The sequence below is a fragment of the Chryseobacterium mucoviscidosis genome (assembly GCF_002177115.1).
Classification (GTDB): Bacteria; Bacteroidota; Bacteroidia; order Flavobacteriales; family Weeksellaceae; genus Chryseobacterium; species Chryseobacterium mucoviscidosis.
The window spans coordinates 1-115343 of sequence record NZ_MVAG01000113.1 but is presented as its reverse complement, the minus strand read 5'-3'; the positions used below and the strand labels follow the sequence as shown (position 1 = coordinate 115343).

The window sequence follows — 115343 nt, the reverse complement described above, 5'->3', positions numbered from 1 at the left end:
AAAACTTTCGGGAAATCTTTTTCAAAATCTTCTAAAATATCCTGCGCAAAAAGACCAATGACTTTACCAACCATTTTGGGTTCGAATTCACCAATTTTGCTGACCACGTTGTTTAGCCTGTTTGCAGTTGCATATTTTTGGATTTCTTCCCAGATATTCTGAGCTTTTTCGCTAAAGCTGATTTGCTTTTGAGCGGTTTTTTCCTGTTTTCTTATCACTTTAGATTTTTCAATCCATTTTTCATTTTTATTTTTCAAAATGACTCTTGAGCCGTTTCCAAAATATCTGGTTTTTAAAGTTTTCACAATGGTTCCTTCACACCTATTGTTCTCAATTTCAGGAAGTCCAAGCCAGCCCGGAATTTTAGAATCGAAAACATTCGGAAACTTCAAAGCATCTTCCAAAGTTCCCTGAAAAAGAATTTTTGCATAGAAAAATCCGGTTTCTTCGAAAATTTCATTCACCACATCAGTATCCAGATAAGTAGTTCCGTTCAGCTTAATGTCGAATGCGTAAAATTCGTTGTGCGGAGCATATTCAATACCTTTCTGCACTTTTACCGCATCTTTTACAGGCTCCACTTCTTTGTGTTTGTAACCTCCGCCGAACAATTCACCGTAGATCACAACCGTTTCAACATCGGGATGAATATTTTTCACTTTTTCGAATACTTCGATGACGTTTTTTCTGTAGCGTTCTAAAATCTGATCTGCGTTGAAGAATTTTTCATCCTTTTCGATGAAAGCAGTTCTTTTGCCGATTTTAATTTCCTTTCCGTCGGTAAAGAAAGAGAAATTAGCTCCGTGAACCTTCTCCTGCACGATGAAAATCTCATCCCAAAAACCCTGAATCCTGATCTGATCGATCACACGGTTTTGGTAAGCATTTTCTATAGAGTTATATGTTTTGAAAATCATTTTTTTAAGTTTTTAATTTATTTTAACCACAAAAGAGACAAAAGATTTAACACTTTAGGACACTTAAGTTTTTAAAGCTTAACACTTTGAAAATATTAAGTACACATAAGAGAAAATCATAGATTTTCATTTGTAGTTTAACTTATTTCTAATTCGTTATTCCTCATCTGGATAACGTGTCTTTGGGCGTGAAGCGACAGGAAATAAATGTATTCATACACATTGATTTTCCCGAGTTCGTTCACCGTCATTGTTGTTTTGCAGAGGAGACCTTCGCCATTTTTCATCAAGTTTAAATAACTTGAACATTGATGATATTGCTGAGCAATTAAATTTCTTATTTCAGTTAAATTTAATTCTCCTTTCGGCTCCATATGCTCTGGTCTTATCCATTCAAAAGCTCCATACTTGCCTACTTCTTCAAACTTTTCCTGATTGAAACTGTAATTTTTTATTTCAAGATTCAAGTCAGGATGCAGATAATTCCGCATTGCTTTTTTTGAGCCTTTTTCAATGAGTATCAACAGATAAAAGTTCGTGAGATAAATGTGTTCCAAAATCTGCTGAACTGTCCAACCTCCATTTGATGGCTGAAAATTCAACGTTTCATTGTCTTTATCAAACCATTTGTCAACCTCATCAAAACTGAATTTCAAATGCCTTTTTATGTCTTCTATCAATCTAAAAATATCCATTACCATTTTTTAAAGTTTTTTAAAAGGCTTTCAATATTTTCTTTTCCTACAGGATTCATGGAGTGGCAATAGAATTTTGGCAAATCCAAATAGTTATCCATACAATATTCTACCAGCCATTTTGCACAATCGTAGCCTGTTTTTTCCACAAATTCCTGAGAATCGGGTTTCAAATAATGTTCATCGGCAAGATCGTGGTCAAAAGAGATCATTTCCGGAAGTCCTTTTTCCAAAATCCTGTTGACAAACTGTTCGTAATTCCGAACGATATGCCAGTCTTTTCTGAGGAAAATATCCTGTTTTGTATAGTGATACGCTTCAACAGGATATCGTATATCATCCAGAAACAGTAATCTTTTTGTTAGTTCCATTGCTTATTTTTTTTAATTTGAAAAGTAAATGTTCAAAGCTTTGATAATACTTTTCACATTTGTATTCGGATAAAATCCGGAACTGTTGATGCAGTTGATTTCAACAATTTTCCAGCTTTCATTGGTTAAACAAATATCCATTACAAAAGCTTCTTCCAGATTGAAAAGCTGAATCATTTCATTGGCGAAACTCAGTCCGTCTTCAGAAACTTTTTCTTCAAAAGGAGCATTATCATTGAATTTATAATATCCGGCATCAATAATCTGTCCGCCAACAATCCAAAGTCTTGCTTCTTTGATCGTTCGTTTTGCTTCAGAAATCTGAACCAAAGAATCTTCTGTAATTCTGTTGGTTTGATTTTGCAATGCTTCAAAAGCAAAATCTTTCCATTCCGTTTCGTTGAAGACTTTTCCTGTAAAAATTTTCGCTTCATTGTAAGGTTTGATGAATTTGAGTTCATCTTTTTTCCAAATCAATTCTTCCGAAATTTTGTGAACGGAAACTTTGTGATTCAAAAGGTTTTCACCATAATATTTAGAATACACTTCATACAGGTGATTTCCTCCGTAAAAAGAACCGGGAAACCAATCTGTATTTTGCTTTGCCAATCTTGCAATCGTCACCGAACCGTATACGAAAACATCTTTTCTGTCTGTTTCGAAGTCAATTTTTTGTGCGGTTGGAGGAATATTAATTACGCTGTAATCAATATTTAATTCTTCCAAAGCATCAAAAATTCTGTAATGATCGGGATCTAAATATACATTAGCCTGAACTAAAAAATACATGGTTATTTGTTTTTAGGGTTCTTTTATTTGCTTTTTACAATACCCGCCAATTCCAGTTTTGCATCTTCAGGAAATCCTGAAAGTCCGGGAATATCGTTGTATTCTACAATTATTTTTCCTCCGTTTTCTGTTTCCAGAACATCAATCGCCACAATATCTGCTTTGATGTTTTCCTGTAACAGTTTTACTTTTTCTATCCATTCTTTTTCGGGCTCGATGAGTTGATATTGCTGAGTTAAAGAATTGGCTTTCCAATATTTCCCTTTTCTTTTCATTGCCCAGACTTTATCATTGATAGCCAGATAACGGATGTCATATTGATAATCAATAAATTTCTCTGTCGTCACATAATCCTGATGAATAAAGAGTAAATCTTTCAGTTCTTCCCATTGTTCTTCGGTTGAAACCAGACTTTTTCCATATCCACCATGATGATTTCCAACTTTAACCACGAAAGGAAACTGCATTGCCAGATTTTTCAATTGGGCTGTATTAGTTGCGACATTAAAATCAATCACAGGTAATCCAAGCTTTTTCAATCTGTTTAACATGGATAATCTTTCGTAACCTATTAATAATGTTAAAGCTGAATTCACACAGGGAATTCCTGAATATTCAATCAATTCCAAAATGTTTCTGTATTTTGCTTCAGGATTGATCGCTCCCAATCTCCAAAAAATAACATCCGGTTTGCAGACTCCATTCTCATCAATGGCATACAGTTCAGCATTTTTTACAATAAATTCTGAGGTCTGAACTTTCTTCTGAACCACATCAAATCCTGCAAAGTAATCCTGCCAGTATTTTTCTCCGTTGATGATTAAAATTGTTTTCATTGTTTTATTTTTTTTTGGATGGCGGCTAGAAGCTGGATGAGGAAGGTAATCGAAGCGTTTTAAACTTCCGTCTCCCATCATCCCACTTCCCGCTATTTTATCACACCATCATATCAGCACAATTGGAACTTGCGAAGGCGTAAGGTTTTGCTTTAAACACATATCCCATTCCCAGAATATATCCCATTGCGTCTCTTAAGGCAACATTGGATTTGAAATCCGGATCGGTGTTAATGTCTGCGTGTACCTCCATTTCCACTCCATAAGCATCCAGAACAGCGCAAATAGCGTAAGCAATTTCTACGGATTTGTTCACCTCGTTCAGCATACGTTCTTTGATACTGATAGTCTGTATTTCTCTTTCTTTTCTGATAAAGGTAAACGCTCCTTTTCCCTCACGAATAAATACTACTGCCGTAGCATAATTAATGGCTTCCCCATATACATGGGAATCTGAACCTACACAAACCTTCAGTCGGTGTCCATTTGCCTGTTCGCGGATGATGGCTTCTTCTACCAATTGGGTGATAGAGTTTTGGAAAATTTTTCCTGTCATGTTCTGCCATACTTGTTGTTGCGTTTCCATTTTTTCTACATGTTTTGTATTTGTTTAAATATTTATTTTAACGCAAAGTGCGCTAAGTTTTTTTACCTACTATTTGTTTTTAAGTTCGCAAAGGCGTTTGACTACGTCGAATCTTCGATTTCACTCAGCTAAGAACACAAAGTCTGTTTTAAATTCACTTGTGAAGTAAATTCATCATTGAACATTAACATTCCTGCACTCCGAACCGGATTCGAACCAATACCATCAGTTTTGGAGACTGAGATGCTGCCATTACACTATCGGAGTAGTTTTTGTTGATTCATCAGGACTCGAACCTGAACAACAAGAGTCAAAGTCTTGTGTGCTGACCAATTACACTATGAATCAGTTTTATAAGTAATGAGTAATGAGTAATAGGTAATTAGTAATTTTTTTGCGCATAATTCATTACTTATTGCACACTACTTATTACTTATATCTCGTGGAACAGACAGGAATCGAACCTGTACCTTTAGTTTTTCAGACTAACGTGCAGACCTGCTACACCACTCTTCCAATTTTATAGGTAATGAGTAATTGGTAATCAGTAATATTTTTTGCCTGCAATTTATTACCCATTGCTTATTACCGATTACTCATATTTTGTACGGGAAGAGGGATTCGAACCCCCAAAACCTTGAGCCTAAATCAAGTGTGTCTACCATTTCCACCATTCCCGCGGATTTCATTAGTAATGAGTAATTGATAATCAGTAATAAAAATTATCTTCTATAAATTTATAATTCGTATTAACCTTCAATAATTATTCATTGCTCATTACTTATTACTTATATTTTTAGGTTCGAGAAAAGCCTGTCTATATTTATAAACTATGCCTGTAATGTTTTTTTAAAGATCTTCTGCGCTCGACAGACCTTTCTCTTTCCATTTAACCTATTTCTTTGTGAATTGTCAATCGTCAATTTACTTCGTAGTCAATTATTAAATTCACTTGCGGAGCAAAATTCACCATTCACCTTTTCACTTTCCTGTACTCTATAAGGGAATCGAACCCTTGTTTTCTGCTCGAAAGGCAGGCGTCCTGAACCGTTAGACGAATAGAGCGTTTTTGTTGTGAATTGTTAATAGCCAATTTCTTTGCAGTCATTTTTTTAAATTGACAATTGACTATTTACCATTCACTTTTCTTTGACCATCTGACCAGGAGTCGAACCTGAACAACAAGAGTACATTTCCTGCATGCTGCCATTACATTATCAGCGGTGTGGTGGAAGTAGCAGGATTCGAACCTACTCAGCAATGAAGCAACAGATTTACAGTCTGCCCCGACTCTCCAACTTCGGCGTACTTCCCTTTTTTCATGAGTAATAAGTAATTGGTAATGAGTAATATTTTCCAACTAACTTTTTTAATCTTTAATTTTTGAAGAAAAACAAAGCCTGTCTTAATTTTTAGTTTGATGTAAGAACTTCTGCGCTCGACAAACTTTTTCTTTCTTCGGAACTAATCTCATTTTAGTTATTTGAGATGGCTATGGGATTGTTCATAACCTTTTTATTCTTTTTTATCTGAATTCACGAATGTTTCACATTTCAAACCCACTCAGCTTACGCAACGGTTTTGCAGACCGCCCCGACTCTTCCGCTTCGGCGAACCATCGTTTTTATGAGTAATCAGTAATGGGTAATGAGTAATTTCCCAATATTCTGATTATTTTTTTTGTTTAAATTTTCATTAAAAAATAAAGTCTGTCTTATTTTTTTGTTTGATATAAGAACTTCTGCGCTTTGACAAACTTTATTTTCTCTAAAAATTTATATTATGTCACAACTTTTTTCATCCATTTTCAGTTGAGTTAAGAAAAAGCCTGTCTATATTATATCGTGTTTTTGGCTAAAGATCTTCTGCTCTCGACAAGCCTTTTCTTTTTTCTTTTTGAAACAATTAACTTAGTTTGAATTGTGAATAGTCAATTATCAATTTGCTTTGCTTGTCAATTTTTAAATTCACTTACGAAGTAAAATTCACCATTGACCATTCACTTTTCTGTAATTTCGGAAGGACTCGAACCTTCAATCTTCGGCTTATGAAACCGATACTCTAACCCATTGAGCTACGAAATCGTTTTTAATTTGGTGAATAATCAATTGTCAATTTGCTTTGCTTGTCAATTTTTAAATTCACTTACGAAGGAAAATTCACCATTGACTATTCACTTTTTTGCACTCCATAAGGGAATCGAACCCTTGTCGTTCGGTAGAAAGCCGAATGCACTAACCTCTATGCTAATGGAGCAAACTGTCTGGAAAGCAGGGTTCGAACCTGCGACCTCCCGCGTCCAAGGCGGGTAAACAACCACCGTTATCTTTCCAGTTTTGCAGATTCACTTCCATTTTCTTTTCCGGGAGACAGCCGAAGCAGAAGTTTTCCGTGAATCTTTGCGGTCTATGCGAGAATCGAACTCGCAGTGCCCGAGAGACAGTCGGGAAGGTTAACCATTACCTCAATAGACCTTTTGTGATTCCGAGAGGATTCGAACCTCTATATTTGGTTTAGAAGACCAACATTCTATCCTGTTGAATTACGGAACCTTTTTGTAATCCCAGAAGGACTCGAACCTTCAACCTTTGGTTTCGTAGACCAACGCTCTATCCAATTGAGCCATGAGATTGTTTTTATGTTCTGAATTGTTAATTGTCAATTCGTCTTGCTCGTCAATTTTTAAATTCACTTACGAAGTAAAATTCACTATTAACTATTCACATTTTTGGGGTATCTCCGGGGATCGAACCCTGTTCTCCGGTGCCACAAACCGACGCTTTACCAAATAAGCTAGAGAAACCATATACCATAAAAAAAGCGCCTCTTTTCGGGAGGCGCTTTATATTTCTGGACGTGTCAGTTCATTAGCTGACCCATGTATATAAGCACCTTTTTCCCACAAATTCACTATCAAGAAGAATAACACAAGCATATCTTTGCCCCATCGGTTCTGTACCGCGTTGTCCTGAATATAAATTTGATATGTTATGTAATTGTTTCATTTTATTCTTGTTGTTTTAAAAATGTTTTTTTGAAAGGCTTGAAAACATGTTGCTTTCAATTTTCGGTTGCAAAGTAAATATGATTTTTTTTAACTCGCAAATTTATTTTTCAATTAAAATTTTGAAAATCAATCAGTTACGTGCTAATTTTAGAATATAGAATTTCCGTCCGCAATACTTTGCAGATGTCTTAAATACCTAAATGACTGTCTCTCATCGGGTTACTGATCACGCTCTATTTTCTTATTAATTGTTCATTTGTTATTAAATAATTTTCATTTTTATGGTTATTTTTTTTCATTCTAAATAATTTCTGCTCTAAAAACACAAAAAACGCCTCGGTAGTCGAGGCGTTTTTGCAGTATTTTGATAAAATTTTTACGATTTTACAGTAAATAATTTTCAAAGCAAGCACATTTCGCCTCATAAGATATCATCCATTCATATCCAAACGATCCCTTTAGTACAGGGCGATCGCATAGATTTAAACTGATATGTGCTCTTTGTATTGTCATTATTTTATGGTTGCAAAGATAATTTTTTTTTCTTAAAAGTTTTTTATTTTGTCATTGCGAACTGAAAGTGAAGCAATCTATATTATATCATTTTACTTTGAGATTGCTTCGTCGCCTTGCTCCTCGCAATGACGAATCATCAATTCCTGAATATCTTGTTCCTTCCCGTCTTATACCTGGAAATATCTTTCAAAATCACTTCATCATCCGGATTGAAATACTTCAGTTCATTCACTATTTCTGAGCGGGTTGCTAATTTTTCGGCGATGATTTCATAGGCAATATTTCTTGTTGTCGATTGAAGTTTCGGATCTTTTTTAAATTCATGCTTCATGGCTTCAAGATAAGTAATCTTCTTCTCCGAAGGTGTTTTCTGATAAAGTTCCTGAATCTGCTGATCGAGTTTTTTCACATCAAAAATATTGGCAAAATAATTATTGAGACAATTGAACGCATCACGGTCTTCTTCCCAGCCTTTCAGCAGAATTTTCTGTGCTTCTTCGGGCAATTCCATTTTTTTACGGTAAATTAAAGAACCTTTTACCATCTGACTGTTGTTTACATAATCGTCCACCACCATCTGATAATAGATATTGGCATTTTTGGCATCATTCATTTTCCTGTAGAGATCACCTACTTTTTCTTTCTGCTCGAGTTCTTTGTACAAATCGATTGCTTTTTTATACTGCTTTGCTTTTTCGTAGCAGTTTGCGGCTTCCGATTTATTCTTCAGTTTTTTAAGATAAATTACTGCGGCTTCATTGTATAAACCTCCGTCTTCCAGTGTTTTTGCTCCGCGATAGTAATCTTTCATCAAGTTCATGTATACTTTTGCCGCTCTTTTATAATCTTTTTCGCTGATGTATTTCTGAGCCAGTTCTTCGTATTTATTCCTGATCTTATCGAAAAGGGATGCTTCCAGATAAAAATTTCCCCCTCCGTTTCTGCCTTTTCCCGAAGAGTTGTTTTCTTTTTCCTTTTTTTCCAACTGCATGAGTACCACAAAAATGATGAACGCAACAATGGCAAAAATCACCAAAGTTCCCACCACACTCCAAAAACTCTGATGGAAAAGCTGCGCCAGAATTCCGATTATTTTGATGATGGCGAGAATGAAAAATGCCGCCATAAATTTGTCTGTAAATTTCTGTCTATTCATCCTTATCAGATTTTAAAATGGTTTCATCTTCGCTGAAAAGACGGTAAAGAAGTAATACAATGCCGATAATAAGAATCCATACAAACCAGTTGTACCCGAACATTTCGATCAGCGGATAGAAAATATACGCCAACATGGTAATCAGAATAATCATTAGGAAAATCTTGGTTCCCGCCGGAACATTATCTCCGCCTACATTCAGCGATTTTCTTTTAACGAAGAAAGAATACAGTCCTACCGCTCCTGTCATCGCAACAATCAGCCAGAAAATTTCTGTAAAAGAGGTGCTTTTTTCTTCCGGATTACTTTTTTCAGCGTTCAATGTCGAAATAGCAGGCGGAGACTGTGGAAATTCTTTCGTTCCGTACAGCCTTCCCAATGAATCTTCCACCAAAATGGCTTTCTTTTTCATAATGGTTTTTACAACTCCTTCATCGGCAGGTTTCCCTGAACCTGATTTCTGAATGGAATCTTTAATTTTCTCTCTGATTTTCCCTTCATTCTGAGCTAGATATTTTACAATTTTCTTTCGGTATACTCTTTTTAATGAATCGGTTGCCGCATCTGTTTTGTCATTCAGCTTAAAAATATCATTCTGAATTTTATCAAGCGGTCTTCCACCGTTTTTGAGATATTCCTGATAACTTTTTTCACCCGGTTTGCTCATGCTTAGAGAGGCACTCATATGTTCTTTCATCAGTTCTCTCCGCTTTTTTCCGTACATGGAGTCGATCTTCATATCAATATCGGTAACTCCTGATTTGTACGCCACTACAGGAGCCATCATTGTTTTATCCCGAGTCTGGACTTTACCTGAAGAAATGGATTGAGATTCTTTCGCTCCATCTTTATTAAGATTCATAAAAATCCGGGCTAATCCGATCATTAAAAGGACAACCCAGAATATCCAACGGTAATTTCTACCGGAAGATTTTCCATCCAAATTGTCTTCCTCTTTTTTACCAAAGAGTTTTTCGAGCCATGAATTTTTAAATTTAAAAATCCCGAAACCATCACCTCTCGAAGTTCCCATAATATCCAACGGAACGCCGAGTTCTACTGCTCTGTCGGGATATTTTTCGATATATTCTAAATATTTTTCGATTTCCTTTTTATTTCCCGCCATTACCTTTTTCATGTCAAACGGAAGATTTTTCATCCACTCTTCTTCGGTTTGCGGCTTTTCGAGAGATTCCAGAACTTTTTCATCGTCCATTTCAACGGTAAAACTTTCGATTTTCTGAGGAATCTGTACTCCTTTCGAGGGTTTTCTTACTTTATCTTCCGAGATTTCCGGATTCTGAATAATGGAAATCCAGTCGATTTCTTCATTTAATTTAACCAGACCAAATTCAGGATGCATGATGAGATATTCCGCATCGATATTCTGCCACTCTTCAGGATTTACTTTCGGATAAAAGACCGTATTTTCCGGAATAAAAAATCTATTGTCGACGCATTGAAAGTAAGAATTTCTGCCGATTTCATTGGGAGCCACATTTTTAAATACCAAAAAACATCCGTATAAAATATTCGGTTCTGTGGAAGGAATCGGGAACGACTGAACATCATGTAAATCTATTCCTAATATTTCCATCTCATAAAGCCATACGAGCGGTGAAGAACCTTTGATTAAAAGTCCTTTTTTGGGGTAGTTATTTTTCGGAAAGGGTTTAATTCTAAGTTCCATATTCCCAAATTTGATCTATAAACCGTTCCATATATTCAACATACATTTCTTCCATTGTTCTTACTTTCAACAGTGTATTCTGTGGCAGATAATATTCTGAGCCACCGAATTCCGTGTTGGTTGCCAAAGCCAGATCTCCATATTCTGTGGAAGGAATATAAAATTCGGGGATATTTTTATTGCTGCTTTTAAAAGTCAGTATTCCTCGATTGTCTGTAATAATTTCACTTCCGTCTGAAAAGGTAAATTTGTTTTTATTCTGCTCCGCACAGATTTCCAGCGGATAATGATTTCTGTAAAACGTGATGGAATCTTCATTATACTTATTCAATTCGTTATTTGAAATGACGAGCTTTTTTTCTGTATTAATTCCGATATTGTGGAAATTATTCAGAATTTTTAGTCCACTGTGATTTAGTTTATTTAGTTCTGCATAGACTTTTATACTATTTTTCTCAGCCTGATAAACATCATTTTTACTTTCAATAGATATAGTTCCTTCCAGATTAATTTTGTAAACATTTGGATTTCTTTCCTCCAACAAATAAAAATCTCTGTTAAAATAAACAAGTTTATACCAATGTTGTATATTATGTCCTGTCAAATTCAGCTCAGAATATTCTTTAGTGCTTAAATTTAATTTGGAAATCAGCTTTTTATCGGGTTGATACTGGCATAAAATAAAGTCTCCCTGCTTATTTTTTGCAAACGCAAACTGACCTTTTGGCTTTACAGAAATATCATCAATTAAAACTTCGCACCCATGATGCGTTTTATAAGTGTCATAATAATTCCGGTTGTAATAATTGTCTGAAAGATAGGTTCTCAGCAACTGTTTTTTATTGCTTAAAATAAAAAATTCCCCTTCATAGAGAAAGGTTGCTATTTTGTTGATTGGTGCAGGAAATAAAATCGGATAATTGAAAGGCACATTTGCTTTTTTGCCGTTCCCTGAAAATTTACTTTCCCTTCTCTGTCTTCTTTCCGGCGGGTTTGCCCACAGTTCCTGCAACGGAAGCATAATTTTCTGGATGTGCTTTCTTGTTCCTTTATGATATTTGTAAAAGTTCAGCTCACCGTTTGCAGAAGTCGTCACCAAAAATTTCAGGCGGTCTCTGTTTTCTTGAATGATTTTCTGAAGATTTTGATGGCTTAAGTTTTCCTGATTCGTGATGAAAAAAACTTCCAGATCTTTTTCTTTATGTTCTTCATTAAAAAACTTTTCAAGTGCTCCTGAAACTTCCAGAACCGGACTTACATGATTGAGGTTTTCCACCACTTCATCCACTTTATCCAGAGAAATCGGGATGATATTCTGTCCCAATGCAAAAACTTTGCATTCTGAATGTGCTTTCGGATGTTTGATGACTGCAATTGCCGATGCAAATGCCAAAACTTTCGGCGTTCCCCAGTTTTTCAGGGAAGTATCAATTAAAATAATCCTTTCAAAAATATTTTCTTCGGGCGGAATTTCTCTTTGGATAAACAACGCTTCATTGTTCGCAACACGGTTCATGAAAATATCATCTTCATTCGCAAATTCAGACAAAAGCATTCTGTGAAGTTCGCCTTTATTCGTCATATCCGAGATTCCTCCAATCGGCTGTTCTCCGGGCGAAAGATGACGCATCGGAATTTTCAGACCGCTCCAGATCCTTTTAATCAGACTTCCGACCTGAAACGTTTTCGGCTCTTCAATGAGTTCCTGAATAAAATCTTTATCGGTTTCAACGGTGGTTTCTTCTTCCACCACTTCATCTTCCAATTCCGAAATATCTGTGAAACCTTTCATGGCATTGATGATGGATTCTGTAGTTGGAAATTTATTATTCAAATTAGCTAAAACCCTTACATCTTTGGAAAATTCTCCAACACTAATTTTTATTTTTTTTGCAGAATCGGCAATGCTTTGTGGACGTCTTAAAAATCTATTTATTATATATTCTGATCGACTTACGGAAATTGCATTAAATTCATTTGTAAATATAGTCTGTAAAAGCAGTATTCTATTTCTTCCTTTCTTATAATTTCCTGGTAAAGACTTCAATGTTTCTAAAAATTGAAATGCCGGATTTATCCAATCTCCAACATATTTTTGCATTACCAAGGGATGTTTTTTTATTTCTTTTTTAATTATGTTTAGATCTGTATATCCATCATTTGTAGCATACAGAACCAATAAAAGGGGACTTAAAAGAGGTAACCCTGTAAGACTTAATTCTTTTAAAACATCGATTAAATATGGTCTGTAAACAATTGCTCCGATTTCAGGTATAGAAATAAGGTTATGCTCATTATATCCAGTATCGTCGGGAACATCTTCATCAGTTGTCCACTCCCAAAAATAATTTTCATATGATTGAAAATAATCTTTTATATCCATTCCTGTGATTTTTCAGTCAGTCGGAACGAGCTTACGGATAATTTGCGGAAATCTTCTTTATTTAAGTATAGAACATTTCCGTTTTCGTTCCATAAAAGCCACTGATCGCGACCTGCGTTATATTTTCTCTGTAATAAAGAGCTCATGTTTTTAAATTCAAAATCGTAACCTGTCGGTAAAAGATGACCGTCTTGAGACCAAAATGTTTTTCCCGGAAAACTTAATAAAGGTCTTCCTATAAATAAGGCATTGTCATTAATCACCATCCAATCGATTTTCTCCAGTTTAAATTTCGGCAGCGCAATTATGATTTCCCTGATTTCTTTCATCGAGCATAACAATGCTGTTGCAGGATGCTCTTCTTCGCTCGGTTTCAGTTTAATTTCAATTTTTCCGTCAATTCCGAAAAAATTATTATTGAATGAAGGAAAAGTTAATCGCAAAGCTTTATCAATGGGAGTCCACAGTAAAGCCGTTCTCATTTTTTTGCTGGGAACCAAAGCGTCTTTCCGGAATAAAAGTCCGTCTCTTAATTCGTACAGCAGAAAATTCGGCAACTGTTGAATTTCAGAGGAAACTGCCTGTTCATCGGTAAAACCTTTCAGCCAGACCACATCTTCTTCCAAAGCGATCTGAACATTTTTCCAGTCACGGATCGAGCCCAGAACATCTTCATCTGCGCGCGGAATTTCTGCCCAGAATTCTTTTAAACCGTTTGAAGAATCTTTTGCCATAGATTTTCAATTTCCTGTTGAATGTACTGTTTCTGCTCAGGATTTCGGATCCATTCGCATCGCGTCTGAAGGTATCTCAGTTTATCTTTAATGACATTCTGCTCTTCAAAACTCAAAGATGCCTGATTCCATTTTTCGACTAAGATTTTTACATCTTTCATCACTTCTTCCGGATTCGGGGTTTTGTTTTGCAACGCCTGCGGATGAGATTTCGGATGTTCATCTTTTTCAATCGTTCTGTTGATGATTCCTTCTAAAATTTCGATCTGTTCTTCGGTGTCCCAAATATGTTTCAGCACCCATAAATCTGATAAAATGGCTTCGTTTCTGCCACAAATTAAAGCACTTGCTGCGATAAGGTTCTGCAATTTTACGGCTCTACGGTCGGAGATGGCAATTCCTGTATTTCGGAGACTGATGATCGTGTTTAAATAGACTTCGTAAATGGGTCTTAAATCAACTGTTTTACACAAATTCTGAAGTTCTTTTATTTCGTGGGAAAGAATTTCGGGAGTTTCTGTTTCGGTATTATTTTCCAGTTTTCTTCCTGCTAAAAGCACCTGATGAAGGAGATCAGGATGTACATAATCTACATTAATTCTGATCAGAAAACGGTCGAATAACGCGTTCAATGCTTCGTCTTCGGGAAGAACGTTACTCGCTCCCACGAACATGAGTGCAGGAAGGTGTTTGGTTTCTTTTCCTCTTTTAAAAATCTTTTCATTTAAAGCCATCAAAAGGGAATTCAGAATGGCTGAATTGGCATTGAAAATCTCATCCAGAAAAACCATGGATGCTTCGGGCATCATTCCTTCGGTGTTGGTTAATAATTCTCCTTCTTTTAATTTTCTGATATCAAAAGGACCGAAAATTTCGTTCGGTTCGGTAAAACGGGTTAATAAATATTCGAAGTTTTTTCCGTCTTTCACGGTTTTTGCCAACGTCCTTACAATGGCAGATTTTGCGGTTCCGGGAGGTCCGTACAAAAAGGCGTTTTCTCTTGCCAGAAGACAGATTCCCAATAAATCGACGACATCATTTTTTCCGACAAATGTGTCTTTAACGTGGTTAAGAACGGTGTTTAATTTTTCTATATTTTGAGTCATTTGTTTTTATGTTATAATTTTTCTTGATGGAAATTATTATTTTTTTTGAACTGTTTTTTTAACGCAAAGTCAGCAAAGTTTCTTTTAACTACTAACTGTTTTTAAGTTCGCAAAGGCATTTCATTTAACAAAGCAAGCAAAGGTCTAAATTTATTGTTATTTTTCTTTTTTGACGAAAATTATTGTTTTTTTGAACTGTTTTTTTAACACAAAGTCCACAAAGTTTTTATTTACTTTCTATATATTTTAACCATTAAGATTGATTAAGGGTTTAAGATTAGTTAAGAGAAATAAATTTCTTAAGCTTGCCTTTAATTTGCTTGCGAATTCTTAATTCGTCTTAATTTCTTACCTATTCTTAATTGTTTAATTTTTGCGTGATTTTAGGTTTTGAACGCAAAGACCACAAAGTTTCTTTTAACTATTAACTGTTTTTAAGTTCGCAAAGGTACTTCGACAAGCTCAGCATAAACTTTTCACTTAGCAAAGAAGACAAAGTTTTTATTTACTTTCTATATATTTTAATCATTAAGATTTATTAAGGGTTTAAGATTAGTTAAGAGAAATAAATTTCTTAAGCTTGCCTTTAATTTGCTTGCAAATTCTTAATTCGTCTTAACTTCTTACTTATTCTTAATTGTTTAATTTTTGCGTGATTTTAGGTTTTGAACGCAAAGACCACAAAGTTTCTTTTAACTATTAACTGTTTTTAAGTTCGCAAAGGTACTTCGACAAGCTCAGCATAAACTTTTCACTTAGCAAAGAAGAAAAAGGTTAGTTTTCTGTTGTTTTTAGCTCTTTCCAAAATACATCTTTATGCAGTCCAAATTCAGCAATTAACAACTGATTGAGGTAAGGAATTTCTGCAAGCTGATAGGATTTTTTTTCTACAATTCTTTCCAGATATAATTTTCGGTAAGTTTTGTCTTTTAATTCTTCTTCCCAGTTGGTGTCTTCGAGATCGAGATCAAATCCTACTGCTGAATAGTGAAATTGTTTCAGAATATTTTCCAGCATTTTCACCAATGGATCTTCCGGATCTGAAACCTGTAAAGCAGAAACAATCTGTGGTAAAAACCGGAGTGATAAATCTGCGGACAGAATGCCTGAAACATCTCTTTTCCCTTTGAAAGACGGAATTAGTTTGTTTAAATCTTTAGCCGTATTTTCTCTTATTAAATGAAGCTGCGCACTGTGATAGACAACTTTTGCAGCCCAGACTGCTGTTTCTGTATCGCAGAAAAGTGTATCGGATAAAAATTCAAGCCTTTCTTTTTCAAATTCAGCCTGAAAATAATCTGCAGCATCCTGCTCTTCTTTTTTGGAAATTTCATGAATGTCTGAGAAAATGGTGATGCATTCTTCTTTTCGAAGCAGAAATAAAGTGTCTAAAAAAGCTGATTTTTTTTCCATCATTTAACAAAAATAAAAAATATTCTTTTCGAATTGAAAATTTTGAAGGTAAGTTGATTATAAATCTTTAATTAAAAAACATTGTTCAAGGATTAAGAAATCACAATTTTATATCTTTGCCCTTTCAAATAAAAAATTATGAGTATCCACATCAGTGCAAAAAAAGGAGAAATTGCTAAAGTTGTTTTACAACCCGGAGATCCGCTGCGTGCCAAATACATTGCGGAAAACTTTTTGGAAGATGCTAAACTGGTAAGCCAAACCAGAGGAATTTTATATTACACAGGGTTATATAAAGGGAAAGAAATCTCTGTGGGAGCAAGCGGAATGGGCTTTCCAAGCATCGGAATTTACTCTTTTGAACTTTTTACAGAGTATGATGTAGATACGATCATCAGAATCGGAACCTGCGGTGCGTATACCACAGATCTGAAAGTGTATGATCTTCTGAATGTGGAAAATGCAGCGAGTGAAAGCACCTACGCAAAATTCGCATGGGGAATTGAAGAGGAAAGCATTTCTCATCAGGGAAATATCTTCAATACCATCAACGAAACGGCAAAAGAAATGTCTTTAACGGCAAAAGCGACGAACATCCACAGCAGCGATATTTTTTACAGAAAAGATCCTGCAATTCCAGCAATTGCCACAAAATATAACTGTCCGGCGGTAGAAATGGAAGCTTTCGGATTGTTTGCCAATGCTAAACATTTAGGAAAAAATGCGGCAACCATTCTTACGGTTTCGGATATTATTCCTACCCACGAAAATATTTCAGCAGACCAGAGAGAAAAGGCTTTAAAACCAATGATTGAGCTTGCTTTGGAAGCAGGGATTAAGAGTTTGTAATCATTATCGATCATCCAAAATAAAAAGAGTTTTACATCATCTGTAGAACTCTTTTTTTATATCCTGAAAAAATTCCGGGCAACTTTCGTGGTTTTATCTGCAACTTCTGCTATGTTGATTTTCTTCAGATGGGCAATCGTCTGTGCTACATACGGTAAAAAGGAAGGTTCATTTCTGCGGTTCTGCATTCTCGGCATATTTTTCGGCAGCATAAATGGTGCATCGGTTTCAATCATCATCCGGTCGAGAGGAACGTATTTTATCACTTCTTCCAAATGTTTAAACCTGTTCTGATCGCTGATGGCTCCCGTAAATCCTAAATAAAAGCCTTTATCCACATATATTTTGGCTTCCTGTAAAGTTCCTGTAAAACAATGAACGACGGCTTTTGGAAGTTGAGACAAATATTCATCCGTTATTTCATTAAATCTTTTAAAGGCAGATCTTTCATGAAGAAAAAGCGGTTTATTCACTTCAACCGAAAGTTCAAGCTGGGCGCGATAACATTTTTCCTGAACAGGTCTTGGCGAAAAATCCCTGTCGAAATCCAGTCCGCATTCTCCTACGGAAACAACGTGGTCTTGTTTTAATAATTTTTTTAATGCAGGAATACTTTCGCTGTTGAAAGATTTTGCATCATGAGGATGAATTCCCGCCGTTGAAAACAGAATCTCGGGATAGTCTTCTGCAATTTCCGCAGATTCTTGGCTTCCGCGAACGCTCGTTCCTGTGAGGATCATCTGCTCTACTCCATTGTCGAGTGCGCGGTTGATTATTTCTTCCTGTTCGTCATAAAATTGTTTATTGGTTAAGTTTATACCAATGTCGATTAATGTGTTCATTTCTTTTTGTTTTTATTATTTATTAAAATGTATCTTGTTATATGTGCTCTGCTTATCGAACTTTTAAATGATTTTTCCGTGTAAAAACTTCTGTAATCAGAATCTGTCCTTCCGTTAATTTCTCTTGTTATTTTAACCCAGATTAATTTTCGCCTTTTCTTTCTTTGCTTAAAAAATTTAACGGTCTCATTAAGCTGATTTTCTATCTCCGATTTTTCAGTTCGTCTCCATTTCTTGTTTCCGTATTTTTGTAAATATTGAGGAATTTTACCATATTCTCCTGCCCTGTAAGGACTTTTATTATAAATGTTTCTCATAATATGTAGAAATAATTTTCAGTAAACATTTTATTTAACATGAAATTTTTTTACCACAAAAAATGCAAAAAGATGTAAACACTTTAGTTTTTTAAGTTTAATACTTAACTAGAAAAAAGTGCACATAAGTTAAAAAATCAAAGATTTTTTCTCTTTGCAGACTTTTGAAATACTTTAAATATACTATCATTTCGCTATATGTTCTTTTGCCACTTTTGTGGTTAATTCTGAAGTATAAATCTTTTATTTTAAATCTAAATCTGTTAAAAAACCAGCAAGACAAAAAAAGGAATCAAAAAAAGGAAACAGGCAGAAATTGAACCTGCAACTCATCTTAGAATGATGCGCTTTTCCGTTAAACTACTGCTTCCGTATGAAAATTAAGCGTTTATAATATCTTCAATCATCATTTTTAATTCAGGAAGTGCTTTTGAACTGCTTTCCTGTACCGAAAATAACGTTTTGCTTCCTTTTAAAATATAATCAAAATACGTATCGCTTTCAGGATTGATCAGGACGATCCATTTTGCACGGATTTTTACCGTTTCCACAATATTTACAGGCAAAGCCGTTGATCCCGAAGTTCCGACTACAAATAAAATATCTGTATGGTCTGCAATGTTGTACGCTGTATCGAAATGATAGTATTTTTCATTATAACTTTCATCAAACCATAAAGTGTGAGGACGAAGCCAGTTTCCACACTTTTTACATTTCAGATCGTCGATATCATCTGCCGTTAAATCTTCGGTATACTCTTTAAATTTAACATTTTCAGGGAAATCGAAAGGTTCGCTGCATTCTTTTGAACAGCGGACTTTCTGTTTGCTTCCATGAATTTCGTATACTTTTTGCGTTCCCGATCTTTGGTGAAGTCCGTCAACATTTTGAGTAATTAGCTTAAATCTTTCACCCAAAAGTTTTTCAATTTCGGTGATCGCCAAATGTCCCGGATTAGGTTTTGCTTCGGCAATCATTTTTTTCCAGAACAGATTGTACTGCCATACTTCTTCCTGATTCTGGCTGAAATATTTATACGTCCCGAATTCTTCCGGACGGTGATATTTTGTTCCTTTAATCCAGATTCCGTCGATCGAGCGGTAAGTCGGAAGTCCGCTTTCCGCAGAAATTCCGGCTCCGGTAAGGAAAGTAATGTATCCTTGTTTTTCTTTAAGGATTGTATTTAATATGGTTTGTAATTCTTTCATGATTTTAATTTTAATTTTCTTTTGCCTTGAAGCAAAAGAAACAAAAGTTCAAGACTTGGAATCTTACGCTAAAAATTAATAATGTTCTCTAAAAATTCTAAAACTCGTGCGAATTTGGTATTTGTTTTTTGATTTAATATTTTCCCCGCGCTCAAACAGTAGAATTTTCTTAACGTTCGCATGATTAATTTTCTTAACGCTTCAGCTTCCTATGTCGGCTTAATGAAAAAAAATCTGCGAGAGAAAAAGATTAATCCTAAAATGCTTTTTAAATTTTAAAAAAACAGAAACAGGCAGGATTCGAACCTGCAACCCTCCTGTGCTCGGAGTGCTTTTCCAGATTAAACTACTGTTTCTTATTTCTTAGGTTTCAGCTTCCAAAAGACCGAAATATTCTGAAGCGGTTAAAGCTCTTACAGCACCACGCGGCGGAATTTTTTTATTCAGTTCGCAAATCAGCAGATCTCCCTGTCTTTTTAAACATCTGATGTGCGGGATGATGTTTTCATGAATTCTGAAAGTGGATGCAATTGCCGTTAACGCATTGTCTTTGTACGCTTCTTCAATCCACAGCCAATGTTCTTTTTCCGTAGAGGGACACCAGCATTTTACAGCATAAGAATAACGGTTTGCAGAACCCCAGACGAATATTCCGAGTTTTTCATTTTCAACCTGATGAACTTCATACTGATTGATTTTTTTCGTTATATATTCATTTCCATTATCATCATATCCAAAATAATTAACCTCAATTTCTGCCTGATTGATCTTTTCAGCTTTCAGGTTTTTCATTAAATTCCCGACTCCGAAATAACTGAAACAGAAAAGCTTAAAGTTTCGGTCTTTGTCATTGAAAAATTCATCAAAACCAATTGGCTCTAGCTTATCCCATAATTTTTCAATTCTATTTAAAACATCATTAAAAACCGGAGTATTGTAATGAGTCCACTCTCTTTCAAATTCCCGTGTTTTAAAATTCTGAAAGCTGCTGTGTCTCAGTTTTAAAATAGAAATCAGCTTTTTAAAATAATGACGTTGCAAATTCAAAACAAAAGTAAAATTTGACCTTCCGACAATAAACTGATCTTTTGTAATGCAAAGACTGTCCGTAACTCTAAAATAAATATTTTTTGCCACATTCTCCAGTCCGGTATGCGTTCCGTAAAAATAATGCGTAACCTCCTTCAAAGAAGAAAATTCGGAGCCTGCTAAACTTGCATTATCTAAAATTCCTACATATTCCAGAGATTTAAGCTGAACTTTTGAAGAACCCAATATTCTTCCGTTGACTTTCTTTAAATGATCAAATCTGTTATGAGTATAGGCATGAATGTCTAAATCTCCGCCAATTTCAACAATATTCGGGGCCGAAATCTGATAGGTACAAAATGTACTTTTTATCTTTTCCAGTGCATTTAAGTAACAGGTTCCCGAACCATGATTTTTCAATGCTCCGTTTATTTCTTTCAATACGGGAAAAGAAGCTCCGGATCGATGATTGATCATAATTCCGCCAGAGATTTCCAAAGCAGAAAAGTTAACATACGAACCATTTTCAAGATGAATGGTGCCCGTCATTTCCTGAAGTTCAGGAAAGGAAAGTTTTGCCCGCACAAAGCGAAGATTACCTGTCATTTTTTTCAGCACAGGGAAATCATGGGTACATTCATCGGCTAAAGAATCGGTGATTTCTATTTTAAGCCCTCCATGAACGAATTCCAGATTCGGAAAGGAAATATCTTTACCAAAAATGTTGATTCTTCCACGGATTTCCTGATGCGGTATGATAATATGATCTCCGAAAATATCAATATTAAAGATTCCGTCTTTCGGAAGGTTTTTAACTTCATACTGATGGTTTATCGGGATAACGACTCTTCCCTGTACCAACTTTTTACTTTTTGCATACACGGCAGCGTTTTTCAGTTCAATGCTTCCTCCTATTGCTGCTAAGTTTTTAAAGCTGAAATCAACAATACATTTAAAATTACCTCTTACTTTTTCCAGCCGCTCCAACATTGCAGGGCAATGCATCGTAAAATTTTCTTCTACCATTTTCAGCTCCGGAAAAGAACAGTTAGGAGCATCTATGGAGAGATTCCCTTTTAAAGTCTCAAGATTCGGAAAATTACAGCCTTCCCCTCTCAACACGAGATTTCCTTTAATTTCAGTACAATCAAAGGCTGTGTTTTTAGCATAAATTTCTATGGATGCATTCTCATCAAAAACAGCTTCCGTGAAGTCTTTTACGGAAAATATTTTATATCGTTGTATGGGTTTAGTCGTATGCATTTTCTATCATTTTTGTTATGGGGTTATATTCCTGCTGGATATATTTTACAAAACATTCGCTTTGGATGCGGAGCGTTTTGTGTTCGTTATGCGTGATAAAAGAATCCTCTGAAGTAATGAATGTTTCCGTTACTCCGTTTTTATCATAAATACTGTAATTTTTAGCTTTCAGCATATGCTGGTTGCTTGTTTTTTCAAGACAGTAAGTTTTAAAATCTTTGGTGAATTCTGAGAAGTTTTCAATTGGATCCTGATTATTAACCGGTCTTTTTCTTTCAGTTCTGGTTAATTTTTTTTCTTTTTTTTCAGGCTTTTCCAACGTTTTTTCTACAGATCGGGGAACAGGTTTTGGCAAAGTTTCCAAAATAACTTCTTCTGTTTTATGTACCAAAGGTTTAGATGTTTCAGGAAGCTTTTCAACAACCGGTCTTTCTTTCCACTGCATCGGAACCGGGGTATACACTTCATCAATAATTCCGAAAAAAACTAATACTTTTTTTAACATGGCTTTTATTTTTAAGATAAAGCAAAAGAAGGCCGGGATCGAACCGACAACTTATTCGGTCGGAATATATTTTTCCGGATTAAACTACAACTTTTGTCTTATGTATTCATTGTGAAATGGGCAGGATTCGAACCTGCAGCCTCTGACTTGGAAGGTCAGCGCTCTTCCCTTGAGCTACCATTTCCTTTTTTGGGAGACAAGCAGGACTCGAACCCGCAACTCATTTTAGAAGAATGTATTTTTCCATTTTTATTACTATTGTCTCCATTTTGGGAGCGCAGCAGGACTTGAACCTGAATTTCCGGCACGATAAGCCGGTGTCCTTCCATTTAGACGATGCGCTCTTAGAAACGAGCGGGACTCGAACCCGCAACCCTTAGTGAGGAAGACTAATGCTCTTCCATTGAGCTACCGTTTCTGTTTAGGGAGATAAGCAGGATTTGAACCTGCATCTATTCCGTGCAGGGAATACATTTTTCCGATTAAACTATTATCTCCGTTTTGGAAAGCGTGTGGGACTCGAATCCACGACCTCCGCCGCGACATGGCGGTATTCTTCCTGCTGAACTCACGCTTTCTATATTTTACCATTCATTAATTTTATAATTTTTCAATAAAACTCCGCTGAAATAATTTCCGTTGATCCCTTCTACAATCGGATGCAGAATTCTCGCAGCTCCGTCCACAGAATCCAATGGCGGAATGTATCCCTGCTCAAACTGTTTCTTTCTTAAACTTTCCTTCGCACCTGTGGAAATCCATCCTACATCTACTGCCGTCATATAAATCTGATCTTTTTCAAATTCCTTGGCGGAAGTAAGCGTCATCATATTCAAAGCTGCTTTCGTCATATTGGTATGCGGATGAAACATCGTTTTGTTGTTATAGCTGAAAATACCTTCTGAGGATGTTACATTAACGATGAATTTTTCTTTGAAAGAAGAAGCCTTCATTAAAGGTTTTAATTCTTTGATCAGAAAATACGGCGCAATGTGATTGATTAAATTCACCTCAACCAATTCGTACATCGAAATTTCTTCCAGTGTGGAATTCCAGCTTGTTTTATCACGATTATCCACCGGTTGTCCGAAACGCGTTAAAGCGATATTTGTTTCTTCATTTTCGGCATATTCCAGTTTTCCGACCTCTGCGGAAATGGGTGTTGCGTTCGGAATCAATTTCTGATTGTTTTTAAATTCAACGAGCATTTCGTTTTCACGTCTGATGATCGGAATGTAATACTGATCGGGATATTTAATCGTCTGTGCCGCATTATTGATGAGAATATCAAGCATTTGAAATTTCGACTGATAAAAATCTATAAATTCCTGAATTGCCTTCAGATTTCTGAGATCGAGACCATAGATCCAAAGTCTGTCTTTCCATTCTTCATAATCTGCTTCCTGCTGCAAAGTTTCCAGTGCCAAAGCCGGAAAACGGGTCGTCAAAACCAAATTGGCACCATTTCTCAGGAGCTTTAAAGCGGTTGCGAAACCTACCTTTACACGTCCTCCGGTTAAAATGACATTCCGTCCCGTTAAATCTGCCGAAAGAAAACGTTTTTCATAATTTTCATCCGCACATTTCGGGCATAATCTGGTGTAAAAGGAATGGGCATACTGATAACTCTGGTTACAGCAGTAGCAGTTTTTGGGAATCTGTAATCTGGTGAGTCGGGTATCATTTTTTTCATCATCATAAAAAGCAGAAACTCCCGCCAAAGCTTTTTTCATCAGTACCGATTCTGAATTAATTTCAAGATCGTGCGTTTTCATCTGAGAATAACTTTCCAGACGGTTTTGTTTTTTGGCGTTCTTATGAATTTTTGTGATCAACCCGGAAAAAGTTTGATTATCCGGATTAAGAAATGGCTCATCTTTCAGGGCTTTTAATACCTTGAGACATGATTCCCATTCGTTTTGCGTAAAGTTTTGGTTAGAAAAATCCATTGCTTTTTATTTTACGCTTACAAAATTATCTGCGTAATGCGCAATGTTTTTACGTAGAGATAAAAATTTTTAAATCATTAAGTTTTTTTAAATTCTGATTATCCGCAATATGCTATAACTAAATGTTGTTTGCTGTAATCATTATTTTTTTACCACAACGTACACTAAGGTTTCCACAAAGCTCACAACTATTGTGTTCCCTGTGAAAGCCTTTGTTGTTATTCGTGGTTAAAATTCTAGTATGATAAATAACGGATATTCAATTTTAAATAGATAAGTTCAGTTAAGATTAAATCATTCTGATTTTGTTGTTTGCTGTAATCATTATTTTTTTACCACAACGTACACTAAGGTTATCCACAAAGCTCACAGCTATTGTGTTCCCTGTGAAACCTTTGGTGTTCTTCGTGGTTAAAATTCAAGTATGCTAAATAACGGATATTCAATTCTAAATAGATATGTTCAGTTAAGATTAAATCATTTTGATTTTAAGGTTTATAGTAAAAGACTTAATGACATATTAAATGATTCAAAAACTTATTGTAAAGAATTTTCGTCATTAATAAAAAACTCCAGAAAGCCGATCAAATGTTTTCCGCCGTGGCTCCATCGGATTCCGTGACCTTCTTTTTCCCTGACCTCAAAAACCAGTTCGTGTTTATAATGAAAGAAAACATTCCACCATGTAGTGTGGTCGAGAATGTAATTGATTTTCTCCATCACTTTTTGCTGTTTCTGCTGATTATTTCCTTTTACTTCACCCCAGAAATCGTCATTCAGCCGACCGACGTGTTTTTCCCAAGCTCTCTGCGCAATGGTAATTTCGCTGTTAAAAGGCTTTTCGCAGGCTTCGATCAATACACTTTTTAAAGGCGGAACGGCGTTTTCATCACGAAGACTTGCCGAAGTGAGGCGTTGTCCTAAAATATTCAGCCAATGTTCGAAAGGAATTTCTTCCAATTGTTTTGCTTTGTTTTGATCTGAATTTTCAGATTCTAAAACAGAGATTAATAATTTAAAACTTTCATCACGGTCGATTTTAATTTCTTCATTAAAATACGGCAGATCCCAATCTAAATTTTGATCTTTAAATCTCTTAATATTTTCTTCTAAATTTTCAAGATGTTCTTCGGCTAGAATGGCGTGATATTTTTCTTTCCATTCCACAGAAAATAATGATGTATATTTTTGAAATAATTGCATGGTTTTTATTTTTAAAACACGAATAACGCTAATGTTTTTCACAAATATCACAATAAATTATTTGTGTTTTTTAGTGTTTTTATTTGTGCAATTTGTGTTTTATATATGGAGTTTGTGTTTAAATCAACACATTTTGATAACATTAGCCGATAGGTTTTCTTCCTGAATTAAATATCCGATGAGATTGAACCAGCTTTTGCAGTGATCCAGAATCCATGCATCAGAAGTGACGAGGATTTCGGCATTTTCTGCTAAAAATTTATCGGGATTAAATTCCAGTTCAACGTTCCAGTTGAGGTTATTTTCAATGGCAAAATCCATGATCATCTGTTTAATTCTTCCGCTGTTTGACACTGGTTTATCGAAAATCCAGATCAGCTTTTCTGCATGAGATTTATGCAAAAAAGAAGCAACGAGTTCAATGGCCTTCTGCGTCTGATTTACTCTTTTGTATGTTCCGAAAACACCGGAAAGATCTCGGAAACAGCCATCCGTTCCTTCGAAAATATAAGCTCCGGAAAGAAGGCTTTCCAGTAAAATCAGGACATTGAAGCCATCAAGATATATTGTTTTGGTTTTCAATTCAGAAATTCCGAGCTGTTTAGATTTTCTGTTCTGAAGCTGAGTTTCTGAAGTGGAAGCTCCACGAACTGCCTGAATCTGTCTTGTTTTGAGGCGGTAATGATTTCCCACCAGTTCCGACGAAGCTTTTTCAGCATAATTCCGGCTTAATAAATACTGCATATCCTGAACTGCCAATTTCATTTTCTCAAGCTGTTTTGCGGAACCGAATAAGGTATCATCTCCTGTATTTTTTCCCCGATTTCTGTTGCTCATGCCCAAATGAATTATTTTTCAGCGTAAGTATAATAATTTGCATTGGAATCGAAAATAATTAAGCTATTTTCTTTTATGCCGTAAGTTGCATTTTCGCTTATATAATCAAAATTTTCAGGCAAAGTTTCGCCGTCCGTTTTTAGCAGATTGTATTTGTTGTCTTTTTTAAATGCGCCAATAACATTATTTTGATAAGCTGGAGTAACACACTCAAATGGTGTTGAAAGAATTAAATTGAGTTTATTATTTTCATAGGTATAATAATTCCACTTACTGTTTTCGTATAGCATAACGTAATTCCCTATAAATTTTGCGTTTTCAAATTTTATTTTAAGAATCTCAGTTCCGTCTGGCAGATAAAGACCATATTTATTTTTCTTTTTTAAAATCAGTAAGTCTGTATTTTCTTTATAAATTAAACGGTGCTGCGAAATAATAGAATCCATTTCTGTTTTAAAAACCGGTCCTTTGTCCATCTCAATTAAATTATATTTCCCGTTTGGGCTTTTCGATATAAAATAATCGGGCGTTGCGGGCTCTCCGCAGTAAATAGAAGATTCCCGGAAAATTCCATTTCTCACATCATATTTAACGACATTATCGAATACTGCATATTTTTCGTAAGAAGTTAATTTAATCGGATAGGAAGATAAAGAGTAAAAAATAAATCTACCACTTCGATCAATCAATCCCCATCGGTTTTTATACTTTACAACAGCCGTTTTTCCAACAAAAGGATAAGCCATTTCAAATCCGTAAGGAAATATTTTTTGCCTTGTTTTACTATTATAAAAATAAAATTCATGGGAACCGTCACCAGAATAATCATATAAATTACTGACAAAAACCGTGTCATTATCAGTCATCCTAACGAAATTATCCAGCAAGTAAAAATCTATTTTATCTTTAAATTCAGAAAGTGGATTCTGAGAGAAAAGACTTCCGGAAAAGAATAGTAAAATGAGAACAGTATATGATATTTTCCTCTGCAAATTCATGGTTATAAAAATATTTTTACAAATTACAAAACTATCTCAATTAACAATACAAAACTGAAATTATTTATACTTACTGTTGTTACAGAAAAATCTTAAGAAAACTAAATCTAACAATAGCGGAAATACGTTTTATTTTATGCAAATCTACTCTTTTCAACTTAAGCGCACTGCTTTTTAATGCAAATAAAATCAGCAATTTAAGCATACCTTTTTTTTTATAATAACAGTTCTCTGTTATAATATCATTTCAATTGCTTTTTAATCTCCATAATTTGATTAAATTTACCTCAATAACGTATTTCCTTTTGAAGTACATCATCATCCTGAAAAAAGTTTTTATGAATAAAAAAAGTGCCACGATATACGATATTTCGAAAAAGCTAAATGTAAGTGTGGCAACGGTTTCCAGAGCATTGAACGATCATCCGAGAATAAGTGAGGCAACGAAGGAACTGGTAAGAAAAACTGCCAAAGAAATGAACTATAAGCAGAACAATCTTGCCAAAGCCTTAAAAAGCGGTGAAACTAAGAATGTGGGAATTATTGTTCCGTATATCAATACCAACTTTTTTTCTTCTGTTATACGCGGCATTGAAGAGGAACTTTCGCCTTTCGGTTATCATGTGATTATCTGCCAGAGCCATGAAGATGTGACCATTGAAAAAAAACATCTGAATACGCTTCTTAATGCGCAGGTTGACGGTATTTTCATGTCAGTTTCCAGAACAACTGTTGAAACGGAGCATATCCAGAATATTTTAGATACTTCAAATACGCCGATCATATTTTTCGACCGTAAAAAGGATATTCCGGGAATAAGTACGGTTACGATTGATGATTACCGGGGTGGTTATATTGCTACGGAGCACCTCATCAGTGAAGGTTATAAAAACATCTGTCATTTTTCGGGAGATCTGAATCTTGAGATTTACCGCAACCGTCTTAATGGCTATAAACAGGCACTCATCGATCATCATTTTTCTGTAAAAGAGGAAAATATTATTTCTACAGGAAGTTCTATTGATGCCGGAATCGATGCTATTAAAAAGTTGTGGGAAAGAAAATCTGTTCCCGATGCCATTTTTTCGTCCAGTGATTTTGCTGCTTTGGGAGCCTGTCAGGAACTTAAGAAAAGAAAGATTAAAATTCCTCAGGAAGTTGCCGTGATCGGTTTTTCCAATGAACCTTTCACCCAGTTTATGGAGCTTCCGATGAGTTCTGTAGACCAGACTCCGGTAACGATGGGGAAAATGGCAGGACAGGTTTTTATCGAAAGTGTAAAGGAAAACAGCTTCGGTGTTTCCATAGAGAAAAAAGTGGTACTGGCTCCTCAGCTTCATATCCGAAAGTCTTCGAAGAGGAAGTAAGTTTTTTATTTTTTTAAATATTCTTCTATTCCTTTCATCAGAAAACATTTACAAAATGATTTTCAATATGATGGAAATGCTTTATATTGCGTAAAAACAGCCCTTATTTAATTGAAAAATATGAATGATTCTAAAACTATAATCAGCCAACTCGAAAATACTCTCAATATTAAATTTGAAAAAGAAAATCCCAAAGAGGAAAACCTTTGTTATATTTCAGAAAGATTAAGTGAGTAATTTTTTCTAAAAATTGATTTTATATTTTTAATAACTAAACTATTTTATCCTTAAATCGTAAAGAGTAGCTTAGTATCTCTGAGACCTTCAGTATTTTAATTGATCACATCTTCTTTGTCATCTATCTCAAAATTGATTACAAAAAAGACTGTCCTTTTGGAACAGTCTTCTTAGTTTATCTCAAATCCGTTATATGAGTTACTTTTTGCGTCTTTTTATCAATACTTATCATCACATCAGACCACGTCCAATACTCGCTATACTCAGAAACATCTATGCTTCTTGGCTTATTAAATCCTTCTTCCAGCATAGCTTTTGTCATGCCAATAATAATTTTACTGTTGAAAACAGCTTCTCCGAAAGTTTTTCCATATTTTTTAATTAGTGCTGCCTTTCTCTGCTCTGTCTGTTGTGTTTCTTCTTCTTTGGTTTTAAATTTTTCGTCATCCAAAAGATAATTTACATTGATCGTAGGAAAGTATTGATTTTTAACTTTCTTAGGCATGTTATAGAAAAAATCAACTTTAAAATAATTGTTGAAAAAATCTCCCATCGTAAAATAATAATCAGATAAACCTTTATTAATGGTAGAATTATTCTCATAATCAATAAAATGAACTTTACGGGGCTTGTCATACTCAGTCAGTATTTTTTTAATTTCCTGCCTTGCTTTAAATGCCTGCTCTTCAGAAAAATTTAAAGAACTCACATCAAAATTTCGTATAATCTGTTCCATTTTATGAGTTTCTATCTGATTGAAATAATACCTGTCGATAACACTCTTTACCATTTTAATGTACTCAGGATTAATATCATTTTCTTTCTTAAACTTATCCAGTCTTTCCAAAGATTCTTTGTAAGCTAATGCTGCATTCTGATAATCATTTTTCCACAAATAATAATTTGTTTTTATCAGATAGCAATTGGCAACATCATAAGAACCTCTTTCCTGATTATCCATACCTTTGAAACAATTATTTACATAGTTAATAATAATATCGTACTTATTATCATCAAAATTAGGATCAAAGCAGAATGTAGCTAATTGTTGTGCATCTTTGGTAAACCAATAATTAGAATTGTTTACACCGCCTCTTTCTTTTAGGTAGGCTAATGCTTCAGAATATTTTTCTCCTTTAATAAATTTATTGTACTTACTCTCATTCAACTTCATCTGTGCATTAAGACTAAGACCAAAAGTTATTAATAATGATACAAATAGTTTGCGTTTTATCATGGTAATTAATTTTTATTGGGGGCAAAAGTAAGTAAAATTTTCAGAAATATATTTAGAAATGGGTTTTTGATAAGTTGTTTAATAAATAGTAAATGATGGTTTACAAAACGCTATATGTATTCTAAACTTGTAGGGATAAATGTACACCTCATCTTTTGATTAAAATTATAAAACAAAAAAAGCGGTTGAAAAAACCGCTTTACTTTTACCAAAGATTTGCTAGTAAACACATCCGCAACCTGTTTCCCATTCCTGACAAAGACGAATAGGCTCATTACACCATCCGCCGCCACCTCCACCGCCTCCGGTTACTCTGTAGCATATACCATCATTACAGTAATAAGATCCTACAGTGGGTGGACAGTTTCCATCCAAATCGCACACTGCATACGCAACGTCGCCGCCGCTGATGAGTACGAGCTGGCTTCTTTTTAATTTTTTTAGATTTTTCATAATGAATATTTTTAATTTACTGATTACTAAGGTATAAAATTTTTAAATCACTTACAAGTGTTTTATATAAAACCAAAATTTTAAAGATTATGAACGAAAAGAAAATGCTCTCCTCGGAAGCAGGAAGACTTTTCAAATAATTATTATAAACAAATTTAGTGTCTGAATAAAAATTTTTACTACATTCGTTTTAATTAAAAAAACACACGATTTTATATAAACAGTATTAACCTTTAAAATCAAAAATGATGGGATTAACGAATCTGAACTCCGTTCATTTGAGCAGTGCAAAGATCACTGCGGCACAGGATGCCATCACGGCATTGGAAACAGCGCTTGCTGAAATTAATTTTAATCTTTCCGCGGAAGACCGTAAACGTTACGGAAGCATCAACGAGCAAAACAAACTCTTTGTGAACAAAGTTTACGACTACAACAGCAGTCAGCCCAACCTGAGTTCTCCCGAAGTCGACTGGGACGAATTCAACAGAGATCATGCCTCCCGAAACAATATGGAAATGATGATCAGCAGGCTTGAAAGTATTATTACGAGACTTAAAAATTCCAAAACGCTGCATGATTACGACAATTATCAGTCGGCTTTGGTGGATTATTCGTACACCACCTACAAAGCGGGAACTTCAGCACCGGGATTTGAAGACAAGTACAAAGATCTGAAACAGTTCTTCGTGAAAAATTCAACTTCTACTGCTCCATCCGAAGAGAAAAAGTAAACAGTAACACACACATTACCCCTCCCAATTCTAAGGAGGGGTATCTTTATGCTTCGCCTTAATCTTTTACCTATCTTGAAACGTTCTTTAATGGTCGGGAGGTGTTGTTTACCAGTTCCCATACGTTCTCTAAAGATTCAGAGCGGTCATTTAATCACCTCGATACGTCATTGAATGATTTGCCGATATCATCTACCCTCTCAGATACTTTCACGAAAGATTCGGAGGGGTCTTTTATCTATCCAAATCTATCTTTTACCTGTCCGGATAGGTTGCATGACCTATCTTAAGACTTACACTACCCCGCTGAAAATATCAATAACCCCAATGGATGTTTGAGGAACGTGTTTGGATAGGTTGGGTAACGTATCGAAACCTTTGAAAAATGTGTCGGAACTTTGGTGGGACGTGTCGGGATGTATATTTTACGTATCGGGAGAGGCTAAGAACGGCAAATTTGAGTTTGGGAACGTGAACGATGTCGCGGATTTGCAATCCGTGAACAAAACTATAAGTGTTTTAAGCACGGATTATAAATCCGCGCTATCAAATCCATGTTATCAAACCCCCACTATTAAATTACAAATCCACACTATCGAATCTGTGTTATCGAAAAAAATATTTTGTACATTTAAACAAAAAACACAAATGTCTACAAAATACAAAGCCTTAGATATTGATCAGGCTTACTTTATCACAATTACTACCGTCGGATGGGTTGATGTATTTACCAGATTATCACAAAAAATGGTAATTATAGACTCATTAAAATATTGTCAGATCCAAAAAGGACTTTCTATTTTTGCCTATTGTCTGATGTCAAATCACCTGCATATTTTCTGCAGAGCAGATGGCAAGTATACATTATCTGAAATCATGCGTGATTTTAAAAAATTTACTTCAAAAAAAATCATTGAAACCATACAGTCTGAAACTGAAAGCAGAAAAGAATGGATGCTGGATTATTTAAAAAAATCCTGCGAACATTTATCTCGTGAACAAAAATTCAAAGTTTGGCAAGATGGATATCATGCCGAGGAAGTTTTTTCTAACAAATGGATTAAAGAAAAAATAAATTATATTCACCAAAATCCTGTGAAACAGAAAATTGTGACAGAACCTGAGCATTATTACTTCAGTAGTGCACGGAATTATGCAGACTTCGATAATCCGTTGGATGTTCTTGTGGTTTTTATGGGGTGAATTGTTGCGAGTTGTAGTCACGGATTGCAAATCCGCGACATCGGGAAAGCTTTATCTCACGATGCAGAATTCCGACGGAGCAGGTTCTTATGCTGCAATTTTTGTATTTCAAAACGGAAAATTTTTAGAAAAACAAGTTGTTGTTACTTTTTAAGAATTGTAAGACAATCAATATGAATATATTTAATTTTTTTCTTGTCATTATTTCGCTTTTATATCATTGCAAAGAAAATGTAGGAAATGAAATGTAATAAGTATAAGAATGATGATGAAGAATAAATACAATTTTTATGAAATACTCTGAAAAAGATTTTGACATTAAAAGGCTCATACGAAAATTAGATGCCGAATTTATTCTCCAGTTGTTGTTGCTAGAAAAATTGCCACCTTCAATGCAAACTATTTTGGATGCAGAGATAAAAGCGGGAAACAGAATTGTAGATGTTATGGAAGATTATCCAGATCCCCATTCGGTCTGCGTTACATTAGGTGAAAAATTTATAGTAAAACATAAAAACTTAGATGAAGATGAAGTAGAATTTTCCCTTTGCAACGATCCGCATTATTGGTTTGCAGACTATACATCAAAAACATATCCTAAACATCTCATTATTTGTTGAAGCTATGGGAATATTTTTTTACATATTATCACTTATACCTTTCTTTTTTGTCCGATGTCGCGGATCCGATGTCGCGGATTTGCAATCCGTGACTACACTATCGGTTCAAAGCTATTAAAATATTATAGTTCCTTATTGTAAATATGAAATCAGCACGGATTGCAAATCCGCGCTACCAACAAACATGCTATCACAAAAAAAGAAAATGCTCCCCACACAAAGCAGGAAGCATTTTCAACCCTAATATTTAATATAAGTAAATCATTACAAAGAGACCCCTCGTCTCCAGATGTCGCGGATTTGCAATTCGTGACTTGATTAAAAAAAAGCACGGATTGCAAATCCGCGCTATCAACAAACATGCTATCACAAAAAAAGAAAATGCTCCCCACATAAGCAGGAAGCATTTTCAACCCTAATATTTAATATAAGTAAATCATTACAAAGAGATCCGATGTCGCGGATTTGCAATCCGTGACTACACTATCGATTCAAAGCTATTAAAATATTATAGTTCTTTATTGTAAATAGAAATCAGCACGGATTGCAAATCCGCGCTATCAACAAACATGCTATCACAAAAAAGAAAATGCTCCCCACATAAGCAGGAAGCATTTTCAACCCTAATATTTAATATAAGTAAATCATTACAGAGAGACTCCTCGTCTCCATGGAATGAAATCATTCTGATTCAGTAGATCGGCTTTGGTTTTCACTTCACCGCTTGCCACTTTAATGATGTATTCGAGCAGTTCGTCTGCTGCTTCCGAAATGGTTTTATCTCCGCTGATGACCGTTCCTGCATTGAAATCGATAATATCCGACATTTTTTCAGCTAAAATAGTATTTGAAGAAATTTTAATTACCGGAGCAATCGGATTTCCCATCGGTGTTCCGAGGCCTGTGGTGAAAAGGACAACGGTTGCTCCGGAACCAACCAAAGCTGTTGTACATTCGGCGTCATTTCCGGGGGTACAAAGCAAATTCAGTCCCGGTTTTGTCGCGTATTCTGTAAAATCAAGAACCTCAACAATCGGAGCAGAACCACCCTTTTTAGCCGCTCCCGCGGATTTCATGGCATCAGTAATCAAACCGTCTTTGATATTTCCGGGAGACGGATTCATGTCAAAACCTGAACCTGCCGCCACAACAGATTTTTCAAAATCTTTCATGAGCTGAAGGAATTTCACACCGTCTTCATCATTGATGCAACGGTTCACCAACTCCTGCTCTACTCCGCATAATTCAGGGAATTCGGCAAGCATCGTTGTTCCGCCAACTGCCGCCATAATATCTGAAACCTCACCCAAAACTGGGTTTGCAGAAATTCCGGAGAAACCGTCTGAACCGCCACATTCCAAACCGATATTCAGCTTTGTGATGGAGGCAGGTTTTCTTTCGATATTATTAGCCTGTTTAATTCCTTCGTAAGAATCTTTGATCACGCCAGTCAGCATTTCATCAATCGTTCCCGATTTTTGCTGTTCGTAAACAACAATCGGTTTCTTATTATCGGGAGCCAAAGCGTGAATCGAATCCATAAAAATCTGCACCTGAAGATTCTGACACCCTAAGCTGAGAACCGTAGCACCGGCAACATTAGGGTTGTTCACATATCCTGCAAACAGCCTTCCTAATGCTTCCGCGTCCTGACGAATTCCGCCACAACCGCCTTGATGCGTGATGAATCTTACATCGATATTTTTAAATACTCTGGTGTCTTCTTCCTCTTCCACTGCTGTATAAGAGGTTTCGCCACCATTTAATAATGATCTTAATAAAAGCTGATGCTTACTCGCTTTTTCGTGCAACAGCTCTTTTTCAAAAATATCTTTCAGCGTTTCGATATTTTTGTTTTCGCAGAATACCAAAGGAAAAAACAGCCAGATGTTTTCCGTTCCCACCTGTCCGTCTTCACGGTGGTATCCCATGAAAGTACGGTCTTTCCATTTGTCCACATTCGGGGGAGTCCAGCCTAAAGATTCAGTTTTGCCTTCTACTTTTGCGCTTTGGTGTTTTACATTTTCGGTTGTAATTACCTCACCTTTTCTGATGGATTGATTAGCTTTTCCGACAATGACACCATACATGATGATCTGATCTCCTTCTTGAAAATCTACGGCAGCAAATTTATGTTTAGCCTTAATGTCTTTTGCCAACGTATATTCTGCACCGTCAAGATGTACCGATTCTCCGGCAGATAAATCCAGCAGCGCTACAATAACGTTGTCTTTGGGATTTACTTTCAGGACTTTCTTTTTCATGATTTTTTAAGAATTGAATTCTACAAAATTGTTATAGGCAGTTTCCATGTCATTATGATCGATTTCATACAATGCTTTTGCCACCGCTGTTTTCAAACCTTCAACCTGAGTAAGGTCTGTATCCCAGAAAGAAGTTTCAGAAAGTGCCAGTTCAGCTACTTTTTCATATTCTTCATTTAACCAGATTTCTTTGAATTTAGCAACGATTCCTTCTTCATCATTTAAAGGAAGCGCTTTTTCGCCGAAACTTCCCTGATAGAATCTGATGAGACCTGCCAACGAAAAGGTAAGGTTTACCGGCAATTTTCCGTTGTTTTCAACATAGGTAAGTAAACTTGGCAATACTCTTACTTTAAATTTAGATACAAAATATAAAGCAATACTTGCCAAATGGTGCTTAATGAAAGGATTTCTGAAACGGTCGAAAACTTCTTCCGCGAATTCTTTCAGTTCAGTTTCATCTAAACCCAAGGTGGGATTTACTTCATTAAAAATGGCATTCTTTAGGAACTTTCCGATAAATTGGTCATCCACAGATTCTTTAATTGTTTCTTTTCCCGACAAAATTGCCGGAGCCAACATTAAAGTATGACCGCCATTCAGAATTCTGACTTTTCTTAAACGGTATGGCTGAATATCATCCACCACCAAAATCTGCTCGTTGATTTTGTTGAACGGAATTCTATCATTTAAATTTCCGGCTTCCTGAATGACAAAAAGTAAGAACGTTTCTGAAACCACCATCATCTGATCTTCATAATCCAACCGATCTTCATAAGATTCTGCATCATCTTTCGGATAACCCGGAACAATTCTGTCTACCAGTGTATTATGGAAATAATTGTTTTGATGAATCCACTCTACAAATGCATCTTCTAAATTCCAGAGTTGAGCATATTTGATGATAATATCTCTTAAAACAAATGCATTGTCTTCGATTAATTCGCAGGGAATAATTCTCAATCCTTTATCTGACGCTCCATTGAAGTATTTAAATCTTTCGTAAAGTAAAACTGCTACTTTCGCAGGGAAATTTTTGTGCGGGCCTTGGTAAGAGGTTTCCGTTTCGTCAAAAGCAATTCCTGTTTCCGTGGTATTGGAAAATACAAATTCCAGCTCTTCTTCTTTCGCCAAAGCTAAAAAATCTTCGTAATCAGAATATGGATTAACTGATTTCTGAATGGCAGATATAACGTGCTTTTCATCAATGATTTCTCCTTTTTTAATTCCTCTCGTGAAAAGAGTATATAAATTATCCTGCTCTTCCATTTTCTGAATAGAGCCGTTTGGTGTTGCCTGTAAGTTGACAATACCCCCTTTCCAGTTGGTTTCTTTATTTAATTTATCAATTACATAATCTGTGAATCCTCTCATGAAATTTCCGCCACCAAACTGAACGATTTTAATGGGAAGTTTTTCCTGAGTATTGTTTAATCCACGATTTAATTTTTGTTTTATCTGATTTTCCATCTTCTATAATATTTTTTGCGGTGATTTTTGGTTTTGAACGCAAAGTCCGCAAAGTTTTTTTTTGAATACTAACTGTTTTTAAGCTCGCAAAGGCGTTTCACTTCAATAAGATCACTAAGAGTTTTTATTTACTTTCTATATATTTTAACCATTAAGATTGATTAAGGATTTAAGAAAAGTTAAGGGAAATAAATTTCGTAAGATTGAATTTAATTTGCTTGTTAATTCTTAATTCTTCTTAACTTCTTATCTATTCTTAATGGTTTAATTATTTGCGGTGATTTTAGATTTTGAACGCAAAGACCGCAAAGTTTTTTTGACTACTAACTGTTTTTAAGTTCACAAAGGCGTTCTACTTAGCAAAGAACTCAAAGTTTTTATTTACTTTCTATATATTTTAATCATTAAGATTGATTAAGGGTTTAAGAAAAGTTAAGGGAAATAAATTTCGTAAGATTGAATTTAATTTGCTTGTAAATTCTTAATTCTTCTTAACTTCTTATCTATTTCTTAACGGTTCAATTTTTTACGATGACTTGGAGTTTTGAACACAAAGTCTGCAAAGATTTTTTTAATATCTCACGTATATTTTTAAGTTCGCAAAGGCGCTTCACTCAGCTAAGATCTCAAAGTTTTTATTTGAACGTAAGAGTACTTTTGCCAAACCTATAAGGTTTTTGAAACCTTATAGGTTTAGTTTTATTTACTAATGACTTTATATTTCGGAACCAGTATTTTCATTACTGTCCAGGCAATAAGGTACGCTACGGCACAGATTGAGAAAATAATCATGTAGCCTTTATCAATTCCGTCTTTAACGATTGCGCCGGATTTTTCCAACTGCTCAAAAAATCCATCCGGTAATCTTTCGTTGATGTATTGAGGATATTTTTCCAGTAAAGGAACTCCGTCTACGGTTGTCCATGCTTTGTGAGCGTGATCGAACAAAACTCCTGAAGATTTATTAATTAAAAAAGAACCGATTCCGCCTGCCATTCCGCCAATTCCGGTAATGGTAGCAATGGCTTTTTTAGGGAACATATCGCCGACCGTCGAGAAAATATTTGCCGACCAAGCCTGATGTGCAGCTCCGGCAACTCCGATAATCAAAACAGGAATCCAATACGTTGCCGAACCTAAAGGCTGTGCCAAAAGTGCCAAAAGCGGAAAAAATGCGAAGATCAACATGGCTTTCATTCTTCCTGAATAGGCGTTCATTCCTTTCTTTTCCACAAAATATTTTGGAAGCCATCCTCCGATAATGGAGAGTAAAGTGATTATATACAATACAAATAACGGGAATGCACTTTGCGTAGAATCCATTTTGTAAACGGAACTTAAATACGCCGGAGTCCAGAATAAAAAGAACCACCAAACACCATCCGTCATGAACTTTCCAAAAGCAAATGCCCAGGTCTGTTTATAACTGAAACATTCTTTGAATGTGAATTTTCGCTCTTCTGTTGTTACCGTATTTTCCTCAACAGCAGCATCTTCCTGATCCTGATTAATATACGTAAGCTCATGTTCATTCACTTTATGATGCTGATGGGGTTTTTTGTAGTAAAATACCCAAAGTCCCATCCATACAAATCCTAAAGCTCCAATGATGATGAACGCCCATTCCCAACCCATCGATTTGGCAATGAAAGGAATTGTAACGGGCGCTGCTAAAGCTCCGACCGTTGCTCCTGCATTCCAGATACTTGTAGAAAAAGCTCTGTCTTTTTTAGGAAAATATTCTGCTGTCGTTTTAATAGCTGCCGGAAAATTTCCCGCTTCACCAATCGCCAAAACGAAACGTGCAAAAATGAACAAAGTTACACTGGTACTGATGATTGCTCCGGTATTAGAAACCGTTTTAATCAGTTCTTTAGAACCATGGAAACCTGCAAACCAATCTCCGGTAAGAATTCCCGCAGTGGCGATTCCGCAGAATGCGTGTAAAACTGCACCTACTGACCAAACTCCGATTGCCCAGAGGAAGCCTTTTTTGGTGTCCATCCAGTCAACAAATTTCCCTGCGAAAAGCATTCCTACGGCATAGAAAATGGAAAACAGTGCAGTGATATTTCCGTAATCGTTATTGTTCCAGTGAAATTCCGGAGCAATGAAATCTTTCCATGTTAATGATAAAACCTGCCGATCCAGATAATTAATGGTCGTCGCAATAAACAGTAGCGAGCATATCGTCCATCTGAATGCACTTGGTTTAAGAGATTTAACCGAACTCATACTTGTTTAGAATTTAGTTATTTTTTGTTTTAATTTTTAATGATGCGCTTTTTGAACGCAGAGAGCGCAAAGATTTTCTTTTTAAACTTCATGTATATTTTAAGTTCACAAAGGTGCTTCGACAAGCTCAGCATAAACTATTCACTCAGCGAAGCTATGTATTGCGTTATTTTTCATTATTACTTTAAAGTCTGGATGATTTCCAATACTTTTTTCGTTTCATTTTCAATGGTTACGTAATCTTTTGCAGCCATGAGATCTTTGCTGATGAGTTTACTTCCCATTCCTACCGCAGAAACTCCGGCTTTAAACCAGCTTTCAATGCTTTCTTTCGTGGTATCTACTCCACCGGTCGGCATGAATTTCAGATTCGGGAAAACATCTTTGATGGCACTCATAAATCCTGCTCCCAAAGCATTTCCGGGGAATAGTTTTACAAATGTTACTCCTGCCGCTTCTGCGGTGATAATTTCAGTCGGCGTCATGCAACCCGGACTGTACAATACGTCTTTCGGAATTAAAAATGCGGCTACTTCCGCTACAAAACCCGGACTAATAAAGAAATCTGCTCCAACTTTGTAATATTCTTCAGCCTGTTGTAAATTTTTAATTGTTCCGATTCCCAGAAGCATTTCCGGCATCTCCGCTTTGCGGATTTCTATCATTTTTTTAAAATTGCTTAATGCAGATTCTCCGCGGCTTGTATATTCTACTGCCCGAATTCCTGCTTTGTAAAGCGATTTCAGTATGTCTATGGTTACCGTTTCATCATCATTATAATACAGCGGTAAAATCCCCTGATTAACGATGGCGTTGGTAACGTTTTGAATTTTTGTCATTTTGTTCTAATTATTTTATTTGAAAATAATCTTATCTTGCTATTTTGTTTTAAACGCAAAGTGCGCAAAGATTTTCTTTTAAAACTTCATGCATATTTTTAAGTTCGCAAAGGCGTTTCACTTAAATAAGATCACTAAGTTTTTTGATTTAATTTTAAAAAGAATCGCTATAAACTACAAACCAGCAACTAAAAACTATTATCTCTTGATCCTTCCTCCGGAATTTCCTGCCATTACTTCCAAAATGTCTTCTGCGCTGCAATAGTTAATGTCTCCTAAAATCGTGTGTTTGATGGCACAGGCTGCGTTTGCAAAATTCAAAGCCTTTTCATCATCGAAGTTTTTTAAGCCATAAATTAAACCTGCTGCAAAGGCGTCACCCGTTCCGATTCTATCGACTACATTGTCTATTTCTAAAAATTGGGTTTCAAAATAATTTCCGTTGACCAAAGCTCTTCCCTGCGTTTGCTGAGAACTTGCCGTAACTCCGATTCTTATTTTGTCGAAAATCTTATGAATGGATGGACATCGTCTTTTTAATTCTTTACAGGCTTGTAAAAAACCTTCTTTATCGGATGAAAACTGAGTTCCTAAGATTTCGTTGATTTCATTTACGCCACCAATGAAAATGGTTGATAAAGAAACCAGTTCTTTCAATATTTCATTTCCGTTTTTCCCGTATTTCCAAAGGTTAGAACGGTAAGCCGGATCGGTTGTTACTTCAATTCCCAATTCAAGGGCGGTTTTCAAACCTTCTTTCAAACTTAAATAAGCTGATTCCGAAATTCCGGGACTGATTCCTGTCCAGTGAAAATAATCGCAGTCTTCCAAAGCTTTTTTCCAGTCGATTTTCTCTGGTTCAATATTTGCAAATGAGCCGTTTAATCTGTTATACGCAATTCTGCTTGCCCGAACCGATGATCCTACTTCTAAGAAATATAAACCTAAAGGATGTTCATTTTTAGAAATAAAATTGGTGTCAATTCCGAAACTTTTGACAAAAGAAAGCGCCGATTCTCCCACAAAATCGTCTGAAACAGCACTTACATGCTTCACTTCGCAACCCATGGTTGCCAATGAAGAAGCGACATTGAGTTCTGTTCCGCCGAAGAAAAATTCCATTTCATGGCTTTGCTTCATGGTTCTGTTTCCGGGAGGGGAAAGCCGCATAATGATTTCACCGAAAGTAAGTATTTTGCTAGCCATATTTTAATAAATACTCTTTTTAATATCTGCTGTTATTTTAACGCAAAGTGCACTAAGATTTTCTTTTTAAAACTCGATGTATATTTTTAAATTCGCAAAGGCGTTCTACTCAGCCAAGCTCACAAAAATTTTTCAAGTTTAGAAAAAATGCGGATATGTAATTATTGTTTATTTAAACCATCAAGATTTACTAAGGAATTGAGAATAGTTAAGTTTTAGCATCGCTTTAAGCAATCTGCTTAATAAAATCTAAGATTTTAAGCTTAAAAAACCTTAACTACTTAATTGTCCTTAATGGTTTAAAATATTTTTTATTTCTCGCTGATTTTACAAATCTGGCAGATAATTATGTTATAAAAATCCGCGTAATCTGCAAGGTTTTTAATTTCAACCATTAAGATGTTATTTAGGAGTTTAGAAAAATTAAGCTGAGCTTCGCTTTAAGTGCTTTTGCTGAATTAAAATCTTTGATTTTATCTTAATCAAAACTTAACTTCTTAATTCTCCTTAATGGTTTAAAATATTTTAAATCTCCCGCAGATTTAGCTGATGACGCAGATCATTTTAAATCTGCAAAATTTGCTCAATCTGCGAGAGATTTAATCTTATTTAAATTTAAAAATCAAAATAATTTTTAGCATTATGATAACAGATATCGGAAATAATTTTCCCAACGTGTTCCATATCCTGTGGCAATTCTCCGTTTTTCATTTCTTCCCCGAAAAGATTACAAAGCACTCTTCTGAAATATTCGTGTCTCGGGAATGATAAGAAGCTTCTTGAATCGGTTAACATCCCTACAAAACAGCTTATTAATCCCATGTTTGAAAGCGCATTCATCTGTTTGATCATACCGTCTTTCTGGTCTAAAAACCACCAACCCGAACCGAACTGTACTTTTCCTTTGATGCTTCCGTCGTTGAAATTTCCGATCATCGTTGCGAAAATTTCGTTGTCGGCAGGATTTAAATTGTATAAAATAGTCTTCGTTAATTTATCTTTTCCGTCTAAAGCGTTTAATAATTTAGACAAAGTTTCTGCCTGCACGAAGTCACCGATAGAATCCCATCCTGTATCGGGACCGAGAATTCTGTGCATTCTTTCGTTATTGTTTCTCAAAGCTCCTAAATGGAACTGCTGAACCCATCCAAATTTGTGATACGCTTCTCCTAAGAACAGTAAAATGGCTGTTTTAAACTGATTCACCTGCTTTTCGGCAATCACTTTTCCTGAAAGTTTATCATTGAAAATGGCACTTACTTCCGCTTCTGTAGCTTCTTCAAATGAAATATTGTTCAGTCCGTGGTCACATAATCTGCATCCGTTTTCGTGGAAATATTCAATTCTTTTTAATAATGCGTCGCACAAAGTCTGGTAAGAATTGATTTCAATTCCTGCCGATTCGCCTAATTTGGCAATATAATCTGCGAAGTTGTGATTTTCAATTAAAATCGCTTTATCCGGACGAAAAGCCGTGCTTACTTTTACTTTCCAGCCGCTTTTTGCCAGATCCTGATGATAATTTAAAATATCAGTCGGATCTTCTGTTGTACACAGAGATTCCACATTCATCATCTCCAATAAACCTCTTGTTGATTTTTCGGGAGTCTGCAACTGAGCGTTGATGTTATCGTAAATTTCTGAAGCGTTGTTTTCATTCAGCAATTCATTAATTCCGAAATATCTTTTCAGTTCTAAATGCGTCCAGTGATACAGAGGATTTCTCAAAGTATACGGAACGGTTTTAGCCCAGGCTTCAAATTTTTCTTTATCTGAAGAATCTCCGGTAATGAATTTTTCGTTCACTCCCATGGTACGCATTGCTCTCCATTTGTAGTGATCGCCTGCAATCCAGACTTTAGAAATATTGTCAAAAACCGTGTTTTCTGCAATATCTTTAGGAATCAAATGATTATGATAATCAATGATCGGCTGCTTTTCTGCGTAGTTGAAGTATAATTCTTCAGCGTATTTATTCTGTAATAAAAAAGTATCTGTAATAAAAGATTTCATTCTTAAAGTTCTAGTGTTATTCATTAGCAGGCTTTCCGATGGTTGCTAAAATTCCGCCATCAACGTAAATAATCTGTCCGTTGATGAATTTACTTGCATCTGAGGCTAAAAATATAGCCGTTCCTGCAAGATCTTCAGGATTTCCCCATCTTCCTTCCGGAGTTCTGCTGATGATAAATTCGTTGAACGGATTTCCGTCCACTCTTATGGGTTCTGTCTGCGACGTTGCAAAATATCCGGGACCGATTCCGTTTACCTGAATATTATGTTTCGCCCATTCTGTTGCTAAATTTTTGGTGAGCATTTTAAGTCCGCCTTTTGCCGAAGCATACGCAACAACGTTATCGCGTCCCAGCTCACTCATCATTGAGCAAATGTTGATGATTTTTCCGGATTTTCTTTTAATCATGTATTTCCCCACTAATTTGGACATGATGAAAGGTCCGGTAAGGTCTACATCGATTACTTTTCTAAAGTCTTCCACTTCCATATCAATTGCCGGAATGCGTTTGATGATTCCTGCATTGTTGACAAGGATGTCTATTTTTCCATGAGCAGCTTCCATTAAGGCTACTTTCTGAGCGGCTTCCCGTTCGTCGGTTACATCGAAAATATATCCGGTTGCTTTATATCCTTTGGAATGATAATATTCCAGCGCTTCGTCTAATTTTTTCGGTGTTGTACTTGTAATCGCCAATTCGGCTCCCGCTGCGGCAAGACCTTCTGCCATTGCCATTCCCAATCCGTGAGTTCCGCCTGTAACAACGGCAACTTTACCGGATAAATCGAATAATTTCATGTGGAAAATATTACTTTAGTTCGTTAGTTTTTACAGCATCCATATCGCCATAATCCATGTTTTCTCCCGCCATTCCCCAAATGAAGGTGTAATTGGAAGTTCCGACTCCTGAGTGAATGGACCATTCCGGAGACAGAACAGCTTCGTTGTTTTTCATAAAGATATGACGCGTTTCATGAGGCTGCCCCAGAAAATGACTTACCGCCTGTCCTTCTTCCAGATCAAAATAGAAGTATGCTTCCATTCTTCTGGTGTGTGTATGAGATGGCATGGTGTTCCAGACACTTCCTTCGTGCAGTTCCGTCATTCCCATCTGTAATTGGCAGGTTTCCAGTACGCTATTGACAATCAGTTTATTAATTGTTCTTTTATTTGCGTATTTTGTTTCGCCCAATTCCACAATTTCGGCTTCGTTCTTTGTAATTTTCTTTGTAGGATATGAATGATGAGCGGGCGCAGAATTGAAATAGAATAAAGTCTGTCCTTCGTTTCCGTTTTCAAAAACCACATCTTTGGCTCCTTTTCCGATGTACAGAGCTTCTTTGTTTGCCAGTTCGAAAACCTCGCCGTCAACAGTCACCTTTCCGGCTGCTCCTACGTTGATGATTCCCAGTTCTCTTCTGTCAAGGAAATTTTCAGCTTTCAAATCGTCTGTCGGTTCCAGCTTCAATGGGCTTTTCACAGGCATTGCACCTCCGACAATCATTCTGTCGTACATAGAATATACTACATTGATCTGATCTTCATTGAATAGGTTATTCATCAAAAATTCCCTTCTTAAATCCTCTGTTGTATATTTTTTAACATCTTCGGGATGATGGGCGTAACGAAACTCAGATTTTGTCATCTTCTTTTATATTCATTTTTGCGGTTTTGATAAAACCGGTTAAACATTGTGTAATCGATTGCATAAATCACACTAAAAACTTGTAGAAATACTTTCGGGATAAATATATAATTAATATTCAAATGATCAATAAAAATTTAATAAAATATTATAAAATACTATTTTTCAATACTTTAAATAATAAATTAAATCTATAATTTACTAAATTACGATCAAAAATTTAATGATTATTTAACCAAATATATACATCAGGAATTATCTAAAATTAAATTTGAAGATAAAAGTTGTTAGATTTTAACAATATTGATTTTGTAATAATAATTCAAAATAAATTTATTCTATACATATAATGCAGATAAAAATTATCACTGAAAAATTATAGATAAATTCAGGCTCAAAAAACTGATAAAAATCAGTAAAATGTCAAATTTTGTAGTTCTTGGTGATGAATTTGGGGAAATTTGAAGCTTGAAAATCGCTCATATTTTAAGTTTTTTTTAATTTATGTCATCATCAGAACAGAAAAATATGAACCCAAACCAAAAGACTATTAAACGAAATAATACACTGATTAACAATTATTTAATATTTAAAAATTAATTATAAATTACAGTAATTCTTTTCAAATTAATGAAAAAATAATATTTTTTTCTTTGCATATTCAAAAATAATATTAGTTTAGGAGCGATAATATTTTGAATTGAAAAATTACGCAATCGATTGCACTAAGGAAAGTGTATTTTTTCTGAAAATATAAACCACAAAAAACAGTAGAATACTTCCAAGATCCACCAATGAAGACAAAGATTGAAAAAAGACTTTCAACCAAAATTAAAACTATAAGGATACAAAATGGATAAAAAAGTACAATCAGTAAAGTGGTTATATCTAACTGTCTTTCTACTTCCTGTCCTTGCAATGGCTCAAGAAAAAGAAACGAAGGAAAAAGAAACCAAAATCGACGAAGTGGTTCTGGTGGGATACACAAAAGTTTCTAAAAAAGACGTTACCAATGCTGTTTCTTCTGTAAAAGCAGAAGCTATAAAAGATATGCCTTCTACTAATGCTGCTGAAGCAATACAGGGAAGAATGGCGGGAGTACAGGTTTCTCTGAGTGAAGGTTCACCGGGAGCCGATGTAGATATCGTAGTAAGAGGAGGAAACTCCATTACAGGGAGCAACGCTCCGCTATACATTGTAGACGGCGTACAGATGGATAATGCGCTTTCTATTCTTTCTCCGAAGGAAATCCAGTCGATCGAAGTTTTAAAAGATGCTTCATCCACGAGTATTTACGGAGCAAGAGGAGCCAACGGTGTTGTCCTTATTACGACGAAAGGCGGTCGTAAGAGAGCAAAAACATCAATTAATTACAACGGATTTTTAGGGGTAAGAAAAATTCAGAATACGATAGATGTTCTGGATCCTTATCAATACGTTCTCTATCAGTACGAAATATACAACAAAGGCGGTGTACAGACTGATATTGATGCATTCAAAGCGAGATACGGAACTTTTGCAGATCTGGAAAAGTACAAATCTGTAAAAAAGAGAGACTGGCAGGATGAAGTTTTCGGAAGAGAGGCATTCAATTTTACGCATAATCTTTCCGTAACAGGAGGATCTGATAATTCTTCTTTCTCCTTATCCTTAAATAATGTACAGGAAGACGGAATTATGATCGGTTCCGGATTCAAAAGAAATATGGCAAACTTTAAGTATGATTATGATGTTTCGAAAAAAATCAGCATCACATTAAATGCCAGATACAGCCGTCAGATGATCTACGGAGCAGGAACTTCTTCCACGGGTTCGCAAAGTACCAACAGACTGAGAAACGCCGTAAGATATCAGCCGTTTGAAGGTGGTTCCAATGTAAATGTAGATGAGTTCGATCCTTTATTTGCCAACGAAACAAACCTTGTAAACCCTATCCTTTTAGCGAACAGCGAGGTGAAAGAAAACGGAAGAAACGACCTCCTTTTAAATGGGATCATCGAATACAGAATCAATAAAGATTTCACTTTCAGAAGTGTGATCGGATATGTACAGAGAGATGAAATGGTGAATCAGTTTTCCGGACCGGTTACTTCTCTTGCAAGACAAAACAATGATCAGCCTGTTGTTTTTCTGAGCAAATCGCAATCCAGAAGAATCACGAATACCAATACGCTGAATTTCAGAAAAACTTTCGGAAATCATAAGCTGGATTTACTGGCAGGACAGGAAACCGTAAAAACAGATGCAGAATCCTTAACGATGAACATCAAATGGTTCCCGAAATCCATCAGTGCAGAAGAGGCATTTGCCAATATTCAGGCGGCTTCTCCTCCATCGGGACAGGTTCAGGATATTCCAAAAACAAACGTTTTACCAGATCGTCTGGTTTCATTTTTTGCAAGAGCCAACTATATTTTTAACAACAAATATATCTTTACTGCTTCCATGAGGGCGGATGGTTCCAGTGTATTCGGACCCGGAAACAGATGGGGCTATTTTCCGGCGGCTTCAGTTGCATGGAAAGTAAATGAAGAAAATTTCCTGAAAGACAGTAAAGTAGTGAGCGAATTAAAACTTCGTGCAGGATACGGTTTATCCGGAAACAACAGAATACCGGCATTTTTATACAGTACGTTTTTCACGACATCATCAGATTACGGGTATGCTTTTGGAAACAATGTAACACCGGGAGCTACAACAGGAGCGATTATGTCTAATCTTAATGTAAAGTGGGAATCGGCGGCTTCTAAAAATATCGGGGTAGATTTTGGATTATTCAACGGAAGAGTTTACGGAACGGTAGATGTTTATCAGACCGATACAAAAAACCTTTTATTGCTGGCTAAAATTCCTCAGACTTCAGGATATGAATATCAGTATCAAAACTCGGGAAGCACTTCCAATAAAGGAATTGAATTTTCTGTAGGCGCTGCGATCATCAACAAAGAAAACTTTAACTGGAAAATTGATGCGAATTTATCTTCCAATAAAAATGTGATCAAAAGTTTAGGAAACAGTGCTTCCGCAAGTGCAAATTCTTATCTATATCCTTCAGGATGGCAAAACAACCTGAACGATTTCCTTGTACAGGTCGGAAAACCGGTAGGAACATATTGGGGATACATTACCGCAGGAAGATATGAAGTAAGCGATTTCGATTATAATCCTACGACTCAGGTTTATACTTTAAAAGCAGGAATCCCGAGTTCTGCAGCAGCAGCAAACGGAGCGAAAGCTGTACAGCCGGGAGATCTTAAACTTGCAGACCTTAACGGTGACGGAATTATTGATAATAAAGATATGACGGATCTGGGAAGCGCACAACCGAAGTTTTACGGAGGTTTCAACCAGACCTTCCGTTACAAAAACTGGGATATGAGCCTAATGTTCAATTTCTCTGTAGGAAATAAAGTATATAACGCAAACAAAATAGAATACTCTACACAGTATCTTTACCGAGACAACAATATGCTGGCTGAAGTTGCCAACCGATGGAGATGGTTTGATGATGCAGGAAATAAAGTGAATGATCCTACCGCTCTTGCCGCCTTAAACGCCAATACAACAGGATTTACACCTCCTGCAGGAGCTTACTTCCTTCATTCGTATGCTATTGAAGACGGTTCTTTCCTGAGACTGAACAACGTTACAATAGGATATTCTTTAGGAAAAGATTTCACCAAACAATTGGGATTATCCAATTTCAGATTGTATTTTACGATGAACAACCTGTTCACGATTACAGGATATTCCGGGTATGATCCGGAAGCCAACACAAGAAGAAATCCTTTAACACCGGGAGTAGATTATGCAGCGTATCCGCGAAGCAGATTTATTTTATCAGGAGTTGATATCACTTTTTAAACCTAATATTATGAAGAAAAATAAATTTTTAGCCATTCTTTTTTCTGTCATCGGAATATTTTCTCTGAATTCTCTTAATTCCTGCGAAGAATATTTAGATGTAGAAAGCTTATCCAATACTTCAGAAAAACAGCAGTTTGATTCCGCAGCAGACACCTTTTCTGCTTTAGTCGGAGTCTATAATGCAACCATGGGAGACAATACCTACGGACAGAGAATGAACCTGATTCTTTCTCAATCCGGAGACGACATGAGAACTTCGGGAGATTATAACGCAAACGACCGAAGAGGGGTAAGCTGTTTCGGAGCCATTCCAACAAATACAGAACTTTTAAGACCGTTTTTAGATACGTACGCAGGAATTGAAAGAGCCAATCTGGTGATTAAAAACATTCCGCTTTCTCCGGTGTATCAGACGGGTTCAGCAGCAGATAAAAAATTAATGGACAGATATTTGGGAGAAGCTTTAACTTTAAGAGCACACTTCTATCATGATCTGATCAAAAACTGGGGCGACGTTCCTTTTCAGGATGTTCCTTCTGCCGATCTTCCGAGCGTGTATCTGCCAAAAACAGACAGAGACGTTATTTATGATAAGATTCTGGAAGATCTTTTAAAAGCGGAAAGTTTAGTTCCTTGGAGATCCGAAGGCGGAACCACCGCTCAGAGAATTTCGAAAGCAGCCGTAAAAGGATTAAGAGCGAGAATCGCACTGGCAAGAGCCGGATATTCATTAAGAAGAAGCCCGCAACAGATGATGCAGGGTTCCAATCCTCAGAAATATTATCAGATTGCTTATGACGAATGTAAAGACATCATCAATTCCGGGCAGCATCAGTTGAATCCGAGTTATGAAGGATTATTCAGATCACTGCATACCAACAGCGCAGATACATCCAACGAAGTAATTTATGCTATCGGAGCTTTCGGAGGAAACTCCAGAACAGACAGTAAAATAGGATATTACAACGGTTTAAGACATGATGATACCGACTGGAAATCTTCCGGAGGAATCAGCGCAATCCCTGTTTATTTTTATGAATTTACAAAGTATGACCTGAGAAGAGATGTAAATATTGCCATCTTCAGGGTAAATACTTCAAAGCAGGAAGAACTTCAGACTTCCATCAACTGGAACGACGGAAAATTCAGAAAATCATGGACTTTCATCACCGGAACTTCACAAAACCTTGGAATCGACTGGCCTTTGCTGAGATATGCAGATATTCTATTAATGTTTGCCGAAGCAGATAATGAGCTTAATAACGGACCTTCTGCACAGGCAGTGAATGCCGTTCTTTCGGTAAGACAGAGAGCGTATGCAGGAAATTTAAGTCAGGTGGGAACTATTCCGACCGACAAAACAGGATTCTTTAATTATATCGTTAAAGAAAGACAACTGGAATTCGGAGGTGAAGGTCTTAGAAAATACGATCTGATCCGCTGGAATCTTTTAGAAACGAAAATCAACGAAACAAGAGCTAAACTTACCCAGTTTATGAACGGTACAGGAGCTTATGCCAACGTTCCGGAATACATCTTCTACAAAAAAGTAGCCTATAACAAAGACAGAACAGCACAGCAAAACGTTTCGGATATCGATTTCTACACCGCAACAGGAGTTGCCAAAGCAGATATTTTCTACAGTCCGAACCAAAGTGTTGCAACGCCTTCCGGATATACAAAAGTAAACTGGAGACTGGCGATGACGCAGCCTTACATCAGTGGAGATCCTGTGAAAAGTTATGCCTATTATTTCCAGGCTAACAGAAAAGAATTACTGCCGATTGCTTTAGATGTAATCAACTCCAATTATAATCTTACGCAGGATTATGGGTATTAGAAAATAGTTCACATTCATATCAGAAAAATACAGGCTTCATCTCCAAAGTGGAGTCTGTATTTTAATCAAAAAAATTTCAATGAAAGCTTTCTTTTTTCTTAAAAATTTAAATTCTTTTTTTGCTTTTCTGATCGTATTGCTCAGTTTTCTTTCTTTTAAATCCATCGATAAAACCATCGTGGTTTCAAAAGACGGAAAAGGAAATTTCTCCACCATTCAGCAAGCCATCAATGAAGCAGAAAACGGATCTTCCGTAAGAACGAGAATTGTAGTAAAAGAAGGAATTTACAAAGAAAAAATTACCATTCCGGAAACAAAAGGCGCTATTTTGCTTGAAGGTGAAAATCCTGAAAAAACCATCATCACCTATGATGATTTTGCATCAAAAAAGAATCCGGAAGGAAAAGAATTCGGAACTACAGGTTCTTCAACGGTTTTTATTTATGCTAATGATTTTACAGCAAAAAATATTTCATTCGAAAACAGTTCAGGAAAAGTAGGACAGGCAGTTTCTGTTTTAACGACGGGCGACCGAATAGCTTTTGAAAACTGCAGATTCTTAGGAAATCAGGATACGCTGTATTTAAAAGGCGTTCAGGATTCATCAGACAAGACAAAACCCTCCAGAAATTATTTTAAAAACTGTTACATCGAAGGAACAACCGACTATATTTTCGGAGCCGGAACCGCTGTTTTTGAGGAGTGTATCATTTATTCGAAAGAATCGGCAAGCTATGTTACCGCAGCTTCTACTCCACAGGAAAACGAATTCGGATTTGTTTTTATCAATTCAAAAATAGAAGGAAACGCAAAAGAAAGTTCAGTCTATTTAGGAAGACCGTGGAGACCTTTTGCCAAGACCGTTTACCTCAATTGTGAAATGAATTCCACCATACAACCGGAAGGATGGCACAACTGGAACAAGCCCGATGCAGAAAAGACCACGTTTTATGCAGAATTTAACTCCAAAGGAAGCGGTTCAGATCACTCCAAAAGAGTATCATGGTCGCATCAGCTAACCAAAACCGAAGCCAAAAAATATACAAGAGAACAGGTTTTAAAAGGAAAAGACAACTGGAATCCGCTACTAAATTTTAAGTAAATATTCTAAACACCACAATTTTTATAATGACGGAATGCCCGATGAATGGGAAATTAAAAACATACTGAATCCTGAAGTTGCCAATGCCAAAGGAAAAGATCTGGATAAAAACTATGACAATATTGAAGTTTACTTTAATGATCTCGTGAAAAATATAACCGGACAACAATAAAAGCAAATAACCATGAAAACTTTTATTGAAAACAGTGATCTAATAAAATGTATATGAAATTGAATGTATTTAAAATAATAGCTGCAGCAGTATTCGTGTCCTCAAATTTTCAGGCTCAGACTTCTGTTATTCAAAAGATCAGAAACAATCCTAAATCTCCGTTCTCTTATGCAGAACTTGCAGTGAAAGAAGGCGGAAAATGGGAAGGCGACAAATACATCGGAGGAACTTTCAAAAACGTTCAGGAACTCACCATTCCGGAATCACATACCGATCATTCCACCTACATCAGATACGAAGGCATCGGTCTGGAAAACAACCAGATCGGATACCGCTTATATCTCGACTGGAGAAATGCCACGGATATTTTTGGTAAAAAAGTCAATACTTTGGTGTTGCCGGAAGTCGGACAGGATGGTTTTGAATCGTATCATCACGATGCAGCTTGGGGACAGGATATTCTGAAATCCGGACGCACCATCGGAATTGGTTCCTACGGAAGATATGATGAGCAGAATGATTTTGTTGAAACATTTAAAATCGTAAAAAGTACCGACGCGAAAGTGGTGAATGAAAAAGAACAGTCTTACGCAACCATCGAATACACAGGCTGGAAAACATGGGGCGATGCCATTGATCTTGCTTCAAAACTTACCATTTTCAATAAAGACCGTTTTGTAAAAGTGGATTTAAATCTCAGTAATTCTATTTCAGGGTTATGCACCGGAATTGTTGCCATAAAAAATATTCCGCTGAAACAGGGAATCAGCAAAAATAAAAAATGGGCTTACATCGCAACTTACGGTAACCAGACCGAAACCAAAAAAGACGACAATCTCGGAATGGCAGTCTTCTACTCTCTTGAAAGCTTTGATAAATATATAAAGACAAAATCTACGCATACCGTTGTTTTCAAGAAGACAAAAAACGTTTCCTATTACTTTTTAGGAGCATGGTCTCTGGAACCGAACGGTTTAAAAACAGAAGAAGCTTTCTATCAGGATTTAGATCAAAAACTGGAAATTTTAGATAAAAATAATCAACTTTAACGTTTACAATCATGAATTTCATTAATCAACATATCAAACTATTCACACTGGTCGCTTTAAGTTCAGGCATCTTTTCAGCCTGTGCGCAGACAAAAACTCCGGTTAATACTTCAATTCAGAAGCAATCTTCAAATTCCGAAAAAAAAGTTCCCCTCAATCTGAAATGGTCCGAAAGAATGATGCTGTCCGAAATCCACCGCTTTCCTGAGGCATGGATGCTGGATTTCAGCAAAGCCCCGAAATGGACGTATCCTACTGCCATTGTCCTTGATGGTGCAGAAAAACTGTATGCCAAAACTGGCAAAAAAGAATACTACAACTACATCAGCGAATTTGGAGAAAAGCTCATTCAGGAAGACGGAACCATCATTACCTATGAGCTTGATAAGTATAATATCGATATGCTGAACAGCGGAAACGTTCTCCTTTATCTTTACGAAAAAGAAAAAAAAGAAAAATACCTGAAAGCACTTCAAACCCTTCGTCTTCAGATAGACGGACAGCCAAGAACGAAAGAAGGCTCTTTCTGGCACAAAAAAATTTATCCTTATCAGGTTTGGCTGGATGGTTTATACATGGGAATGCCTTTCTACACGCATTATACACACGACTTCGTGAAAGGAGCCGATGCGGCAAAAGCGTATGATGACATCCTTTTACAGTTCGATTCTGTTCAGGAGCATCTTCTTGATAAAAAAACAGGTCTTCTCTATCACGCATGGGACGAAAGCAAAAAAGAAGCTTGGGCAGACAAAGAAACCGGACTATCGCAGAATTTCTGGGGAAGAGCAATGGGATGGTACGGAATGGCGATGGTAGATGTTCTGGATTATCTGCCAAAAGATCATCCCGGAAGAGCAAGGTTAATTTCTTACATCAAATCCTACACTGATGCCATCATTAAAGTTCAGGATAAAAACAGCGGACTGTGGTATCAGGTTTTGAATAAGGCAGGAGAAAAAGGGAATTACACCGAAGCAACCGCCTCATCCATGTTTGTTTACACCATCATCAAATCTGTGAACAACGGTTATTTGCCGAAATCCTATAAAACGTATGCTAAAAAAGGCTACGACGGAATTATTAAAAATTTAATCACTGTTGATGAAAACGGAGTGGTAAATTTAAATAAATGCTGTGCTGTTGCAGGTTTGGGCGGAAAACCTTATCGTGACGGTTCTTACGAATATTACATTAATGAAGAAATCCGTTCCAATGATGCCAAAGGAACAGGGCCATTCATTCTGGCAAGTCTGGAGTTTGAAAAATAATACTTAAAACCATTAAGTCATTAAGGTTAAATCTATCATTTTAAAACAGAAAACTTAAAGTATAGCTAATCTTAACTACACTAAACTCCTTAATAAATCTTAATGGTTAAAAAATGTTCTTATATAATTTCAAAAACTATCATTTGCTGAGTGAATAGTTTATGCTGAGCTTGTCGAAGAACCTTTGCGATCGAAAAATATGAAGTAAGCCATTAAAAAAAATCTTTCCGCTCATGGCGTTAAAATTTAAACCAGATTAAAAATCTGATTTATGAAAACAAAAAACATTTTAAATATATTTTCAATAGCCATTTTTTCCCTTGCATCAAATTATTTGAGCGCACAGGAAAAAAACTACGTTTCCGAAGTATGGACTGCCGATCAGGGAAAAAACTACAGAAACCCTGTTCTGTACGCAGATTATTCCGATCCGGACGTGATTCGTGTGGGAGATGATTATTACATGACGGCTTCAAGCTTCAATGAAACTCCCGGTTTGCCGATTCTTCATTCAAAAGATATGGTGAACTGGAAACTGGTGAATTATGCCATTCAGGATATTCTGCCGAAAGAACATTTTTCAACCCCAAAACGAGGCGACGGAATCTGGGCTCCGAGTATGAGATTTCACAATGGCGAATTTTATATTTACTGGGGCGATCCCGATTTCGGAATCTATATGGTAAAAACCAAAGATCCTCTGAGAAAATGGGACGAACCTGTTTTAGTAATGCAAGGAAAAGGACTGATAGATTCCTGTCCGTTCTGGGATGAAGATGGAAACGCTTATCTGGTTCACGGCTGGGCGGGAAGCCGTGCCGGAGTAAAAAGTATTTTAACATTAAATAAGATGAATCCGGAAGGAACAAAAGTGCTGGATAAAGGCATTCACGTTTTCGACGGTCACGATGCTCATCCCACCGTTGAAGGTCCTAAAATGTATAAAAGAAACGGCTATTACTATATTTTTGCTCCGGCAGGCGGCGTTGCTACAGGTTGGCAATTGGCATTGAGATCAAAAAATATATACGGACCTTACGAAGAAAAAATTGTGCTGGAACAGGGCTCCACAAAAATAAACGGACCGCATCAGGGAGCGTGGGTAGATACACCTTCCGGAGAAGACTGGTTTTATCACTTTCAGGATGTGGATGCGGGAGGAAGAATTGTTCACCTGCAACCCATGAAGTGGGAAAAAGACTGGCCTTTTATAGGAATTGACCATAATAAAAACGGAATCGGTGAACCTGTTTTAACGTATAAAAAACCAAACGTAGGACAATCCTATCCTATCGTTACCCCGCCCGAAACCGATGAATTTGATGGTGAAAAATTAGGACTACAATGGCAGTGGAGTGCAAATGAAAATATCGTATGGTCTTCCAAACTTCCCGGACAGAAGTTTTTAAGATTATTCTCCATAAAAGTTCCCGAAAGTGAAAACAACCTTTGGAACGTCCCGAATCTGTTAACTCAGAAATTTCCGGCTCCCAATTTCGCAGCTTCCACAAAAGTTAAATTAACGCCCGAAGATGCCAAAGAAGGTAAAACCGCAGGACTTTTAGTAATGGGACTGGATCATCAGTCCATCGTGATTACCAACAAACCGGATGGATTTTATGTACAGTTAAGAAGAGCCGAAAAAGCAGATAAAGGCGGCGAAGAAAAGATTTTATTTGAAACAAAATTAAAAAGCAACGAAGTCTATCTAAAAGTAAATGTAAACGAACCGAATGGTTTATGCCAGTTCAGCTACAGCGAAAACGGAAAAAATTTCATCAAAACAGGTGATCTTTTTCAGGCAAAACCCGGAAAATGGATCGGAGCCAAAGTTGGACTGTACAGCATTAGTACATCAAAGGCACCTCGAGGCGGATATGCCGATTTTGACTGGTTCAGAATCACCAAGAATTAATTTTCATTTGATTTAAAAAATCTGCGCCATCTGCAAGATCTGTTACCGAAAAATAATAATCAGATTCTTCACTACATTTCATTTCGTTCATAATGACAGTGTACATAAAAATTTAGTTAGAATCAATGAATAGAAAAATGTATAATATAGTTTCATTTTTAATCGTCGTTTTGCTGTTGTCGGGATGCAAATCTCAGAACACTACAGCAGCAAAACACGTTAAAAAGATTACCCATATTTATCTCATCGGAGATTCTACCGTGGCAGATTACACCGGAAACTACGAACCCGGAAAAGATTATATGAAAGTAAGATATCCCATTACAGGATGGGGACAGGTTTTTCAGCCGTTTTTTGCGAAAGACAGTTTGGCTTTTTTAAAACCTGCCATTTCAACGGACTCTGTGGAGATTATTGACAAAGCGCATGGTGGAAGAAGTACACGAACGTTTTTTCAGGAAGGAAGATGGAGAGAGGTGTACGAACATTTGCAGCCGGGTGATTATGTCATCATCCAGTTTGGACATAACGACAGTTCTGAAAAACATCCGGAACGGTACGTAAACATTCAGGGATACAAAGAATTTTTAAGATTATTTGTAACGCAGACGAAGCAGAAAGGAGCAAATCCTGTTATTTTAACTCCCGTTGCCAGAAATTACCCATGGAAAGACGGAAAACTGGAAAATGTACACGGCGAATACAGCAAAGCGCCCATTGAAATTGCTAAAGAAATGAACGTTCCGTATATTGATCTGAATACATTATCTATGGAATATTTTACCGGAAAAGGACAGGATTTTACCACAACTCATTACTTTATGAATCTTCCGGAAAATGTATACGAAGCCTATCCCAAAGGTCAGAAAGACAACACTCATTTTCAGCCAGAAGGAGCAAAAGTAGTAGCATCCATTGTTTATCAGGAATTTAAAAAAATAATTAAAACTCAAAAATAATAAAATGAAGAAGACTTTTAAAGTGATCGGTTTAGCAGCAGCAATGCTATTTTCAGGGCAAATCTGTGCTCAGAATTCTGATATTTATAAAAATATTGAGTTTAAAATGCCGCAGGTTGCAGAAACTTCTTTTGCAGCCAACACCGTTTCCATCACACAATACGGCGGAATTGCGGGCGGAAATGTAAAAAATACGGAAGCTTTTAAAAAAGCAATCGAAGATCTGAGCAAAAAAGGAGGCGGAAAATTAGTCGTTCCCCGCGGAATGTGGCTTACAGGTCCCATCGTCTTGAAAAGCAATATCAATCTTCATGTAGAGGAAGGTGCGATGATTATTTTCAGTAAAGATAAAAATGATTATCCGTTGGTAGATGTAAGTTTCGAAGGATTGAATACAACGCGTTGCCAGTCTCCGATTTCGGCAAAAAATGCAACAAATATTGCCATTACAGGAAAAGGAATAATCGACGGAAGCGGTGATGCATGGAGAGCCATCAAAAAAAGCAAAGTGTCTGAATCTGAATGGAAAGAAATTGTAAAATCCGGCGGAATTGTATCTTCGGACGGCAAAAACTGGTATCCTTCGGAAAGCTATAAAAAAGGATTGGAAAGCAGCTCCAACTTCAATGTTCCCGACAAGATTTCCAAAGACGAACTGATTACGGTGAAAGATTTTCTCCGTCCGGTAATGGTAAGTCTGGTGGAATGCGACAAAGTTTTGCTGGACGGACCGACATTCCAGAATTCTCCGGCATGGAATCTTCATCCTTTGATGTGTTCCAATGTTATTTTAAGGAATCTTACCATCCGAAATCCATGGTTTTCACAAAATGGAGACGGCGTGGATCTGGAATCCTGCAAAAACGTTCTGATCTATGACAATACGTTTGATGTAGGAGACGATGCCATCTGTATAAAATCCGGAAAAGACAAAGACGGAAGAAAAAGAGGAATGCCGACTGAAAATGTTATCATTAAAAACAATATTGTGTACCACGGTCATGGAGGTTTCGTTATTGGCAGTGAAATGTCGGGCGGAGCAAGAAATATCCACGTTTCAGATTGTACTTTCATCGGAACAGATATCGGGCTCCGTTTCAAAACCACTCGCGGAAGAGGAGGAATTGTGGAAAATATTTACATTAAAAATATTGATATGATTAATATTCCGACTCAGGTGATCGGTTTCAATATGTTCTACGAAGGCGCATCTCCGGTTCTGGAAGACGGACAGAAACAGGAAGGCAACAAAGCTCCGGAAAAAGTATATCCCGTAACGGAAGAAACGCCGGTTTTCAGAAATATTTTCTTTAAAAACATTACAGCAACCAATTCCGATGAAGCGATTACCTTATTCGGTTTAGCTGAAATGAATCTTAAAAATATTGTGATTGAAGATTCTCAGTTTGATACCCGAAAAGCTTTAACCATAGTAGATGCAGACGGAATTCAGTTAAAAAATGTAAAGCTGAAATATTCCGAAGGAACGGGAGCAACGATCTACAACAGCAAAAACATCAATCTTTCAACCGTGAAGTTTGATTCTGCAAATAAACCTGTTGTAAAAGTGTTAGGAAATAAAACAGGTGCAGTCTTATTACCAAAAGAAATTACGTCCGATAAAAATGCACTTTCTATCGGAACGGATGTATCGAAAAATGCAGTTAAATAGTGTATCAATAATTTAAACCATTAAAATCAATTAAGCTGTTAAGACAGGTAATATCGCTTTATTTTAAGATAAAATCATACTGATTTTCTTAATAAAACTTAACCTCTTCAATCTCCTTAATGGTTTAAAATTTAAAATTTGACAACATGATTTTTAACCGAAAACATACTTATATTTCTATTTTTTTTATGGGGACAATGGCATTCGGACAGGTAAATCGACCGAATGCTACTCCCTATACCAACGAAGGAACATTCGAAAAATTCAAAAAAAAATATCCGTTCGTAACTCCGATTGACCGTCCGGTTCCTCAAAATATCGGGATTGATAAAGACGCAGAATATAAAAACATCAACGGAATTTCTTTGAAAGCAGATGTGTATTATCCTTTAGATCAGAACAAAAAATATCCGGGAATTGCGATGGTTCACGGTGGCGGATGGATTTCAGGAAGTAAGGAAAACGAAAAATTCATGGCAATTGAACTGGCTTCAAAAGGTTATGTGGTGATTGCTATCGGTTATCGTCTCGCTGATGTTGCAAAATTTCCTGCCGGAGTGGAAGACATCGAAACCGGAATTCAATGGCTGAAGAAAAACAGTAAAAAATATTCTTTAGACCGAAAGAAAATAGCGGTTCTGGGAGAATCTGCCGGAGCGCAGATCGCCACTTTGGTCGGTGTAAAATCAAAAAATAAAATTCAGGCAATTGTAAATGTAGACGGCATTGTTTCCTTTATTCATCCCGAAGCGGAAGAAAGTACCTATGCTTCCTATTGGCTGAACGGAGACAGAGAAAGCAATTTAAAAAACTGGACAGCCGCTTCTCCCTTAGAATTTGTGGATAAAAATACCCCTCCTACTCTTTTCATCAACAGTTCGCAGACAAGATTTCATGCCGGAAGAGATGATATGATGAAAAAACTGAAGAGTTATAACATTCCGACAGAGTTTCATGAGATTAAAGATACACCACACTCCTTTTGGTCGGCAGAACCATGGTTCACGGAAACACTGAATTTGACATTGGATTTTTTAGATAAAGTTTTGAAATAGTGATCTTAAACGCAAAGTTTTTATTAATAGATATGTTAAATTTTAAGGAGCAAAGATGAATCAACAAGTTGATTTTATGACACTATCTTCATGGCTTCGCGAAACAAATTTTATTTGACTTTACTCCCTAAAAATTATGAGGCTTTATAAAAATCTTTGCGTCAAAAAAATAATTCAAACTATGAAAAAATTATTTTTAACCCTTCTCATTTCGATGGCAAATTTGCTGTTTGCAGGAAATGATCCGTACATCAAAATTACCGTTTCAAAAGACGGAAGCGGAGATTTCACCTCCATTCAGAAAGCTATTAATTCCATCAGAGATTTAGGACCGGAAGAAGCTTTGATCTTGATAAAATCCGGAACGTATCATGAAAAAGTGGTGATTCCTTCTTCAAAACATAAAATTACGCTGGAAGGCGAAAATAAAGACAATACCATAATTACCAACAATGATTTTTCAGGAAAACCGGATTCTTTCAATGAAAAGATGACCACGTTTAATTCTTATACGTTATTGGTGATGGGAGATGACATAAAAATCAGCAATATAACGATTCAGAATACTTCCTGTAATGAAGGACAGGCGGTTTCCCTTCATGTGGAAGGTGACCGTTTTATCATTAAAAATTCGATTATTTCAGGTTGTCAGGACACCGTTTATGCCGCAACCAATCACAGCAGACAGTATTTTGAAAACTGTTTGATCGAAGGAACCACTGATTTTATTTTCGGACAGGCAACCGTTGTTTTTAAGAACTGTACAATTAAAAGTTTAGCCGATTCGTTCATCACTGCAGCCGCAACGGAAGCAGACAGAAAGTATGGTTTCGTGTTTTTCGACTGTACATTAACTGCGAAAGAAGACATTACAAAAGTGTATTTAGGCAGACCTTGGAGACCTTATGCAAAAACGGTTTTCATCAATACTGAAATGGGAAAACATATTCTTCCCGAAGGCTGGAATCCGTGGAAAGGCGACAAAATGTTTCCTGATAAAGAAAAAACAGCCTATTACGCGGAATTCGGGAGTAAAGGAGAAGGCGGAAACACTTCGAAGCGCGTAAACTGGTCGCACCAGCTCACAAAAAAAGATCTGAAAAATTATACGCCGGAAAAAATTTTTGATGGCTGGAATCCTCAACATAAGTAATGAGTAATTAATAATGAGTAATGATTACCATTCGCTAAATCGACATAGGAAAATGGAGCGTTAAGAAAATTAATTCTGTGAACGTTAAGAAAATTCTATTGTTTGAGCGCGACCAAAATACTGAATAAAAAGACAAACATCAAATTCGCGCGAGTTCTAGGATTTTTAGTGAATAGAAATAATTTTTAGCGGAAGTTTCCAGGTCTTGAACTTTTGATTCTTTTGTTTCCAAGACAAAAGAATATAAATTAAAAAATTTATTTAAAATGAAAAAAATACTTTTAATCTTTAGCATAGCCGTTTCAACTTTAATTATGGCTCAGCAAAAGCCAATCCTTTTCTTAATTGGAGATTCTACCATGGCTAATAAAGAAAATCCGGACAAAAATCCGGAACACGGATGGGGACAGGTTTTGCCTCAGTTTTTAACCAACGGAATTGAAATTCAGAATCATGCGGTGAACGGAAGAAGCTCCAAAAGTTTCAGAACGGAAGGACGATGGGATCAGGTGGAAAAACAACTGAAAAAAGGAGATTTCGTCATTATACAGTTTGGTCATAATGATCAGAAAATCAAAGATTCTACAAAGTTTACCAATCCTTACACACAGTACAGAGCGAATCTTGAACGATATGTGAATGAAGCCAGAGCGAAAGGGGCGATTCCTGTTCTGATGACTTCTATTGTAAGAAGAAACTTCAACGAAAACGGAGTTTTGATCGATACGCACAAGGAATATCCTCTGGTTGTAAGAATGGTCGCAAATGATCTGAAAGTTCCTTTTGTGGATATGCAGTTGTTAACAGAACAGATGGAAATTTCTTACGGCTCCGAAAATTCAAAAAAACTTCATCTGTATTATAAAGAAGGCGAAGATCCGTATTATCCCAAAGGAAAAGAAGATGACACGCATTTATCGAAATTGGGAGCGGAAACGGTTGCAAAATTAGCCGCGAAAAATTTAAAGATGTTAAAAATAGGATTGGAAAGATATATTAAATAAAGTTTCCCACTTAATTAAGAGAATCTTTACGGACAAAAACCTTTTAAAGATCTGCTCAATCAGCAAAATCTGCGCGAGAACAACATAAAATCAATCAATACATTAGATTTCTTCTTCGTCGAAATGACATGATGTAAAAATTAGTTATAATAATTAAAAAGTAATAAGATGAAATTCAAAAAAGAGGCTTTCTTCGATGGGAATTCTGAATGGGAAAATTTGGGAGACGGCGTTTCCAGACAGTTTGTCGGATATAACTCTCAGGTCATGATGGTGATTGTACAATTTGAGAAAAATGCTATCGGTGCATTACATAATCATTTTCATTCTCAGATCACCTATGTTGCTGAAGGAAAATTTGAAGTCACAGTTGATGGTGAAATGAAAATTTTACAGAAAGGCGACGGATTTTTTGCCCAGCCCAATATTTTTCACGGCGTGAAATGTCTCGAAGCGGGAAAACTGATTGATTCGTTTGCTCCTTTCAGAGAAGATTTCATCAAAGATAAGTTTTAAGGCTCCATTTTATTTTTTAAATCCCATTTTTAAAAATAACACAACCAACTGTTTATCAGTTAAATAATACATATACCAAACAGCTAATATTTTTTCCCGAAGATTTTCCGGTTCAGGAGATTTAAATTTCTTACACCGGATCATCTTTGGGATTTTTAATTTACAATTCAGCATCAAGTAAATTTTAAACATTAAATAAAATGCAACCGATTAACCAAATAAAATAAATAACATTATAATTATATAAATATAGATATGTTAAAATATAAATTATTTGTTTACCGTATTTGTAATTTTACAATCTAATCATAATTAAAACCATACTTACTATGAAAAAAACATTTAAAGCTGCTTTTGCGACAGTAGCTCTCTGTTCTGTTTTTGCCTTCATCGGATGCGGACAGGAAGACATTAAATCAGACCTATCTGAAAACAACAGTGACCTTAATATGAGAAGTGCACTGGCTTCTAAAGCCGTAGTTCCGTTAGCAAATTGTACTGCACCGGGATGGGCTTCACAAAACGGAGGAACTACAGGAGGCGGAACTGCCGCTGAAACTACCGTTACCACTTACGCACAGCTAAAATCTGCTATTGAAAATACTTCTGTAAAAGTGATTAAAGTAACCGGAACGATTACCGTTTCAGCACGCCTTTCACTACAGGATCAGACAGGGAAAACAATTTACGGAACAAGCGGCGCGAAGCTGGTTTCTACAGATCAGACGAAAGACGGTTCCGGAATTCTTAATGTTAAAAGATGTAATAATATCGTCATCCGAAATCTGATTTTTGAAGGTCCCGGAGCATACGATACAGACGGTTGGGACAATGCTATTCTGGACGACTGCCGAAATGTATGGATCGATCATTGCGAATTCAGAGACGGAGTAGACGGAAATTTTGATATTAAAAATAAATCTGATTTTGTAACGGTATCCTACACGAAATTTCATTATCTGAAACCTCCGAAAGCAGGAGGATCGGGAGGAACAGACGATCACAGATTCTCCAACCTGATCGGTTCCAGCGATGGTGCAACAGCAGATGCAGGAAAACTGAATGTAACTTTTGTTCGTTGCTGGTGGGCTCCGGGATGCAGAGAGCGTATGCCGAGAGTTCGTTACGGAAAAATCCATATCCTGAACAGCTATTTTAACAGCTCTGTAAGCAACAAATGTATTGCAGCAGGAGTTCAGGCTAATATCCGTGTGGACGGAAATGTTTTTGAAAATGTAAACGAGCCGATTAACTTAATGAGCGGTTATACAGGAGTAACGGTTACTTCTAACAATACTTTCACCAACGTTACCGGTAATAAGCAGGGAGGCGGTTCAACAGCTTTCACGCCACCTTACACTATTTCTACGCTTTCTCTTTCATCCGTAAAATCTGATGTTACGGCAAATGCAGGAGCAACGTTATCCGGAAATATCTGTAATACTTTTTAATACTATTCATATAAATGAGCGGCTGTCCCGATCGGGACAGCCGCTTTTTTCTGCAGAACATGGAATAAAAACTGATCTAACTTTCCATGATCCACACCTAACTATAAATCAGAAATACTGTTTTTTTCAAGCCACTTCGGATATTCTTTCCCAAGCAGTTTTTCGGCATAATCTCCGTACCAGCTATAGCCGTTTCTTCTTTCTTCGGAAACTTCGTAATAATTGTATTTTACGCTTCCGTCGCGGTCGCCGAAAAGAGGTTTATTGTTGTTGATATCATAAAATCTTGCCCAGATCACAGAATTTTTATCTTCGGCTAAAGTTCGTACCGCCTTTCCGTTTACTTTTGCCACTTCATAGCTGTAGCCTTCAATTTTATTTTGCCTGAACCATTTTATGGCAGATTTTACAGATTTTTCGATTTCCGGAGTTACAGGCTGCATCATTAAAAACCTTACGATTCCCACAGATTCTGCGGTAGCTAAAGAAACAGGTTCAAAAGCTCTCGCTTTATCCGGCTGTAACGTTTCTTCGTTGTACTGATCGCCCCAGATGGCAGGAATATTTTTTTGCAGTACCTGCGTTTTTAAAATACATTCTATTCCTTTCTGAACTGCGATTTTTGATTTTTCTTTCAGCTTTGCATCCACTACATCGAAGCCATTTTTTCCTTCGGTAACATTATATAAAACTGTAAGTGCATTAATCATTGCATTGTCGTTATACGTAATCTGCTTTCTGTACAGTCCTTTGTTGGGATAATACTGTGGAAAACCTCCATTGTTTTTATACTGCATCAGTAAAAGATAGCTGATTCCTTTTTCTGCCGATTTTAAATATTCGGGATTTTTAGTGACAGAATATGCTTTGATGAGTGCATTAATCTCTCTTGAAGTTGCATTGTTATCGATCGTGGCATGATCGTCTCCTGTTGCTTTTATCTTTCGTAAAAGTTCTTTGCTGAGAGGAAGATTGTAGTTCACGACAGATTTATCTTCGAGCTGTTTTCCCCAACCTCCGATCGGAAGCTGATAGATCATTATTTTTTCAGCTAAGGTGTCTTTTGTCTGAGCGGAAAAATTGACGGCAGCTAAACCTAAAGTCAGTAAATAGAGTTTTGTTTTCATCCTTATAATGTTTATTTAATGGTTACCTGTAAAGGATTTGCGATGATCTGCGCCTGTTTTTTCAACATATCTTCCCAGTCCTTCAGAGTATGAATCTGTCCGCTTTTCTGCCATGCAAATCCTGCGTAGTAGGTAAGTTTTCTCTGAGGTTTTGTGATGACCAGTAAATTGCTCTGATCCGGAGTTTCAGATTTAAAAGCTATTGATTTTTCTGTAATTTCAGGATTTACTACAATCCCCTCTCCTACAAAAGCATCATCAATCTTTTCCCAATGAAGATAATAACCTTCTTTGTCATTAAGCTTTGCTTCTCCTTCGTTTTTGTGAAGGGTAATTCCGATGGTATAATTCGGAACCTTTTTTTCCGCTTCAAAAGTGGATTCGAATTTTGAAAAGTTTGAACCTAAATCTAAAGAAATTATTTTGGTTTCTTTCACGCCAAAATCGCTCCAGGGATTGTATGTAAGCTCAAAAACTGTTCTTAAAGGTCCTTCAGTAATGGTTTTAGAGGTAACAAAATTCTGCGAAACCTGTAGTTTTCCGTCTTTCCAGATTCCGATTCCTCCTGTTCCTCGGCTGTCTCCGACGTGATAGGGATCGTAGCCTTCTCCTCTGGAATCTCTGTGGTAATACATCGGATCGGTTAAATAGCCTTTATACCATTTATTGATAACCGGCTGTTCTGTTCTTTTCAGCCAGATATCCACTCCGCTGGAAAGGGTACTTCCTTTTACTCCGGCTAAAGCTTCTTTCTGCCCTTTCGGACCGTACATTCTGAATGCAATTTTTTCATTTTCCCATGCATAATCGTCTACTCTTTCCGGAACCAGTCTGGAATAAGTGGTTACTTTACTTTCAGGAACCGGAGATTTTCCATCGGCTGTAATGGTATATTTTTCAGAGGATTTTCCGGCAATGTGCGCCATGAAAAGCAACTCATCATTGTTTCCGTCTCCATCGTTGTCGATCCACTGAATGGTTATTAATTGTCCTTTGCTGTTTTTTATCCTTATCTCTTCTTCTTTATTTTTATTTAAAAAAGATCTTAGCTGTGAAACGGGAACTGCAACCACTTCATTTCTTTCAAAATTCAGATTATTTTTCACCTGAACAGAAGTCTGGGCATTGCACAAAGATGAACTAATGCAACCGATTGCATAAACGAATCCAAGAATAGAATTTTTAACTTTAAACATATATTGTACTGTTGAGTTAATTTTCCAAAAGTAAAAATAATTTTTGTTCAGGAAGAGAAAATTTTAATGATTTAACAAAAAATTGTGACTTTTAGTTTCATATTCTGACTGGTTTGTGAAAGTAGTTGATTTTTTAATTTCCAATTTTAAAGTTAAATAAAAAAGCGTCCGCATTTCTGCAGACGCTCCAAACTCAATCTTCTTCATCATACATCGACCACTACTTTAACTTCTCCACATACTATTTTATTGTGCTTTACCCTTTTTTTTTTCTAAAATTCCGCAGACTGACAGTTTATTATTCTATCCAATTAATTGATCAAAATCTCAGATCATTCGTTTTATAAGGCTTAATTAAATATACCGATCTGCTTCGCCTGCGGAAAAAACCTGAACAAATTCTTAAAAACCACAATCACATGAATTTGTTGGTTGCCTAATTTAATTTTATCGGTATATCCGAAATATTTTTATCATGTCTATTTATATAGATGCAGAAAAGAGGAAAAGCGTTGGAAAAGTTTTTGTAAAAAGTATTAAATTTTGTAAAATAAATTATAAACAATTGATTTTAAGATCAATAAAATTTCAAAAATTATTACAAGAAAGTAAGCTCTGAGTGATATTCAGAAGATAATTTAATAATTGACAGAATTTAGGTAAGCAGATTTTTAGAAATCTATTCAAAATTATTCAGAAAATCAAACAGATCATCTTCCGGTTTCAGCCCGAGTTTTTTTCTCAGTCTGGATCGGCTTACATTGATACTGGAAGGCAATACCTGAAAAATATCTGCCATTTCTTTAGAATTCAGCCCAATTTTAAGGTATGCGCATAAACGCAGATCGTATATGGAAAGATTGGGAAATTTCTTCCTCATTGCCTTGAAAAACTCCTGATGAAGTTCATCCATCTGGATTTCGAATGTATGATCGTCTGTTTCCAGATAGGTTTTCAGGGTTCTGCGGATTTCACCGAGTCTTATTTTAGAAATATTCGGGTTATTTTCTATTTCAAGTATTTTTTCATTAATGGTAGAAAGAAGGCGGTTTTTATCTTCATCTTCTTTGGCTTTGGTGGCAAGTTCTATGGTTTTGTTTTTGATCTCTTCTTTGAGGTTATTTTTCTCATTTTCAAGCTGTCGCTGTTTTTCAAAAAACATTTCCTGTCTGTGCTTTTCTGCCTGTTCGCGAAGTGCATTCTGCTCTTTTTTCAGAAGTTCCAGTTTTTGTTTTTTCAGTTTATTTTCCTGATATTTTTTAAGGAAGTAAAAAAAGCCCGCTATCATAAGAAGATAAGCTGCATAACTATACAGGCTTCTGTACCAAGGCGGATTGATTCTAAAGGTAAATGTTTTTACGTCAGATATCTGGTTTCCGATTTTAGCTTTTACCAAAAAGCTGTATGTTCCTTCTTTGAGACCAAGAAACTCTATTTTATTTTCAGAATTCCAGACAGACCAGTCTTTTGAAAATCCATCCAGAAAGTACTGATATTCTACTCCTTCTTCGTTGGGAAGCGAAAATACAAAACGGAGATTATTGAACCGGTAAGGAAGCTTTTGATTTTCTTCCAGATCAAAATTTCCCATATTGTTAAACATCTGTGCCTTCGTGAAAATAAGCCGGGAACTGAACCTGTTCTTATCTTGAAAATTCAGTTTTTCCAACGCAAAACCGTTGTATATAGGGAAAAAGTTATATTCCGCAGATAATTTTTGGGGAATATAAAATCCGGAAAGCTTACCGTTAATAAGCGGGAGCTGTAATTTTTCAGAAGCAGGAGAAAATGTATTGTTTGAATAACTGAAATCATACTGTTCTGAAGAAGTAACAATTTTTATCTTCCCATTATTATTGTAAATATGCGGCAGATTTCCTTTAAAATTACTATCGGGAAAAATCTGACGATTAACCGCGTTAAAACTGGCATCAACGGTTGTCCGCAAGATCCCGTAATTAGGAATATTGATCCAGATTGTATGATCATTTTCCACTTCAATCTGACTTACCGCTCCTACAATTAAATTCAGCTTTTTTATGAATTTGAGTGTATTGTTTTCTTTTTTGTAAACGAAAATTCCAGAATAGTTTCCTGTTAAAACATAATCTTTCCTGAAAGGGGTAATTGCAGAAACGCCATATTCATTATTAACTTTTTTTAAACTGTTTTTCTCCAGAATAAAAAGTCCTTTATCGTGACCGCAATACAGATTTCCGTCAATATTTTTAAGCGTCCAAACCTGTCCTTCCGATCCTTCTACCATTCGTAAAAAATTGCCGGATCCCGAATTTCCCATTTCATTCCAGTCTGTAAAATACAATCCTTGATTAGAACCTAAAAAGAAAGTATCGTCTTTAAAAGCTGCTGTGTAACCCGTCCCGAAATCATCATCCTGACTGTAAAAATAGGTAATATGATTTTGAATATCTACAGAAGAGATTCCATAATCCAGACCGAGCCACAGTTTACCGCTTTTTTGGTAATTCATGCACAAAACGGTATTATTAGGCAAGCCTTTGCTTTTGTTAATGTGCTGAATGATTTTTCCGTTCAGATCCGTAATGTATATTCCGTCCAGTATAGTTCCGAAAGCGTAATACTGTGTCCCCAAAGTAATGAAACTGAAAACTTTGTTTTTGATAAGCACTGAAGAAACTTCAAGCTGAATAGGGATAAGTCTGCCGTTATTCCATTCAAAAATTCCTTTATCTTTAGTAATGATGCGTAGAGAATTTCCGTTAAAAAAAACACCGCTTACATCCAAAGAGCTCTTATCGGGATAAGAAAACAGGAGTTTCAACTGTATTCCGTCGTACTCAAAGAGTCCTTTTTTTTCATCGGCAAGAAACAATCTTCCGTTGACGAAGAAACTATTGGAAAATCTGGATTTTGCAGAAAATTTGGTGAGTTTTTTTTCCGAACGTATATAAATGTTTTGATGAGATACAAAAACCATCTGATTTTTAATCTGATATGTTCCCCAAAACTCCTCATTAACGCCACCTATTTTCTTTTTGAAAGGATACAGCGAAGTAAAAGTGAATTTTCTGAATTTATTTCTTTTCCAGATCCCAAAATCCATATCCGCTCCAGCGTAAATGGTAGAATCATTGGCAACATATAAAGATCTTGTATAGCCACGGTAACTTTTAAAATGTCCCCATGTTTTACCATCAAACTCCAGAAGCCCGTCTTCGGAAGCCATGTAGATCATGCCGTTTTTTGCCGATTTAATATCCCAGATTTTACCGTGATTTCCATAGCTTTCGGGCAGATAATTCTGCACAAAGGGCATTCCTTTTTCTAAAATGCTCTGTGCATTAGAAAAAAAACTCAGGAACAGTAAAAAGTAAACAAAAAAGTATTTCAGCATTCTACTCAAATATAGATAAAATTTAAGAAAAAAACGTCCGTTTTTTTCAACGGACGTCTAATTATTTATTGTTAATTTTAATTATTTCACAATAACTTTTGAAGACTGAACTTCCCCTTTATCTGTCGTGGTTTTCAAAATATACATTCCTTTAGCAAATCCTTGTGTGGATATGGTATTTGAGTTCTCACTCTTTACTTTTTGTCCCGATAAAGTATACACTTCGATGGTTTTCACTTTACTTTCTGCCGTAATTGTTTCACCTACATTCGCAGGATTAGGATAAACTCTCAAGCTTTTGGAAACGGTAGCTTCGTTGGTTCCCAATACTGTAGCTTTATGAAAATAGAGATTATCAAAATAAACCGTTCCGATATTGGAAGTAATCACAAACTGGGCGATATCATTTCTTGCAGCATTATTCGTCCAGCTACTTAGCGGAACATCAATTGAAAGCCATTGCCCTTTTACCAAAGCAGGTGTAGTTCCTGTATTAAGCGGAAGCTCCAGTGCAGAAACCTCTCCCGAAGTTCCTCCCCATTGTGAAAGTTTAAGATTGAATACTTTCCCTACCAGATCCACACTATTGTCGATCCAGATATCCATATGGAAATGGGTGAAATTAGTTGCATTGATATGATGTCCGGCTCCGCTGAAATCCACTCCTAGGAAATTGGTGAAAATAATTTTTTTAGTATCATTTCCTGCTACCTGAATATCAGAAATACTAGAATCGTCCCAAACCGCAGACCATGCATCAATCGGAATATTGGCATAAGCATTACTGAACATGGAAATAACATCCGTCGCTGCTCTCGCAGGAGGAGTTGGCGCAGCAACATTAGGTCCTGAAACTACATAATTTACCGTGTATGTTTTGGTTACCAATCCGTTTTGTGAGGTTACCAAAACAGTTGCCGTACCCGGAATTGCCGATGACTGAGTAATGACTTTTGTTGCGCTTGCATTGGTGGTTGTAGCCGCAGTAATTTGCGGAACAGCCGTTGTACCTTGCGGATATTCCAAAGTATAGGAAAGAATCGCAGAACTGAACCCTGAAACAGTGGTTCCGTTTACTTTTAAATCGCTTAAAGTAGCATCTGCAGTAGGATTCACGGGATTTTTCCAGAAATAGATATTATCCAGGTAAATTGTCGAAGGATTTGCTCCGGACTGTCCGTCAAATTTTATCTGAAAAACAGAATTCCAGGTCATTCCCGTAAACGCAGATTTTGGAAGATCTACACTGCTCCATCCCGCATTCGTGAGAGGAACATTCACCAAAAATTCACTGGATCCTGTTCCGTTATTGATGGGTGAAACTTTAAGAACAGCACCTGCAGTATTTGTCCAGACGTCAATGTGAAGATATTCCATCGCAGCAGCATTCTGAGTGGTAAGATCTGTTCCCTGATAATTGAAATTAGAATATACCAAAATATTATTTCCAGATCCAGAAACCGCCTGAAAAGAAGTATTCACACTTCCGGACTGTCCCCAGTTCGGATTATAGTTCGTAGCAACATTCGTATAAGCATCACTGAATATAGAAATTACATCTGCCGCTGCCTGAGTAGGAGTCGGTGCGTTAGTTGTTGGCTGAGAAAAGCCAAAACTAAATGCCAAAAGCATTAAAAAAAGAGATAAATTTTTCATCTTTATAAAGTTTAAAAATTAGTATTATGGCTGACCGTTAATTTTCAGAAATAATGTTATTAAAAATCACGAATCGTTTTTTGTTTTATTTTTTTATGATTTTATATGTATTGGTTCCTTTCTGATTTTCAATTTTGATTAAATAAGTACCCGATAAAAAAGAACTAAAATCTAAATCCAAAGTCGTCCCCACATTTTTTCCAAAAAGTTTCTTCCCTGAAAAATCATAAAGTGTAACCGTATTTTTGTTCTCAGGTAATTTCAGACTCAGAACATTTTCAACAGGATTGGGATAAAACAGTTCTTTGGCTTTAAAGGAATCTGCAACTCCTAGAGACATACACGCATCGCCAACTACGTAAGAATAATATTTAGTCACCGACATTCCTCCTGCGTAGGCAAATTTCACTGCATAATTAATTGTAGAACCCGCGGTTTGTCCTGTAATGGTACCCGAAAATTTCTTTCCGGAAACATTGGTCATTGGTGTTTCTGTAAAAGGGGTTTGTTTCCATAAATAAGCTACAACACCTGTTTTATCGGTATCTAAAAGTTCAAACGTAATTTTCACATCGGCTCCAGTGGTTTGAAAGTCGTATTTGTATCCCGTAGAAAAAGCACCTTGTGAAGCCAGTGTAGATGCGCCGTTGCAAGCCGTGTTGATATTGGAAAGTGTGGTTGCATTCAGTATGATGGGATTATTGGCTGCGGTATTTCCTGCTCCATCGCTTGCGGAAATATTAAAGTTATAATTGGTAGATGGACTTAACCCTGAAATAATTACAGATTTTTGAACTCCAGAAGTTCCGTAAACCGTTTGCGTCGCACCACCCGAAATCTGATAAGTAATCGCTCCAAAATTATCCGTCGCATTCAGTAATAATTCTACGGAATCGCTGGTTACTGCTCCTACTGTTGCGGTAAAATTGGTGGGTGCAACCGTATCCGGAGTGGTATTCTGATAGACTCTCACATAATCAATAATCATCGAGGCATTGGTAAATGTGGAAGGAATGTTTCCTGCAACACCGCCCATTGCAATATTGAGTAACAAATACTGTTCTTTATCAAAAGGCCAAGTCGATGCATTTTTAACGGCAGGATTGTAAGTGTAATACGCCACTCCGTCTAGCAAAAATGTAATTTGATTCGGCGACCAGTTCATCGAATAAATGTGGTAATTATCGGTAATGTCTGATGAAGCCAACATTCCGCCGTGGTTGACAGAATTTCCTGACGATGACGGCGTATGCAACGTACTCTTAATAAAATTTACTGGAGCAGAAGGGAAAATTCCGTATTCCATCATATCAATTTCTCCACAAGCCGGCCAATTGGTATTTCCATAAGTAGAAGCGAAATAGCCACCCGGTTCGTTGATATTTCTTCCTAAAAGCCAGATTGCAGGCCAATTTCCTTGGTTTTTAGGAACTTTTGCCCGTACATCAACTCTGCCATATTTAAAAGCAAATTTTGAATTTAATCTTGCCGAAGTATAATTTTTGGTATACCCCTGATCGGTAAAGGTTTCTTTTTTAGCAACAATATTCAGTTCACCATTGTTCGCGAAAGAATTGGTGATGAGATTGGTGTAATGTTGTTGCTCATTATTGTACCAACCACCTGTTGTAGGCAATTGAGTTTGATGAAACCATTTGGTATTGTCAACAGCGCCGTTGGTGGAAAATTCGTCGGACCAGACCAAATCATTGTACACGACATCGACCTGCGCCAAATAAAGTGTGCTTAAAAAGAATAGAACGATATGGTGTAATTTTTTGATCATAACTTTTTTAAATTTTAGATTTTAGATTTTAAATTATAGATGAAATAAGTCTATATTTTTTAATCTCAAATTTCTCGCAGCCCGACTTGAGTGGAACTTTTTTCTTTTCCGTTGCCTTCGACTTCGCTCAGGCAACGGAAAAGAAAAAAGTGGGATCTCATTGATAAGCTCAGGATAAACTTCTGACAGATGAAACAGCACAAAAAACTTCCTTCTTCCTTCTTCCTTCTCCTCAATACTTCAACTTCTCGTGTTTGTCCCAAATCCCCCAATGTGCGCCGACTTCGCCTTCGGGACCAACTTTCCAACTTTCATCGAAAGAGGAAAAGTAGAAACAGTCGATTTCCTCGTCCATACACCACAATTGGGTGTTGATGAAATAATCCAGCGCATTTTTTTCTGATGGAAAAGCGCCTTTTAGTTCTTCGCCTTTGCTTGGCCAACCGGTTTCGGAAATGATAACAGGTTTTCCGTTGGCTGCCTGTTTTGCCTGATAATACATCTGCTTCATATAATTGAGCGAGTTTTCAGCAGGACAGCTTTCCCAAAACGGATAACAGTTTGCCAAAATAACGTCGCAAGCCTCGGTAATTCTTGGTTTTATGGTGAATTCGTAATAGGCATCTACGTAACCTACCGGAATTTCGGGGATTTCTTTTTTTACTCGGTTGATAAAATCCAGCAACTCGTCTTCGGATAAATCTTTTCGGTACATTACCTCATTTCCGACTGCTGCAATGTCTACAAAACCTTCTTTGGCAAGTTTTATCAATCCTTCCACTTCTCTTTCGTTGATTTCGGGATCGTCGCCCAACCAAGCTCCGACCAAGGTTTTCATTCCGAATTCTTTGGCAATTTTCGGGATGTGTTCGTTGCCTTCGGTGCAGGAAAACGAGCGAACCCACAAAGTGTGCGGTTTCAGGATTTCCATTCTTCGGCGAACCTGCTCCTCGGAAATGATGTCGCCGGGTTTTTGTCCGTCCTCATACAAACTAAAACAAAAGCCGTGAATGCCGTTGTACAGAATTTCTCTGAACAAATCTCTTTTTTCGGTTTCGGTTTTTCCTTTGATGTAATTATCCTGATTTTGCTTGGGTAAGGATAAATACTGCTCTGCTCTGTACGACATATTCTAAAGATTATTGTGATGATGAATGATAAATGATGATTTAGTCTGATATTTCTTGTCTGTTTTCAAAATTTGAAATTTTCATTGGTATCCCACAATCCCCACGAAGTTCCTGCCCAACCTTCGTAATGGATTTTCCACGATTCATCGAAAGAAGAGAAATAAAACAAGTTGATTTGTTCTTTTGATGCCCATTTTTGCGCTTCGATGAAGTATCTCATCAAGTTTTCGGTGGATGGTTTTGCGTTTTGTACTTCTTCGCCTTTACTTGGCCAACCGGTTTCTGCGATGATGATTTCTTTTCCGCCTGCGATTTTTTTGGTTTGATGATACATTTCCTGCAAATACATTCCGGCATGGTCTATGGATGCGCCTTCCCAGAAAGGATAACAATTAATTAAAATTTTATCACTTGCAGAAACCAATTTCGGGTGATTGATGATTTCGTAATACACATCAATATAAGTTACAGGAGTATTCAGCGTTTGATTTTTAACTTGTTGAATATATCCTAGTAAAGTTTCTTCGTTTTGGTCGCCACGGAAAAGGACTTCGTTTCCAACAGCGGCAATATCTACATTTCCTTCTTTAATTAACTGAATTAAAACCTGAATTTCCTGCTGATTTTCTACCTCATCCTTGCCAATCCACGCTCCCATTAACACTTTGAAGCCCATTTTTTTGGCGATTTTTGGAATATTCTCGTGTCCGTGGGTAGAAGAAAATACCCTGATCCATTGCGTATGAGGTTTTAATATTTCGAGGCGTTTTCTGATTTGCTCTTCGGTGATAAAGTCTCCCGGAAATTGTTTTTCGGTAAAAACGCTGAAACAAATTCCGGTCATTCCTGCTTTGAAAACCGTTGAAAATTCGGTTTTTATGCCTTCAACATTGGTATAATCAAATGTTGGGAAATAATATTGTGGGAATTTTTGTTGCAATTGCGCTCTTGAAAGTCCTGCCAAATTCATTCCTTCTAAAACATTGTTCGCGCCGTATCCGGAAGGTTTGGGGGCTTTTCTTTTTTCTAATAAATCTCTTACTTCTCTGGCTTTGGCTTCATCTACATCATAATCTTTCATTGCCCAAATGGCGGCTAAAGTTCCTAAAATCGGAATGCCGACAAAGAAAATTCGTAACCAAAACATCGTTTCATCGGTTTGTGTAGCGGCATTGGATTGAAAAGCGACCAAAGAAAGAATCATCCCACTTAATAATCCCGCAACAGCGGTTCCGAATTTTACCATCCACCAATAAATAGCGCCTAAACTTCCTTCTCTTCTTTTTCCTGTGTTGAGTTCATCAATATCGATTACATCAGAAGTCATGGACATCATTAAGGTAAACAAACTCCCGATTCCGAAGGAGAAAAACGGCAACGCAAACAGAAACAGATACGGTTTGCCCGGAACGAAAAGTAAATACAGTAAAATATAACCCACGATTGAAATGCCCTGAGAAACCAAAAATGCTTTCTTCTTGCCCATTACTTTCGACATTCTTGCCACGATAGGAATGACTGCAACGGTTGTAATAATTGCACCTACACTTCCGAATAAAGTGGGCCATAATCCAAATCCCTCTTCATTTCCTTTGAACAAATAATATTTGATGATGAAGTAGGAAAATCCGGCTGTAGTCTGAAATGCATTAAATATTAAAAAAGTAGCAATACATATTTTTCTGAACGGTTTAATTTCTACCGAAGCTTTCAATCCTTCTTTTATTTCGCCGAAACTTCCGAGGATTCCTTTCAAATCAATCGGACTGTAATTTTCGTGAAGTGTCGATTTACTTGGAATAAAAAATGCCGGAATTGCCGCTAAAATGGCACAACCAATAGCAACATAAACCGCCAAAGTTCTCACCGCAACATCACTGGATGGAAATAAGGACTGATCTGCCATGATTACCCAAAACCAAGGTGCAACCACCCAAGCTAACTGACCAATCAACTGAGAAGTCGCCATAATATTGGTACGCTCATGGAAATCGTCGCTCATTTCGTAACCCATCGCCACGTAAGGAATACTGAAGATGGTTAATCCTGAATAAAAAATAAGTGAAACCACCAAAAAGTACCAAAAATTGTACGTAACACCATTTTCAGCATACAACTGCCACATCAAAGCAAACGAAATCCCTAAAATAATGGCTCCTGCTAAAACATACTGTCTTCTTCTTCCCCATTTGGATTTGGTATTATCGCTTACATATCCCATAATCAAATCAAACAAAGCGTCATAAAACTTAGGAATAAAGTAGGTTAAGCCTAACAAAAATCCGCTAAAGCCGAGTTTCTCTACCAATACAACGGTGAAAATCCCGATCATTGCAGGAAACATCTGGTTCGCCAACATTCCCAACCCAAAAGCGACCTTCTGACCGATTGGAACTTTATTCGCTGATTTTTTGATTTGATCTGCCATTTTTCTTGTGTGTTTTTTTAATTAAAAAGTTAAATGAACCGTTTGCAATGCTTTTGCACTGATGCGAACCGGAATTTTTTGATTTTCTAAGGATATTTCGATATTTTTTGCCTGTTCCGATGGATTGAAGATCACCACCGCAACCGAACCGTCGGGATTTTTAGCAGCTGTAATTTTTAAATCAGAATCAGGATTTTCAAAACCAATTCTTACGGCTTCGGGACGAATAAATTTGCTGAAATGCGCCATCGTGTAGTATAAAGGCGTTACATACACTTCGTCTTTTTCGGGATCTACCAAAATCGGTGCGCCACACCAGTTTTTAAACCAGTTCGGACCGCCGTTTTTATCCAAAACCATATTCCAATCGATCCAACCATCAACCTGATTGTTCAAGCAACCGATGATGTCTCCTGCGTAACGGAAAACCGGAACGTATTTTGGATGCAGATATTTTTCTTCTTCTTTCGCCCAGTCAAATCCCCAATCTGTCGCTTCTGCGCTCCAATACCACGAATCATCTTTCCATTTCGGAATATCGCCGTCTATACAGGCTTCAGTTTGAATTAAGTGCTTTGACGGATTTTTCTGATGTGCGTATTGCAGCTCGTCTTCAAAAATTTTATAGGTGCTGTCGTACCAATGAATGGCTGTTCCTGCAAAATATTTGGAAGATTTTTCGGAGCGGTACATTTCGTCTACCCAGTTTTTAAGTTCAGAACGGTTTTGGTCGTAGCCGAAAATTTTCACGTTTCCGTAGCCGTCTTTTTCTAATTTCGGACCTAAGAAATTTTCCACGAAATCGGTCATTTCTTTTGGGGTAAACAACATACTTTCCCAGTTTCCGCCGTTTCCGTGGGGTTCGTTCACTACGGTAATTCCCCAAATCGGAATGCCTAATTTTTTATATTCTGTCAAATATTTTGAAAAATAGAGTGCAAACGTTTCGTTGTATTGCGGCAATAATTTTCCGTTGATCCACGCATTGTTATCTTTCATCCAAGGTGGTGAAGTCCACGGTGAAGCCAGTATTTTAAACCCGTTTTTTGAAATTTTCTGCGCTTCTTTAATCATCGGAACCAAATCATCCATATCTTCCTTCACCGAAAAATGTTTCAGTTCTTTATCGTCTGCAACTGGAGCGTAGGTGTAATTTTTCAAAGAAAAATCGCAGGAAGCAATCGTGGTGCGGGTTAAAGAATAATTCGCTCCATCTTCCCCAAAATACAATTGCAACACTTTTTCCCGATTTTTTGGGCTTAATTTGTTGAGTAAATACGCCGAACTTTCGGTAAAAGCGCCACCAAATCCTGTAATTTTTTGGAATCTCTGTGCAGGATTGAGTTTAATTTTAATGGAATTTTCAACAGGTTTTACCGCATCAATTTTAGTTAATTGATTTCCGCTTGCAGAGGTTTCGTAGATGTCTGTTTTCCACGATTTTTGAGATTGACAACTCATCATCAAACTGGTTATTAAGACGATATGTAAGATTTTTGTTTTCATATTTTTGGATTTGTTTTCCAAATGTTTTTTATCTCGCTGATTATACAGATTTTGCAGATTAAAAAAGTTTAAATAAATCTGCCCAATTAGCTAAATCTGCGAGAGCATTACCTTTTTGAATCATCTGAACATCATCATTTCGTTTCCAACAATTGTTTCTTAAATTCCCGATGTGGAGGCATTTCCACAGAATCTAACAATCGTTTCAGATTTCCGTTAAAGGTTTTCTGAATGGTGTTTCCGTCCCGTTTTAGTTTTTTAAAAGCGCCTTCATCCACCAAATTCCAAACCGCATATTTTGCATTTCCGTCTACCGTAAACAATCCAAAATGATTTTCAGAGCCACCTGCATTTCCGGCATCTTTCCAAGGTTCGTCAAACGCTTCAAAATAGAAACAGGAAATTCCCGCATCGTTTGTCCAATCCCGCATTTTGTGATAGAAAATTCCGGCTTTGTATTCGTCAACTGCTTTAGAATCATTGCTTCCGTACAATTCATTAGAAAATGTTGCCCAACCGGTTTCTCCAATGTGAATCGGTTTTTCTACGCCCAAACTTTGCATATATTTTTTCACCGAATTGTACTGCGACTTTGCATAATTTACGGAGCGATTCATCGCCAAATCCAATTGTTTTTCTTTTGAAAACTGAAATTCATCTTCCGAAATTCCCCAAAAAATCGGGTTATAATGCGTGTCGTGCATCGGATACGTGTGCATCGAAATATAATCCACCGCTTTGATCAACTCATTGAGGTCTTTGGTGTGATATTCTTTATCACCACCTCCCCAACTTGCAAAATTGTCGGAACTCGTGATCCACAAATCTTTTGGCAATTCGCCTTTTTTCTTGAGATTTTGAAGGTGATTCACCCATTTCAAAATCACGGAAGGTTGCACGTAATACGCCGTTGCCCATTTTACCATTGCCTCGTTTCCTACTGCAATGACTTTAATGATTTCCGGATATTCGTTTGCCAATTCTACGGCGTGTGCAATTTCAGAGGCGTTTCTTTCGCTTTCTTCGTGGTGATTGGGTTCAAAACCTGTCCACGCATTTTTACAGTCGATCCACGCTCCGAGCATCACGTACATTTCAAATTCGGGATTTTCCTGACGCAATTCTTTGATGGCTTTCAGCACATTGACTGCTTCCGGAAGGTGTACATTATACGTTCTGATGATTTTCACACCCATCGCCGAAAGAATTTTCATATCTTCTTTCAACTGCGAAACGGTAGGCTGCACTCTTCTGGAATTGGTTCGGTAACCGCCGTAAGACATTGCCAAATAGTTAGGATTTCCTAAAATTTCGGATGCACTTTTATGTTTGATTGTGTTTTGCATACTGTTACATGACATTAAATAGGTCAAAATAAGAATTGGTATTACACGGAATAATTTCATTAATCATTGAAATTTTTTCATTGTTGCCCGATAAAAAGAATTTTCACCTCAACCATTTAAATGTTTATGAGATAGATTAACAGGTCGCTCCTACGGAGCTTTGCACTCACGCTTCCATTTTCTATTAACAGTACGATCCTAAAGGAGCTGTATTAAGTCCCATCGGGACTTACTGTTAATAGGAAATTTTTATTCTTCGGTAAAAAGCTCCGTAGGAGCGACCTGTTAATTACATTTTTTTATCAGACAATAATTATTTTTTTCGTTATTTCAACTGTTCTTTTCTAATTCTTACTTTAATCAAAGAGATTTTTCCGTTTCTTTTGAAGATGTTTGCGGAGTCTTCTTGATTAATGGTTAAACTGTTCTCTATTTTTGCTTCGCATTGTTCATTAAAAATTTCTACGCTTTCGGTTTCCGAAATTTCATAGATTACCGGAACTTCACATTTGGTGAAAAACAACGAATTTTCTGGCAATTTTAGTGATGAAGTATTGGATTTTACATCAAAATATTCGATTGTTTTTTCTTCCGTTAAGAACTCTTCTTTTCGTAATAAATCGGGCTTAAACTGCAATTGTCCGTCTTTTACCACGATTCCCAATTCTCCGAAACGGCTCAGCAAGTCTTCTTTTACCTGTCCCGTCATTCCCGGTTGCTGTGCGCCTTTTCCAAATGGCGTGTGCGAATAGGCATCGGTTGGAAATGCGCCATACAATTCTGGAGATTTGTGAACGCCGATTCCTTCGTTGATTTCGTAGAAATGTTCCAATAATCTTCCCACTGTTTCTGGCGAAGCATTTTCGTTGATGGCTTTTTGGCAAACTTCCATTACGGCTAACAATAATTTGGAAACCATATGCCAATAAATAGAGCCTAAACCTTCGTACCCGTAGAATGTGCCGCTTCTTCCGGTAAATTCTTTATGATTGAAAACTTCTTCAAAAATTCCTAAAATCAAGGCTTTTTCCTGATTTTCAACCTTTAAATCATCTAAAGCTGATTCTAGATCTCCTGCATTTTTGAAATTTCCATTGAAATGATAATTTCCTAACACATCTTTTTCGATGATCTGCGTATTTTTTTCGGAAACTAATTGTTGAAGCAATGTTGATTGCTGAACAAAATTTTCCGGAATGGTGTTTCTTTCTAAAAAGCCTTTTAGTTGCTTGTTAGGATACAATAAATAGCTGTATTGATCCTCTCGGAACAACGCTGAATTTTTCAATGCGTCCAAAACTTTTAAGCCTTCTTCGGAAGTCAGAAATTGAGAACTCAACACCGCAACCTGTCCTTCCAACATTTCGCTGAGATAGGAAACCGCAACGGATTTTTCGTTGGAAGTCATCAAATTATACGCGTGATACAAACCGTCTTTTCTTTCGTTAGCTTTAATGGAATGTTCCAAAAACTGCAACGAAAGGTTTGTAAATCGTTGTAAACCTTCCAAAGAAACGGTTCGTTTTTTACCCCAAAATCCTTTCTGATACACGTGATTTCGGTATTCCGAAGCGGCTTCGCCAAATAGATCGAGGATTTTTTTGCGGTCTTCGTTGCTAATATTTCCTTCCAACAAATGAAGATTTTCCTGAAAACCTTCTCGTATTTTTTTGTAAAAATCGACCAGTTCACTGGAGATTTGTACATTTTCCAACGCCGAATTTTCAAAAACAGCCTGGAAAAATTTCATCATTCTTCGCAGATAATACAGCGTGACCATCGAAACGCCGTTTCCTACCAAAGCGTTGTTGGCATCGTTCCATTCCGGACGTTGCGTGTTCATCCAGATCCCGCCTTCCAAAATGAAATTGGATAATTTAGCCAAAACGGTTGCCAATATTTTTTCAGTGAAATTTACCTTCAACACTTCTCCGTTTTCATCGGTAAGCAAAGCACCGTCTGCTCCCATTTCGGCTCTTCTTTGGTGGATTTTTTCATCCAAATCGAAATCAAAATCAATGGTATCTTTAGGATTTTCCAAGATTTCGGTGTAGGATTTTATTTTATACGGAACATTAGCATACACGAAATATTCTTTGTCTAAAAGTGTTTCTAAAGAATTTGGGAAATAATTTTCGGTAAATTCTAAAAACTTCAACAGATAAATAATCTGATGATCGCCCCAATATCCAATGTAGCTCCACGGATCGTCGGCTTCAATCGTTTCCCAATCGAAACCGTCTTTGGTTACCCGATACGGATTGTACCCGTCAAAAGTTGTTGCATTGAGGAATTTGAAAATCATTCCTTCGATAAAATACGGATAGGAATGCGCCAAAGCTTCCCAATTCTGGAAAATATCTCTCCAGTTTCCTTCGTAATCGAGGATTTTAGAACCGTCGGTTTCACTTCTGGTATTGATGGAAAATTTGTTCCAGGGACGGGAAGGATCGCCGTGACGGCGGGAAAATTTGAGCGGTAAATATTCTTTAGCCAATCTTATGAAATCAGCATCTTCTGTATTTTTTAACGATTCATTTAATTCAAAAAGACTAAATTTTTCTGGAAGATTATTTAAAATTTCTTTAGAATGATTGAATATATTTTGATTCGCTTTTTCTAAATATTTGGAAAAATCCCACTTTTCGATGGTGTAATTGTCATCAAAAATTCCGCCACGCATAATGTTAAACAACGTGTTGGAAAAATGACGGCTGTCTCGCAGATCGTCGTTGGTAAACTGCAATCCATCGGCAGACGCGACTAGTTTTTTGAGATTTTCAGTGCCCAAATCAATATCGTTCTGGATTTTTTCAGCAAGATTTTTTTCGTTTTTAATGCGTTCTATCCAACCGATTACATTGGATTGAGATTGATTAACATTGGCGATAAACCACCATTCTTTCTCATCATTTGTGTTTAATTCTAATTCCTGCTGAATAAAATAGGCTCCTTTTTCGCCTTTAATATCGTTTTCCTGTGTAATTTTTTCGCCTTTTCTGAAATTTTTCAACTGAAATGAAGACAGCAAATACGTTGGATTTTCTGTCCCAGTGGAAAAAACGGTGTTTGCTTTCAAGGCTTCACTTGGTTCGGCTTTATCCACAATAATGGCACTTAATGCGAAAATTCCGAGTCCGGATGTTGCGTCGAGTTCGGTGCGTTTGTATGCATCGCCCAAATTGCTGACACGGTTTTGCAAATCGCTTCCGATTCCGTACGGTAAAATATTTTGCAATCCGTCTAAAACGGTTATATATTGATTTCCAGCCGCTAAATTTTTGATTTTTGATTTTTTGATGAACCCAAATTCGCTGCTGTTGTTCCATTCATAAGAAAAAGCGAGTGCTAAATCGTGGTTGATTTCTTCAAAAATAATCTTGTTTCCAAATTCGTTTTTATAGACATTTCTCGAAGTGTGAAATTGCGCTTCATTGCGAACGGAAAAAGGTTCCCAGACAATAATTTCCTCTTTTTTATGAATCTGAACCATCGTTTTGCTTCCGGTAATTTCTGCCGATTCGGTGATTTTATCATCGGTGTAGTACGGAAAAAGGGCAAATTCCGAGTTTTTTCTCCCCGCGGAAAGTCCGCCATTGCTGGAAACGAACATCCAATGATTGGAATCGCTTACGATGGTCATAAAAAACGGACGCAACGATTCTGCATCGGAGATTTTAAAAAAAACTTCGTGGTTGATTTTTACAGTTTCTAAAGAGGATTCGATATGGGAAATCGTGGATTGCATTAATGTAATTTTGATGAATTATTTTTAAAATTGGTTTGTAAAGCCCTTCCGAAGGAAAAATTTCCTTCGTTGAAATGTTTTGAGAGTCTTGTTTTTGGGAAACCTTACAGGTTTTGAAAGCCTGTAAGGTTTGAGTGGTTTAAAATTTTATTTTGCTTTGTAAACTCTTACATAATCGATGTACATACTTTGAGGGAAAGAGGTTCCGTCCGTTGGAAATCCTACAAAGTTTCCTCCGACTGCCACGTTAAGAATCAGGAAAAAAGGATGATTATACACCCACTCTCCTGAAACATCCGAAGATTTTACGCGATGATAAAGGTATCCGTCTACAAAAAAGTCTATCTGGTTTTCCTGCCATTCTACTCCAAAGACATGGAAGTCCTGATCGAATCTGGCATTTTGTAATCCATAGGCTTTTGTTTTTGCATTTCCTCCTGAATATCCGGGACCATGAAGGGTTCCGTATACGACATTCGGGATATGTCCTTTCAGTTCCATAATATCTATTTCGCCACACTGAGGCCATGAAACGGTATTGATATTATCGCCCAGCATCCAGAAAGCAGGCCAGATTCCGGGACCATAAGGTGTTTTGATTCTTGCTTCTATTTTTCCGTAAGCATGAGAAAAAAGTCCCTGTGTTTTTACTCTTGCCGAAGTGAAAGCGTTTCCGTTTTTTCTTGCGGTGATTACTAAATTTCCATTTCCGTCTAAAGAAACATTATTGGTGGAATTGGTATACGACTGCAATTCCTGATTTCCCCATCCGTTATCTCCGGTTCCTAAATCGAATGTCCATTTTTTATTATCCGGAAGGCTTCCTGCGGTACCGTTGAATTCGTCACTCCAGACCATCTCAAAGTTTCTGTCGGGAAGCGTTTGTACCGATTCCTGATCGCATGAACTCATCGAAAACAAAAATGCAGGAACAGCCAGAAGTTTTAAAATTTTATTTTTAGGTAAATATTTCATAATTGTTCTTTTAAAATTTTAGTTATGGAAATAAATATTATCAAAGAAAATATCTCCGTTTCCGTCTACTTTGAATTGAATGATGTTGCTGAGTACAACCGGTGAGAAGGAAGACAGCGGAATGTCTACACTTTTCCAGCCATTGGTATTGATCCCTATTCCCGAAGGTACAGATAAAGTATACGGCGTTTCTACAGGACCGGGACTGATTAAATAGAATTTTAAACTTGTAGAATTAGCAGTATAATAATCTATATGAATGAATCCGTAGGATGAAGCGTTAAGCGGACTTGCAAACTGGGTTCCCTGATAGTTTAGTCCTGCATATTTCAGGGTATTGTTTCCTGCTATCGGAGTTTGGGAAACCTGTGTAGACTGTCCCCAGTTCGGATTAAAATCTGTACCCGCAACGTTTGTATAAGCATCACTGAAAACCGAAAGAACGCTTGCCGCAGCATGAGTTGGTACAGGTGCAGCCGCAGTCGGCGTTGCAGGAATTATGCTTCCGTCGTTGTAGAAGTAAATATTATCTGCATAAAAATTAGAAATATTGGCTCCTTCAAAAATTATCTGACCGATATGCGCTTTCGTTGTTAACCCTGTAATTGCTGTAATGGGAATATTCAGACTGATCCAGCTCTGACTTTGTAATGAAGCAGTATTTACGGTGTACTGCCCTGTTTTATCATCAGTTCCTCCATATACTCCATCTGCTCCGAAGTCTGCTACTTTTATGGTAAAAGATGATCCTGCAGCTACAGCATTCGGTAAGTACATATCCATATGTAAATGTGACATGGAGGATGCGTTTACAGTAGGTGAAGTCATCTGGATTCCCACAAAATTAAAGTTGGTATAGTTAAGCACATGGTCATTATTTACCGTAAAATCTGCTGATTGTGTCGTTTGATAAGGAGCCCAGTATCCGTTGTAATAATCCACCGGAACATTGGTGTATTTATCACTGAAAATAGAGATAACATTATTTGCAGTTTGTGTCGGTACGGGTGCATGAACAAAATTTCCTGAGGAATTAATGGTAAGACTTCCTGTTGCCGTATTGCTTCCTAAGGTTGCGGTAATAACAGAAGAACCGGATCCTACTGTACTTACATTTCCAAGCTGGTCTACCGAAGCTACCGCTGCATTGGAAGTTTTAAAGTTGAAATAATACGGGGTAAGGTTCACCGCCTGTGTTGCTCCGTTTGGCATACTGTAAGCGGCGGTAAGTCCGTCGATTTTATTATTTACGCCTACAAAAGAGGTAATCGTTTTGTTGTTTCCGTTCAGGATGGAAGCTGACTGATAGGAAATGGTTCCGAGCTTTTCGAATTTCACCTCATCAACCCAGAATGTATATCCTTTGTTGTTTTCGGGACCTTCGGAATAGAAAAACATTCCTTTTTCCATTTTTAATTTTGAAGGATCAGGAATCGGGATGATTACTTTTTTCCAGTTGGTATTTACCGGAAGCGCAGAAAGGGAAACCTGATATTTATTTTCACCAAGATCGTTTCCAAAACCGATGATATCTATATTCGCTGCCTGAGTCGCTTTGATCCAGAATGTTAATGCATTGTAATCTGAAAGATCTCTTCCTACAGAGGTGTAAAAAGATCCTCCTGCGTAAGCTCCTTCGGGACTTCCGTAATCCGGAACGGCAAATTTCATGGAAGTGGTTCCAGAATATTTTACCTGTGTGTCTACATCAAATGCTTTTACATCGGATCCTCCGAAGGCGGAATAATTTAACCCTGAACTGAAGGCATCCATAAAAACTTCCGGATTTTTAGGATATTCTGCCGTTTCAAGCTCGCTGATGTCTCTCTGACAGCCAAAAGCCATTAAAAGTGAAGCACTTAATAATACTTTAGTGAATTTATGTCTGAATATATTTTTCATTTTTGTACAAGTTATTTACCGATATTGATTTGAATATAAGTTCTGATCTCCCATTCGTTTCCGTTCGGGAATCCGATTGCGGTAGGATCAGGAACCCAGTTTCCGGCACCGTTGATGGTATAAGTAGGTGCATATCTCGGAGAATACTGATCTAAAGTTCTGTAGGTCCCGCGAACTCCGATTCTTGTTCCCGGAAGGATCCACCACTCCGGTTTTCCTATTTCAAGGGAGAGATCTCCCATGAGCTGCATCGGGAAGGTAAGGTTATAATCTCTGTGGTAATCGTAAGGTCCCCAATCGTTCAGTTTGAATGCGGTCACAAATTTTAATTTTTTGTAAATGGTTCTCAGCTCCAATCCGAATCTTTCGATTTTTCTGGTATCGCTTCCGTTTGCCTGTGCCGTTCCGCCATAAATGTTGGCTATCACTCCGAAATCGGAGCTTACTTTAGAAACAATTCTTGCATTGGCTTCCCAAAGATTGGCTGCCGGTGCAGCTCCCGGAAATGCAAAAGTGGTTCTTCCGTCCGGTAAAATTCCTATTGCAGCATCCTGTGTTGTCGGCAAATGTCTGTACACAAATCCTGTACTGAATGCAAATGGTGCATCTTCTGTTTTATCGCTGTCCCACGCGTACATCCATGTAGCCGGAGTAGGATCATACGTGAAAAGAATTTCTCCTGCGGTCTGCTCGCGGTTTGCTCTTACCACAAAAGGATCCTGCAGTATATTTCTTGGTCTTCCCGGTGCAGGTGCGTCCATTGGAACCGGTCCTTCGATCGGCTTTTGCCAAAGGAAATTAGGCGCAATCTGGAAATTCCCGATGTTGTAGGTAAATCCTGAAAGGACATTATACTGGTTTCCGCTTCCGCTGTCTTTTAGTCTCCATCCTGTAAAGGTCTGTGTGTAATCTGCTCCTCCATTGGCAACCAGACCCATCATGGCTCCCTGTGCGTACCAGTTGAATTTTCCACCTGCGTAGGTGAATTTGGCCTTTCCACCCCAATTGTCTTTGCCGCTGATCTGATCCTGATAAATGTTTCCGTCTCTGTATAACTGGAATGTTCTTCCGTTAAGCGGCTGTCCGCCCCAGATTCCTCCCAGATCAATTCCGAAGTTTCCGAATTTTCTCTGAACTGCTAATGTTACTCTTCTGGTTTTAGGCTGCGGAATGGCAAATGAACTTTGTGTATCTCCTCTCTGATCCAGATCTTCATGATAGATTCCTGTAAGATCGAATTTCCCTGCTTTTCTTGAGTATTTTACCAACAATGCAGGGTTGGCTCCCCACCAAAGTTCCGGTCCGAAAGCGACTTTCAGCCCATTGATTTCTTTTTTTCCTGTGAATTCAAAACCGAAAGGGGCTTCTCCGTTGTAGATGTCCATATTAGGACCGTAATTGGCTTCAGGATAAAGTCCGAAAAGATCGCCTTCGTATCCCCAATGGTAATGCCCTGTTCTGTAGAACCCGTGAAGATCAAAGTATTTCTGATTCCATGTATAACTTGCGTTGTAGACCTGAATTCTGTTGAGATCTCTCATTGTGGTTGTGGTTCCGTCTGCATTCATTACCTGAATTGCTCTTCCTCTGTTTTCATAAAATATCTGGTCGATAGGATTTTCTGCCACATTTCCCAGAATATTAAAGTTAACATTGGCTCTCATATTGGCAGTGGGATTTCCTTCTATTCCCACGTAATAGGATTGCATATGATCAAAGCCCTGTCTATTCGGATAGGATGTATAAGCATCTGTTTTTTCTTTTGGTGTGGTGATAAGACTTCCTCCGGTGTTGAAGGTTGAAAAATCTGCTCTCAGATTGCTGATTCTGATCATATCACTGCTTTCTCCTTTCAGAGCGGCTTTATCGCCTCTTGCTCTAAGATTTGCATCGGTAATATTGATGTCATTAAAATAGTTTTTAACCACGCCGGAAGATTTCATCTGAGTGCTCTCGTAAGGATTGTACTGATGAACCTGCTTCAGGGTGTAATATGCGCTTCTCGGATATAACTGATAGTGTCCTGTAGCATCTGTTTTTCCTTTGGCGCAGATTCCGAACCATTCTTCGTTCATGTTATTTTCGCCTTTCTGGAAATCTCTGATGTATCCTCCGTTGCTCCACGATGCATTGGTATTGTGTACCTCCAGATCTTCGGTCTGTTTGTATTTCCACCAACCGTCGCTAAACTGGAATGTGAATCCTCCCAGTGCATTTCCCGCTTTTCCTAATCCGGCTGCATTTTCATAGATTTCCTGCCAGTTTCCGAGCAGATAATAAGACTGTGCATCCTGATCTTCTTTTTGAGAAAGTTCGTTAAAGGAGTCTGCTCCAAATTCGGTGAAAAGAACCGGCTTTCCGTATTCTGTTTTTACTTTCAGGAAGAGATCGCCAAAAGAAACACCTCGGTATACATTGGTTCCGAAAATATCTACATCTTTACATTCCTGGGCAATGATGTCTAAAAACAGGGTGTCTCCGTTACATAAAGCAACCGGATGGTTCTGATCTAAAGATTTTATTTCTAAAGCTGCCTGATTGAAGAGCTGATACATCGGGATTGCTTTTTGGGTAGATTTTCTGTCCTTCATAGGAATATCTTCCGTTTCTGCGCCTTCCCAGAATAAGCCGTAATTATTTTCGTTCCCTAAAAGGTACAGCAAAAGTCCCGGTGTATTTTTATACTGTTCTGCCAGTTCTCTGGTTTCTTTCAGTAAAAGTTCCTTGGTTGCAGGATTTGCGTAATCTGTGTTTGCCACCCATGAGCCATTTACGGTAAGGCCATATCTTCCGAAAGAATGGTTAAGCATGGTGTAAATTCCATAATTTTCGTAGATATACGTAATCCACTTTGCAGGAATTCCGGTGTAGATTCTTACGGCATTTACGCCCATATTTTTCAGAAGTCCCATTTCATCGTCCAAAGCTTTTTTAATGAAATCATCAGACTGCTTCCAAAGGGAATAGTTGTAATTGGTTCCGACAGGATAGTAATCCCAGTTCATTCCGTTTACAATGAAAGGCTTTCCGTTCACTTCTAATTTTTGTCCGTCTGTGTTATTCACCACCTCAACTTTCTGGGATTGGGCATGGGAAAGATGAGTGCCAATACAGACCAAGAAAAATAATATTCTTTTCATTATGTTATATAATTTCTATTCAGTTTTATAATTCGGACAAGACCTCTTATTTAATGATGAATCGTCTTTGCCTAATTTAAAAATGTTAACAATTAGTTCATAAATAATATGTATATACATTTGATATACATAAATAAACTATTGAATGTCAAATACTTAAACAACAATCAAGAAGCAATAAAATCATTTTCAGATCAAAAAATCAGTTGAATTCTATGAAATTGAATTAAGAATTATTTAACATTTTACAGCTCCTAATACGACATTTTTTAACATTCAGATAAAAATATTGAAATGAGAAATCTGCTTTAAAATTTCACATTTTTGAGAATTTTCAAACAATTTACTTTCAAAATATTTTGTAAAAATTCAATCTTCAGGGTTAAAATTTTCTGAGAATTTCTGAAATTAAAATAATGATTTTGGCGAAAATTATTTATAAGCACACCTGCTTTTTAAGACAAAAAAAACCATCCGAAAATTTCGAATGGTCTGACTGAAATCAATGATTTAAATTTTGCTTTTTCTATGCTGACTCAATAGGATGAGCCTAAAAACTGAAAGATTATTCTCTAAATTTAACGATCATTTTTTTGGTATACGCTTTATTATCTGAATCTGTAACTTTCAGCAGATAATATCCTTTAATCTGTAAAGGCAGATCTATTCTCACTTCTTCTAAGGCACTGAAATTCTTTTCTAAAATAAGAACTCCGTTCACATCAATAACCTCAGCTTTTATTATTTTTTTTCTTGTGTATTCTGAACCTTTTCTGTGCTCCAGTCTTATAAATGCAACATCGTTTACAGGATTTGGATACAGATGAACGACTGTCATTTCCTGTTCCTGTGCTTTAGACTGAATGGTATTGGTTACCGTATTGGTTTTCAGAAGGTTTTCGTCATCAAATGCAATGAATGCACTGTTTTTAATTTTTGTATCTTCTTCTAATCCTTTTTTAGGAAGAATGGAGAAGGTAACATACCCCTGAGATCGGTCTGAATCTTCTGAAGTAGGCGGTAAAAACACATTTTCCAGCTTAAACGTGATCTTATTGTCTATAATTTCCACAGATACATTATCATGACTTGCAGACACCATTTTAAAGGTATTAATGTCCAATTCCTGCGGAATGTTATCTATAATGGATACATTCTGAGTAGCAAAATTTCCTACGTTTTCAAATCTGATGGTATAGGTAAGCAACTGATCGGGTAATATATATCCTTCTGTTCCATAGCCTTTCGGAGAAACCAGAATATCATTAGGATCTATCGCTCCATAAACAGGGTATTTTTGCATCAGCAGGTTATCATCTATATTGCAGTCTGCCGATGAGTTTACAATTTCTCCTTTAAAATCCAATTCATCACCCACTGAAACGGATGCGTCTGTACCGGTCATAAAACTAATGACTTTATTGTTAAAAGGATTTAAAGATCCCATACTCCAGGAATATGTTGTATAGTTTTTTGAATTTTCAACAAAGCTTTCCTGCTGTGCAATCGGTAAGGACGGACTGATAATATTTACAGAGGAAGGTACTGTAAATTTTAAAATGCTTGAATTGGATATATTACGGGACTGATTGCTTACTACAATTTTAAACTGGTTATTGGTATATCCTTTTCGGATAGCCGTTCCTCCCATATTTATTTTCAAATCTGTATCGTTACAGGTTGACGTTGCAGCAATAAATATTTTTTGGGAAGGCTGATAATTGGTCAGATCGAATACTTTGGAACCTACACTTAATCCGTTCTCTTCTAAAATTTTCAGCTCAACATCATTCTGAGTGGTATAAAAGCTGAATGTACCGGCATCACTGGAATATACTTTGGCATTGGTAGGCACCACTTTAATAGCCGCTCTTGAAACGGTAGGTTCGCTGTCCTGTTTCACCCCGTCGTTATTGGTGTCAAAATAAACGATTCCGGAAACTTTTGTCTGTTGTGGTTCTACGATTTCGAGTATTTGATTAGCAGAAATATTCGTCAGTTTCTGAATGATTCCACTTGCCCATTTAACGGTGATGGTATTGATGGTTGCTGCATTTCCTAATCCAAAATGCTGCGTATAGCTGCTTTGTCCTCCAAAACCACTCTGGCTGTTTACTTCTCTCATCTGCGTTCTGCTTCCTGTTTCTACAAATATTTTTGTACCGATGGCAGAACCATTGCTTTCTGTGGCTTTCAGATTAATTTCCAGCCATTTATTGGTATTTCCATTATTGATGAAAATGTGGTTTTTCTGATTGGAATGCGTTGCCACGGCAAGATCCAGATCGCCGTCATGATCGTAATCGCTCCATGCGTGCCCGAAAGAAAGTCCGAAATTATAGGTAATTGCTTCGTCTCTGTTTTCGGTAAAATTTCCGGTTCCGTCGTTAAAATAAAGGAATTTTCTGATTCTGTCATTGGTTACAAACAAGTCTAAATCTCCGTCATTATCAATATCTGCAAAGCTGCATCCGTGAGAACTTCCTCCCTGATTAACAATAGAACTGGTTATTTTCTGGAAATTTCCGTTTCCTAAATTTTTATACAGGAAATTGGTTGTTGTATTGGAATTGGTTACGAATAAATCCAAATCTCCATCATTATCTATATCTCCCCAACAGCTTCCTACAGATTTTCCGCCTTCCTGATTAATGATGTTATTTTTCTTGGAGAAGGTTCCGTTTCCGTCGTTATGGAATAAAGAGTTCTTATTTCCGCTTCCATTAGGGACAAATAAATCCATCAGTCCGTCCTGATCATAATCTGCCCATGTTGGTCCAAGAGAAGAATTGGCTTCCAGCGGAATGGCATCTGTAACTTCTTTTACAAAACTTCCGTTATTTGTATTTCTGTGCAGCTCATTGTATTTTGTAGGGAAATAATTACACATAAACACATCTGCTTTGTTATCATTATCATAATCTGCAAAGGCACCGCCATGATAATAGGAAACATCCTGAGTAAAAGATTTGGTATTGTCTGCGACCAATGTACCGTTGTCATTTCTGTAGAAACGGTTGGGATTTCTGGTATTATTAAGAACCAATAAATCTTCATCTCCGTCATTATCCACATCTGCCCATGTACTGCTCATAGAAACCCCGTCTTCAGGTAAAACCTGTCCTGCTGTAAAGCCTCCGGCTGTATTATTCATAAAGATTCGGTTAGGAGAAGTAAGTCCCATATCTGTAATGTATATATCATCATATCCATCATTGTTGATATCTACCCAACTGATAGTCCATGAGTTGGAGGTAAATGAATCAAACAATGGATTTTCAAGACGTGAAAATATCAGTTTTGAAGTATTGGTGGTCTGTACAGATACCGAATTCGCAATGGTTGACTGTTGTGTTTCTCCGTTCACTTTTCCTGTTATCACGGTTTCAACGGTGGAATTAAGCGTGGTTCCTACCAGTTCTCCGTTATTGGCACCTACGGTTGCCACCACTTTGGTTTCAATCTGATACGTAGAGTTCGGCTGTAATGTCGGTAAGTTATTATATTCTACTTTTGTTTTGTCATTAAGTTCCGTAACAACACCCTGTGTTTGGGATTGATTGGGATTAATAATTTTCGATTCTACTACTTTAAGTCCTTCCTGTACAATAACTTCTACCGAAGGATTCGTTACTTCCCCGCCCGTTTTAACCTGAGAAACTACGGTTGCCTGTTCGGTCGGGATGAGTGCATCGTCGCTTACGTTGCTTGTCTGGGTGAAAGAATGTCCTAAAGAACTTCCGGTATAACACATCCAGTTATCGTTGAAATTACTGTTCATCACCGCAATATCATTATTGCTTTCCACGATCAGATAAGGTCTTTCCGATCCTGAAGCTGTTCCTGTTCCGTTGTAAAATGCTTTCCATTCATTTAGACTTATGGAGCAGTCTGCATATTTCTCGGGAGTAATGGTAAATGTTTTATTAAATTTTGTCCCATTGGTTAAAGCATCTTTTACGGTAACGGTAGCTCCTGTTTTTGAAAATAAATACAGGTGAGAAAAGGAACCGTTATACTTTGATCCTGTTAAGGGGTTGGTTACATTGGTTTCATTTCCCGGAGGAGCAATATAGGTGAGGAACTTTTTTCCTGCCGTTGTTCCGCTTTCGGAAGAAACCATTGTTGCCATATCGGAGGTTCCCGGAGAACCGGTTTCAAACCAGTTTCCTTCAAAAACAGAGACTTTTTTTCCTGCGGAACAGGTAACTCTGAAGACGGTAGGATAAGAAACGTTTCCATTGGTTTTTCCCACCCAGTCTCCCGCGGCTAACCGATTGAGAGAAAAGGTTTGTACAGGTACCCAGTTTCCGTTTACAAAACGATCCAGTTTCACGGTATTGGCATTGTCCCAGCTCACAATTCTTATTTCCTGTTCACCACCCGACTGATAAGGAACCGCGAAATACATCAGTTCTCCGGAAGAGCTTCCATTGGAGGTAGGTACATATCCTCCTCCGTCCCGCTCATTTCCGAATAAGGCTCCGTACTGCATCGTTACGGGCTTATTGGCGACCAGCATATACGTTTCTCCCGAAATCATCGCATCCCTTCCTTCCGGAAAGCTGTAAATTAAATCCTGCCCAACGTTCAGGGTTTTGGAAAAAACTTTTACGGGATTTTCAGCATCAACATCCGTAAAACCTGTATTTGTTTTTGCCTGAGTAGAGATTTTGTAAAAGTCTATTACGGTATTATTCTGATAGGCAAATACATTGATGTCTCTTTTGGAAGAGGTAATCATGGGAGCATACACAATAAATTTCTGCCCGATAGAGCTTTTATCCACACTCGGAACCCAGTCGTGCTGCCAATCGCTGTTTGTACTTTGGGAAGCATACACCAGTTTATTGGATTTTACAATAAAATAGTCTCCGTCCCATTTTAAAACACCACCGGAAGCATAACGGGCATCATCATTAATCCCATTGTCTTTAATATACAGGACGTAGCTCTGCCCTGCTTTTAACACTCCGGTTTTAGAATCATCCGTATCTCCGTCCGCACCGTCATCAATGATATTAAATTCCGTATCATCGTAGATAGCCGTTACCACTAAACAGACGTTTCTTTGTACGGCATCGTTATTCGGTGGAACATAAATTTGAAAATAAGTTGAGGGCTCTCCTGTTGCGTAGAGATTATTTACCCCTAAAAAAAGAATAAATAAAAAGAATAAATTTTTCATACTTGCTGCTATTTTAGGTAGTAGACCGCATTCAACAAATATGCTTGTTTTAAAATGTATTGATTTTCAAAAGCTTACACTTTTTTCTTTGGAAAAAAAATTCCAAAAAAAAGATTTTGTTTCATTTTTTGGAATTTTAAAGAGTTTATTGGCTCAATGCAAATAGTATGCAACGATATCCTTCTGAAAATCAGAATAAAAAAAATCAATTATAACCAATCCAAGACTCAAAACTGTCTGAGCTTCTGTGAAGAATTTTACAGCCATCGCAAGATCTACTGTTAGCAATTAGATGAAACAACAGGAAAAATTAAAGAGAAGATGCTTTCATCCTCTCTTTACTAAAATCTAAAAATCAAACACTTAAACCTCTTTCATTTTCCAGATCATGGAATGGGTGAGTTTTCAGAATTTTTAAAAGAAACTCCTCATCTCCTTGTTATTGCAGGAAACTTTCTACTCTTTCATACATCCAGTAACAAGCCATTACAATCACAAAAACTGAAACGGCAGACCTGTAAAGATCGATATTCTTAAACCTGTTGGAAACATAGAGGATAATGGGAAAACTTATCAGTACAATCAGGATCTGCACCAGTTCTATTCCTATATTGAAGCCTAAAACACTCCATATAAACTGACTGATATCCAGATTAAAGAACGTAATGGTATTGGCAAAAGCAAGTCCGTGCACAAATCCGAAAAGCAGGGCAATAAGAACTTCTTTCCCGAAAAAGATGGGTTTGGAGATATTGATTCCGGACAGTATAATGGTAATCGCAATCCCGATCTCTATATTATTCGGGTTGATGTTTATTAATTGTATGGCTCCCAAAATAAGCATCAGCGAATGTCCTACGGTAAAAGCGGTTACGATCTTTACCACTCTTTTTACCGCAGATTTTTTATTGTGGAAAAGTTTCCATTTTCTGTCTTCTACAAAAAACGGGGCAACCAGAAGCAGGGAAATTAAAAACAAAATATGGTCTTTCCCTTCTAAAATATGACGAAAGCCCATTTCAACCATGCTTTTGAACCCTGTAAAAAAATTTCCTTCCTCTAATGATATATTCAGAGGCTGAATATTTCCGTCCAGATCCCGCGCTGCAACCCCCAGAATCTGATTAGAATTCTGTACTCCTTTTTCCCAGTCGGAAGCCAATCCTATAATCGATTTGTGATTATAGATCTGGTGTACAAAGGCATCGTAATGAAGGGTGAAATTTCGGGTATCTTCTTTTTTTTGTGGTTTTGCCGTAATCCTGAAATCTATTTTATCATACAGCCCGACCACAGAATCCCGTGTTCTGGAGATCTTATAATCAACAAGTTCTATATTCCAGAATCTGTTCTCAGAGGAAATTTTGATATGATCTTTAAAATACTCCTGAATCTTTTTTTTCTGATCCGGTGTTATTTTACCGTTGAAAACGATTTCAAAATCACGAAGCGGCGCAGTAATATCAATGGCCGCACCGCTCGGATACATATGAAACATGACCTTCGTATCCGGCAGCGGATGCGCCGATGCAAAGACTGAAAAAAAGACAAATAAAAGAAACAGTTTCTTCAACCCTTTATTTTTTGATGAGTTTTTGTCCGCTTGTTTTTGTACCATTGTGTTGTATATTGAAGGTATAAACTCCTTTTTCAAGACTGCTTAAGTCGGCAGAGACAGAATTTTGTCCTTTCGGCAGATTGTTCTTTTCTATGCTCTTCACTAATCTTGCGCTTTGGTCATAGATGTTGATTTTTGTATTTCCTTTTTCAGAAGCTGTAAAGTTAAAAGTAGCAAAATCCTTTACCGGATTAGGATAAATCATAGGTTTAGAAATGGAAGTATTGGTTTCATCCGTGGATAATGTATTTCCTGTTCCTCCGTAATCTGTTGTATGATCTCTCCAAATACTGTGAGGATGTTTCGGAGTAAGGATGATTCCGTTCTGTACAGAATATTCTATCCATACCGATGGTCCGTCTATTCTTACATAACCGTTCTGGTTGGTCAGTGTGGCATCGGTAGACCATGCAATGTATGTATTATCCAGTTCATTATTATATTTTGCCATAATGGCTGCAGCATTCGCATCGTCCACATCATTTACGTAGGTTGCAATTGCATTGTAGACAAGCTGTTTCTGAGCTGTTGTTAAATTGCTTACTTTCAGTCCGGATTTGGTGGTCGGGAACAGCCAGTCTTTTCCGGGACCGCAGACCAAATCGGTATACGTTGTGGAAAGCTGTGCCGTAGTAAGCTGTGCGGAAGATAACCCGGACAACATATTCACAAGAGCCGTTTTTTCTTCAATCATTGGTTGGTAGGTTGCCGAATTATAAGTAAAAGAGGCAAAAGGTTCTGCCGCGACAAAAGAAGGAGTTGCCCCCACAAGAATTCCGTTAATATAGGTGTTAGAAACCGTTCTGTGATGTCCTGTCATCTGGATTTCAAAGGTTCCTGATAAAGATGGAGTTCCGAAAAATCCAATATAAAAATTACCTTCTCCGTAAGTGGTTCCGCCTCCGTTGTTAGAAAGATAATTGTCTGCCATCCAAAGTCCGTAGATCTCGTTATAGCCTTCATTTCCCGTTCCGGATAAAGCCTGAATGAGATTTCTGGCAGCAGTTAACTGAGCCGTTGTAAGAGTTCCCATTTTCAGCCCGATTCTTGGGGACATGGCAGCAGGAAGGTTAGACCATGTTTTTGCATTGGCATACGTATAAGCCAGCTCCAGCGTTGCAATCTGTGAACTGGAAAGGGTGGCTTTGAAGGCATTTGCCAGATCAATAATCTGTTGTGTGGTAACCACTGTTTTCGCAGCTTTATTTTTCTTGGCAATATTCGTCATAAACGCTGCTTTTGGGGTTTCCGTATCTTTTTTAAAAAAGCTGAAAAATGAAAGTGCCGCAACAGAAGTGGCTACAGTGATGCTGAATAGTGTTTTCATTGTATAAGTGTTTAAATTATAGGTTGAGTTTGTTTAAACTTTTTTTATTAAAAATATTCTTCTTGGAAAGCGCAAAGATTTCTATGTTAATAAGCTTAAAAAAGTTTGTTTTTAAAAATTATATTTTAAAATCAATCGTGCATTAAAGGGCGTTCCTGCGGTGTAATGTATCTCTTCCACGCTTTCGGTTTCGTTTTGCAGACGGCTTTCGGTGAGGAACTGGGTTTCTTTCCATTTGGTATTGAAAATGTTATCGATATTAATTCCCACAGAAACTTTCCTGAACTGATAATTCACAGAAAAATCAGTGATAAAATACCCTTTTGCTATTACAGAGTTATCCTCATTTGCAGGTCGGTCTCCCAAATATCTTGCGTTTATGCTTCCTGAAAAACGGTTAAGATTTTTCACGGATAATCCACTGACAAAGGTAGTTTTGGGAGCAAGCGGAATGTAATCACTGCCTTTGGCTTCTTGTATGGCTCTTGCGTGGGTGTAGGTAAAATCGGTATTCCAGAAAAGCCAGTTGTTCAACTGATAACGCAATCCGACATCAACACCTTTTCTTGCTGTTTTTCCTGAGGGTTCCACCACCGCTTCATCGCCTACATAAACAAATTCCTGTTCGAGAAAAAGATACCACAATGAAGCGTTTATTAATACGTTGGGAAGAGGTTTCCACGAAAATCCCAAATCGGCATTGTAAGAAGCCGGCAGAATATTTTTCCCTTTTTCGGCAATTACCACTCTTGCATCATTGCTGTGAAACCCTTTTCCTAACTTCAGAAAAGCGTTAAAACCTGTATTAAAAGAGTATAAAAAATTAAGTTTCGGACTAAAAACGGCTTTTGCTTCAGACTGATTCTGATATTTTTCTGCCAATTGATCCACAACATTAAATTTGAAATAATCTACCCTCAATCCTGCATTAATCAGCCACTTTCCGAAAGAGAAATCCCAACTGCCGTACCCGAATAGATTAGTCTGATTAATATCTCCCAAACTCAGATATTGCAAAACGGTTTGTCTGTTCTTGGTATGAGAAAGTTCTATATCCTTATTATTATCATTTCGTAAACCTCCTCCTGTTTTAAAGCTGATATTGTCATTTATTTTCCCGTTGTATTCCGATTGAAATCCTACAATCGTTCTGTTGTCTTTCTGCCTGATCTGATCTCCGTTGATGGGGTCATTCAGGAAAAAGGTAAAATTAGAGTACAGTTCAAAATCATATTTGTTGAAATACACCTGATTTCTGATAAAAGAATCGTCACTCATTTTTCTTTCGTACTGAAGATTGAAATTACTTCGGCTTGTTGTGCCTCCTTCCGTATTGTCTATTGCTCCAAAATGCGAAATAAGTCCGCTGTTTACAGCTCTTTCCGGTATCTGTCCGCTTGCATCCCATTTGCTGTTAAAGTGCGAAACAGAGACAGACAGTCTGTCTTTATCGCTCAGTCTTGAGGTATATTTTCCAAAAAGGTTGATGCGGTTGAAGTTTTGAGGAGCATCAAAATAATTATCCGTCATTAAAAACTCACCTGCAAAATAGGCAGACTGGTTGTTTTTGTTGAGTAGATTAAAAATCCCGTTGGTTCTGAAGGTATTAAATTGTCCGATTTCCAATCCTAAACTGCTTTTGTCGACAAAATCTCTGGTTTTAAAAGCTACAAATCCGGCAGTGGCAAAATCGCCCTTATCCGCAAAATAAGATCCTTTATCAAAATCGATGCTTTCTACCGTTTCCGGAATCACGAAATGCAGATCGGCATATCCCTGTCCGTGAGCGTGAGACACCATATTTACAGGCATTCCGTCCACAGAAATGGCAACATCGGTTCCGTGATCGGCATCAAAACCGCGCAGAAAAATCTGCTCAGCCTTTCCTCCTCCTGCGTGCTGCCCGATAAACAGCCCCGGAACTTTTCTCAGCAGATCCTGAGATGAAGCAACAGGCTGCACCTGCAAATCGATTTTCGAAATGGTATTTAAATTTTTTAAATTTTTCGTAATGGTGATTTCTTTAATCTGAAATGATTTCTTTTCTAAGATAATATTCAGGTTTTCCAGATTTTTCAGAACGATCTTTTGGGGCTCAAAATCCTGATGAACAAATTCCAGACTATCCTGCAGATTTACATTTTCCAACGAAAAATTCCCTGAAATATCGGTATGCGTATGATACAGAGATTTAGAAATATTTTTTACCAAAACATTTTCTACCGGATGACCGTTTTCATCAGAGATAATCCCCCTCATTGTATTCTGGGAGAATATTAAAACCGGAAAAAGAAGGAATAAAAGAAATTTCATTTCATTTTTAATTTTTTGTTGTGGATTTTTAAACCTCACAGGTTTTAAAAACCTGTGAGGTTTGAGTAAGAATCTTTTTATGAATTAGTCGTTGCATAATCGTTCACTCTGTCTCTCCAGATGGAGTGATAGTGCACTCCGCTGAGAACAATCCCGCCCTGTACGGAAAATTCGATCCACACTTTTGGACCTGCAATTCTGAAATAATCATTTTTTACCGTCATCGAAGTATTTCCGCTGTAATAAATGTAGGTATTGTCTAATTCTGAAGTGTAGGTTGCCAGAATAGAAGCTGCATTAGTATCGGAAACATCGTTTACATACGTTTTAATTACATTCAGTACCAGTGCTTTTTGAGTCGCATCCAAGGCAGAACACTGCAGCCCTGAAAAAGCAGTCGGGAAACTCCAGTTGGCATTAGGTCCGCAAACGAGATCCGTAAACGTTGTACTGGCTTTTGCAGTGGCAAGCTGTGTGGAAGAAAGTGCGCCAAGTAAAGCAACAATAGCATTTTTCTCCTGATCCATCGGAGCATACGTTGTAGAGTTAACCGCAAAAGACAACGGTTCTGTAGCGGTAAATAAAGGGGTTGCAGCCACCAAAGCACCATTGTTATAGGTATTGGCAATGGTTTTATGATGCCCTGTAAACATAATTTCGAATTTACCTGTTGCAGAAGGAGTTCCGAAGAAAGCCAGATAGAAGTTCCCTGAGCCATAGGTGCTTCCTCCGCCATTGGCATTGAGATAGTTATCGGCATACAGCAATTGCTGAATTTCATCATAGCCTTCATTAGCAGTAGTTCCGCTCATTTCTTTAATGATGGCTTTGGCGATACCTACCTGTGTTGCATTAAGATTTCCCAAAGGAATTCCTTTTCTTGCAGACATCGCGGCAGGAAGATTAGACCAGGTTTTGATGTTGGCATACGTATAATCCAACTGAAGGGCTGCAAGCTGTGAGGAAGTAAGCGTAGCTTTAAACTGTTCGGTAAGGCAGACGATTTTGGAAACGCCTGTTACGGAACCACAAGCCGTAACATCTGTAGCGGCTACGGATGCTGCTCCAGTTGTGCCCACTGCATTATCGGATGCGCCTCCTCCTGTAGTGCTTGTAGAATTACCAGAATCTGCAGAATCGCTGTCACCCGAACACGAAACGATAACCGTACCCAGTGCAATACCCAGAATACTTACCATCGAAAGGATCTTTTTCATAATATGTTATTTTAAAATTCATTACAAAAAAAATCAATAATCTGATGGGTTTCAGGAAAGTGTGGTCAATGGTAAAATAGTTGTGGTGAAAATGTATATTTTTAATTTTAACCTCAGTTCGGGACAAGAAATAAATTTAAATAATTGATTTATAGTATTATATATTAATTTATCGCAAAGAAAAACAAAAGATTTTTTTACTTATTGAAAGTTGGTAAGCTAAACAAAGGCACTTCGTTTATTTAAAAAAGACAAAAATGGTATTACTTTGAGAAGTTTTACGCCTTTGTATATCTTAAAAGCTGAATTCCTGATAATTGAATCTCTTTGTTTAACCTTGCGGTTAAGAAGACTTATCCCGAACTCACGTTAAATTATATTTTTTTAAGAAAGTCTTCTTCATAGGTATTGCCTACAGGAAGCGCAATATCTTTTATATAGACTGTTTTGTTTCTGAAGGAAGTAATTTTCGATAAAGAAACAATACTGGAACGGTGGATTCTGCAAAAACTGTTCTCAGGAAGTTTTTCCAGCAGTTCTTTTATGGTTATTCTTACCAAAAGTGATTTTTGGTTTTCAAAGTAAAATTTCACATAGTTATCCTGTCCTTCAATGTACAGAATCTCACTGAAAACAACTTTTACCAACCCGTAATCTACCCGAAAATAGATAAAACCTTCATCGTGGGCAGAGAGTAATCTTTTTTGCTCCGCCACTCTGTCGATTGCCATTTTAAAACGCTGAAAGCTAAACGGTTTCAGCAGATAATCGAAGGCGCCGATTTCATAGCTTTCTACGGCATATTCTTTATAAGCTGTTGTGAAGATTACCAAGGTTTCCTGAGGAAGTGTTTTATAAAAATCGATTCCTGAAGTTGCAGGCATATTAATGTCCAGAAAAAGTAAATCGACAGGGTTGTTTTCCAGAAAATATCTTGCCTCGCTGGTTTTAAGGAAGGTCTTTTTTAAATCAACAGTATCAATATTCGCGCAAAATGCTTCTATAATTTCTAAAGATGGCAATTCATCGTCCAGTGCAATTGCTGTAATCATATCAAATTAATTTTCAGGTTTACAACAAATGCTTTTGGATCTTCTTTTATTTCCAGCGTGTGTTTCTGAGGATAATAAAGCATCAGTCTTTCTTTTGTATTTTTAATTCCGATATTGCTGGACTCTATATTTTTAGTGGTTACGATTCTGTTGAAAACCGTAAAATTCAATTCATTTTCCTTTATAGAGATTCCAATTTTTATTTCAGAATTCTCATCAGGATTTACGCCATATTTGAAGGCATTTTCCACAAAAGTAAACAAGATGAGGGGAGCAATTTTTTTATTATAAAAATTCCCTTCTTTTTCAAATTCGATTATAACGGAATTTCTTAGTCTTGATTTCTGTAGTTCGATATAATTGCTGATGTATTGGATTTCTTTTTCCAGCAATACTTCATTTTGATAGGAATCCTGTAACAAATACCGCATAAAATCTGAAAAAACCAAGACCGTATTTGCCGTTTTATCATCTTTTTTTATGGCGGAAGCATAGATGCTGTTGAGCGTATTAAACAAAAAATGGGGATGAACCTGTAACTTGAGATGAGAAAGTTCTGCCTGCAATTTTTCGTTTTTTATTTTTTGATTCTGCATTCTCTCGAACCAGAATGTGGAAAAAAACACGGTTCCTCCAAACAGGAATACCAAATGATCCACATCTGAAAAAAACATCTGGATTTTATGAAAATTTGTCTGATCATGGGATCTCGGATGGATGGGCAGCTCCGGAAAATCAGGAGGAAGGTGGGAGCCGAAAAGCATCCAGGGCGGAAGCAGAACAACCAACAGTCCTCCAAAAACGGAAAACCCGTATTGCAGATACTTCTTCTGAAATAAAAGTCGCGGGATAAGGTAAGTATAATTGATGTAAAAAAAGATGAGGATAAGCAAATTGCCCAATATATTTTCTGATAATTCCTTAAAATAATGCGGCTCTGAGCTCTCCATTGGAAACGCAGGAAATACAACGGGCTGTAACAGAAAAATCAGTACCCCTATAAAAATAAATACTTTTCTTTTGCTCATACTTATTCTGCAAAATTATTGTTTTTGTACTTGCAAAAATAAAAATGTTGTGAAGAGGGATATTTTTGGGGTGAATATTTATTCAACAGGATTTCAAAAAGTGGCTTCGGCTCCGCTCAGCCACCTTAGTTTTACGTTCAGTCATCTGGTTATATGCTCAGCCACCTTCGTTTTACGTTCAGCCATCTGTTTATATGCTCTATCACCTTAGTTTTACGTTCAGTCATCTGGTTATATGCTCAGTCACCTTAGTTTTATATTCAGCCATCTGTTTATTCTCCTTTTAAAAATATTCTTAACTTTTAGTACTAAAAAAATCAAAATACAACAGGTGGCTTCGGCTCCGCTCAGCCATCTTTTGTGTTTCAGAAATAATCTTAGTTAATTATCAAATTCCAAGCTATGTTGTCTCCGGCTTCTCATAATGTCCTAGCCACGGCAGTTTGCGCCTGCAATTGTTCCCACTTTCCCTGAAAATCCTCCAAGGATTCCTTTTGTTATTCGTGCCATTTTGTGCATTTTTATTGGTTAACAGAACGAAGGTATTACAGAATTTTCCAATTTCAGGCACCTGTGAAAAAGATGACCGGTTTTGACTGCTTTTGACCGGTTTTGACCGGTTTTGACCGGTTTGAAAACCCATTTCTTCGGATCATGTTCGGGTCTTCTTCGGATCGGCTTCGGAAAAATGGGATTTTTTCCGAAGAAAGGCCGAACAACAGTCGAAGGATTTCGGGAGAATTCTGAGTGGTTTTTGATTGGGGAATGATAATTTAGGTTAAAAAACATGACTGTTTTTGTGATCAAAAAACTAAATCTTGAAATAAAAAAGAGTCCGTCTAACAACTAGTGAAAACGTACTTTTTATGTTTTTTCTCGACCTTCTGATGGAGAATGGTTTTCGTACAGTGAATCTCAAACCCTATCATAGAGTTATGATACAAACTCTTTTTATGTGGTTTCACCCGGGTTCGAATCAGAGACACTGAGATTATTACCCCCTAACCAACTGATCTAAAAACACTTATGAAATACTATTAATATCACTCATTTATAAAGAAACAGAATAATCTCAATGATATCATGATTTTATATTCCGGTTACTCTTTCAATTACCATTAATTAATAAAAATCTTCCTCCATTTGGCAATTGTATTACGGCTTAGATTGAAATGTTTTGCAAGAGCAACATTGTTGTAATGATTCTTCCTCTGATAATCTAAAATTTTCAGTATGGTCTCTTTATCATAGGATTTATGTTTCTGATTGAGTCTGTTTATGTTGTCATCGCCCTTACCAAATATAATTTTATTAATTCTTATTACATCTAATACCGTTAAGTGATTCTGTAAAAGCGGTAAAAGCTCTTCTTTTCTTTTTATAAATTTTTTCTCTACAATGTCTCTGAAAATTTTGTTATAATCAGGCTGTTCAAATTTTCCCATTTACAATATAGTTAAGATTATATTAATTATTTATATTCTAAATTAATGCAGTTTTTGGTTATTTACTTTCATTGTACATTTCTGTCTGAATATTACATCTGAGAATACTTATTAATCCACTTATAAAGCGTATTTTTAGGAATTCTATATTCGTCAATTATTTCTTTTTTATCCTTCTCTCCTTTTTCAATTAATTCCAGAATAAATTCTATTATTTCTTTCGTATAGATATTCTTACGAAATTGAGGAAGAGTTGAATTTTTACTATTTTTTGAAACACTACTTTGTGGAGGGGAATAAAGAATCAAATGTTGAGTATATATTCTGAAAAAATCAAACTTTAATAATTTACTCCATTTGAGAAGCAAATCGGTTTCCAGATTTTCGGAAGCATACATCATTTGTATTTTTTCCTCATCACAATCAAAAAAATTACAAATTCTGTCCAGCGTTATATCTTCATGCTCCAAAACTTTACTTTTTATTAGATGTCCTATGTGTATATTTTTAAAATTAAATTTCATTTTTAATCATTTTAGTTTTTAATAATCGTTGTTTTATAGATGATATGATGACCATCAAACAATTTTAAAATATATGATCCTGTGCTTAAGTTTTTCAGAAATATACTGTTGTGAAATTTTGATTTCGGAATAATAATCCTTCCTGATAAATCCAATATTTCATATTCTGAAACATTTTTATCGCTTACTACAGTCAGCCAGTCATTTACAGGGTTGGGTGCTACTTTTATATCACTTTCTGTTTTTTTTATATCAGCAGTTGACAGTACTCCGGTAATAGTAAGTTGTCTTTTATTAGAACTTTCCTGAACACAGACACCCATTGCAACAATCTCGTTAAATGTCTTTCCAATAAATGACGAAGGCGAAGCTGTATTGATATATGAAAGTCCTTTCACGGTATAAGAGCCTATTGGTAATACTGTAAAATCCGCTGTCGGATGAATAGCCTCTACTTTATTTGTACTGTTGTTCACGGCAATATAAGTATAGTTGTAACCTGATGGTGTATTTATGGTTTCATAAACCATTCCGGGTCCGTTAAAAGTCAATGTGTAAGTATTGGCATTGGCAGGATTACTAAAATTACATAAATACATAAAATAATTTGTTCCCTCGTTAAGTACTACGGATCTTGTGGAACCGGAAGCATTTACAACTCCATAATATGCCCCTGTAGAGTTTGATGTTAAAAAACCTGACAAATTAGGTGGTGTAGCTGTATACACTGAAGTTATAAGAAAACCGGAATTTTTAGAAATCGTATAATTTCCTGTCTGCGTTACCCGAAACTGCACAAGATGAGTGGGATAATTATCATTGAAGCTGATGGGTGTTACATTATCTGCACTGGAATACCCATGTATTGCTGAATTTGTAGACGGCGCATTAAAAATGATCGATTTTGTACTGAAAGGTTCACTGGCTGCCGCTGCACCTGTCATATTAAGATTCGCAATCGCAGATCCTGCATAAGTTGTTACAGCAAAAGTGGGACTGATGTAACTTCTAAATGCTTCACAAGCTGATGCTATGGTAAAATTATTATCCGAGATATCAAAAAATTCTACATTTGGATTGAGCAATGCACTTACTTTTATTCTTGCCTTAGTTGTAGCTGGAATATTGGGAATTGTTACAACATAACTTCCGTTGTTTAAAATATTGCTCGCTAAAATATAAGGAAAACTCAAACCTCCATCAATAGATAAAAACAGATTAACGGTATTAGCTATTGAGTTTGTATTATTTACATTCCAGCTTATCGTAGCACTGCTATTGGCATTCAGCGTTATTCCTGATGCATTTGGATAGCTTACACTTAAAGGTCCGCAATCAACAACCGTAACATTAAGATCATCCGAATCAATCCCACCGTTTGAAGCATTATTATCACGAACAGTTAATCTAAGATTGATATTTCTTGCAACGTTGGGCAATGCTTCTCCCTCATTCATGGGAGGAACATTCTGGTTATTGAGGATGAAATTCAGTTTTGGAAAATATCTTTCTCCATTTATATTGCTTTTAACCGATCTGAAAAGCGGTGCAGTAGCACTGCTGACCGCAGTATAGCCACCAACACCATTTAATGTGGATCCAAATGCACCTTTATCATTAGCCGTAGCAGCATCATTTTCTTCCCAGGTATAAGAAAGATTGGCATCATTCGCATCCGTTCCTGTTCCCAAGAGCCTGAAAGGTGTATTTTTGGGTATGGTAATATCGGCTCCTGCGTTGGCAGCAGGCGGTGTATTACTGCTTGCAACGACTGTATAGCATGTAGAAAGGGTCTGTATTCTGTTCAGAATCTGATCCAGACTTCTTGCATGAAAGTAGGATTCATAATTATCAGAAGGATATCTTTGGTCTACAGGATAAGAACAGTTTGTTCCGTATGCCATAAGAGTGGCTCCGCTTCCGGGTTCTACTGCTCCGCTACTGCTCCAACTATTGGCGCAAAAAGTATCTCCGGGGGAATCTCCTCCTGTAGCATTGTAGCTATGGCTTGCTCCGAATTGATGTCCCATTTCGTGAGCTATAAGATTTGTAACAAATCCCAGACTGTTTTGTGTTCCCCAGTTAGACCACCCCAAAGCTTTTGAAGAATCATTACAAGGCTGCCCGCCAGCTGTGCCGCTTGCTCCTCCCGAAGTACTTATATTTACCGTATGTCCTATATCATATTTATTATAAGTAAGAAGTCCTGAATTATTCATTATTACAAAACCTGCCTGGCCTGCACTTCCTCCGGTTCCTGTAAACGGATCTGTAGCAGAGTTGGTAAAAAGAATGCTTTTGTTCAGTGTTTCGGATATCAAAGTAAAAGTAACGGAAATTTCAGATTCATAGATAAGATTAACTGCATTAATCTTGGATACAATTTCATTAAGAACTGCATCCGCACTGCCTAATGATTCTACCGATTCGCCTGTGGCTGCAACAGCCATACGATATTTTCTGAGCTGTGATCCGATCGGAAAATTGGTTACTGATTTTGATATTATGGAACCATCATGAGTTTTTGAAAGGAAATCTTCAACATTCGCACTGCAGATAAAAGCCTCTTTTTTCATGGCTTCACTTAAGCTGTATATTCTGTAATGATCTGAAGAACTAATCCCTGATCTTTCCAATACATAATATTTACCCTGATAAGTTTTAATAATTGCACTTAGCCTATTATTGTATAAAGAGAGTTTCATTGAAAACTTCCCATCTTCACTCTTACCGTCAAATGTTATAATCGACGCAATTCTATTCGGTATAAGATCATTCTCATTTAAAATAAATTTTATCAAACCGTTCTCAGGAAGAAGGATTGATATATTTCCCTTCATTTTCTGAGAAGTTTCTTTCTTTTTATAAAACTGAGTCTCAAACTTTTTAAAATCTATCTTGATTTCAGTGTCTGAAGAAGTCTGTTCTAATGAATTTTGTCCCAGAATAGTAATGGAAATAAATGTATAAAATAAAATGACTATTTTTTTCATATTCTACTTTTTAAAGCAATCAATTAAAAACATGTTGTTTAAAGTAAAGAATTTAGAATCTCAAGTATCTGAAGTTTATTTTAAAATCTCTAACCCGATCATTTTGAAAATCCAGATACAGTGTTGCCTGCTTGCCCCACCAGGTTGTATACAGTTCATAGCTCCAATGATCCGACGGATAAAAATTAAATTCCTGTCCCAGAATGGAAATGACTTCCTGCTTGGTTTTTCCTATGAGATATTTATATTTTTCAGACATATAGAGCTGGCAATGTTTGAAATGAACAGCTTAAAAAGTAAAATTTTAAGCTGTTCCCATTTTTATATTTTAATGTTATGGTTTCCAGAATGTCCACTTCTGTCCATTAAAAACCACCAAACGATGTTTGTCTGCAGTTGCCCCTTTCAGAAAAACCATCATTCCGGGTGACGGATTCTTGATGTTGGTATAATTGGTAACTATAGGAAGAACCATGGATTTGTTTCCTGAATCCAAAACCAGAACACCGTCCGTTGTTGTGGCAGAATTTCCGATCACAGCTTTTGCTCCGGCTTTGTCTGCCAGTGGAGCCGCCTGAGGATTTTTCACTACCGTTTCTACCGCTGTGCTGTAGCCTGATTGTACACTGAGATCTGTCCAGCCTGTGTTCTCATTTTTTACTTTAACTTTATATTCCGATGATGCAGACACATCAAAAATAAAAGTACCACCTTTAGCATTATTGGCTCCTGCAGGAACCGTTTCTACATAAGGGAGAACAATTCCTTTGTTATTTGTATCCCCGAATTCCAGTAAAACGGAAGCACTGCTTAAATCGTAATTGGTAGGATTAATTGTTTTCTCCCCGATTCTTACCTGAGAAAATGATAAAACCGAGGTGTATATTCCGATAAGTATGATTATTTTTTTCATTGTTTTATATTTGATAACACAATGGGCATGGTCAATAAACACCATTACCCAATGGTATTAAAATGTTATGGACAAGTCTGTGTATTAAAGCATTTCCAGCCTTCACCGGATCCGGATCCTGTATAGATTTTCAGACATCCTTTGCCCGAATTTTCATCCGTATCAAACACTATCATTCCCACAACAGGAATTGCAATACTTCCTTCAGGATTAGAATTTCTGGTAATCACGAAACCTTTCGTTTTGGATTCTAATACGGTATAAGCCGAATTTCTCAGCATCGGCCAGTTTCCGTTACCTGCTCCTGCTCTTCCTAATAAGGTAATCCCATGTTTTACCGGAACTGAACTGCCTGTATCGGTAGGAGATTCATAGCAAACCGCCAGATTGATTCCGAAATCAATACCATCCAAATCAACATTGGTTACAACTACCGTAGTGATTCCATCTGTAGGAGTGCTGTCTGTAGATGTAACATTAACATAGTTTGGCGGCAATGAAGATGAAACAGGGGCCGTTGCTCCCACTGTCTGCATTGCGTTTGTAAGTATTATGGTATAGGTTCCTGCGATTACATTGCTGAAACTGTATATTCCGGTTGCAGTACTCACCATTTGGGAATTTACAATGATCCCGTTTGGATCTACCAGATTTGCATATACATTACCCGCAGTATAAGGTACTCCGCTTGGTGTTCCTCCATCCGTATCGGTATAAACTTTTCCACGGACAATCTGCTTGGTAAAGTTATTGGTTCCGGAGAAGTCACAGCCAAAGTTAACTGACGCATAACGATTAGCAAGATTTGAACTGATGCTTCCGGTTCCTCCTCCATTAATTACAATCTCATTATCTAATTTAAAGCTAAACTCATTGGCATAACCGTAATTTCCATAAGCAGAATACTGAGGATCTACTCCTATACCCGGTTGTGAAGTTCCATTAGATTTCACAACATTTCCTGTAACAATCTGTGTTGTAGGGGTACTCGTTAAAATCTGAGCCGGAAGCGGAGATAAAAACTCTACACTTTCAATCACATTTATTGTTGAAGACAGCGATCCGTCATTATCCAGTACCTGCACAATAGACGGTACACTGTAAGGTGTATTCGTTCCTGCTTTGTATATTGTAACTTTCCAGGTTGAAGACTGGTGATAAGTTCCATTCGGAATGTTATTTATATTTCCTGTCGTACTTCTTATAAAACCAGGCTGAAAATTATTTTCAATACCTGCAGTAGATTGGGGAACATCAAAAACAAAATTATAATTCGATTGTAATAAAGATGACCCATAATCCAACGCTGTAAGTTCAAACACAACGTCTGCTTGCTGGCTCACTCCCGTTCCTCCAATAGCATTACTGTATTTATATTTTGCGCCTACCGTATTTGCCGTACCGGAAATCAAAACTCCTCCGGATAAATTTAACTTAGTTGCCGTACTTCCCATACATTCATTCTGAACCACAGGTGCTGTCGTTGCCGAAGATGTATTGTTGCCAGAAACAGGATCTGATACATTTCCACTAACAGTAGCTGTATTCAGATACGTTCCTGTAGAATTTGCTAAAGCCGTTATGGTGAGAGTACTTGCTGCTCCGTTGGCTAAATTGCCGATTGCCCAAATCCCTGTTGCCGGAGCATAAGAACCTGAGGTTGCTGTAGAACTCTGATAGGTATAACCGCTAGGTAGGAGATCTGTTACGGAAACCCCGGCAGCATTATCCGGACCGTTATTGGTGACCACCAAACTAAATTGTACAGGGCTGCCTACATTTGGTGTGGCATTATTAACAGTTTTCACAATCGAAAGATCCGCTACAGGATCAATAATCGTATAAATTGCAGATACGATTCTGGTAAAGCACCCTGAAGTCGGCGCAATCAATACATTGCCCGTTGAATTCTGAAGAGAAAATTCTATCGTTTCATTAGATTCTGATATATTATCCTGATTGATCTGAATATAAGGCGCTAAACTAATAGCAGTTGCATCTGTTCCATCATAATTTCCTGCAGGTATTGTTACTGTAATTAATCCTGTTGCAGGTATTGTAGTATAATCTACTCCTCTGGTGGCTGTACCTCCGGTTATATTAATCTGAATGGTCTGTGCTGTGGTAACACTCCCATTGATGGTTAATTTTGGAAGATTAGCACTCGGTATTGTTTCCAGACCACTGCTGGACGCGGTTGATAAATTGGCAATACTGTTGAGAGAAGTTATCGACACATCATCAATAAAGTTACCGCCACCCAATCCACTAGACGCCGTACTTTTTGCATAATATGAAAAAAATACTGTTTTTGCCACCCCTGAAGTATTGTTCCAGGTTCCGGTATATCTTGTCCATCCTCTAACATCGGTTGCACTTTGTGTTAATCCTGTATTAATCGTGCTATTCCCTGTTAAAATAAAAGAATGGGTTCCGCCTTGTCCATTATTGTCTGAAAACTCCGCAACGTTTTGATCATCTATACGCAACCCCATTACATCAACTCCATTTCTTCCCCGGTGCAGAAATGACCACGTAAAACTTTCTCCGGGTAGAACACATATTGGTTCTTGTTCAAGCATTCCATTGGTATAAGCATTTAATTCTGCCCAAAATGATCCCTGAGATGATAAAACCGGAGAACCTCCTTCCAGTTGTCCATCACTCCAGTATTCAATTAAACTGCCTTGCGTAGGAATTACCGGGGTTCTGTTGCCGGGCATTGCTGCCGCTTCCGTAGTGCTCCATCCTCGTACATCGCCTTCTCTTGGCATACCAGCACCATCAAGTTCAAAACCACCGTTTACAAAATTTCTTACTGCTGGTTTAGTAGAGGCAAATACCTGCAATTCTGTAAATTCGAGGTTGTCATCCTGCAAATTAAGAATCAGCACATATCTTGCTTTATGTATACCAACGTGCATATTGATTTGCCCACCAGGGAAAGCCGGTCCTCTCTTAGAATTATCTACAGCGGGAACCGGACCGCCTCCCAACACAGTCTGGGAATCCACAAATCCTGCAGGATCTGTATATACTAATCTGTTGTATAAATAACAGGTATTATTAGCAGCAATATAAGTATTCGGATTAAATCCTAAATTACCTCCCACTGTGCTGGGATAGGTAATCAGCATAAATCTTCTGGAGCGTCCATTATCCGGAACTACCGATCCTAATGTTACGTTATCGATAATATAGTCTGAACCCAGATCCACCAGAAAATATTCTGCATTAGGCGGAACTGCAGCATTACCTGTAATCGCAGCTGTATTAAAATTACCATCTACCAGATTAGACAGTGAACTTCCGCCTGCCGAAGAGGTTACGGTTTTTCCCAGTGCCAAATTCGTCTGGGCATTTGCTCCGCTTGCTAATAAGAAAAGCAGACAAACCAAAAATAGTTTTATGTTGTTCATTTTTGTACTTTATATAAATCTTAATTATTATGTAACCATATTCCATTATCTGTCTGAAAACCTGTAGCTTTAATCTCTTTCAGTAGAGTGAATCCTTAAAACAAAATGCTTGACAAACCCTATGACTATTTTGAAGATGACAGATATTGATCTTTAAATAATACATGGCGGAGGCTTGTTGAAAAACTGATGCCATATTTCTGAATGCTTAAAAAAGAGATAGAAATAGGTGTTTTTTCTGATAAAATGTTCTTTGAATAATCTTATTAAGAAAACATAATTATTAAAGTTCTTTTTGAGATCGGGATTTGTATTCGAAGAAAAAACAGCAGAAATCTTTTTCACCAGTGAAGTTGAAAAAAGCCAATCATCATCTGAACTCTTATATGTTTTTATTTGTGTTTTTTTTTCAGAGCGATTTTTTCTGCTGTCTACTGAAATTAATTTAGTATTTCTCTTTTGAATGTTTTTATGTTGCTTAGTCTGTTTTTTTCTGATAACGAAAAGAGATTTTCTTTCTGTTTTTACTTTATCTGCAATGGTATCTGATTCATCATTCTCAATAATTATTGCGCCTCCCATCTTTATGATTTGGGTATTAACGACATCCTGTGAGTGCATCCAACACCCGCAGAAAAAAAACAGTACAAACCCTAACCAAAATTTCATCATTTTCTGTTGAAGGAAGATTTTATTCTTTCCGTTGTGTCTGCGAAATTATATACCTACGAGTGCAAATGATGAAAATGAGGTATTAAAAAGTATTAATAAAAAGAAGAAATAATTAAAATATTCATTAATTTTAAAAAATTAACAATTTAATAATCAGTAAGTTAAATTTACATTACTGTTAATAATGTTTTACAGCAATTTTTTATCGTATATGTTTGCAACCAACAAGTAATCCAATGAAGAAAAATCTATCTTTTTTTATTTTGTTCTTTTCTATATTTTGCTTTTCACAGGAAGAATATTTTCAGCAGTTGAAAAAGAAAATTGAGAACAATATTGATAATAAAGTGCAACTTCAAAAAATTGCAGATCTTGAAAAAAATAAATTCGGAAAAACAAAAGACAGCCTTTATTTTATCTCTTACAAATACGCACTTCTATTTACTTTTGATCAGGATAAAAAAGACAGAATTTCCCACTTCCTTACTCTTATGGAATTATGGAAAGCAAATAATAATAAATATTCTATTGTTATCACCGATGTTAATTTTTCATTGGCACTACATTTTGAAAATTATTCCAGTAATCTGAGCTTTTACTACCTGAATCAATCAATAGAAAACGAACTCAAAGTTAAAAACTCCAAATCTTTACCTCATCTTTATCACGTTAAAGGCAGGCTGTATTACAATGAGAAAAAATATGACAAAGCCAATGAATATTTCACAAAAGCCCTTAAGCTGTACACTCCCGACCAATATTTATATATCTCATCCATGTACAATAATTTCGGATTGGTTTATATAAAAAAAGATGAAAGCAACAACGCTATTCAGGAATTTAAAAAAGCTTTAGAAATTCTGACTAAGAAAAAAAACATGACCCATCAAGAACATTTGTTTTTTTTACATATTAGTGAGAATCTTGCAGAAGCGTATATAAAAAACGGCAACAGAAATGAAGCTCAGGCTTTATTAGAAAATCTTTTTAACCAAAATAAAAACAGAGAAGATCTTGTGCGGGATCTGGTGATTATCTGCAAAGATTTATATGGAGTTTATAAATCTGATCAGAATACAGGAAAAATGAATGTTATTATTGATTATCTGAAAAATTCAGAAAAAAAATCACCCGATTTTGATACCCGATTACTTATATCTGAAACCCTTACAGATTATTATTTCAACCTCAAAAATTATAATGAAGCCAAAGTCTATCATTTTAAAACACTTCAGATTAAAGATGAAATGATAGCAGACAACAAGGAAATGATGGGATATTTAAATGAAGCTTTAAATAAAACCATCATTAAAAACATTAATCAGAAGTATGATAATGAGATACATTCTCAAAAAGTGCAAAGATCATGGATTATTCTTATCGGCATTATTATTATTTCATTTTTAACCTATTTTTTCATTTCTACATTCAAGAAAAGAAAAATAGAAAAAGAAATGAACGCTCAGCAGAAAACAATTTCAGACCAGAAAGAATTAATCTTACAGCAGAATCTGAAATTGCAGGAAGAGAAAATAAGAAATCTGCATCTTAATCTCAATATAAAGCAGGAAACCGCAAAAGCATTTTTAGAAAAAATTAAGAAGGCCAGAAAGTCTAACCTGAACAATCCGGAAAGTATACTTAAAGAGCTTTATTTCGACTTAAACAATTTAATCAATATTGATAAAAGAAATATTGATTTTACTGAACAAAACTCTGTGGAGAACCAAAACTTTATCAAAAAACTATCCGAACAATACCCTATCCTTTCGGAGCAGGAACTTCAGTTATGTGTTTATTTCAGGCTGAATTTAAGCGCAAAGGAAATTTCAATGTTAGAAAAAATCACCGATGGCAGTGTTCGTGTTTATAAGAGTAAAATTAAATCTAAAATGAACATTCCAAAGGAAAAAAGCATCGAAGAGTCTCTACAAAATATATGATGTAAACCGGTTTATACTTAATCTGTTGTAAAGTTATTCAATTTGATTGTGATTGTCAGAAAACACATTTTTTATCCTCAAATTATTCTTAATTTGATTTTTCAGGAAATCCCGAATAATCTCCGTCCTTTTTTTGGACAAAGACTCAGATTAAATTAAAGTATAAGCCCCAAGATACTTGCTGTTACACGCAAGCGTTTCTTTCGCATTTCTGAAAACCCTCCAAGGATTCCTTTTGTAACTCGTAGCATTTTGTGCTTTTTTTATTGGTTAACTGAACGAAGGTATTACAGAATTTTCCCATTTCAGGCACCTGTGAAAAAGATGACGGGTTTTGACTGCTTTTGACCGGCTTTGACCGTTACCAGTTTGAAAACCCATTTCTTCGGATCATGTTCGAGTCTTCTTCGGATCGGCTTCGGAAAAATGGGATTTTTTCCGAAGAAAGACCGAACAACAGTCGAAGGATTTCGGGAGAATTCTGAGTGGTTTTCTTCTATTCAGGGATCATAGCCAAAACTTGGGGGCTATGCAAAAAGTTTAGTCAACCTGAATAGAAAGAAAGTTCTGTCTTTTACCCCTCGAAGTTGTAGTCTGAAGTTTTTAATTTTCGCATTAAAAGATTC

General features: G+C 36.8%; 78 protein-coding genes, 21 tRNA genes and 1 pseudogene (1 of these 100 running past the window's edge). 20 read left to right on the top strand and 80 right to left on the bottom strand.

The annotated features are described in order from the left end of the window. The 25 genes from B0E34_RS09370 to B0E34_RS09250 form a co-directional block, all read right to left on the bottom strand. Window positions 1-917, bottom strand: the 5' portion of a protein-coding gene (locus tag B0E34_RS09370; RefSeq protein ID WP_087708930.1) for an RNA ligase, Rnl2 family. It extends 100 nt beyond the left edge of the window; the window shows 917 of its 1017 coding nt (coding positions 1-917); the start codon lies at window positions 915-917; its stop codon lies off the left edge, out of view. A 137-nt stretch (window positions 918-1054) separates the two neighbouring features. Next, window positions 1055-1612, bottom strand: coding sequence for a DinB family protein (locus B0E34_RS09365; protein ID WP_165762968.1), 558 nt, complete (start codon window positions 1610-1612; stop codon window positions 1055-1057). Continuing rightward, window positions 1612-1983: a cyclic-phosphate processing receiver domain-containing protein gene (locus tag B0E34_RS09360; RefSeq protein ID WP_087708926.1), complete on the bottom strand. Its 372-nt coding sequence runs from the start codon at window positions 1981-1983 to the stop codon at window positions 1612-1614. Before B0E34_RS09360 ends, B0E34_RS09365 begins: the two co-directional genes overlap by 1 nt. Window positions 1984-1995: 12 nt before the next feature. Next, a complete protein-coding gene (locus B0E34_RS09355) occupies window positions 1996-2772 on the bottom strand; it encodes an ATP-grasp domain-containing protein (protein ID WP_087708924.1) in 777 nt (258 codons plus the stop codon). Between the two features lie 23 nt (window positions 2773-2795). After that, window positions 2796-3608, bottom strand: coding sequence for an ATP-grasp domain-containing protein (locus B0E34_RS09350; RefSeq protein ID WP_087709007.1), 813 nt, complete (start codon window positions 3606-3608; stop codon window positions 2796-2798). 100 nt (window positions 3609-3708) lie between these two features. After that, complete coding sequence (locus B0E34_RS09345) at window positions 3709-4194, bottom strand: ribonuclease H-like YkuK family protein (RefSeq protein ID WP_087708922.1); 486 nt, start codon at window positions 4192-4194, stop codon at window positions 3709-3711. A gap of 196 nt (window positions 4195-4390) precedes the next feature. Beyond that, window positions 4391-4461, bottom strand: a tRNA-Trp gene (locus tag B0E34_RS09340). An 8-nt stretch (window positions 4462-4469) separates the two neighbouring features. Then, window positions 4470-4542 (bottom strand) — tRNA-Gln (locus tag B0E34_RS09335). A gap of 95 nt (window positions 4543-4637) precedes the next feature. Beyond that, window positions 4638-4710, bottom strand: a tRNA-Phe gene (locus B0E34_RS09330). 90 nt (window positions 4711-4800) lie between these two features. Next, window positions 4801-4874, bottom strand: a tRNA-Leu gene (locus B0E34_RS09325). A gap of 312 nt (window positions 4875-5186) precedes the next feature. Continuing rightward, window positions 5187-5259 (bottom strand) — tRNA-Glu (locus B0E34_RS09320). Between the two features lie 161 nt (window positions 5260-5420). Continuing rightward, window positions 5421-5507: transfer RNA gene (locus B0E34_RS09315), tRNA-Tyr, on the bottom strand. A gap of 697 nt (window positions 5508-6204) precedes the next feature. Next, a tRNA-Met gene (locus B0E34_RS09310) sits at window positions 6205-6278 on the bottom strand. Window positions 6279-6378: 100 nt separating this feature from the next. Next, a tRNA-Glu gene (locus tag B0E34_RS09305) sits at window positions 6379-6450 on the bottom strand. A 6-nt stretch (window positions 6451-6456) separates the two neighbouring features. Continuing rightward, window positions 6457-6528, bottom strand: a tRNA-Pro gene (locus B0E34_RS09300). Window positions 6529-6596: 68 nt separating this feature from the next. Next, window positions 6597-6668, bottom strand: a tRNA-Asp gene (locus B0E34_RS21310). Between the two features lie 5 nt (window positions 6669-6673). Then, a tRNA-Arg gene (locus tag B0E34_RS09295) sits at window positions 6674-6746 on the bottom strand. A gap of 6 nt (window positions 6747-6752) precedes the next feature. Further along, window positions 6753-6826 (bottom strand) — tRNA-Arg (locus B0E34_RS09290). Between the two features lie 97 nt (window positions 6827-6923). Further along, window positions 6924-6997, bottom strand: a tRNA-His gene (locus B0E34_RS09285). Window positions 6998-7853: 856 nt separating this feature from the next. Next, window positions 7854-8873, bottom strand: coding sequence for a tetratricopeptide repeat protein (locus tag B0E34_RS09275; protein ID WP_087708920.1), 1020 nt, complete (start codon window positions 8871-8873; stop codon window positions 7854-7856). Beyond that, window positions 8866-10563, bottom strand: a complete 1698-nt coding sequence (locus tag B0E34_RS09270) for a bpX3 domain-containing protein (RefSeq protein WP_087708918.1) — start codon at window positions 10561-10563, stop codon at window positions 8866-8868. Before B0E34_RS09270 ends, B0E34_RS09275 begins: the two co-directional genes overlap by 8 nt. Beyond that, window positions 10553-12946: a hypothetical protein gene (locus tag B0E34_RS09265; RefSeq protein WP_087708916.1), complete on the bottom strand. Its 2394-nt coding sequence runs from the start codon at window positions 12944-12946 to the stop codon at window positions 10553-10555. Before B0E34_RS09265 ends, B0E34_RS09270 begins: the two co-directional genes overlap by 11 nt. Then, window positions 12937-13680, bottom strand: a complete 744-nt coding sequence (locus B0E34_RS09260; protein ID WP_087708914.1) for a hypothetical protein — start codon at window positions 13678-13680, stop codon at window positions 12937-12939. The genes B0E34_RS09265 and B0E34_RS09260 overlap by 10 nt, the downstream gene beginning before the upstream one ends. Next, window positions 13653-14786: an AAA family ATPase gene (locus B0E34_RS09255; protein WP_087708912.1), complete on the bottom strand. Its 1134-nt coding sequence runs from the start codon at window positions 14784-14786 to the stop codon at window positions 13653-13655. Before B0E34_RS09255 ends, B0E34_RS09260 begins: the two co-directional genes overlap by 28 nt. Window positions 14787-15560: 774 nt before the next feature. After that, on the bottom strand, window positions 15561-16202 hold the full coding sequence (locus B0E34_RS09250) for a conflict system bpX4 domain-containing protein (protein WP_503327695.1): 642 nt from the start codon (window positions 16200-16202) through the stop codon (window positions 15561-15563). Window positions 16203-16337: 135 nt separating this feature from the next. Between B0E34_RS09250 and deoD the strand changes: the two genes are divergently transcribed. After that, window positions 16338-17048, top strand: coding sequence for a purine-nucleoside phosphorylase (gene deoD / locus B0E34_RS09245; RefSeq protein WP_087708910.1), 711 nt, complete (start codon window positions 16338-16340; stop codon window positions 17046-17048). A gap of 56 nt (window positions 17049-17104) precedes the next feature. Here the strand turns inward: deoD and B0E34_RS09240 are convergent, their stop codons facing one another. The 17 genes from B0E34_RS09240 to B0E34_RS09170 form a co-directional block, all read right to left on the bottom strand. After that, a complete protein-coding gene (locus tag B0E34_RS09240) occupies window positions 17105-17890 on the bottom strand; it encodes a TatD family hydrolase (RefSeq protein ID WP_087708908.1) in 786 nt (261 codons plus the stop codon). Next, complete coding sequence (locus tag B0E34_RS09235) at window positions 17887-18207, bottom strand: hypothetical protein (RefSeq protein WP_087708906.1); 321 nt, start codon at window positions 18205-18207, stop codon at window positions 17887-17889. The genes B0E34_RS09240 and B0E34_RS09235 overlap by 4 nt, the downstream gene beginning before the upstream one ends. Before the next feature lie 301 nt (window positions 18208-18508). After that, window positions 18509-18577, bottom strand: a tRNA-Arg gene (locus B0E34_RS09230). Between the two features lie 10 nt (window positions 18578-18587). Then, the gene (locus B0E34_RS09225; protein WP_087708904.1) at window positions 18588-19415 is read right to left on the bottom strand and encodes an SIR2 family NAD-dependent protein deacylase; all 828 of its coding nucleotides are present in this window, start codon (window positions 19413-19415) and stop codon (window positions 18588-18590) included. Between the two features lie 285 nt (window positions 19416-19700). Beyond that, window positions 19701-19771 (bottom strand) — tRNA-Cys (locus B0E34_RS09220). Between the two features lie 7 nt (window positions 19772-19778). Continuing rightward, on the bottom strand, window positions 19779-21707 hold the full coding sequence (locus tag B0E34_RS09215; RefSeq protein ID WP_087708903.1) for a hypothetical protein: 1929 nt from the start codon (window positions 21705-21707) through the stop codon (window positions 19779-19781). Beyond that, window positions 21694-22212, bottom strand: a complete 519-nt coding sequence (locus tag B0E34_RS09210) for a hypothetical protein (protein ID WP_087708901.1) — start codon at window positions 22210-22212, stop codon at window positions 21694-21696. The genes B0E34_RS09215 and B0E34_RS09210 overlap by 14 nt, the downstream gene beginning before the upstream one ends. A gap of 112 nt (window positions 22213-22324) precedes the next feature. Continuing rightward, window positions 22325-22396 (bottom strand) — tRNA-Gly (locus B0E34_RS09205). Window positions 22397-22404: 8 nt separating this feature from the next. Then, window positions 22405-22477 (bottom strand) — tRNA-Arg (locus B0E34_RS21305). Between the two features lie 7 nt (window positions 22478-22484). After that, window positions 22485-22556 (bottom strand) — tRNA-Asp (locus B0E34_RS09200). 2 nt (window positions 22557-22558) lie between these two features. Then, window positions 22559-22630: transfer RNA gene (locus B0E34_RS09195), tRNA-Gly, on the bottom strand. Window positions 22631-22637: 7 nt separating this feature from the next. Next, window positions 22638-22709, bottom strand: a tRNA-Ala gene (locus B0E34_RS21300). Between the two features lie 9 nt (window positions 22710-22718). Continuing rightward, a tRNA-Asp gene (locus B0E34_RS09190) sits at window positions 22719-22789 on the bottom strand. 7 nt (window positions 22790-22796) lie between these two features. Further along, complete coding sequence (locus B0E34_RS09185) at window positions 22797-24161, bottom strand: SDR family NAD(P)-dependent oxidoreductase (RefSeq protein ID WP_087708900.1); 1365 nt, start codon at window positions 24159-24161, stop codon at window positions 22797-22799. Between the two features lie 537 nt (window positions 24162-24698). Then, window positions 24699-25364 carry a tRNase toxin domain-containing protein gene (locus B0E34_RS09180; RefSeq protein WP_087708898.1) on the bottom strand — a complete coding sequence of 222 codons (666 nt, stop codon included), beginning with the start codon at window positions 25362-25364 and terminating at the stop codon, window positions 24699-24701. A gap of 123 nt (window positions 25365-25487) precedes the next feature. Next, window positions 25488-26201 (bottom strand): DUF434 domain-containing protein, encoded by a 714-nt coding sequence (locus B0E34_RS09175; protein WP_087708896.1) that lies wholly within the window; start codon window positions 26199-26201, stop codon window positions 25488-25490. An 11-nt stretch (window positions 26202-26212) separates the two neighbouring features. Further along, complete coding sequence (locus B0E34_RS09170) at window positions 26213-27199, bottom strand: hypothetical protein (protein WP_087708894.1); 987 nt, start codon at window positions 27197-27199, stop codon at window positions 26213-26215. Between the two features lie 338 nt (window positions 27200-27537). Between B0E34_RS09170 and B0E34_RS09165 the strand changes: the two genes are divergently transcribed. Then, window positions 27538-28566: a LacI family DNA-binding transcriptional regulator gene (locus B0E34_RS09165; RefSeq protein ID WP_076392860.1), complete on the top strand. Its 1029-nt coding sequence runs from the start codon at window positions 27538-27540 to the stop codon at window positions 28564-28566. 412 nt (window positions 28567-28978) lie between these two features. On the opposite strand, the gene B0E34_RS09160 is transcribed toward B0E34_RS09165, so the two are convergent. Together B0E34_RS09160 and B0E34_RS09155 are read right to left on the bottom strand one after the other, a co-directional pair. Further along, a complete protein-coding gene (locus B0E34_RS09160; RefSeq protein WP_123956592.1) occupies window positions 28979-30040 on the bottom strand; it encodes a hypothetical protein in 1062 nt (353 codons plus the stop codon). Between the two features lie 219 nt (window positions 30041-30259). Next, entirely contained in the window at window positions 30260-30493 is a 234-nt protein-coding gene (locus tag B0E34_RS09155) for a hypothetical protein (RefSeq protein WP_076392864.1), read from the bottom strand. A gap of 248 nt (window positions 30494-30741) precedes the next feature. Here B0E34_RS09155 and B0E34_RS09150 point away from each other — a divergent pair, with 248 nt between their 5' ends. The 3 genes from B0E34_RS09150 to B0E34_RS09140 all read left to right on the top strand — a co-directional run bounded on the left by B0E34_RS09150 (window position 30742) and on the right by B0E34_RS09140 (window position 33050). Beyond that, the gene (locus B0E34_RS09150) at window positions 30742-31227 is read left to right on the top strand and encodes a hypothetical protein (protein WP_087709003.1); all 486 of its coding nucleotides are present in this window, start codon (window positions 30742-30744) and stop codon (window positions 31225-31227) included. Window positions 31228-31875: 648 nt separating this feature from the next. Further along, the gene (locus B0E34_RS09145; protein WP_087708891.1) at window positions 31876-32430 is read left to right on the top strand and encodes an REP-associated tyrosine transposase; all 555 of its coding nucleotides are present in this window, start codon (window positions 31876-31878) and stop codon (window positions 32428-32430) included. 290 nt (window positions 32431-32720) lie between these two features. Further along, window positions 32721-33050, top strand: coding sequence for a hypothetical protein (locus B0E34_RS09140; protein ID WP_076392866.1), 330 nt, complete (start codon window positions 32721-32723; stop codon window positions 33048-33050). Window positions 33051-33697: 647 nt separating this feature from the next. Here B0E34_RS09140 and B0E34_RS09130 read toward each other — a convergent pair. The 8 genes from B0E34_RS09130 to kduI form a co-directional block, all read right to left on the bottom strand. Further along, the gene (locus B0E34_RS09130; protein WP_087708887.1) at window positions 33698-35314 is read right to left on the bottom strand and encodes a UxaA family hydrolase; all 1617 of its coding nucleotides are present in this window, start codon (window positions 35312-35314) and stop codon (window positions 33698-33700) included. A gap of 6 nt (window positions 35315-35320) precedes the next feature. Then, window positions 35321-36784 (bottom strand): tagaturonate reductase, encoded by a 1464-nt coding sequence (locus tag B0E34_RS09125; RefSeq protein WP_087708885.1) that lies wholly within the window; start codon window positions 36782-36784, stop codon window positions 35321-35323. A 699-nt stretch (window positions 36785-37483) separates the two neighbouring features. Beyond that, window positions 37484-39019 (bottom strand): MFS transporter, encoded by a 1536-nt coding sequence (locus B0E34_RS09120; RefSeq protein ID WP_087708883.1) that lies wholly within the window; start codon window positions 39017-39019, stop codon window positions 37484-37486. Window positions 39020-39198: 179 nt separating this feature from the next. Further along, the gene (locus B0E34_RS09115; RefSeq protein WP_087708881.1) at window positions 39199-39858 is read right to left on the bottom strand and encodes a beta/alpha barrel domain-containing protein; all 660 of its coding nucleotides are present in this window, start codon (window positions 39856-39858) and stop codon (window positions 39199-39201) included. 198 nt (window positions 39859-40056) lie between these two features. Then, complete coding sequence (locus B0E34_RS09110) at window positions 40057-41064, bottom strand: sugar kinase (RefSeq protein ID WP_087708879.1); 1008 nt, start codon at window positions 41062-41064, stop codon at window positions 40057-40059. Between the two features lie 615 nt (window positions 41065-41679). Then, a complete protein-coding gene (uxaC, locus tag B0E34_RS09105; protein WP_087709001.1) occupies window positions 41680-43077 on the bottom strand; it encodes a glucuronate isomerase in 1398 nt (465 codons plus the stop codon). A 16-nt stretch (window positions 43078-43093) separates the two neighbouring features. Then, window positions 43094-43876, bottom strand: a complete 783-nt coding sequence (locus B0E34_RS09100) for a gluconate 5-dehydrogenase (protein ID WP_087708877.1) — start codon at window positions 43874-43876, stop codon at window positions 43094-43096. A 10-nt stretch (window positions 43877-43886) separates the two neighbouring features. Next, on the bottom strand, window positions 43887-44723 hold the full coding sequence (gene kduI, locus B0E34_RS09095; protein WP_087708875.1) for a 5-dehydro-4-deoxy-D-glucuronate isomerase: 837 nt from the start codon (window positions 44721-44723) through the stop codon (window positions 43887-43889). An 852-nt stretch (window positions 44724-45575) separates the two neighbouring features. Between kduI and B0E34_RS09090 the strand changes: the two genes are divergently transcribed. From B0E34_RS09090 to B0E34_RS09030, 14 genes are all read left to right on the top strand, one after another. Further along, complete coding sequence (locus tag B0E34_RS09090) at window positions 45576-48587, top strand: SusC/RagA family TonB-linked outer membrane protein (RefSeq protein ID WP_087708873.1); 3012 nt, start codon at window positions 45576-45578, stop codon at window positions 48585-48587. A gap of 10 nt (window positions 48588-48597) precedes the next feature. Beyond that, complete coding sequence (locus B0E34_RS09085) at window positions 48598-50430, top strand: RagB/SusD family nutrient uptake outer membrane protein (RefSeq protein WP_087708999.1); 1833 nt, start codon at window positions 48598-48600, stop codon at window positions 50428-50430. Between the two features lie 79 nt (window positions 50431-50509). Next, window positions 50510-51532: a pectinesterase family protein gene (locus B0E34_RS09080; RefSeq protein ID WP_087708871.1), complete on the top strand. Its 1023-nt coding sequence runs from the start codon at window positions 50510-50512 to the stop codon at window positions 51530-51532. 34 nt (window positions 51533-51566) lie between these two features. Next, window positions 51567-51704 (top strand): hypothetical protein, encoded by a 138-nt coding sequence (locus tag B0E34_RS21030; protein WP_185117449.1) that lies wholly within the window; start codon window positions 51567-51569, stop codon window positions 51702-51704. A gap of 53 nt (window positions 51705-51757) precedes the next feature. After that, window positions 51758-52753 carry a DUF4861 family protein gene (locus B0E34_RS09075; RefSeq protein ID WP_087708997.1) on the top strand — a complete coding sequence of 332 codons (996 nt, stop codon included), beginning with the start codon at window positions 51758-51760 and terminating at the stop codon, window positions 52751-52753. A gap of 11 nt (window positions 52754-52764) precedes the next feature. Further along, window positions 52765-54024, top strand: coding sequence for a glycoside hydrolase family 88/105 protein (locus tag B0E34_RS09070; protein WP_087708869.1), 1260 nt, complete (start codon window positions 52765-52767; stop codon window positions 54022-54024). A gap of 271 nt (window positions 54025-54295) precedes the next feature. After that, window positions 54296-55939 (top strand): glycoside hydrolase family 43 protein, encoded by a 1644-nt coding sequence (locus tag B0E34_RS09065; protein WP_087708867.1) that lies wholly within the window; start codon window positions 54296-54298, stop codon window positions 55937-55939. Window positions 55940-56064: 125 nt separating this feature from the next. Continuing rightward, window positions 56065-56898 carry a rhamnogalacturonan acetylesterase gene (locus B0E34_RS09060; protein ID WP_087708865.1) on the top strand — a complete coding sequence of 278 codons (834 nt, stop codon included), beginning with the start codon at window positions 56065-56067 and terminating at the stop codon, window positions 56896-56898. A 4-nt stretch (window positions 56899-56902) separates the two neighbouring features. Continuing rightward, entirely contained in the window at window positions 56903-58570 is a 1668-nt protein-coding gene (locus tag B0E34_RS09055) for a glycoside hydrolase family 28 protein (protein WP_087708863.1), read from the top strand. A gap of 146 nt (window positions 58571-58716) precedes the next feature. Next, window positions 58717-59625, top strand: coding sequence for an alpha/beta hydrolase (locus B0E34_RS09050; protein ID WP_087708861.1), 909 nt, complete (start codon window positions 58717-58719; stop codon window positions 59623-59625). Window positions 59626-59806: 181 nt separating this feature from the next. Beyond that, a complete protein-coding gene (locus B0E34_RS09045) occupies window positions 59807-60778 on the top strand; it encodes a pectinesterase family protein (protein ID WP_087708859.1) in 972 nt (323 codons plus the stop codon). 266 nt (window positions 60779-61044) lie between these two features. Further along, window positions 61045-61782: a rhamnogalacturonan acetylesterase gene (locus tag B0E34_RS09040; protein ID WP_087708858.1), complete on the top strand. Its 738-nt coding sequence runs from the start codon at window positions 61045-61047 to the stop codon at window positions 61780-61782. Between the two features lie 168 nt (window positions 61783-61950). Continuing rightward, window positions 61951-62298 (top strand): cupin domain-containing protein, encoded by a 348-nt coding sequence (locus B0E34_RS09035; protein WP_087708856.1) that lies wholly within the window; start codon window positions 61951-61953, stop codon window positions 62296-62298. A 329-nt stretch (window positions 62299-62627) separates the two neighbouring features. Further along, window positions 62628-63749 carry a pectate lyase family protein gene (locus B0E34_RS09030; protein ID WP_087708853.1) on the top strand — a complete coding sequence of 374 codons (1122 nt, stop codon included), beginning with the start codon at window positions 62628-62630 and terminating at the stop codon, window positions 63747-63749. A gap of 101 nt (window positions 63750-63850) precedes the next feature. On the opposite strand, the gene pelA is transcribed toward B0E34_RS09030, so the two are convergent. The 27 genes from pelA to B0E34_RS08890 all read right to left on the bottom strand — a co-directional run bounded on the left by pelA (window position 63851) and on the right by B0E34_RS08890 (window position 112684). After that, window positions 63851-64876 carry a pectate lyase gene (gene pelA / locus B0E34_RS09025; RefSeq protein ID WP_087708852.1) on the bottom strand — a complete coding sequence of 342 codons (1026 nt, stop codon included), beginning with the start codon at window positions 64874-64876 and terminating at the stop codon, window positions 63851-63853. A gap of 11 nt (window positions 64877-64887) precedes the next feature. Beyond that, window positions 64888-66072 (bottom strand): BT3233 family polysaccharide utilization protein, encoded by a 1185-nt coding sequence (locus tag B0E34_RS09020; RefSeq protein WP_087708849.1) that lies wholly within the window; start codon window positions 66070-66072, stop codon window positions 64888-64890. 679 nt (window positions 66073-66751) lie between these two features. Then, the gene (locus B0E34_RS09015) at window positions 66752-69448 is read right to left on the bottom strand and encodes a helix-turn-helix and ligand-binding sensor domain-containing protein (RefSeq protein ID WP_076392915.1); all 2697 of its coding nucleotides are present in this window, start codon (window positions 69446-69448) and stop codon (window positions 66752-66754) included. Between the two features lie 81 nt (window positions 69449-69529). Then, complete coding sequence (locus B0E34_RS09010) at window positions 69530-71104, bottom strand: T9SS type A sorting domain-containing protein (protein WP_087708847.1); 1575 nt, start codon at window positions 71102-71104, stop codon at window positions 69530-69532. Window positions 71105-71189: 85 nt separating this feature from the next. Continuing rightward, window positions 71190-72890, bottom strand: a complete 1701-nt coding sequence (locus B0E34_RS21295) for a family 16 glycosylhydrolase (RefSeq protein WP_165762967.1) — start codon at window positions 72888-72890, stop codon at window positions 71190-71192. A 232-nt stretch (window positions 72891-73122) separates the two neighbouring features. Then, the gene (locus B0E34_RS09000) at window positions 73123-74019 is read right to left on the bottom strand and encodes a glycoside hydrolase family 17 protein (RefSeq protein WP_087708845.1); all 897 of its coding nucleotides are present in this window, start codon (window positions 74017-74019) and stop codon (window positions 73123-73125) included. A 65-nt stretch (window positions 74020-74084) separates the two neighbouring features. Beyond that, complete coding sequence (locus B0E34_RS08995) at window positions 74085-76448, bottom strand: MFS transporter (protein ID WP_087708844.1); 2364 nt, start codon at window positions 76446-76448, stop codon at window positions 74085-74087. Between the two features lie 21 nt (window positions 76449-76469). Next, the gene (locus tag B0E34_RS08990; RefSeq protein WP_087708842.1) at window positions 76470-77954 is read right to left on the bottom strand and encodes a glycoside hydrolase family 30 protein; all 1485 of its coding nucleotides are present in this window, start codon (window positions 77952-77954) and stop codon (window positions 76470-76472) included. 134 nt (window positions 77955-78088) lie between these two features. After that, on the bottom strand, window positions 78089-79300 hold the full coding sequence (locus B0E34_RS08985; RefSeq protein ID WP_228423042.1) for a glycosyl hydrolase family 17 protein: 1212 nt from the start codon (window positions 79298-79300) through the stop codon (window positions 78089-78091). Between the two features lie 325 nt (window positions 79301-79625). Further along, window positions 79626-83048: a 1,3-beta-D-glucan phosphorylase, GH149 family gene (locus B0E34_RS08980; RefSeq protein WP_087708838.1), complete on the bottom strand. Its 3423-nt coding sequence runs from the start codon at window positions 83046-83048 to the stop codon at window positions 79626-79628. A gap of 147 nt (window positions 83049-83195) precedes the next feature. Beyond that, a complete protein-coding gene (locus B0E34_RS08975; protein ID WP_087708836.1) occupies window positions 83196-84023 on the bottom strand; it encodes a glycoside hydrolase family 16 protein in 828 nt (275 codons plus the stop codon). Window positions 84024-84041: 18 nt separating this feature from the next. Further along, window positions 84042-85925, bottom strand: a complete 1884-nt coding sequence (locus B0E34_RS08970) for a carbohydrate binding domain-containing protein (protein WP_087708834.1) — start codon at window positions 85923-85925, stop codon at window positions 84042-84044. An 11-nt stretch (window positions 85926-85936) separates the two neighbouring features. Further along, on the bottom strand, window positions 85937-89065 hold the full coding sequence (locus B0E34_RS08965; RefSeq protein WP_087708831.1) for a glycoside hydrolase family 2 TIM barrel-domain containing protein: 3129 nt from the start codon (window positions 89063-89065) through the stop codon (window positions 85937-85939). 565 nt (window positions 89066-89630) lie between these two features. After that, complete coding sequence (locus B0E34_RS08960; RefSeq protein ID WP_087708829.1) at window positions 89631-94253, bottom strand: FG-GAP-like repeat-containing protein; 4623 nt, start codon at window positions 94251-94253, stop codon at window positions 89631-89633. A 439-nt stretch (window positions 94254-94692) separates the two neighbouring features. Continuing rightward, entirely contained in the window at window positions 94693-95826 is a 1134-nt protein-coding gene (locus B0E34_RS08955) for a HupE/UreJ family protein (RefSeq protein WP_165762966.1), read from the bottom strand. A gap of 4 nt (window positions 95827-95830) precedes the next feature. After that, window positions 95831-97198, bottom strand: a complete 1368-nt coding sequence (locus B0E34_RS08950) for a DUF3500 domain-containing protein (protein WP_087708825.1) — start codon at window positions 97196-97198, stop codon at window positions 95831-95833. Between the two features lie 111 nt (window positions 97199-97309). Further along, window positions 97310-99511 carry a TonB-dependent receptor gene (locus B0E34_RS08945; protein WP_087708823.1) on the bottom strand — a complete coding sequence of 734 codons (2202 nt, stop codon included), beginning with the start codon at window positions 99509-99511 and terminating at the stop codon, window positions 97310-97312. A gap of 77 nt (window positions 99512-99588) precedes the next feature. After that, window positions 99589-100728: a DUF3500 domain-containing protein gene (locus B0E34_RS08940; RefSeq protein ID WP_087708821.1), complete on the bottom strand. Its 1140-nt coding sequence runs from the start codon at window positions 100726-100728 to the stop codon at window positions 99589-99591. 374 nt (window positions 100729-101102) lie between these two features. Next, window positions 101103-101780, bottom strand: a complete 678-nt coding sequence (locus B0E34_RS08935) for a LytR/AlgR family response regulator transcription factor (RefSeq protein ID WP_087708819.1) — start codon at window positions 101778-101780, stop codon at window positions 101103-101105. Beyond that, window positions 101777-102808, bottom strand: coding sequence for a sensor histidine kinase (locus B0E34_RS08930; RefSeq protein WP_087708818.1), 1032 nt, complete (start codon window positions 102806-102808; stop codon window positions 101777-101779). The genes B0E34_RS08935 and B0E34_RS08930 overlap by 4 nt, the downstream gene beginning before the upstream one ends. Before the next feature lie 1118 nt (window positions 102809-103926). Next, window positions 103927-104253, bottom strand: a complete 327-nt coding sequence (locus B0E34_RS08920) for a transposase (RefSeq protein WP_087708814.1) — start codon at window positions 104251-104253, stop codon at window positions 103927-103929. Between the two features lie 92 nt (window positions 104254-104345). Further along, window positions 104346-104777: a transposase gene (locus B0E34_RS08915; RefSeq protein ID WP_076392955.1), complete on the bottom strand. Its 432-nt coding sequence runs from the start codon at window positions 104775-104777 to the stop codon at window positions 104346-104348. An 11-nt stretch (window positions 104778-104788) separates the two neighbouring features. Next, window positions 104789-107770 (bottom strand): reprolysin-like metallopeptidase, encoded by a 2982-nt coding sequence (locus B0E34_RS08910; RefSeq protein WP_087708812.1) that lies wholly within the window; start codon window positions 107768-107770, stop codon window positions 104789-104791. A gap of 52 nt (window positions 107771-107822) precedes the next feature. Next, window positions 107823-108029: a hypothetical protein gene (locus tag B0E34_RS08905; RefSeq protein WP_087708811.1), complete on the bottom strand. Its 207-nt coding sequence runs from the start codon at window positions 108027-108029 to the stop codon at window positions 107823-107825. Between the two features lie 75 nt (window positions 108030-108104). Next, entirely contained in the window at window positions 108105-108683 is a 579-nt protein-coding gene (locus B0E34_RS08900; protein WP_087708809.1) for a phage tail-like protein, read from the bottom strand. A gap of 65 nt (window positions 108684-108748) precedes the next feature. Beyond that, entirely contained in the window at window positions 108749-112102 is a 3354-nt protein-coding gene (locus B0E34_RS08895) for a DUF11 domain-containing protein (RefSeq protein WP_087708807.1), read from the bottom strand. Window positions 112103-112255: 153 nt separating this feature from the next. Then, window positions 112256-112684: a hypothetical protein gene (locus tag B0E34_RS08890; RefSeq protein WP_123956590.1), complete on the bottom strand. Its 429-nt coding sequence runs from the start codon at window positions 112682-112684 to the stop codon at window positions 112256-112258. Between the two features lie 326 nt (window positions 112685-113010). On the opposite strand from B0E34_RS08890, the gene B0E34_RS08885 reads away from it, so the two are divergent. Then, window positions 113011-114717: a tetratricopeptide repeat protein gene (locus tag B0E34_RS08885; RefSeq protein WP_087708803.1), complete on the top strand. Its 1707-nt coding sequence runs from the start codon at window positions 113011-113013 to the stop codon at window positions 114715-114717. A gap of 527 nt (window positions 114718-115244) precedes the next feature. Here the strand turns inward: B0E34_RS08885 and B0E34_RS08880 are convergent. After that, window positions 115245-115343, bottom strand: a pseudogene (locus B0E34_RS08880) (transposase); the annotation flags it as partial.

Coding starts and splice junctions, on each gene's coding strand:
- B0E34_RS09020 (WP_087708849.1), bottom strand. CDS start 66,072: ATGTTTAAAGTTAAAAATTCTATTCTTGGATTCGTTTATGCAATCGGT.
- B0E34_RS09175 (WP_087708896.1), bottom strand. CDS start 26,201: ATGAGCAACAGAAATCGGGGAAAAAATACAGGAGATGATACCTTATTC.
- B0E34_RS08930 (WP_087708818.1), bottom strand. CDS start 102,808: ATGAGCAAAAGAAAAGTATTTATTTTTATAGGGGTACTGATTTTTCTG.
- B0E34_RS09030 (WP_087708853.1), top strand. CDS start 62,628: ATGAAAAAAACATTTAAAGCTGCTTTTGCGACAGTAGCTCTCTGTTCT.
- B0E34_RS08895 (WP_087708807.1), bottom strand. CDS start 112,102: ATGAACAACATAAAACTATTTTTGGTTTGTCTGCTTTTCTTATTAGCA.
- B0E34_RS09065 (WP_087708867.1), top strand. CDS start 54,296: ATGAAAACAAAAAACATTTTAAATATATTTTCAATAGCCATTTTTTCC.
- B0E34_RS08945 (WP_087708823.1), bottom strand. CDS start 99,511: ATGAAATTTCTTTTATTCCTTCTTTTTCCGGTTTTAATATTCTCCCAG.
- B0E34_RS08900 (WP_087708809.1), bottom strand. CDS start 108,683: ATGAAAAAAATAATCATACTTATCGGAATATACACCTCGGTTTTATCA.
- B0E34_RS09080 (WP_087708871.1), top strand. CDS start 50,510: ATGAAAGCTTTCTTTTTTCTTAAAAATTTAAATTCTTTTTTTGCTTTT.
- B0E34_RS09055 (WP_087708863.1), top strand. CDS start 56,903: ATGAAGAAGACTTTTAAAGTGATCGGTTTAGCAGCAGCAATGCTATTT.
- B0E34_RS09115 (WP_087708881.1), bottom strand. CDS start 39,858: ATGACAAAAATTCAAAACGTTACCAACGCCATCGTTAATCAGGGGATT.
- B0E34_RS09355 (WP_087708924.1), bottom strand. CDS start 2,772: ATGTATTTTTTAGTTCAGGCTAATGTATATTTAGATCCCGATCATTAC.
- B0E34_RS09045 (WP_087708859.1), top strand. CDS start 59,807: ATGAAAAAATTATTTTTAACCCTTCTCATTTCGATGGCAAATTTGCTG.
- kduI (WP_087708875.1), bottom strand. CDS start 44,723: ATGACAAAATCTGAGTTTCGTTACGCCCATCATCCCGAAGATGTTAAA.
- B0E34_RS09360 (WP_087708926.1), bottom strand. CDS start 1,983: ATGGAACTAACAAAAAGATTACTGTTTCTGGATGATATACGATATCCT.
- B0E34_RS09365 (WP_165762968.1), bottom strand. CDS start 1,612: ATGGATATTTTTAGATTGATAGAAGACATAAAAAGGCATTTGAAATTC.
- B0E34_RS09100 (WP_087708877.1), bottom strand. CDS start 43,876: ATGAAATTATTCGATTTATCCGGTAAAGTTGCCGTTGTTACAGGCGGA.
- B0E34_RS09350 (WP_087709007.1), bottom strand. CDS start 3,608: ATGAAAACAATTTTAATCATCAACGGAGAAAAATACTGGCAGGATTAC.
- B0E34_RS09240 (WP_087708908.1), bottom strand. CDS start 17,890: ATGAACACATTAATCGACATTGGTATAAACTTAACCAATAAACAATTT.
- deoD (WP_087708910.1), top strand. CDS start 16,338: ATGAGTATCCACATCAGTGCAAAAAAAGGAGAAATTGCTAAAGTTGTT.
- B0E34_RS09210 (WP_087708901.1), bottom strand. CDS start 22,212: ATGTTAAAAAAAGTATTAGTTTTTTTCGGAATTATTGATGAAGTGTAT.
- B0E34_RS08995 (WP_087708844.1), bottom strand. CDS start 76,448: ATGGCAGATCAAATCAAAAAATCAGCGAATAAAGTTCCAATCGGTCAG.
- B0E34_RS09225 (WP_087708904.1), bottom strand. CDS start 19,415: ATGAAAGAATTACAAACCATATTAAATACAATCCTTAAAGAAAAACAA.
- B0E34_RS09085 (WP_087708999.1), top strand. CDS start 48,598: ATGAAGAAAAATAAATTTTTAGCCATTCTTTTTTCTGTCATCGGAATA.
- B0E34_RS09160 (WP_123956592.1), bottom strand. CDS start 30,040: ATGATAAAACGCAAACTATTTGTATCATTATTAATAACTTTTGGTCTT.
- B0E34_RS21030 (WP_185117449.1), top strand. CDS start 51,567: ATGCCCGATGAATGGGAAATTAAAAACATACTGAATCCTGAAGTTGCC.
- B0E34_RS09050 (WP_087708861.1), top strand. CDS start 58,717: ATGATTTTTAACCGAAAACATACTTATATTTCTATTTTTTTTATGGGG.
- B0E34_RS09035 (WP_087708856.1), top strand. CDS start 61,951: ATGAAATTCAAAAAAGAGGCTTTCTTCGATGGGAATTCTGAATGGGAA.
- B0E34_RS09215 (WP_087708903.1), bottom strand. CDS start 21,707: ATGCATACGACTAAACCCATACAACGATATAAAATATTTTCCGTAAAA.
- B0E34_RS09130 (WP_087708887.1), bottom strand. CDS start 35,314: ATGAAAAAGAAAGTCCTGAAAGTAAATCCCAAAGACAACGTTATTGTA.
- B0E34_RS08920 (WP_087708814.1), bottom strand. CDS start 104,253: ATGGGAAAATTTGAACAGCCTGATTATAACAAAATTTTCAGAGACATT.
- B0E34_RS09060 (WP_087708865.1), top strand. CDS start 56,065: ATGAATAGAAAAATGTATAATATAGTTTCATTTTTAATCGTCGTTTTG.
- B0E34_RS08940 (WP_087708821.1), bottom strand. CDS start 100,728: ATGAAAAAGATCCTTTCGATGGTAAGTATTCTGGGTATTGCACTGGGT.
- B0E34_RS09170 (WP_087708894.1), bottom strand. CDS start 27,199: ATGAATTTGCAGAGGAAAATATCATATACTGTTCTCATTTTACTATTC.
- B0E34_RS08915 (WP_076392955.1), bottom strand. CDS start 104,777: ATGAAATTTAATTTTAAAAATATACACATAGGACATCTAATAAAAAGT.
- B0E34_RS09150 (WP_087709003.1), top strand. CDS start 30,742: ATGGGATTAACGAATCTGAACTCCGTTCATTTGAGCAGTGCAAAGATC.
- B0E34_RS09250 (WP_503327695.1), bottom strand. CDS start 16,202: ATGATGGAAAAAAAATCAGCTTTTTTAGACACTTTATTTCTGCTTCGA.
- B0E34_RS09120 (WP_087708883.1), bottom strand. CDS start 39,019: ATGAGTTCGGTTAAATCTCTTAAACCAAGTGCATTCAGATGGACGATA.
- B0E34_RS09255 (WP_087708912.1), bottom strand. CDS start 14,786: ATGACTCAAAATATAGAAAAATTAAACACCGTTCTTAACCACGTTAAA.
- B0E34_RS09235 (WP_087708906.1), bottom strand. CDS start 18,207: ATGAGAAACATTTATAATAAAAGTCCTTACAGGGCAGGAGAATATGGT.
- B0E34_RS08965 (WP_087708831.1), bottom strand. CDS start 89,065: ATGAAAAGAATATTATTTTTCTTGGTCTGTATTGGCACTCATCTTTCC.
- B0E34_RS09260 (WP_087708914.1), bottom strand. CDS start 13,680: ATGGCAAAAGATTCTTCAAACGGTTTAAAAGAATTCTGGGCAGAAATT.
- B0E34_RS09185 (WP_087708900.1), bottom strand. CDS start 24,161: ATGGATTTTTCTAACCAAAACTTTACGCAAAACGAATGGGAATCATGT.
- B0E34_RS09000 (WP_087708845.1), bottom strand. CDS start 74,019: ATGTCGTACAGAGCAGAGCAGTATTTATCCTTACCCAAGCAAAATCAG.
- B0E34_RS08975 (WP_087708836.1), bottom strand. CDS start 84,023: ATGAAATATTTACCTAAAAATAAAATTTTAAAACTTCTGGCTGTTCCT.
- B0E34_RS08980 (WP_087708838.1), bottom strand. CDS start 83,048: ATGCAATCCACGATTTCCCATATCGAATCCTCTTTAGAAACTGTAAAA.
- B0E34_RS09010 (WP_087708847.1), bottom strand. CDS start 71,104: ATGAAAAATTTATCTCTTTTTTTAATGCTTTTGGCATTTAGTTTTGGC.
- B0E34_RS09265 (WP_087708916.1), bottom strand. CDS start 12,946: ATGGATATAAAAGATTATTTTCAATCATATGAAAATTATTTTTGGGAG.
- B0E34_RS09110 (WP_087708879.1), bottom strand. CDS start 41,064: ATGGCTAGCAAAATACTTACTTTCGGTGAAATCATTATGCGGCTTTCC.
- B0E34_RS08905 (WP_087708811.1), bottom strand. CDS start 108,029: ATGTCTGAAAAATATAAATATCTCATAGGAAAAACCAAGCAGGAAGTC.
- B0E34_RS09275 (WP_087708920.1), bottom strand. CDS start 8,873: ATGAATAGACAGAAATTTACAGACAAATTTATGGCGGCATTTTTCATT.
- B0E34_RS08885 (WP_087708803.1), top strand. CDS start 113,011: ATGAAGAAAAATCTATCTTTTTTTATTTTGTTCTTTTCTATATTTTGC.
- pelA (WP_087708852.1), bottom strand. CDS start 64,876: ATGAAAACAAAACTCTATTTACTGACTTTAGGTTTAGCTGCCGTCAAT.
- uxaC (WP_087709001.1), bottom strand. CDS start 43,077: ATGAAATCTTTTATTACAGATACTTTTTTATTACAGAATAAATACGCT.
- B0E34_RS09145 (WP_087708891.1), top strand. CDS start 31,876: ATGTCTACAAAATACAAAGCCTTAGATATTGATCAGGCTTACTTTATC.
- B0E34_RS08985 (WP_228423042.1), bottom strand. CDS start 79,300: ATGCAAAACACAATCAAACATAAAAGTGCATCCGAAATTTTAGGAAAT.
- B0E34_RS08990 (WP_087708842.1), bottom strand. CDS start 77,954: ATGAAAACAAAAATCTTACATATCGTCTTAATAACCAGTTTGATGATG.
- B0E34_RS09090 (WP_087708873.1), top strand. CDS start 45,576: ATGGATAAAAAAGTACAATCAGTAAAGTGGTTATATCTAACTGTCTTT.
- B0E34_RS09015 (WP_076392915.1), bottom strand. CDS start 69,448: ATGCTGAAATACTTTTTTGTTTACTTTTTACTGTTCCTGAGTTTTTTT.
- B0E34_RS09155 (WP_076392864.1), bottom strand. CDS start 30,493: ATGAAAAATCTAAAAAAATTAAAAAGAAGCCAGCTCGTACTCATCAGC.
- B0E34_RS09075 (WP_087708997.1), top strand. CDS start 51,758: ATGAAATTGAATGTATTTAAAATAATAGCTGCAGCAGTATTCGTGTCC.
- B0E34_RS08890 (WP_123956590.1), bottom strand. CDS start 112,684: ATGGGAGGCGCAATAATTATTGAGAATGATGAATCAGATACCATTGCA.
- B0E34_RS08970 (WP_087708834.1), bottom strand. CDS start 85,925: ATGAAAAATATATTCAGACATAAATTCACTAAAGTATTATTAAGTGCT.
- B0E34_RS08935 (WP_087708819.1), bottom strand. CDS start 101,780: ATGATTACAGCAATTGCACTGGACGATGAATTGCCATCTTTAGAAATT.
- B0E34_RS08960 (WP_087708829.1), bottom strand. CDS start 94,253: ATGAAAAATTTATTCTTTTTATTTATTCTTTTTTTAGGGGTAAATAAT.
- B0E34_RS09165 (WP_076392860.1), top strand. CDS start 27,538: ATGAATAAAAAAAGTGCCACGATATACGATATTTCGAAAAAGCTAAAT.
- B0E34_RS09140 (WP_076392866.1), top strand. CDS start 32,721: ATGAAATACTCTGAAAAAGATTTTGACATTAAAAGGCTCATACGAAAA.
- B0E34_RS09180 (WP_087708898.1), bottom strand. CDS start 25,364: ATGCAATTATTTCAAAAATATACATCATTATTTTCTGTGGAATGGAAA.
- B0E34_RS09270 (WP_087708918.1), bottom strand. CDS start 10,563: ATGGAACTTAGAATTAAACCCTTTCCGAAAAATAACTACCCCAAAAAA.
- B0E34_RS08950 (WP_087708825.1), bottom strand. CDS start 97,198: ATGAAAACACTATTCAGCATCACTGTAGCCACTTCTGTTGCGGCACTT.
- B0E34_RS21295 (WP_165762967.1), bottom strand. CDS start 72,890: ATGATCAAAAAATTACACCATATCGTTCTATTCTTTTTAAGCACACTT.
- B0E34_RS09070 (WP_087708869.1), top strand. CDS start 52,765: ATGAATTTCATTAATCAACATATCAAACTATTCACACTGGTCGCTTTA.
- B0E34_RS09040 (WP_087708858.1), top strand. CDS start 61,045: ATGAAAAAAATACTTTTAATCTTTAGCATAGCCGTTTCAACTTTAATT.
- B0E34_RS09125 (WP_087708885.1), bottom strand. CDS start 36,784: ATGGAAAATCAGATAAAACAAAAATTAAATCGTGGATTAAACAATACT.
- B0E34_RS08910 (WP_087708812.1), bottom strand. CDS start 107,770: ATGAAAAAAATAGTCATTTTATTTTATACATTTATTTCCATTACTATT.
- B0E34_RS09345 (WP_087708922.1), bottom strand. CDS start 4,194: ATGGAAACGCAACAACAAGTATGGCAGAACATGACAGGAAAAATTTTC.